Source organism: Shewanella sp. N2AIL (assembly GCF_022690845.1).
Classification (GTDB): Bacteria; Pseudomonadota; Gammaproteobacteria; order Enterobacterales; family Shewanellaceae; genus Shewanella; species Shewanella baltica.
On record NZ_JALBYT010000004.1, the window covers coordinates 1 to 115,343 of the forward strand.

A 115,343-nucleotide genomic window follows, 5' to 3' on the forward strand; every position below is an offset into this window, starting at 1 on the left:
TTTAATTCCTCTAAAGAGCCGTTCGAGACTAGGACGTTGATAGGCATGGTGTGTAAGCGTTGTGAGGCGTTGAGCTAACATGTACTAATGACTCGAGAGGCTTAACCATACAACCCAGATGGGTTTTGCTAAGCCTTAGACAGAATATCGACACTTGATGAAGTGTGAACTCAAACAAAGCAAATCAGCTTTCCGAATTATTATTAGCGTGAGCCAGAGATGGACACGGTAATAAACAGAATTTGCTTGGTGACAATAGCCTTGTGGAACCACCTGATCCCATCCCGAACTCAGAAGTGAAACGCAAACGCGCCGATGGTAGTGTGGGGTCTCCCCATGTGAGAGTAGGTCATCGCCAAGCGCCTAATTTAGGTTAACGTGCAAACGTTAGACTAAAGGAGCGGTAGTTCAGTTGGTTAGAATACCGGCCTGTCACGCCGGGGGTCGCGGGTTCGAGTCCCGTCCGCTCCGCCAACATTTCGATAAGCCCTAACAGCAATGTTAGGGCTTTTTCGTATCTGGAATTTATCTATTTCAATCGTTGCGGCCGTCCCGTCTAACAGCATCCCTGCTTAACAGCCCTGCTCGGCATCCATGCCTCTCGTTCATGAGCTCATCGCTGCGCGATATTTCACCCGCCAACATAAAGATGAAAGCCTCTACAGCAATGTAGAGGCTTTTTTCGTTTCGGCATTTTAGACAATATCACTTTTGCCAAAACGATTGCGGGTTTGCTTTATCTTTATAGACAGGTACATCCTCGATATCACTATCAATTCATTGCATCCTGTTAGGCTCATCAAATTTGAAAGCCCAAATCTGAAAATCTGAAAAAAGTGATACTTAGTCTCAATGGTCACTTGCAGCGACGTTAACCTTCCTCACTCAAGAGGTTTTCTTTCCAGTCTATACACCCCTTATTGCGTCGCGCAGACACATATTTCAGCGTTTTGAACCGACTATTGATAAATAACCGCTACACGCTCGTAATGATGGGAATTGGTATTATGCGGTTTTCACGTATACACTTTTTTACATTCCCCATCGAGCGTCTGCTTTTAGGTTGAAACTATCAATGGAATTGCGTGGCTTATTGAGGTTATTGCCGCTATTGATGTGTATGCCATTACTGGCTCATGCTGACCGTTTAGCGATGGCGAATGCTAAGCTTGCTAGCCAAGACGTTAGCGTTAGCATGACTCAGACAGTCCGTTATTGTGTTGATCCTGACTGGTTACCCTATGAAGGAATCCGAGAGGGTAAACATCTGGGTATTTCGTCAGACTATATTAATTATATCGAATCGCATTCCTCCCTTAAGTTTCAGCTGGTGCCGACTTCCTCTTGGACAGAGACCTTATACTTTTTGCAAAGCGGGCAGTGTGATTTAACCCCTATGCTGAATAAAACCCTGATACGAGAGACTTATCTGCACTTCAGTGATGTCTATTTCCGCTCGCCTAATGTATTGGTGTCACTTAAAGATCAGCCTTTCTTGCAAGGATTTGAGAATATCGGTGCGCGTACTTTAGCCGTGCCAAAAGGTTATCGTTTAGCCGAATATATTCAGCATTATTATCCTCAAATTGAGACGCTTACTGTGGCCAGTGAGCCAGCAGGATTGCAGTCGGTGCTGGATAAACGTGCCGATCTGTTTGTGGGATCGATGTTTTCGGTTAACTCCTACATTCAACAGACGGGATTTAATCATTTGAAAATAGCCGGTTGGGGCGGACCAGAAGATGAGTTGCGGATGGGGGTTGCCTATGGTCAAGAGTCCTTGTTACCTGTGATAAATAAGGCCTTAAATGCTGTGAGTGAGCAGGAGCGGATCTTGATTTATCAGAAGTGGAATAATGTGACTGTCATAGATGAGACTAACTATTCGCTTGTTTATCAAGTTATCTGCGCGACGTGTTTGTTATTGCTAATGTTGGGGGCAAGAACTTACTTTATCAGCCAGTATAACCGTAGACTCACCGATAAGAATCAGCAGCTCGAAACCTTACGACAGCAGCTCGAGGCTTCAAATGCCGAACTCGAGTTTTTATCTACCCATGATCCCCTGACCAAGTTGTATAACCGACATTACTTTAATCGCCTTTTTATTAATAACGAGCAGCATGATAAATCTGCCAGAGCAGGCATGTGCCTGGTGATGATTGATATCGATTACTTTAAAGAGATTAATGACACGCTGGGGCATAACGTCGGCGATCGGATTCTTGAACAAGTGTCACAGGTGCTACAGCATTGTGTGCGTGAATCTGATGTGGTTGCCCGTTGGGGTGGCGAAGAGTTTGTGATCCTCTGTCAGCAGTCATCTTTACCCTTAGTTGAAAGCTTGTGTGTGCGGATAGCTGAGAGGATCAAACATTATCAATTTACTGACAATGTGCAGTTAACTTGCAGTTTTGGCGTCGCTAAGCTTGCCGATAACGAACCTATGATGCTGTGCTTTGAACGTGCCGACCGCGCGCTTTATCGTGCTAAAGCGCAAGGGCGTAATCAAATGTGCACCGACAGGTAAGCATTTGCGCAAGTATGATTTACCGTTATTTAAGTAAATGGTTGCTACTGAGATGAGTTTACTAAGCCATCTTTATTTTAGAGGAAGGATTAGCATTATTGCACCAGCCGTAATGCTCATGGGTTAATGTTAGTGGTTTGTACCTAACAATATGATAGAAATTCATTAGAAATGACCTTATCCCATTAGAATGTAGTTTTTTTAACGTTTTTTATTGGTTGAGTGAAAAATAAGCTAAAGAGTTTTACTCAGTTGTTTTAGTTCGTATTTATGGTGATTTCCTTAAATTATTACGCGACTTTATCGTGAAAAAGTGCGCTATCCATTTGCGTGTAGCTGGGTTCCAATTTACAATATGCGCCTAAAATAATCTGATGTGCGGTGTGTCGGTATTTGTCGCATACTCCGTCTACTTCTTAAACTACTCATTAAAGTTGAATCATGACCGAATTATCCAAATACAGAAACATTGGTATCTTCGCTCACGTTGACGCGGGTAAAACCACGACCACCGAGCGTATCCTTAAGTTAACAGGAAGAATCCATAAAGCCGGTGAGACTCACGATGGCGAATCTACCACTGACTTCATGGTACAGGAAGCTGAGCGCGGTATTACTATTCAGTCTGCTGCTGTAAGTTGCTTCTGGAGAGATCACCGTTTCAACGTTATCGACACCCCAGGACACGTTGACTTCACAGTTGAAGTTTATCGTTCTCTGAAAGTGCTTGATGGCGGTATCGGTGTATTCTGTGGTTCAGGCGGTGTTGAGCCTCAATCAGAAACTAACTGGCGCTATGCGAACGAATCTGAAGTTGCGCGTATTATCTTCGTAAACAAGTTAGACCGTATGGGTGCTGACTTCTTACGCGTAGTTAAGCAAACTAAAGACGTATTAGCTGCTACTCCACTGGTTATGGTTCTGCCAATCGGTGTTGAAGACGAATTCACTGGTGTTGTTGATCTGTTATCTCGTAAAGCATACGTGTGGGATGAGTCTGGTTTACCAGAAAACTTTAATATCCAAGATGTACCTGCTGACATGGTTGACATGGTTGAAGAATACCGTGAAATGCTGATCGAAACTGCCGTTGAGCAAGATGATGCCCTGATGGAAGCTTACATGGAAGGCGAAGAGCCATCTATCGAAGATATCAAGCGTTGTATCCGCAAAGGTACTCGTACTATGGCTTTCTTCCCAACATACTGTGGTTCTGCGTTCAAGAACAAAGGTATGCAACTGGTTCTTGATGCTGTTGTTGATTATTTACCAGCACCAGACGAAGTTGATCCACAGCCATTAACTGACGAAGAAGGCAACGAAACTGGCGAATTCGCTATCGTTTCTGCTGATGAGCCATTAAAAGCGTTAGCGTTCAAAATCATGGATGACCGTTTCGGTGCCCTGACTTTCGTACGTATCTACTCAGGCCGTCTGAAGAAGGGTGATACCATCCTGAACAGCGCGACTGGCAAGACTGAACGTATCGGCCGTATGTGTGAAATGCTAGCTGATGACCGTATTGAAATTGAATCTGCTCAAGCTGGCGACATTATCGCTATCGTGGGTATGAAAAACGTTCAAACTGGTCACACTTTATGTGACGTGAAACACCCATGTACTCTTGAAGCCATGGTGTTCCCAGAGCCAGTAATCTCTATCGCAGTTGCGCCAAAAGATAAAGGCGGCTCTGAGAAAATGGGTATCGCTATTGGTAAGATGATCGCTGAAGATCCATCATTCCGCGTAGAAACTGACGAAGATTCAGGTGAAACCATCCTTAAAGGTATGGGCGAACTTCACTTAGATATCAAAGTAGATATTCTGAAGCGTACTTATGGCGTTGAATTGATCGTAGGTGAGCCACAAGTTGCTTACCGTGAAACCATTACTCAAATGGTTGAAGATCAATACACTCACAAGAAACAATCTGGTGGTTCTGGTCAATTCGGTAAGATCGAATATATCATCCGCCCAGGTGAAGCAAACACTGGTTTCGTGTTCAAATCTTCAGTAGTTGGTGGTAGCGTTCCGAAGGAATTCTGGCCAGCAGTTGAGAAAGGTTTCGCGAGCATGATGAACACAGGTACTATCGCTGGCTTCCCAGTGTTAGACGTTGAGTTCGAATTAACTGACGGTGCATTCCACGCAGTTGATTCATCAGCAATCGCGTTCGAAATCGCTGCTAAAGGCGCTTTCCGTCAGTCTATCGCTAAAGCTAAACCACAACTTCTTGAGCCAATCATGAAAGTTGACGTGTTCAGCCCAGATGACAACGTGGGTGACGTGATCGGTGACTTAAACCGTCGTCGCGGCATGATCAAAGACCAAGTTGCTGGTGTAACAGGTGTTCGCGTTAAAGCTGACGTACCGTTATCAGAAATGTTCGGTTATATCGGTACTTTACGTACAATGACTTCTGGTCGTGGTCAGTTCTCTATGGAGTTCTCACACTACAGCCAATGTCCAGCTAGCGTTGCTGAGAAAGTTGTTGCTCAAGTTAAAGAACGTAAAGCTGCTGAAGCTAAGAAGTAATTCTTAACTTAACTAAGCTAATATTTTATTAGCTTAGTTAGCTAATAAAAACCGCTGTCGGCCTCTAGGCTAGCAGCGGTTTTTTTATGGGTGAGATCTAACGGTCATCACCAGCTTCGGTTGACGAAGCTCCGGATCTCTTTGTTTAAAGTCCGTACCCCTTTGTTTAATAGAATGTCAGTTCTCGCTTTATCTTCTCAGCGTTCAGTCTTTTGTTTACTCAATTCGAGCAAGGCTTTGGCCGCGGGCGTTAAAGGTAAACTTTGTCGCCAAATGAGCGCTAGATCCCATGTCATTGCGGGTTGCATAGGTTTAAAGACCAGTTTGCTGGTGCTTAATCTATTGCAAATCGGCTCAGGTAAAATGGCGACGCCCATATCGGCTTCGACCATGGCGGCTAGGAAATCCCACTGACCGCTGCGAAAGGCAATATTGAGCTGAACACCTGCTTTGCGGCTGAGCCGATTGATCAACTTAGCGAGGGAGAAGTCTTCGTTATAGAGGATAAAAGGATAGGGTTGGAAGTCCTGCCAGTTTAAATGGTCTTTCTCGGCTAAGGGATGCCCCTCAGGCAGGCATGCGAGTAAAGGGTACTTAGTTAGGGGTTGGTTGACGAGTTCAGTCTCATGGGTCGTGGGTAGCGCAGTAAAGGCGATATCGAGACTGTTATTGAGCAGGGCTTGCTCGCAGCCGAATCCGCCGTATTCATACATGTGTAGTTCAACCCCCGGATAACGTTTACGGTAGCTAGTGAGCAAACCTATGATAAGGCTGCTCATCATAGGGCACACCCCCAATCGCAACCGCCCCGATTTGAGACCGCTGAGGTTACTCATGTCCTCCTGCAATCTATGCCATTGGCCGAGGATTTCCCGTGCACTGTGCTCAAATAGCTGCCCCGCCTGAGTGAGTTCAACTTTTTGGTTATTTCGGATCAGCAAGGTTTCCCCTAGGCTCTCCTCGAGTCTTTGGATGATTTTGCTCAGTGTCGGCTGAGTGATAAAACATTTCTGCGCGGCGCGGGTAAAGTTTTCAGTTTCCACTAGGGTCAGAAAACACTGTAAGGTCTTGATTGGGATGTTCATGCTCAAATGGAATCCATATTATGGAATTTATTCATTTTACTAATGATGGCCTAAGTATTACTTTGACCTTGTTAACAAAACAGGGGAATACCGATGAAATCAAGTTCAAGTCTGTGGGTAGGTGCTTTGTGGCAGGCGGCTATGCCTGTGGCAAAAGATGTGCAAAAAGCAAAAGCGGCGCAAGTAACGAAAACGGCTCCAGCGGGTGATTTGCATAAAGCAAAACAACAAGTAAACCCAGCCTAGGCTGGGTTTTTCTTTTCTGCGTTTTAGATTCTGCTCTTATCTTTATTTCCCTCGATTCTCACTTCGCCTTTTTAACTTCTGCTCAATCCCTTCCTTGGTGAAAGTACCGTTCAGCAACGAGCTATTAACTCGCGATAGACGTTTAGTCTTATATTTACTTGAATACTCATCACCGACAGTAAGCCAACTCATTACGATGGGATGCTTAAATAGCAAAAAGCCACCCTCATAAATTCGGGTGGCTTTGCTTTGCAGGGGAAGGTGATTTACTTGTCTGAGAACTGATTCTCCACGAGTGGTTGTTTGTTTTCGGCTTGAGCGACGTGGCATTGAGTACAGAAATAGTTATGCCCGTTAACTGTGCCTTTATCATCAATCACATGGGACTTAGCAACAGGCGTGGCTTTCATGCGTTTTGCTTTGTCCCAACTATGGCAGCTTAAACAACCATTTTTATCTAAGGTGATCTTGTAATCGTCCTTATGTGGGATAAGCGGTGGTTGCTCGCTAAAGCTGCGCTCAATCGCGGAGCCGCGATTAGGATAAATCGCCATAGCATCGGCTGGGCGAATGTCGGTGATCGCCATGTTTCCTGCGAGGGATTGAATATTAACTGGTGCTACGTTGGTGTCGGTTTGCTGGCCTGAACAGCCGGTAATGGCGACGAGTAACGCAGTTAAGGTGAGTATTTTTCTCATTGGTTATTCTCCGCCTTGAAGACTTTGACTGGGCACTTTTTAAAGTCAGTTTCTTTTGACAGGGGATCGGTCGCATCCAATATCAGTTTGTTGACTAACTGGCGTGCATCGAAGAAAGGCATAAATACCACGCCGCGTGGCGGTTTGTTACGGCCTTTGGTCTCGACACGGGTTTTTACTTCACCGCGTGGTGATGCGACTATGACTTCATCGCCGCGTTGTACGCCGCGGGCTTTGGCATCTTCTGGATGCATAAAAATCTGCGCGTCGGGAAAGGCGCGGTAAAGCTCGGGTACGCGTGCTGTCATCGAGCCTGTGTGCCAGTGCTCTAATACGCGGCCAGTCGACATCCACAGATCGTATTCTTCATTCGGCTCTTCGGCGGCGGGCTCGTAAGGTAGGGCGAAGATCACCGCTTTACCATCGGTTTTGCCATAGAATTTAAAGCCTTCACCGGCTTTGACATAAGGGTCGCTACCTTCAACGAAACGGCGCAGGGTTTCTTTGCCATCAACGACTGGCCAGCGCAGGCCACGGGTTTCATGGTAACGGTCAAAGTCGGCTAGATCATGGCCGTGGCCACGACCGAATGTGGCATATTCTTCAAAAATGCCTTTTTGCAGATAGAAACCAAAGTGTTCGCTTTCATCGTTGAGCTCTGCTTTGCAATCCGATGTGGGGAACTTGTCGATCACGCCGTTGGCGAATAGCACTTCATATAAGGTTTTATCCGCATATTCTGGTTGCTTAGCGATCAACTCAGCAGGCCAGACTTCAGTGACTTTGAAACGTTTTGAAAACTCGACTAATTGCCACAGATCTGAGGTCGCGCCTTCGGGGGCTTTAACCTGTTGGTGCCACATGTGGGTGCGGCGTTCAGCGTTGCCGTAAGCGCCTTCTTTTTCGACCCACATTGCTGTTGGCAAAATCAAATCCGCCGCCATGGCTGTGATGGTTGGGTAGGGATCTGAAACCACGATAAAGTTTTCTGGATTACGGAAACCCGGATAGATTTCATCGTTGATGTTAGGGCCAGCCTGCATATTATTGGTACACATGGTCCAGTAGCAGTTGAGCTTGCCATCTTTGAGCATACGGCTCTGGAGTACGGCATGGTAGCCAGGTTTTGCGGGAATCGTCCCAGCAGGCACTTGCCATAGCTTTTCGGTAATGGCGCGGTGCTTGTCGTTAGTCACTTCCATATCGGCGGGTAAACGATGGGCGAACGTCCCCACTTCACGGGCAGTCCCGCAAGCCGAAGGTTGACCCGTTAACGAGAATGGACTGTTACCCGGTGTAGCAATTTTGCCCGTGAGTAAGTGGATGTTGTAGAGCATGTTGTTGGCCCACACGCCGCGAACATGTTGGTTAATGCCCATGGTCCACAGACTCATCACTTTAACGTTAGGATCGGCATAGGCCTTGGCTAAAGTTTCTAATTTCTCGGGCTCCACACCACTCATCTTAGCCGCGTATTCCAGCGTATATGTGCTGACAAACTTGGCATACTCGTCAAAGCTAATCGGTGTCGATTTACCATTGCCTGGATTTTTGGCTTTTTTCTCTAATGGATGATCTGGACGCAGGCCATAGCCGATATCGTCAACGCCTAAGGCAAACTTAGTGTGTTTAGTGACAAAGTCAGTATTAACTGCGTTATTTTGAATAATGTAATTGGCAATAAAGTTGAGGATCACTAAGTCCGATTGCGGGCGGAACACCATAGGATTATCGGCTAAATCGAAGCTGCGATTTTCAAAGGTCGACAGCACATGCACGCGGCAACTTGGATTGCTCAAACGTCTATCGGATAAACGTGCCCACAAAATTGGGTGCATCTCGGCCATGTTCGCGCCCCAAAGCACAAACTGATCGGCGGCTTCTAAATCGTCATAACACCCCATGGGCTCATCGATACCGAAGGTGCGCATAAAGCCGCCAACGGCAGAGGCCATGCAGTGGCGCGCATTAGGGTCGATATTGTTCGTTAGAAAACCTGCTTTATGGAGTTTAGAGGCGGCGTAACCTTCCCAAATAGTCCATTGGCCAGAGCCAAACATACCTACTGACGTCGGGCCCTTGGTGGCAAGACTGTGTTTCCATTTAGCTGCCATAGTATCAAATGCCATATCCCAACTGATTGGGGTGAACTCGCCTTCTTTATGGTATTTGCCGTCTTTCATCCGCAGCAATGGCGTGGTTAATCTGTCCTTGCCGTACATGATTTTCGATAAAAAATAGCCCTTGATACAGTTAAGGCCACGGTTGACTGGGCTTTCAGGATCGCCCTTAGTGGCCACGACTTTACCCGCTTTGGTGCCGACTAATACGCTACAACCCACACCGCAAAAGCGGCAAGGGGCTTTATCCCATTTGATATTGTCTGGCTGTTCGGCGGCTTCAACCATTTTAATGGGAAGCGTGACACCAACGGCTGTTGCGGCGGCAACCGCTGCGTTGGCCTTGAGAAACTCGCGGCGGCTTATGCTCATAATCTTTCCTCACTCTCTTGTTCTAAAGGTGCGACTTGGTGGTAAATCAAACTGGCAGATAACACGCCGGACAGGGCATTGATGGCTTCAATATTGTCGAGAATCGCCCTTTGGCTACTCCCTTCGAGGGTGACAACCAATTTCCCTTCGGGCGTAACAGCATGAATATCGGCGCCCATTAATGAGCGGATATTGGCTTCAACCTGCTGTAAGACTTTAGGTGCGGCATGCACCACAAGGCTGGTGACGTGGTATTCCTGACTCATAAGGGCTGACCTGTAGTGGCGTTAACTCGCTTGCTTAATATTAAAAAGGAGAGCAACCGAGTGCTGATACTGGCGAGTCTAGACCTGATAAAAAATGTGGGTATACCTCACAAGAGGTATTGCAAGCGATAGTCGATCCGGATCAAAGTTTTGCGAGTGATCTAACTCTCAGTTTGAAATTTAAGCGGTGAGTTTATTGCTGATGAGGTGTGTTGTACTTGGCCGTATATGGGATACGGCCAATAATTCAAGATTATAAATATTGCCAACCTTTAAGCACTATCGCAGGCGGAATGGCATTGTCACTGCCCAAATCGGCTTCGCCTAGGGCATTGTCATAATGGATCTTGCCATTGCCCGTGGCGGTAATGGATTTTCCTCTTACTGAACCGAAGATTTCGGAACCTCCGGGCAGATTGACTTTGGATTTAGGCGCATAAAGCGCGGCGTAAATCGGTACACTTCCACTGACAGTCACATCTTTATTTGAACCAGAGTAAATCGCTAATGGCGGTTTATTGCTGCTGGTTAGGGTTTGGCTTTTAATGCTATTACCGTTATTGGTACCCGCCGTAAAGGAAATCTCACCATTCACAAATAGCGTTAGGCTTGAGCCTGGGGCGATATTGAGTTGGTTTGCGCCACTCATTTTAAAGTCACCATTGATGATCAGTGTGACATCCCCACCGCTGATGTTTAATACACCATCGCTACTCATGACTAAACTGTCGAGATTAAATACTGGGGTTTCAGAACCGAAGATGTTCTCTGAACTTGAGGACAGGGCAGGAAACGCATTACTGTTACCTGAACTCGCAGTCGAACCCGTTGGGGAAAGGGTAACATTCTGGGTTGATGCAATTGTTCTCGCGCCATTGTTGGGCATTTTAAACCCTCCCATTACGGCACCAATATCTAATGGATCACAGGACTTAGTGGGAACGGGAGGGACATTGGGTGCTAGATTCACCGTTTGGCCAATGCTGCTATTTTGATGAAAGGTACCATCGCCGCCATATTGAAGCGTCCCATTCACTTTGGCACCGGGAGCCGTTGATGCGTTGTTATTGGCTTGCACTGAGCCTTCAACTGTCCCACTGTTCTTTAGCTCGAAATTCTGACCCGCAGCGATATTTCCCCCGATAGTACCTGTGCCTAAGATGACATCTTTATTGCTTTGAATATTTCCCATTAAGGAAGATGAGCCTGTCAATGTAACATTTCCCGTAGCACTGACATCGCCGTAAATCGGCGAATTGCCCGACAGCGTGACATCGGCATTCGGTTCAACCGTCGTCACATTGCCTTTGCCATGCTTATTGAGTTGGCTGTTACCTTGAGCATTGTTGAAGCTATCGCCGTAGGCGCCTTTTCGTGAGTCATAACCATCGATTGTACTACTGCCGGTGAGATTGAGGCTCTCGCAGGAAACGATGGCATCGTTAAAAATGTTATTACCCTTTGCGCCCTTTAGGGCAAAGAGTGCATTGAGTTTCGCTTGACCTTCTAAGTGTTGCCCTGTGCTGTTGACGCTGAGTTCGGCGCTCGGGGTCACGGTTTTTGTCAACGTATAGGCGCTGCTGTCGATACTGCCTGAGGCACTTTTTGGCAGGCTGTCATTTAAGGAGGTCGTAGTGCTTTGGGGTACTTTAATTAAAGTCGCTTTGAGAGTGTTATAGCTTTCATACATGCCTTGTTCGGCGGTGAGTTGCGCATTGACTTGCTTCTGGAAATTCCCGCTCAGTCGCTCTTGTACTAAGTTATCTCGCAATGATGTCACGACTAATAAACTGGCTAATAGGCTGAAGACTAAGACGATAAGTAACACTGCACCCTTTTGCTTATTGATACTGCCGCGAGGTGGCGAAGCGTGAGCAAATGAACGTTCCGTGTGCATGTCTGTGCTTCCTCGTGCCTATGGCACTTGTTGTGAATTAATGGCTTTTTGCCAAAGGGGTTTACGCAGTGCGACCTGCAAGCTAATACCCTGACCATATTGCGTCGGCGAAGCTAAGGGCTTCAGATTGATACTGACGAGTTCACCAGCTTGCGAGAAGTGAACCGCTTCTAGCCCGGTGAGGAGTGTTTGCGCTCCATCACCATCGTTGCAGGATAAGTTAGGTGCCATAAAGCTAAATGTTTCAATGTAATCAGCGGTTTTACTTTGGCCTAAGCAGCTAATACTCGGTTGGCTTGCAGAGGCGAGCGTGCTTAAGACGAGTTCGTTAGCCGATACATTTGCGACGTTATCAGCCTGTTTGATGCTTTTACTGAGCGTTAGCGTGGCGTATCTTAAGGCGTCAGCGGCATTTTCTAGACGTTTACTTTCCTCAACGGTGGCCTTAAGTGGCGCAAAGAAATTGATCACAGCGATCATGATGATCAGCCCTAATACCATGGCAATCATCAGTTCGGATAAGCTAAACCCCGATTGTCTTAAGGCGGGTTTAATGTGTCTCCATTGAGTGTGATGAGCTGAAATCACAGTTAGGCCTTACACAGATGGGGAAAACTGGCGTTAAGACTGACGCTATTATCGGTATCGACTCGACCATCTTGCCAAGTCACAGTAATTGCCATGTTGTCTTGATAAGTGGCGGGTAACACTAAGTCAAAGCCTACGGGGAAATCTTGGCTTAAACTGGCTCTAAAATTGATATCTTCGAAGCGGGCGGGTTGCTTTTGCACTTCGCACAACCTTGGCCAAATCTGTTCAATGACATTTTGCGCTTGCACTGTGGCAACTGTGTATTGAAAGCTATTGGTGGCATGTTGTAGCGATGATAGCTGCGCTTTTGCCAGTGCAAGCAATGAAGTGACTGATACCACGAGTGAGACTAAAACTTCTGTCATGGTAAAGCCAAGGTGTTTTTTACCTATGTGATTAAAGGCTTTCATGCACAATCCCCGCTCTGAAGCTGACTTTGGCCGCTCGGTAAAATGCATAAATTCATGTTTTCACCTTGACTGTTCGCCAATGAAATACTGGTTTTGGCTGTATTGCCCGTGGCACTGATACTGATACTAGCCAGTCCTGTTACAGCAACCCCACGTGTCGGGGGCGTAAAAACCTTCAATTCGTTATCGTCGCTATCTTTAATGACCCAAAGTCCCGCTTCTGTTGCCGTGAGGGTAATTGAAGTGCTGCGTTTTATCGCTTCGCTGCGGGCAAATTTATAGCTAGAGACCAATTCATTCGCGGCAGCGGTTAGCTGTTCACGTGCCATAACATCGCGGTACGAAGGGAGTGCTAAGCTGCCTAAAATACCGATAATCGCGACGGTAACCATAAGCTCAACTAAGGTAAATCCTTGATTCCACGTGTTCGACATTTAATTTGTCCAACAATTGGCAGCAGGAGTTCGCACGCCTTTCTGATTAATGCTTAAGGTGCCACAGCTATCCGATTGGCGGCTGGTTGGGACTGCCGAGAGGGAGAAACTTAACTTGTCGTCCGCCGGTGTGTAGCTAAAAGTGTAGTAAGGACTGTTGGTTAAGGTTTGCGCAGCAGGATACTTACCTTGACGGGAATAATTGCGTTCTAATGCTTGCACGCTCGTCATCAAATATTGCTGGGCATCGAAACGACGACCTTGCTTTAGGTATTCGGAAAAAGAAGGGATAGCGATAGCGGCGAGAATGCCGATGATGGCTACGACGATCATGAGTTCAATTAAGGTAAAACCTTTCTCTATGCGGATGATAGAACTCATTCACAACTCCATTTGTGCTGGTTGATGCGTATTGCAGTTACTCATTAACGTGAGAGTTAAACTGTTATCTGTACGTTATGACAACGTTGTCATTTCAATTTATGATAATGTATTTGGGTTGACATTAAAATGCAACAATTGGTTGATTATTAGTCTTGAACTCGATCGCAAATAGGGTGTTATTGTGGGCTTGGTCACGTATTGCGTGTTGCGATGTCTTTATACAACAGCAGCTTAAGATCATTCTCTGAATAACGATCTTGTTATGTTACTTCGCGCTGACTTAGCATTTCTGGTTATAAGAACTATGTTTGGGCTCAATAGCCCGTCAGTTCCATATAACCTGTACCAGTATGGCTGCCAGAGAGTTGCACTGGTCCTTCCCAGTAGGGCGTCGATAATGGCATAGCGCTATTAGGATTGAGCGGGGTGATGGTGAGATCGATATTCTCGCTGGGGATTTTTACCCGCCAGCTGACGGGATAGTCGCCATTGACTGTGTGTTGCCATTTCAGTGGCGTCATCTGTATGTCATTAGGATTGTCGGTGGAATTAATACTGCGCCCAGTGCCATCGGCAAACATTCTTCTGGCGCTATAAAATGCCGAGATAGGCGCATTCTTTGTATTCTCTGCTGGAGACTGATCCCGTAACTGAAACAACATCAGCGTCGAGCCATCGTTTAATCTGAGCGCGAACCAATCCCAGCCCTGTTGCGTTTTAGTGAGAAATTGCGAGCTCCATTCCCTGTCGAGCCAACCTTGGCCTGTGACTCGCTCCACTTTGCCATTGCGGTTGATTTCACCTGAAATTTCAATAAAGGGCTGGCTGTAGTAGTAAGAGGCCACTTGGCCATCGCGGCTTTTAAGGCTATAGCCGTTAACGCCTTGGTATTGCAGTGGCGCTTGGCTATTAAGCTGAAGTCGATAGCTAAAATCAGGATTCTCCACCGTTAAGGTCGCGGGAAAGAGTGCATTGGTTTCGCTCTGCCAGCGCCAGTTATCAAGGCGGATTTGATAGGGTTCCAATTTAACCTCGGCAAACTCGCTATGACGGCGTGACCATTTTTCATGGGCGAGGTGAGCATTACTCGAGGTTAATGCGCTATGGGCTAAGTAAAGCTGCTGAGTCACCCAAGTGGATTCACTTTGAGGAACCACATCTGTTGCTTGCGGTACTGTTGCTTGCAAATCTGTGGGTTTTAGGGCGACTCTAAACTGCGTCCACTGGGCGCCGAGTTGCTCACCTGTTTCTGTAGTTAAATTGGCGGTCAGATACCACCATTCCTGGCGAAAGTTATTGTGCGCCAAGTGATCTCGCGGAAATTCAAATCTATAGCCGGGAACGACAGGGGTAAAGGCCAAATCATCTTGATTAGTAGAGGTTTTCCCCACCACATTGGCAATGGATTTGGACTGAGTGTTTTGCGTCGATGGCGTTTTATCACAGCCGCCGATAAGCATTAACCCAACCACTGCCCATACAATACTGAGTGTTTTCATCATAGGGTTTCCTGCTGCAGACTGGCGACCAGTGGCTTGCGGGTTTGCCAATACAGCGGCAAGAGCACGGCTAAGGTGCAGGTGGTTAAGGCAATCAGTATTGCTTTGCCATAGGCTTGCCAATCCCAAATCATTTTTATCGTCCAGCCAAAGGCTTGCAAGGTGATCTTGTTGATGAGCAGGTAACCTAGCAGTGCACCCGTTGGCATAGCGAGCAGACAAGTGATCAGCACTACAATCAGCATCTGCATAAACACCATAGCGCGCAGCGCATTACGACTCACACCTAGGGAATAGAGCCGTGCCAGTGGTGCCTGCCTTGCCTGAGTTAACATTAAGCAGGCACTAAAAAGGCCAATTGCGGCGACAATCAGCGTCAAACTATTCAGCACTAAGGTAATCGAAAAAGTCCGCTTAAACATGGCGATAGCTTGGGTTTTAATCTTAGTTTGGCTGTAGATTTGCGCTTGCGATAAGCCTAACTCGGCAGCCAGTTGGATTTGTAGTTCATCGAGCTGTGCTTCACTGATCTTACTGCCTTGCTCTTTACCATAAAAATTCGCCGCCAAACTGATTGGCAGTACAGGTAATTGTGCCTTTTGCCAGAGTGGCTGGCTGATAATTACCTCGTTGTGGGTATTGCCGTGGTCATAATAAATGCCGCCGATAATGGCTTGGCTGTTACCGGTTTTCTTAAGCGCATCCAATGACACGCTATCGCCAAGCTGCAATTGGTATTTGATGGCTAAGGGCTCGCTCACTAAGATTACGGGGGCACTAAAATAGGATTTCCACAGAGTCGGCAGGCTTTCTTTTAGTGCACTGGTGTGGCGAATCGAATATTCATCACGGCTAAGGAGGCTAATTGGAATCGTCAACTCGCTCGAATTATCCGTCGATGCTGGGAGTGAAAGCTGGGCTTCAATTTGCCACTGCTGATAAAGACCGCTGACTCTAGGATCGTGCATCAGTTGGGTTTGAATCGTGTCGATGCGCTGGCTCGGTGGGCGAATATAGAGATCGGCATGCAAGCGGGTTTCTAGCCAAGTCCGCAGGGTTTGCTCAAAGCTACCCACTAGGGTGTTCATTGATACATTGGCACTGAGCGCCAGCAAGATTGCCATCATAGCTAGGGAGAGTGGTGCGATAAGCTCGCGGGTTTCGGCGAGCAGATATTGCCATAATCCGGGGCGAGCCAATGGCATTAATGCACTGACGCCCCAGTGCAATAATTGCGGCAACAACAAGGGGATCGCGATAGCGACGATACCGAGCAACACTAAGCTGATGTTATAGCTTTGACTGAAGGGAAACAGCAGCGCCGCTACGGTCAGTAAACCACAGGCTAAGGCAAATTGAATGCTATGAGTTTTGCGGTGTGCCTGCATTTGCTGATAACGATTCGCCCCTTGTGCCAATGCTTGGCGCGTAAGATCTAAATACAAGGGCAAGCAAGCGGCGAACGCAGCGCCTAAGGTGAGGGCAATTGCCTCGATAAGCCAAGTCCATTGCCAAATACCGGGGAGTAAGTGGGCGCCATACATTTGCTCTAAGGTCATGGCGACCATAGGTTGCAGCCAGTGGCTGAGTTGCAAGCCACTGATAAAGCCCAAACTTGAGCCTATGACAACCAACAAAATTAATTCTAACATCAGCGCCGTCATCAAGGCGCGGCGCTCGATTCCCTGTTGCAATAACTGCACTAACAGTTTTTGCCGTTTCATTAGGCTGTAGCGCACACCGTTGTAGGCGATAAAAAGGCCGACAACGAAGGCTAACATGCTCATGGCATTGAGATTAAGATGAAAACTGCGGGTCAGCGCTATCAGTGCTTGACCTTGATCTTGCTGGTTAAAACTGGCCTTTTGCGGCGTAATCCCTAAAGCGTCGAGTTGGGATTTTAGTTGAGGTAAGTTTTCTCGCTCGCTGAACATGGCGATATAGCTTAATCGGCCTTGCATGTTCAGTAATTGCTGGGCGAGGGAAATATCGGCCAAGATGGCGCTGCCGAGGCCAAAATTATCATCAATTGCAATGACATCTAAGGTGTTATTTTCTAAAACAAGTTTACCGTCGGGCGCAACTTTGGCGGCTAGACTGCGGCTCATTATTACTGTGGGGGCGCCGTTGAGGAGATCGGCAAGCGGTAACTCATTCATCTGCGGCGAGGTCGTTGACTGCGTTTCAGTCGAGGCGTGACTTCTCGATTTTTGTAGCGTTAATGCGGCAATCAAATCGCTGCCTTCCAGTTGCCAAAACTGACCATTCTTACCGGAGATTTTGCCATTAACCACGGCGAGACTCTGACTTAATCCGGCCCGTCTTAAGTCGAAATAGACAGACTCATCTAAGGTGTTTTGTCCAAGGGGCGGAGTAAGTAGTACATCGGCACGCTGGCTCAAAAGCTCAGTCGCATCGCTATAACTGCGCACGGCATTGTCGTTGGTCGCTTTAACCCCAATCAGCAGAGTCACGGCCAAGGCGATACCGAGCAGAATCGCGCCCGCCTGCAAGGGCGCATGACGATAATGGGCGATAAACACCTTTAGGCTGAGCCACGTCAGCCTCAGCCAAGTTTGCTTAAGTTCAGTTTGCTTAAGTTCTATCTGCTTAAGTTCTGTGGGAGTCGCCTTAGTGAGCGGTTTATTGTTCATAAATAGCGACTGCACCTTGGGATAAGTGCCAACGTTTTTGCATAAAGGCGGCGCACTCTTCACTGTGGGTAACCATTAAGATACTGGTTTGGCTTTGCCGTGCCAGTTCACACAGTAATGCCATGACTTGCTTACCCGATACATCATCTAAGTTACCTGTGGGTTCGTCGGCCAGCAGTAACGTCGGTTTATGGGCTAAGGCGCGGGCGATGGCTACGCGCTGTTGCTGACCGCCGGATAGGGCTTCAACTTGGCGGTGAAGTAATGGCATCAGCCCAAGTTTTTCAACCAGATAGTCACACCAGGCTGACCACGGCTGCGCGGTTAAACTTAAGGAGAAGGCGATATTGTCTTTCACGTTGAGTGGCGTGAGTAAGTTAAATTGCTGAAACACGACACCTAAGGAATTGCGCCTGAAACGGCTCCAATCTTTGTCTTGCCAAGTTGAGGTGGACGCTTGTTCTAGTAAGATTTCGCCCGAGTCTGGCATTTCAAAACCGGCGATCAGGTTGAGTAAGGTGCTCTTGCCGCTGCCGCTGGGACCTGTAAGCGCCACGGTTTCGCCTCTATGGATCTGCAGGTCAACCGCTTGCAGCACTTGATGATATTGCTCGCCATCGCGAAAGCACTTGCTGACTTGGTTAAGCTTGGCGACTGGGTGAAGCTTGTCGACAGGATTTGGTTTAGCGACGTCGGCCATTGAGCAACTCCTTTATATCCATTGGCGGCTTATGTGGTAAGCAGTGTTTCAAGCTGTGGCTCCAACATATCCTGGCTGCAATTTAGCATTGCAATCCCGTGTTCAAGATAAAGCATTTTCTATTCAGATAGATACTGATTTTTCCTGTAATGGGATCATAAACGGGATCACAAAACATAAATCGTCACTTGCCGTAAAAATAGTCAATTGAATTAAATCCTCGACGAACTGTGAGTAAACGGCTTGAGCTGACGCCGCGTTTGTTGCATTCTGTGCGTCCTGTTAGCTTGGGAGTTAATCTCAATCTAACAATCCGTTCGGATGAAGGTAGCAGGAGAGTGGGGAATTGACCCCACACCGACGAGGCAACTTTGGTTTTATTTGAAGCGACGGTTTTATTGAATCGAATCTTCCCATAAAAACAAAGCACTCTTTCAGGTGCCGATAGGCGTGGACTGTTACTGGACGAGCCTCTGGAGAGACTGCCAATTGCACTTAATTTAACTTAACTTAAAGTGTGATCAGGTGGCGCCGAAGGCGAAAGTGTCGTGGTGTTATTGAACCGCGACGCGAAACGCTCAGGCAAAAGGACAGAGGAGAGGATGACTGCACAGTCCCTGTCGTTTGTCGTCGTGGGCTATTTTTACCCTTTGCTTGAGATAGCGCACTTTTGCATCTATTAAAAGCACTCGTTTAGAGGACTCGCTTGCTGCGCATTTCGCGTTCAGCTGGGGCGATTCTCAGTCGAGAACAGGCTAGAAGTAGTTTGCAATAGCGTCCGACTGCGGCGCGTCACAGCCATTTCTTTTCCTCCTCCGTTTATTAATTTTGTTGTTTAATATTCGAGGAATATCATGAGTTTTCAAGCTTTTCTTGCCAGCATTAATGGCATCGTCTGGGGCCCAATCACCCTTTGTCTGCTGGTGGGCACGGGGATTTATCTCACTGCACGCCTCAAGCTTATCCAAGTTATCCGTCTGCCTATGGCGCTGGGATTGTTATTTAAACCGGCAAAAGGTCATGGGGACTTATCTTCCTTTGCAGCGCTTTGCACAGCGTTGTCCGCAACCATTGGCACGGGCAATATTGTCGGCGTGGCGACAGCCATCAAAATGGGCGGACCAGGCGCATTATTTTGGATGTGGCTGGCGGCATTTTTCGGCATGGCGACTAAATATGCAGAGTGTATGTTGGCGGTAAAATATCGCACGACCGATGCGCGCGGGCAGATTGCGGGTGGCCCAATGTACTATATCGAGCGCGGCCTTGGTCTACCTTGGATGGCGAAATTGTTCGCTATCTTCGGGGTTGGTGTGGCCTTTTTCGGCATAGGTACTTTTGCACAAGTTAACGCCATCAGCGATGCGCTGACGATTGCCTTTGAAGTGCCGACTTGGTTGACGGCGACCGTGCTGACAGTGCTCGTTGCCGCCGTTACTTTAGGTGGGGTTAAGCGCATTTCGAATGTGGCGCAAAAGCTAGTGCCTGCCATGTCGATTGGTTATGTGCTGGCCTGCGTGTGGATTTTAGTGGGATTTTCTGAGCAAATTTTACCCGCCTTAGGTTTAGTGATTGAATCGGCCTTTACGCCACTCTCGGCAGCGGGAGGATTTTTAGGGGCGACAGTGGCGCAGGCAATTCAAATCGGTATTGCTCGCGGCGTGTTCTCCAATGAATCTGGCCTTGGTAGTGCGCCGATTGCAGCGGCTGCCGCTAAGACCAATGAACCCGTTGAGCAAGGTTTAGTCAGCATGACGGGCACCTTCTTCGACACCATCATTATTTGTACTATGACGGGCTTAGTGCTGATCATCACAGGTGTGTGGAGTGGTGAAACTGCGGGCGCGGCAATGACGAGCGCGGCGTTTGCCCTCGGTGGCTCTGCGGTTGTGGGTCAGTATCTGGTGACCATTGCGCTGGTGTGTTTTGCATTCACGACGATTCTAGGCTGGCATTATTACGGTGAACGCTGTTGGTATTACTTGGTCGGCGAGCGCGGTTTACGCTTGTATCAAGTGGTGTTTTTAGTACTGATCGCAGGTGGTGCTTTTATCAAGCTCGATGTGATTTGGTTGTTGGCCGATACGGTTAATGGCTTGATGGCGATTCCAAACTTGATCGCCATTGTAGGCTTGAGGCATATCATTATCGCTGAAACCCAAAGCTACTTTGCCCGTATCTTGCCAAATCAAACCTTAGAGACTGCTTCTTAGAGACGGCTTATTAGTGTTTTTAAAACAATAAATTACTTCACATTATTTTAACTTTGACATTGTCGCCACTGGATTCTTCGTTTACTTTATATGCACTATTTAAAAAATAGTGCATATAAAATCGAGGACTTTAGGGCGACGCCATGGACAAAAGTAAACTTCGTACTTTTCGCAGCAGAATCTTATCCCACATAGCCTTGCCTCTCATTTTAATCATGGCGAGTGTTTATGCTGTCAATGCTTGGTTTAGTTATCTCTCCTCGGAGAAGCGGCTCTACCATAGCCTTACGCAGGAGGCTAGTCACTCGGCTTCTCGTCTGCAATTGTTACTCGAGCACGCACAAGCCAATACCCAAGGCCTTGCTGATTTTATTGGTTTTTTGTCAAGCAAAGAAGATATGAATGACGCTGAGAGCGTTAAAAGTGTCTTGATGAATCGACTCAAACGTAATCCTGATTTCTTTGGCTCCGCAGTCGCGTTTAAACCCAACACCTTCCCCAATCGTAAACTCTTTTCTCCCTATGTTTACCGCGACACCAGTGGCAGCGACGATCTCCATTATCTCGATATTGGTGCCGAGGGTTACGATTATACCGATGGCACTTGGGACTGGTAGAACAATGCCATCAATCAAGCGGCGGGCTACTGGTCAAAGGCGTACTTTGATGAGGGGGCGGGCAATATTCTGATGGTGACTTATTCGGCTCCCTTTGGTGAGGCCGAGCATTATTTTGGTGTCGCGACGGTTGACTTAGCCTTAGATGGCTTGCCAAAGCAATTAGGAATTGCGCCTAATCGGCTGGTGGTTTTAGACGATCAAGGGCGACTGATTTATCATGTCGATAGGGAAAAAGTGTTGGCCACGACTTCAACACAGTGGCTCGATAAAAATAAATACAGGAATGCTGACTTTTGGGCCTTACAAGCGAAAGGGCTTGATGGTCAGGCAAGGTTTGTTGACGATAAGGATGTGGTTTACCTCGCGAGTATTGCAACCGTTCCGCAGCTAAAATGGCGCGTCATAGTGCTAGCGCCAGAGCAAGAATTATTCAGTTCCCTGCTCGATGATATGGCATCCATAATACTCAATTTGAGTTTGCTAACCCTCTTATTATTGTTGACTTGCTATCTGGCCGCTAAGCGACTGACTCGGCCCTTAGAGCTACTCGAGTCGGGTATCTTGTCCTTTGGGCAGGGTAAAACCCAGCAGCTCATTGTGCCTAAAGGCGCCGTGAGTGAGATTGTGACGCTGAGCAATACCTTCAATCAAATGGCGGAATTACTCGCCGACCGTGAGCAAGCCATTCTTGATTCCCGTGGCAACCGCTTTGCTCGTTTGATTGATGGTATGAGTGATAAGTCTTTCTATTGTTCCCTCGATCCTGATGGCCAACTAGCGCAAGTGAGCGAGGGTGTGACTAAGGTGCTGGGGATTTCCCCTGATCTGCTCAAGCGCAAATACCAAAGACTGTTTTCGGCCAATCCCCTCAATGAGAAAAACTGGCAATACACTGATTTAGCTTTAAAAGGCCAAAATGTTCCTTCGCATCAAGTGGAAATGCTGGATGATCAAGGGCATTTAAGAAGGCTCGATGTGTTTATGCAACCATTAATGTCTGACACCAATGAGTTAATGTCGGTGGAGATGTTATTTACCGATGTCACAGAGCAGTTCTCGGCGGCGGTCTGGTCAAATGCGGTACTGGAAGCCGCGCCCGAGGCCATGTTGATTGTCGATGAGCTAGGGCAAATCGTGTTCACTAACAGTCGCTGTCTGCAGCTATTTGGATACGAAACGGGCGCTATGTTGGGGTTGCAGGTTGAGGTGTTATTGCCGCAAGAATTGGGAGAAAGGCATGTACTTGAACGGCAAACATTCCTGCGTGAAGGCCGTGATAGAAGTATGGCAAATGCCCGTCATGTGCGGGCGTTAAAAGCCGATGGTAATGAATTTATTGCGGAAATAGCGCTGAGTATTCTTCCCACCGCCTTTGATGGACAAAGGCAAGTGGCGGCTTCAATACGCGATATGACACAAAAACTGGCCGTTGAGCAGAAGATCCGTGATAGCGAACAGCGTTTTCGTGGACTAGTGACGAATATTCCCGGCGCCGTTTATCGGACTCGCATCGGGGATGTATGGTTCATGGAATATATCAGTGACAATATTGCCGAGATTACGGGTTATGCAGCGAGTCAGTTTATTGAAAATCGCCAACGTACCTTTGCTTCGCTGATTTTAGAGGAGGATAGGCCTACATGTCATTTGCATATTGATAGAGCACTCGCGCAGCAAGAAACCTTTGAAGTGGAATATCGTATTCGCCACCGCGATGGCAGTATTCGCTGGGTACATGAGAAAGGTAAGGCGAGTTATACCGAATAGGGCATTCCACTCTGGTTTGACGGCAGTATCGACGATATTACCGAGAGTAAACTCGCGCTGGTACAGTTAGAGCAATCGCGTCAACAGATGACCAATATTACTGAGTCTATTCCTTGCACTGTGTATCAATTGCAGTGGCACTCGCCCACAGACCGTAGATTTACCTTCCTCTCTGGTGCGGCAATGAAGATGCTTGGGCTGCATCGCGATGATCTTATGAGTAATTTTGACATCATAGCCGAGCGGATTTTTGACGAAGAAAGGCCCGATGTTGTGCGGGCCTTGTCGGGTAAGAGTGAAGACAGACTGCAATGGATACGCGAGTTTCGCTATCGCCACCCTAATGGCAGCATACGTTGGATGGAAGCGGGCGCGAGCGGTCATTTGGGTGAAGAGGGTGCCATCACGTGGAATGGCTATGTGATGGATATAACCCAACGTAAAACTATAGAGCAAGAGTTAGCCCTCAGTGAGGCGCACTTTAAGGCGCTGTTCGATGGGGCGACCATTGGCATAGTCAATGTGGATATTAAAGGCGTTATTTTAGATTGTAATGACCAATTCTGTGCCGATATGGCGCTGTCACGTAACCATTTACGTAATACTGCTATTTTTGAGGTTCTCAGTGAGCAAGATCAACCCATAGCTAAGGCGCAATTTCAGGAGTTGGTTGAAGGTAAGATTGACCATTATCGCGGCGAGCGCAGTTTTATTCGTCCTTCCGGTGCGCCTTTGTGGATGACAGTCAATGTGTCGGCACTGCTTGATGCCCAAGGACAATTTGAATCGGCCGTGATCAGCATGGTCGATATGACAGAGCTTAAATTGCTCTCAGATGAGCTGTTACTCGCCAAAGAGCAAGCCGATGCGGCCAGTAAAGCCAAGGGTGACTTCTTGGCGAATATGTCCCACGAAATCCGTACTCCAATGAATGCCATTATCGGCATGTCCCAGCTGTGCTTGCAGACCGAATTAGATAAAAAACAGAAGAATTATGTAGAGAAGATTGAGCGGGCATCGCAGTCTTTGCTGTCGATTATCAATGACATTCTGGATTTCTCTAAGATTGAAGCGGGTAAGTTAGATATAGATTCAGTTCCCTTTCAGCTCGATACTATGTTGGAAGATCTCAGCGATATGTTCTCTGAGAAAGCTGCCCACAAACAAATTGAATTATTGTTCGCCGTTGCGCCCAACGTGCCTCGTTATCTGTTAGGGGATTCGCTGCGATTAGGCCAAGTGCTGATTAACTTGATGAATAACGCCATTAAGTTCACCGAACGCGGTGAGGTGCTACTGTCGCTCAGTTTAGTTGAGCAGCAAGATGATGATGTCGTGCTGCGTTTTAGCGTGCGTGACAGCGGCATCGGGTTAACTGAGCAGCAGCAAGCAAAATTGTTTAAATCTTTTACCCAAGCGGATACTTCAACCACCCGTAAATACGGTGGCACAGGTTTAGGTTTAGCTATCTGTAAGCAGCTAGTTGAACTCATGGGCGGGAAGATAGGGGTAGAAAGTCAGTTCAGTCATGGCAGCACTTTCTATTTCACGGTCAAGTTGCACATTTCCGATGGTCAGAAATTAGTACTCGAACAAGAGCTTGAAGGCATGTCTGTGCTGGTGGTCGATGATAACGCGACCGCCAGAGATATTATGCGTACTACGCTTGAAAGTATGGGCTTTAGGGTCGATACGGTTCGCTCGGGTGAAGAAGCGATAAGCCGCTGCTTATTGCAAGCCTATGAAGTGGCGTTAATTGATTGGAAAATGCCTAACATGGATGGGCTGGAAACCGCGCGTCAAATCCAATTGCAGGCTCAGTCGCAATCTCAATCTCAATCACAACCTCAGTCTCATCCTCAGCCCAAGATTTTGATGGTCTCTGCCCATGCGGATCATGATTTCCTCACTCAAATTGAGCAACTGGCTTTAGCGGGATACATCAGTAAACCCATCAGTGCCTCACGCTTACTCGATGGCATAATGAACGCGATTGGCCGCGAAGGCATATTGCCCGTGAGACGCCGCACCGAAGAGTTGGCTCCGCAGTTGTTAGTGCCACTGCAAGGAAAACGTATCCTATTAGTGGAAGATAACGAGATGAATCTCGAAGTCGCCAGCGAGTTTTTAGAGCAAGTGGGGATTATTTTATCCATAGCGACCAATGGTCAAATCGCCTTAGACAAACTGTCGCAGCAGCATTTCGATCTAGTACTAATGGACTGCCAAATGCCGGTGATGGATGGCTATCAAGCCACTCAGGCGATAAGAAAAAGGCCTGAGTTGGCCAGTTTACCCGTCGTCGCCATGACAGCCAATGCGATGGCGGGCGATAGGGACATGTGCATCAGGGCGGGCATGAACGACCATATCGCTAAACCGATAGAAGTGAATGTTCTTTATCAAACCCTGTTGAAATACCTCGCACCTGCATCAGAAACAGTTGCAGTAGTTACCTCTGCTCAAACAATGCCATCTAATACCAAGTACGGAGCGGGCAATAGTGCCGAACAAACCGTATTGCTTAAGTGGCCTGAGCACCCAGAGCTGGATATCGATAGAGGTTTGCAACTGGTGCAACACTCGACGCGGCTTTATCAACGCATATTTGATCGTTTTGTGAGCAGTCAGCGTAATTTGGTGGAACAGGTTCGCAAAGCCATAGCGGCGAATCAAATCGAAGATGCGGTGCGTATTGCCCATACCCTTAAAGGCTTAGCGGGCAATTTAAGCTCGGCTAAATTGGTGGAGTTAGCGCGTTTACTTGAGTTGCATTTAACTGAGAATGCGCCCTTTGAAGATGAGTTAGTTCAGATTCAACCGCTAGTGGCTTCTATTTGCGATGCGATTGAATACGCCAAACCCGCAGCGGTGAATCAAGCCGAACCCCAAGCCGTTGATTTGTTATCTGCTGAGGATTTAAGGGCGGCATTACAGGCCTTGCGGCAGAACTTAGATGATGCCGATGCCAGCGCAGTGGCAAAAATTGATGCCTTAAAGCCGCAGGTGAGCAGTGAAATGTGGCAAGCGTTAAGCCCTGCCTTGTCTATGATTAATCAGTACCAGTTTGATGAGGCGATCGACTTGATTGATGATGTCATTGCTCAGTTAGGATAAAAAAGTAGCACACTGAATTCAAAACGCATGAAGTGGAGTTGTTAATGGAAAAGGCAACAATATTAGTCGTCGATGACACACCGGAGAATATCGATATTTTGATCGGTATTTTGGGTGATGACTATAAAGTCAAAGTGGCGATCGACGGGCCAAGGGCGTTAGCCTTAGTGGCAAAGTCGCGGCCCGACTTAATTCTGCTTGATGTGATGATGCCGGGAATGAATGGCTATGAGGTCTGCAAGCTGCTAAAGCAAGATCCACTCACTAGCCATATTCCAATCATTTTTGTGACTGCTCTATCTGAATCCTCCGACGAAGCCCAAGGTTTTGCCTTGGGTGCAGTGGATTACATCACTAAGCCCGTGAGTGCGCCTGTGGTTAAGGCGCGAGTGAAAACCCATCTTGCACTCTATGATCAAAAACGCCTACTCGAACAACAAGTTAAAATCCGTACCCACGAGTTAGAAGAAACCCGCTTTGAAATCATCCGCCGCCTCGGCCGCGCCGCCGAATATAAGGACAACGAGACAGGTTTACATGTGGTACGCATGAGCCACTACGCCCGAATATTGGCGATAAAGCTTGGTTTACCTAGCACTTTCTGCGACTTAATTTTTACTGCGGCGCCGATGCACGATATCGGTAAAATCGGCACCCCCGATGCTGTGCTGAAAAAGCCGGGTAAGCTTGATGCCGAGGAGTGGCGCATCATGCAGCAACATGCCGCTATCGGCGCCGAAATTATCGGTGAACACAGCGATCCGTTATTGCAGATGGCCCGTCGCATCGCCTTAACTCACCATGAGAAGTGGGATGGTTCAGGCTACCCTAATGGCTTAGTGGGAGAGGATATTCCCCTTGAAGGGCGGATCACCGCGATTGCCGATGTATTCGATGCCTTGACTTCGCAAAGACCCTATAAACAGGCTTGGATTATTGAAGCGACGATGGAGTTATTCGACAATCAAGCAGGAAAACATTTTGATCCTAAGCTGGTGGAAATGTTTAAAGAAATCCTGCCTGAGGCGATCGCCATTCGAGATACTTATTTAGAAAGCTGATGCTCGAATGCTCGAATGCTCGAATGCTCGAATGCTCAAGTGCTTGAGGGCTTGAGTATAAGATAAGCTAAAGGCGCCATTGGCGCCTTTATTCTGTTTCAATCTCTATACCGTGTTATTAAATCAAAGCCTTATGCTTCGTCTAATAAGTAGGGCAGGGCTTGAATCGTTAAGCTTGATTGCTCATCGTCGGCAAAACGCAGTTTAGTATCGTTGCTGGTATCGTTGGCGAGCACTGCGGTTAACAACACTTGGTTACCGCGCTGTACAAACTCAATAATATGGCCGCCACGGCGAAAGCCATCTTCCATCGCGATTTCAAGGCCAGACTCTAGGCTGATTTGCAGATTAGTATGACCATGCAGAATATACAGGGCGCGTTTATTGCCGCCACGATATTTCATCCGCGCTATGGTTTCTTGTCCCATGTAACAGCCCTTGTTGAAGCTGATACCGTTAACCGCTTGTAGATTGCACATCTGCGGTACGTATTGGCTGGCATGGCTGGCGGCAAGGTTGGGATAACCCGCGATAATTTCTAACGCTTGCCAAGCACTGGCATCAAATACGCTCAGCTTTGATTTGGCCACTAAAGCTGCAGCAGCTTCTGGGGTTAACATTAAAATGAAACGGTCAGCGTCTTTTAAAATCGCGCCATGTTCAATTGGCGTGAATTCTTGATGAATGTCGCCAAAATGTTCGCTCACGAACTTGCTTGCTTGTTCACCGGCGACCCCGAGCAAAGTCCATTCAGCGGATGCATTGCTTAAGGTGGCATTGCTAAACACGGCATATTTTTGTAACTGGGGTAAATCGACTTCGATGGCATCCTTTGGCATCAGCATAAAGAGCGCATCTTGGATGGCAAAGGTCCTGAAACTGGCCAGCATTTTACCTTTTGGATCGCAATGTGCACCCCAGCGCCATTGGTTATCGGCTAATGAGCTGATGTCAGTGGTCACTTGGCCATGGATGAAACTGCGGCCTTGTTCTCCAACCACTTTAATAAGGCCCATATGAGATAAGTTGGCAAGCATGAGTGGAGGCAAAGAAGCGTCCAGATCCCAATGGGGCGTAGAAACTGAAATAGTCATAGCGAGATCCTGAAAATGAAGGCGATGTGAGAGGCTAGATTGTAACGGAATTCCTGTTGGCTCAAAAGCATAAGGCGCACATATCTGTGAATGATATGTGCGCCTTAGTCTTTGTACTTTAGCCGAAACGCTTAATGCGATTCGGCTTAACTCTTAAAACAGCACGCGGGTACGCAGTGTGCCTTCAATTGCCTTTAACTCAACTAAGGCTTCTTCGGCTTGGTGAGTGTCGACTTCCATGACCACATAACCAATCTCAGCGGTAGTTTGCAGATATTGCGCGGCAATGTTGATGCCTTTTTCCGAGAAGGCTTGGTTGATCTTGATCAGCACGCCTGGACGGTTTTGGTGAATATGCAGCAAGCGTGAGGTGCCTTTATGCATAGGTAGCGATACTTCAGGGAAGTTAACTGCAGATACGGTCGAGCCGTTGTCTGAGTATTTAGCGAGCTTGCCCGCGACTTCGATACCAATGTTTTCTTGGGCTTCAGCAGTACTCCCACCCACATGCGGTGTCAGTAATACGTTATCAAGACCTCGAAGTGGACTGATAAATTCATCGTCATTCGATTGTGGCTCAACCGGGAACACATCAATCGCCGCGCCAGCGAGGTGACGCTCTTTCAAGGCGACCGTTAAGGCCTCGATATCAACCACAGTACCGCGTGAGGCGTTGATAAAGATGCTGCCCTTTTTCATCGCCGCAAATTCAGCTGCGCCTATCATGTCTTTGGTTTGTGGGGTTTCTGGTACGTGTAAGCTCACTACGTCAGCTTGCGCCAGCAATTGTTCCATTGAATGAATTTGCTGTGCATTGCCTAACGGCAGTTTGTCTTCGATATCGAAGAACACCACGCGCATGCCCAGCGTCTCAGCCAGAATGCCAAGCTGAGTACCGATATGACCGTAACCGATTACGCCTAAGGTTTTTCCGCGCACTTCGTAGCTGCCAGCGGCGGTTTTCATCCAGCCACCACGGTGGGCGATGGCGTTACGCTCAGGGATACCGCGCATCAGCATAATGATTTCGCCAATCACGAGTTCGGCAACACTGCGAGTGTTGGAGAATGGCGCGTTAAATACTGGGATACCCAGGGATTCGGCGGTGGCAAGATCAACTTGGTTGGTTCCGATACAGAAGCAACCGACCGCGATCAACTTCTCGGCGCGTTTCAGCACTTCGGCAGTTAATTGGGTACGTGAACGAAGTCCCACGAAATGTGCATCTTTGATGGATTCAATTAATGCTTCATCGCCTAATGAGGCTTTGTGGTATTCGATGTTGGTGTATCCCGCACGCTCAAGTACATCGACCGCAGATTGGTGGACGCCTTCCAACAGCAGGATCTTGATCTTATCCTTGTCCAGCGAATGTTTCGCCATGATATGGGTACCCTCTAATTAATAGAAATGTTTCTTATGATATGCTGACAACCTTCACCCACCAAAATAGCACTTTTTTTACTCAGTGTGGAGGGCTAGATGGCTAAAGTTAATATTCTAAATTAAGAACAATATCGCATAAGAGGAAGAAACATTGAATAACAAAATCGCGTGGTGTGCTATTTACCTCTTAGTGCTCGTTTGGTCGGCGATAAATCCCGCAGATCCTTTCACTTGGTGGCTCGAAGCGGCTCCCGCATTAGTGGCTGTGCCACTGCTATTTTTTACCCGCAAACGCTTCCCATTAACGCCGCTGGTGTATGTTTTAGTGTTAGCCCATTGCTGTGTGCTGTTTGTCGGCGCGCATTACACCTATGCTGAAGTGCCATTATTCGACACGATTGCCCATTGGATGGGTTCAGAACGTAATAATTACGACAAGTTAGGTCACTTTGCGCAAGGTTTTATCCCTGCCATGTTAGCGCGTGAAATTATGCTGCGTAATCAAGCGGCCAAACCCGGTGCTTGGTGTGCGTTTTTGGTCACATGTTTTGTGCTCGCGTTTTCGGCGTTTTATGAACTCATTGAATGGTGGGTTGCAGTGGCAACAGGTGAAGGCGCTGAAGCCTTTTTGGGAACCCAAGGCTATGTGTGGGACACTCAATCAGATATGTTAATGGCATTAATTGGCGCAATTGTCGCACTCGTTTTATTGTCTCGTTTTCAAGATAAGCAAATAGCAGCACTTAAACTCAGACGCTAGTGGCCGTGAGTTGCTGATTGTTTCAGCTTGAGTCATAAGTTCATTCTTCCATAAAGCTTCTAACATGAGTGTGATGGTATTTAGCTGTCACACTTTCTTATTGCCTGCATGTTATTTTTGTGTTGCAACTTTCGATGGGTGTCTTCATAGTTTGAAAGTACTAGATTTCGTGAGTCGGTTAAACCTAATGGAGTTTTATGCTGTTATTCCAATTATATTCCGTCAGTTAGTCGAACTTACTAGGATTTAAAAGGGAATAGTACATTTGGGTGATGTTTTTCAGTCTTTAACTAGTCAGAATCAACTAGGTTAATGGAATGTTTAAAAATCTAACTAAAGAGGCTGGTCAAACATACCATTTTGCTAATAGAAAATACTTTTCAGGGAGGAGAGTCATTGAGCACAATTAATGAATTAGTTTTTTTACATCAAATGGCGGCACCATGTCATTTAGCGTTACTCGCTGAATCCATAGGCTTGAAAACTCGTATCGTTAAGCATGCGGCGGAATTAGATTTAGATAAGAGTCGTCGAAGTTTTTATCTGATCACCCAAAAAGGCGCTGCACTCGATAACAAGGGGATCCCTTTACTGGCTTCGCGCTTAGTATCACATTTCCCCGTGGCGCTGTACCAAGTTGAGCGAGACTCTTTAGATCAAGAGTCAGCTATGTTACTTGGCATTCGAGGCATTTTATTTGCCGATCAACGTATGGATTTGATGTTAACAGGTTTGCGTAAAATGGTGGCAGAGGAGTTGTGGTACGACAGAACATTACTGAGTAAAGTGTTCCGTCGTGTTGTACAAAAGCTCGATGGCAATAATGAGATGCTCTCCGATACAGTGGCTATGCTACAGATGCTGACTTCCCGTGAGCGCACTATTATTCAATTTGTGTCGAGTGGCGCGAGGAATAAAGAAATCGCCCACAGATTGTGCATCAGCGAACATACGGTGAAGGCTCATATTTCCTCTATCTTCCGTAAAACCCAGTCCCGTAATCGTGTTGAGTTGTTGCGTTGGGCACAAACCTATCAGACTCACTTTGAGCTGTGCAGCTAGGTAGTTAAAGATATTGATCGTTAGCTTTTCGCTTTGAGTGGTTAATGTTAATAATTGCTGGTTAGTCAGAATAGAAAAGCGGGAATGTTTATTTAAACATTCCCGCTTTTTGTTCAACACCCTTTTGATAAACCACCAAAGAGTGTAGCTGTGGTGGTTTTAACAGGATTGACTAGTATTGCACTACAGTAGCAACGTTCATATTGCCTGATTGATTAACGCTGATGCTGTTGTTATTGCCAGCTTGAGAACCTAGTACTAAGTTATCGTTACCTGTTTGAGTGATCAACAGGCTGTTATTATCACCGCTTACTTCAAATGAACTACTAGCGTCACCACCAATCCAGTTACCGTTACCTGTTTGAGCAATTTGTGCAGTGTTTTCATCACCTTCGATAATCAAATCGATAAGGTTAAGGTCGCCATTTTGCAGTGCAGTGACATCAGCATTATTGTTGCCAACAATGGAAATGACGGCTTCGTTTTGAGCACCATCTTGCTCAACATCCACTTCGTTATCGCTACCTACTGCATCTACATAGGCAAAGTTAGTATCACCTTCTTGGCTAACTTCAATACTGTTATCTTGACCATCAGCAAAGGCAACGATTTCGTTGTTATTGCCTTTAGAAGATAAATCGAAGTCGTTATCTGTGCCGTATGCACCAAAGGTTGCGAAGTTAGCATCGCCTTTTTGTTTCAAGTCAACGTCGTTGCTATCGCCCCATACTTGGAATTCTGCACCGTTTACATCGCCTTTTTGAGTGATAGTAATATCGTTATCATCACCTTGGATATCGGCCACTAAAGTATCGCCGATAGTGTTGCCGCTGCCATTTTGGGTAATATCGACAGTGTTGTCATCACCCGTAGTCATAGCAAGATAAGCTGTGTTGCCGTTACCTTTTTGATCCATTGAAATATCGTTGTCGCTGCCAGCAAGAGCGTAAACGAAGCCAACATGGTTATCACCTTTTTGGACCATGTCTACTGTGTTGTTGTCGCCTGCAATACCTTTAGCCGCGCCAAAGTTATTGTTACCCGCTTGATTAACAGAAATGTCGTTGTTGTTACCCACGTTAGCGGTTAAATCAAGGGCGATTAGACCCGCTTGGTTGTTGTCACCCACTTGGGTTATTTTCCCGTCGTTGTTGTTGCCTTCAACGCGGAATACTGCAAAGTTAGCATCGCCTTCTTGCTCAACAAATACGCTGTTTTCAACGCCAGTGATTTCAACTTGGCTTTCGTTGACTTCGCCTAATTGACTCACGATTGCAGTGTTATTGTTGCCAGTAACATCATTGCTGCTTTGGTTAAAGAAACCGTCTTGCGACACATTGACATTGTTGTTGTCACCGATAACATTTGCACTTGCCACATGCCAATCAGCTTGTTGTGTTATCTGGACTTTGTTTTCTGCACCCGTCGAATTAATTGCGGCTTCATGCCACACACCGTCTTGGATAACGGTTGCGGTTTGATCGTTACCTGTTTGCACAACTGCTGCAGCGTTAAGGCCACCCGTTTGTGAGACTAAGGTGTCTTGGGCTTGGCCTGACTGTACTACGCTAATTTCGCTCACTGTACTGGCAGCAAAGGCTTGACCGCTTAAACCTGTTGCAATGGCCAAAGCAATAAGTGATTTTTTAGCTTGTGATTTCATGTGACGCTCCCTGTTTAATATTGAGTTATTGAGATTGCAGCACCGTCTGCAATCTGTTGAATCGAAAAATTGCCGCTTCCTAGCTGGTTCAGTTGCACGAGATTGTTATTGCCAATTTGTGTCACTGAAGCCGTATTTTGACTGCCCACTTGCAGTAGTTGCACTTTATTGTTTGAACCAATCTGCGTGATTAGCGCATCGTTATCATTGCCGACTTGTGTTACATCGGCCTTGTTATCGTTGCCTGATTGGAACAGTAATCCTTGGTTAGCATTGCCTTGTTGCACCAGTTCGATAAGGTTATCGCGACCGGAACGTTCCAGTAATGCCTGCAGGGTTATAGGTAACTCATTGACATTCAGCTCTTGTGCTGAGGTCATACAACTACAGAGCAGGAGCAGCGGTACCAAAAAGCGTATAGAGGTATTTGGCACGGGTGACTCCTTGTATCAAATATCTTGGACTGCCTAAAACAACAGACACTCCAAATTCAGCCCTGAAGATACGAGTCCCGTTAACATGTCGCAATTGGCCAAAAGGGTATTTATTACGCAAAAGATTCAAAGCGGATAAATGATGAATGTATTGCTATTTAATTGATTAATATGTTTTTATCTGTTTTCTAGATGGTGTTTGTTTAGGTAGGGTAGTCTAGTTGGCCTAGTAGTTAAGTCGTATTCGTTGCTAAGCAATCTCATCATTTTTAAACAAGGGTGCAACAAAATTAAGCAATGCATCGACTGTCACGTGATATTTTTCGGGGAAAAAAATTATAGGAAATATGGTGGGAATAGTGCTGTTGGATTGACTCAATTTAAGGGCTATTTAGCGGTATTACAGCGCGTTCAAAGGCGAACTAGGAGATTTTATCTACAGCAGTCCTTAAAGAGTGATGAAGAGTCCATGAGCGGTTTAATGAGTTAAAAAATTCAACCATAGTGGTCGAATTCCTTGGTGAATGAGTGACAAGCTGAGCATTAACCTTTTATATGAGATCAGTGTTTCTCTGGCTCCTTTGATTCTTCAGGGGAGACCTCTGCACTGATCTGGCTTTTTCTATCCTTCAGTTGCTGCATTGCGCTGTTATTGTTCACAGTCAGCGCATTGAAGCGAGTATTGATATCGTCCATTTCGTTGATGTATTCAGGATCGCTTTTTTCTTTATTTTGCCAATAACGTTTACGCTCTAATTTTTGTAATTCACTGGCGCGCAGAATTTCAAAATAGCTGTTCTCCTGTTTAAGTCGATAGATTTCGCCATCGAGTAATTGCAGCAATTTTTCTTTAGAAATGGTTTGGCGATTCAGTAGCGCTTGCAGGGGATCGACTGGAATGTCCCTTTTATCTGAGTCGACTTCTGTGGTGATCCCCAACTGATATTCGATTTTATGTTGGCTAAATTCCTGCGGGCAAGCGGTTTGGCTAAAGACAATTTTGTCATCTTTACGGCATTTATAAATGGTATTTGCCTGTACTGCACTTGGCAAAATAACACAGATTAGGGTGAGTATCAGTCTTACCATTAGGCCACAAATCCTTTGTACACTTGCATAGCGATTATGATTTAGTTCTTTGATTACAATCGATAAATAGTCAGCTTAATGCTTGCGCCATTAAGTCTATTCAATCAGTGAGTTATGCCTCGTCCCATGGGACGTTGGTTTTTGGGGCCATTAAACCTAAGGTATTAAAGTATTAGCTATATATCAGTAAAGGGGCAAATTTACTGTGTTTATTGTAGTGGCCAAGATTTTACTTATCGCTAACATCTGCATCATACTATGGCGTAAGTTTAGGGATAAAACCAGTTTTTTGACGATTCAATTTTTTGGCGCTAAGGTTGATTCTAAACGATAAATTTAATGGTGCGCGGCAGATTCAAAGCATAAAAAAGGGAGCGAGAGCTCCCTTTATTGATTGACGCTAAGTATTAGCGATCGAACCTTAAGTTATCGATAAGCCGTGCTTTACCTATATAGGCGGCGGCTAAAATCACTAAGGCTTGATCCTGATGTTGGGCCTGTTCTAGCGTGTGAGCGTGGCGAATTTCGAGATAATCCGGCGTAAAACCGGCCGCGATTAACTTGGCTTTTGCTAGCTCGGTCACTTGTTCAAAACTTTCACCTTGCTTGATCCCAGTGGCCATGGCATCTATGGCTTGTTTTAGTGCAGGCGCTGCGGCTTTTTCTGCGGTAGTGAGGTAACCATTGCGCGAACTCATGGCTAAGCCTGAGTCTTCACGTATGGTATCAATACCGATAATTTCAATCGGTAATGACAAGTCTTCAACCATAGTTTTGATCACTAACAGCTGTTGATAGTCTTTATTACCGAATAGGGCCACATCGGGCTGTATTATGTTAAACAGTTTACAAACGATAGTCGCAACACCACGAAAATGTCCCGGACGGCTCGCACCACAAAGCACGTCGGAAATCCCTGGGACTTCGACATAGGTTTGCTGCTCTAGACCCTTGGGATACATCACGGCTGGCGTCGGGGTGAATAATAGCTCAGCGCCAGCAGCCGTGAGGGCTTCGCTGTCGGCAGCCAGCGTGCGTGGGTAAGCATCTAAATCTTCGTTCTGACCAAATTGCATTGGATTAACGAAAATTGAGACCACCACATGGTCACACTTGCTCGCGGCTTCTTTGACTAAAGTAATGTGTCCCTGATGGAGATTGCCCATGGTGGGCACAAAGGCGACGGTTTCGCCCTTGGCACGCCATGCACGCACTTGGGTGCGAATATCATCAATATGGGCGCTAGTGATCATTGAGCCTTACCTTGCATAAATCGGTTATTAATTAAAAGTGTGTTCGTCGCCAGGGAATGTTCCTTGGGCAACTTCGTCGATATAAGCACGCACGGCAGAACGAATTTCACCGGTTTGCTTCAGGTAGTTTTTCGAGAAACGTGGAATATAACCACTTGAAATACCTAACACATCATGCATAACCAAAATTTGGCCATCGGTCGATGCGCCCGCGCCAATCCCAATAACCGGAATCGTTAAGGCTTGAGTGATCGCCGCTGCGAGTGGCGCTGGAATGCATTCCACAACCAAGAGTTGAGCACCAGCTGCTTCTAACGCTTTTGCTTCGTCAAGGATGCGCTGGGCATTTTCGGCGTCGCGGCCTTGCACTTTAAAACCACCAAACACATGGACTGACTGAGGCGTTAGCCCTAAGTGAGCACACACGGGAATACCGCGTTCGGTTAGCTTAGTGACCGTTTCGAGTAACCAGTGGCCACCTTCGACTTTTACCATGTTCGCGCCAGCCTGCATTAACTCAGTGGCATTAACCATAGCTTGTTCTGGTGTGGCGTAACTCATAAAGGGCATATCGGCGATCAGCAGGGCACGTTCGATACCGCGACGGACACAGCGAGTATGGTAAGCGATATCCGCCGTAGAGACGGGCAGGGTATCGTCATGGCCTTGGAGAACCATTCCTAGAGAATCGCCGACGAGCAGCACATCTACACCTTCGCTATCGAACGCGCTGGCAAAACTGGCATCATAGGCTGTCAGTGCCGTGAATTTTCTACCTTCCTGTTTGTATTTCAACAGGGTTGAGCTAGTAATTTTAGACATATGGATGATCTTCAAACCAAATAGAAGTGGTGTTATAAGCTAACTGGGGACGGACTTCAATGATCAATGCCCAGTTGTTGTAACTCGGCCAACATTTTTGTATCGATAAGACTGCCGATTGCAGTGTTGCACGGCAGAATAAGATTCGGTGCGATTGCGGCTAAAGGTACGAGCACAAAGCTGCGCTCTTTCATGCCGTAGTGGGGCACTTTGAGTCTGGGAATGTCAATTTTCTCATTGCCATACAAGAGTAAATCGAGATCTAAGGTTCTGGGCCCCCAACGTTCAAGGCGCACTCGTCCTTGGGTGTTTTCGATATGCTGCAATGCATCGAGTAAGGCTAATGGCATGAGTTCAGTGTCGAAACTGGCCACCGCATTAACATAATCGGGTTGCACCACATCGCCCATGGGCGTCGAATAGTAATAGGGGGAAACCAGTAGACTATTGCCTAAGGCTAATGCGGACAATGCCGTGACGGCATTGTCCAATTGAGCCTTGGGATCTTCAAGATTTGCGCCTAATGCGACGTAGACGCGAGGCATTATTCAGCCGTTTTCGCTTTTGGCGTGCCACTTGTTTTAGGGGCGCTCGTTGTGGCTGAACCATCGGCATTCGGTGCGCGAGGACGGCGACGACGTTGAGTGGCATTACGGTTACGATTGGGCGATTTACTGCCGCTACGCGCAATGGCTAAGCGTTCCGTTTCATCGGCTTCAACAAACTGTTGCCACCAAGCGGCACTCTTAGCGACATTACCTGCTTCGACTTCGCCCCTGAGCAATAGCAAATCGTATGCGGCTCTAAACTTAGGATGTTCCATCAGTTTAAAGGCGCGAGTGCCTTGGCTACGGTCAAAGCGTAACTGCAACTGCCAAATGTCTTTTGCTGGCGTACTAAAACGGCGTGGAATGCTTATGGTTTGGCATTGCTGCTCCATCACATCGCCCATAGCGGCAAAGAAGGCATCGTATAACGTCAGGCCACTTTCAACGGCAATATCTTCGGCGCGTTGACGCAGTGGATACCAGAGAAGCGCAGCATAGAAGAATGAAGGCGTCACTGGCTTATCTTCGTTAACTCTTTGATCTGTGCTCTTCATGATGGCTTGCACCATTTTCATGGTCGTGCCTTTAGGATCATCTTTTAGCAGAGCGGCCACTTGCGGAAATAGCGGCGCGAATAGCTTGTATTCTTGCATCAGTTCGAAGTTGGCTAAGGCTTTGCCTGCAAAGAAGAGTTTCAGCACTTCTTCGTACATACGCGCTGCGGGAATATCTTTTAGCAGTGGCGCTAATTGTTTAATCGGCGCTGCTGTAACTGTTTCGATACCCATGTTGAGTTTAGTGGCGAAACGCACCGCCCTTAACATACGTACCGGATCTTCACGGTAACGGGTTTCTGGATCGCCAATTAATCTTAGTGTGCCAGCTTTAAGATCTGTCATGCCGCCGCCGTAGCTACGGATCGAGTAATCGCTGATATCGTAATAGAGGGCATTCACGGTAAAGTCGCGGCGCTCAGCATCTTCGTCGATTTCGCCATAGACGTTATCACGTAGCAAACGCCCTTCGGCATTAGCTTTAGAGACTTTCTCATTGCTTTCGCCATGGTGACCACGAAAGGTCGCCACTTCGATAACATCGCGGCCGAAAACGATATGGGCCAGACGGAAACGACGACCGACGACTCGGCAGTTGCGGAATAGTTTTTTGATTTCTTCCGGCGTCGCATTGGTCACGACGTCGAAATCTTTCGGTTCAATCCCTAAGAGTAAATCGCGTACACCGCCGCCGACTAAATAGGCTTTAAAACCTGATTTATTCAGTCTGTATAATACCTTAAGGGCATTTTCGCTGATTTGTTTGCGCGAGATGGTATGGGCATCTCTCGGCACTAACTCTAAGCTTAACGCACCGGAACTTTGTTCAGGTGTTGTTGGTTCAATCTGAGCTTGAGTCGGAGCGGTCGTTTTAGGCGCGTCTTCAAATAGCTGTTTGCAGAATTGGCTGATACGGCGAAAAATGGGACACCTCGAAATATGATCTGTTATTTGATTAAAAATCTGGCGGCTATCATATACCAAATGCAGCCTAATGAGTATATCAGGGCTCGATCAGTATCTCAGATTGTTGCGGTATAGTGGATAATTGAAACTGATTTACGGCTTGAGCGAGCATTTGTGCCACAGAACCTTGGGTCTCAACAGGTTGTTGGCCTAAAAATGCCAGCGCCGCATTGAGGCTCGACTGTGGATTAAGTGTATCAATCGCTTGCGCATGATTTTGTTTAGAGAGTTTAAATCCCTTGCTCAAACAGGCAAGCGGCAAGTGCAACCATTGCGGTGCAGCCAAGCCAAAGTTTTGATACAAACTCAGTTGGCGACAACTGGCTTCGATTAAGTCACAACCTCGAACCACTTCTGTGATGCCTTGATAGGCATCGTCGAGCACTACGGCCAGTTGATAGGCGTACAGGCCATCGCTGCGTTTGATAATAAAATCCTCGGCGGCAAAATGGCTATCGACGCAAATATGCCCCATGAGGTTATCGTCAAATTGTTGCACTTGCGCGGTATTAACTATCCGCACCGCCCCAGACTTAACCACATTTGCAGCTTGGGTTTGTGGCAAGCGGTGACAGCGGCCATCGTAGACACCGCCCATGGCTTGAATTTGCTTGCGACTACATTGGCAGAAATAGGCTTTATCTTGGGCGAGTAGTGAATCAATTTGTGCTTGATAGGCCGCAGTGCGCTGGCTCTGATACAAAGGCACATCATCCCACTCAAATCCATAGGCTTCTAAGGTGCGCAAGATATCATCGGCGGCGCCTTTGACTTCCCGTGGAGGATCGATGTCTTCAATGCGAATTAACCATTTACCCTGTTGCGAACGCGCACGCAGATAACTGCCAAGGGCGGCGATAAGCGAGCCAAAGTGCAAGGCACCCGAAGGCGAAGGCGCAAAACGTCCGACATAGGGGCGATGAGTTGAAGTTGGAGAAGATAAAGTCGCCATATTACTGAGTTAGCAGTTAGTGTCAGTCAAAGTGGGCGTATTTTAGAGGGATACAAGGATAAAAGCGAATCGGGGTAAATTGGAGTGAGCTTGGCTTCAACTCTAAGAGTCAAGGTGTTGTTAGAAACAAATAGGCGGGGAAATCCCCGCCCAGTATGCTTGATTAACCAGCCATTTGTTTCTCTTTGATCTCTGCAAGCGTTTTACAGTCGATACATTGATCGGCTGTTGGACGCGCTTCGAGACGGCGGATGCCGATTTCGATACCGCAAGAATCACAGAAGCCGAAATCGTCTTCTTCAATTTTTTGCAGTGTTTTTTCGATTTTTTTGATCAGCTTACGTTCTCTATCGCGAGCACGAAGTTCGAGGCTAAACTCTTCTTCTTGTGCTGCACGGTCAACAGGATCGGGAAAGTTTGCGGCTTCGTCCTGCATGTGGCTAAGAGTACGGTCGACCTCTTCACGCAACTGATTGCGCCAAGCTTCAAGAATTGTCTTGAAGTGACCCAGTTGCTTAGCGTTCATATACTCCTCACCCGGTTTTTCCTGGTAAGGATTTACACCTGCGATAGCGAGTACGCCAAGTTTTTTGGTGCCTTCAGGCATAACGCATCTCCTGTAATCATTTGCGTTTGTAGGGCGTCCTTAAGAACGGCCGCTATCTATAGCAGAATCTTCACATCGAGGCAAACTTTTCATTCTGCTTTGATTGAATTTTTTGACTATGTTCGCTAATTCAAATGAAATCAAATTTAACTCAGCCTTAACATCATACTCGGACAGCACAGGCTTGGGCTAGGTGAATCTCAGTCGGGGACATTTCGCAGCGATAGGCAAGGACTTCAACTCCAGCTAACACTGCTTTTTTCAGTAACTTAGCATATTCAGGGTCGATATGTGCTGCGGGGGCAACACTGAATATGTCACTGTGCTGCACCACAAACAGCAATACGGCTCTGTGGCCTTGGCTGACCATGTGCATCAACTCACGTAAATGTTTTTGACCTCGTAGGCTTACAGCATCAGGAAAATAACCTTGGCCATCCTCGAGCAAAGTACAACTTTTGACTTCTATATAACAGGCGGGTTTTTGAGCACCCTGTAGCAGGATGTCGATGCGGCTATTTTCATCACCATATTTAACTTCACGGCTTAGGCTGTCATAACCTGTGAGCTCCTTGATGATACCTTTATTGATGGCTTCTTCGGCTAAGGTGTTCGCTTGACCCGAGTGGATACCGATTAGGCCAGTATCTGGCGTGGTCATCAGTTCCCATGTATGGGCATACTTACGTTTAGGGTTATCAGAGGTAGAAAACCATACTGTTTCACCGGGATACAGGCAATTACGCATAGAACCCGTATTGGGGCAATGCAGAGTGATCTCACTGCCGTCGCTTAACTGCACATCGGCCAGAAAACGTTTATAGCGGCGCAGTAAAATGCCCTGTTGTAGTGGCGGAGTAAATTCCATCGGTAGACCTATATCGGCTGTTCTAGGCCGCAAAGCCTAGCAAATTTCGCAAATGTTTACAGATTTTACCTGAGTAACTTCAGCCAATCGCTTTGCGTCATCGCCTGCTAGCAGTAAACTGCCGCCATAAAGTTTGTTCTGATTGATTGTTCTAAAACGAATCGAAAAATAAGGATCCCTAATGAGTGAACTAAAAGTAACTGAATTAATGAAAGTGCAATTAACCAAAGAAGCGCCGGCCGCCCACTGGGGCAAAGCCGATGTGACTTATACCGCCGACGGTGCGCAAATTCATTTAGCGGGTGGTGATGAGCTGCGTCAAATTCAAATGGCGGCCCGTAAACTGCGCAGTCAAGGCATTAGCTGTGTGGTATTAGCCGGGCAGCTTTGGGATCTCAATAGCCAGTGGGTGTTTGCCCAAGGTTTCGCGACGGCAAAACCAGGTTATCAAATCCATTGGTGTGGTGATGAAGCTGTACAAGCTGAATTGCAACGTCGACTCGATGTGGCAACCTTTGCCCGTCAACTGATCAACGATACGCCTGAAAACCTATCGCCGGTGAAGCTTGCCCAACAAGCGGCGAAATGGTTGGCTGAAATCGGTGGCGACAAAGTGAGCTATCGGATTATCGAAGGCGAAGCGCTGCTCGAAGAACAGTGGATTGGTATCCATGCTGTCGGTCGCGGCAGTGAGCGTCCACCAGCAATGTTAGAGTTAGACTTCAACCCATTAGCCGCCGATGCACCCGTGTCTGTGGCGCTTGTGGGGAAAGGGATTACCTTTGATTCTGGCGGTTACAGCATCAAAGCCTCTGAAGGCATGTTAGGCATGAAATGCGACATGGGCGGCGCGGCGACTGTGACTGCAGCGCTCGGTTTAGCAATTAAATCTGGCCTAAACAAACGGGTTAAACTCTTCTTATGTTGTGCTGAAAACTTGATCAGCGGCCGTGCCTATAAGTTAGGTGATATTTTGACCTACAAAAATGGTGTAACAGTTGAAGTGGTGAACACAGATGCGGAAGGGCGCCTAGTGTTGGCCGATGGTCTGCAAGCCGCTTCTGCGACAGGCGCTCCTTTTATTATCGATGCAGCGACCCTTACAGGCGCCGCTGTGATGGCGGTGGGTTCTAACTACAACGCGATTTTCTCGCCACAGACAGATGTGTTGCAACTGGCCCAGCAAAAAGCCACGAGTGTTGCCGAGCGCGTATGGCCGCTGCCGCTGGATCCTTGGCACAAAGAAATGTGTCCATCAGCCTATGCTGACACAGCCAACAGCCGCGCAATGAAAGGTGGCGGTGCCGGTGGTGCTTCTAATGCGGCAGGTTTCCTATGGCGCTTTGTTTCACCAGAAGCTAAATGGTTGCACGTTGATTTAGCGGGCGCCTTTGAAGATTCAGCTTCTGCCATGTGGGGCGCGGGTGCAACGACCCACGGAGTATTGACCATTAGTGAATTGATCAAAGGCTAAACCTAGCTCTACACTTAACGCTAAGACTTAAGTCAGATAGGTTAGCGCAGATCCATTAAGGTTCTGCTGACTGGATTAACACCGCCTACGGGCGGTTTTTTATTGGGTGAAATACTAGGCCGATAGTTTACTTGGCGTTTCAGCGGCTTCATGGCATGTTATGGCTGAGCGTTTTTAATCGGGAAACATGATGATAACTATACGAAAAGCAACGAAAGCAGATGCTCAGGCCTGCTGGGATATCCGCAATGCTGCCATCAATAAAGGCTGCGCCGGATTTTATGATGCGGGCGATCTGATTATTTGGACCGAAGGCGAACTGACCGAGCAATTTAGTCGTATTGTCGATGCGCATTTTTATGTGGCAGAACAATCCAGTGATGCGTCGCCGCTTAAGAGAGTGGTCGGTATGGTTATGTTGGATGAACCCTATGCCCAGTTAGAAGCGCTGTTTGTCTCCCCCGATACTATGGGGCTTGGGGTCGGTAAAGTGCTACTGCAATTTATTGAAACCATGGCTTTTAATCAGGGCATTGCTCAGTTGAGGTTGGAATCGACTTTGAATGCGGTGGATTTTTATCGCCACAGTGGTTTTGGTGGTGAAGGTTTAGAAGAGGAATCCATCTACTGCTCGCCCAGAGGCATAGCCTTAGAGTGCATGGTGATGTACAAGAATCTCGTGCGTAGAAAACCAGTTTAAAATGCAGACTGACTCAAGCACTGGCATGGAGTTAACTGTTTATTAAGAGGTTGCTGGCGAACCGAAGAGAATCAACAGATCAAGCATGGATGTGGAATTAACGCTGAAGATTTAAAGGTTGCTGACATACTAAAGGAAATCAACAGATCAAGCATGAATGCGGAATTAACTTATATAAAGTGATATTAAAAAGGTTGCTGACATACCCGAGGGAATCAACAGATCAAGCATATATGTGGAATTAACGCTGAAGATTTAAAGGTTGCTGACATACTCAAGGAAATCAACAGATCAAGTATGGATGTGGAATTAACTCTGAAGACTTAGAGTTTAAGATAAGGTTGCTGACATACTCGAGGGAATCAACGGATCAAGCATGGATGCGGAAGTAACGCTGAAGACTTAAAGGTTGCTGACATACTCAAGGAAATCAACAGATCAAGATGGGGGAATTAACTCCCAAGAGTATGTCAACTATCGTTCTTTCGCCTGAAATCCCGATGCCGATAAGATTAGCGCTAATGGCTTAAATCAAACTTAATCTATTGCAAAAAAAGACTTTATTTCCTTAGCCTTTAGTCAAACCCGCCCCAATCCGCTAGGGTTTAGTTCGCTTCTGGAGTATTGAGTTGCTGGCGTTTTTCCATCAAATCTTTAATCAAAGGTGTGAGGATAAGCTCCATGGCTAGCGACATTTTACCGCCGGGAACCACTAAGGTGTTGACCCGTGACATAAATGAACCTTGGATCATATTGAGGTAATAGGGGAAATCGACATTATTGATGCCGCGAAAACGGATCACCACAAAGCTCTCGTCTAAGCTCGGAATATCTTTGGCGCTGAAGGGGTTAGAGGTATCGACCGTTGGCACCCGCTGAAAGTTAATGTGAGTGCGGGAGAACTGTGGCGTCATGTGCTTAATATAGTCATCCATACTGCGCACAATCGAGCCCATGACTTTTTCACGGCTGTGGCCGCGCTCCGAAGTGTCACGGATAATTTTTTGGATCCACTCTAAGTTGACTATGGGCACCATACCGATCAACAGATCGACATGCTGGGCGACATTGGCGTCACCGGTAACCACGCCGCCATGCAGGCCTTCGTAGTAGAGCATGTCGGTATTTTCTGGCAAGGGTCGCCATTGGGTAAAAGTGCCGGGCATCTGGTTAAAAGGCACGGCCTCATCGAAGGTGTGTAAATAGCTGCGGGTTTCACCTTGGCCTGTGGCGCTGTAATCGCGAAAGCATTGTTCCAAGCGGGCAAAGTTATTGGCCTCTGGACCAAAATAACTGAGGTTACGGTTTTCAGCTTGGGATTTACGGATCATCACTTCCATTTCAGCGCGGGTAAAATGATGAAAGCTGTCGCCTTCGACAAAGGCGGCGTTGATCCCTAGTTGGCGAAAAATATGGCTAAAGGCGGTGGTCGTGGTGGTGGTTCCCGCGCCTGATGAGCCTGTAACTGCAATAATGGGATGTTTTGCTGACATTTTTTCTACCTAGCTAGGAACCAAAAGAGCCGCTTATGGGGAAGCGATAAAAACGCGAGTACTATTTATACGGTACAGAGGTAGGACTGGTCAATCTTGCTGCTGTGCTATTTGATCCGCTGAGCGTATCGCGAAGGACTCATCGTCCTCACTGTACTCTAATTTCAGCTTACCTTGTTTAAGTGCTTGTTGACATTGGACTATCGCCTGCGCCAGTTCCTGCTCATCGAGACTGGCAAAGCTGCCATCCTCCACTTGACCGAAGAGATATTCGCGGATCAGATTGGCCAGCGTTTCCTTCGGGAGTTGTAATAGGGTTTCATAGGGAATGAGCATCGGTGCTTCCTTGGGGAATATTGTCGCCGTTGATGGGGTCTACGCTAAGTGGGTCAACATTTTGATCGCCGAGTAAAAAGTGTAAAATCCGTCGCTCAAGATAGAAGCGCGGTTTCCAAGGTGTACCGCCCTCGATAAAGCCAACATGACCGCCATAGGGATGCAGTTCGTATTCTACATAACCCGATAATTGGTTTTGCTGGGGGATCACTTCATCGGTCATAAAGGGATCGTCCTTGGCATGGATGATAAGCGTCGGTTTAGTAATGCGGCTGACAAAGGGTAAACCACTGGCACGCGTATAGTAATCGTCGACGCCGTCAAAGCCGTGCAATGGCGCTGTGACTTTATCGTCAAAATCATAGAAGGTATTTAAACGGTCGACCTGCAACTGGCTCAGCGGCATAGAGATAGCTAAGTCGGGATCGTTCAGTTTATGGCTGATTTTTTGCTGCAACTGTTTGATTAAATAGCTTTGATATACTTTCGAAAAACCATTTTCTAAACGTTTTGCGCAGGCGGACAATTGCAGCGGCGCCGAGACAATCACTGCGCGAGCTAATAAACTGTCATCCTGATATTCGCCCTGATACTTAGTCAGCACATTGCCGCCTAAACTGTAACCTACGGCTAATAAGGGCGATTGAGGATACGCGCTTTTCAGTGTCGATAGACTAAACTGTAAATCGTCCGTGTCGCCACTGTGATAACTGCGAGCGAGGCGATTAGCTTCACCCGAGCAACTTCTGTGATGATGCACGACGGCTGCAAGTTGCTGTTCTTTACAGGCTTGCAGTATCCGCCGCGCATAATGGGACTGAGCACTTCCTTCTAAGCCGTGGATGATCACCACGATCGGTTTGCCAGACTGCGGAAAATCCTGCCAATCTAAATCGACAAAATCGCCATCGGGCAACTCTAAGCGCTGCCGCTGTAATGCTGGTTTGGCCACTTTAGTGAATACGGGTAAAATCGTTTGTACATGGGGACTCTTGGCCCACCAAGGCGGCATAAAGGAATTTGGCATGGGTGTTTATCTTGGTATCGGCTATTGCTGAAAATTAAAACGTGTGTTTAATTTATATCCAAGCGACTTCAAAATGCTGAAATTCTTATTTTGAGGTCGCTTGGATATAAACTCGTGGGCAGTGTAGCACAATTGTTTTTTATGCTGATATTTAGGCCGACATTTAGATTGATATTTAGATTGATATTTAGGAGATAGAGATGAAGCGACGAACCTTTTTGATGGGCGCGTTTGCCGGTACGGCGGCGTTAGCCTTAGGGGTCAATCTTTATTCTCCTGAGTTTAGTTTGCCCGTGGACAGCGAAGGCAAAGATTATCGCTTGTTGTTTAGCGTGCTTTTACCTGTGATGCTCGACGGTGCCTTGCCGGATGTGGCAACCCATAAGCTTGCGGCGCAAAATCGCACTTTAGATGCCATCAAACAGTCAATTTCTGTGCTACCCGATGAACAGCAAACCGAGTTATTTGAACTGCTCGATATGCTCGAAAATCGCCTCGGCTTACTCGTACTGACCTCAAGCATGACACCGTTATTGATGCGCTCTCCCGCCGAGTTAACTGAAATGCTAGAAACCTGGCGCCACAGTTATTTTGCGCTATTACAAACCGCTTATCTCGGGTTGCGGGAATTAGTGATGGCCAGTTACTACGCTTGCCCTGAACACTGGAGCCGCCTGCATTATGCCAAACCTGAACTGTTCAAATAGCTCGCTCGTTTGTAACCGAATAAAACGCCCAATAATAAGCATCTTACCCGCGACAGTGGAGTACTCAAGTTGGCAGTCATAGATCCTATAGTGAATGGTTTAAACTCAGGTTGGTTACATACCGACGCGAGCCAATTGCAAGAAAACCAACAGTTTGAAGCCGATGTGATTATTGTCGGCACAGGTGCTGGCGGCGGTGTGGCGGCCGAAATCCTCACCCAAGCTGGGCTAAGCGTGATCATGATTGAGGCGGGGCCGCTAAAATCCTCCAGCGATTTTAATATGGAAGAGCGGGTCGCTTATCCCAACTTGTATCAACAAGCTGCGGCGATGAAAACCGCCGACAAGGCGATTGGGATTTTTCAAGGCCGCGCAGTCGGTGGCTCAACCACAGTTAACTGGACCACTTCTATTCGCACGCCGACCGAAGCGTTAGCTTTTTGGGCGCAACATAAATCGGTTGCTGGGCTTAATCGCGAGAGCTTAGACCCTTGGTTTGAGCAAATGGAGCAGCGGCTCAATATCCATGAATGGAATTATGAGCCTAATCGCAATAATGCCGCCCTGAAGCAAGGTTGTATCAATCTTGGTTGGGAATACACAGTCATTAAACGCAATGTGGCGGGTTGTTGGAATACCGGCTATTGCGGCATGGGCTGTCCGGTCAATGCGAAGCAATCTATGTTAGTGACCACGATTCCCTCGGCACTTGAGAAAGGCGCACAGCTGATCAGTCGCGCTAAAGTGACTAAGATTGAGCACCATAATGGCCAAGTGTTTGCGTTAAAGGCGCAGGCGCTAGATGTGAATTTACGACCCACTGACGTTGAGCTGTTATTTAAGGCTAAACATTATATTTTGAGTGCGGGCGCTATCCATACGCCGACGATTTTGATGCGCTCGCAGGTGCCCGATCCCCACAAACTTTTGGGTAAACGCACTTTTTTACATCCGACTTTGTTATCCGGCGGCGTGTTTGCCGATTCGATAAATGGCCATAGCGGCGCGCCGCAATCTATCTATTCCGATGAGTTTGTGTGGAAGAATGACGCCGATGGTGAGCTCGGCTATAAACTCGAAGTGCCGCCAGTGCACCCGATTTTAATAGCCTCTAAAACCTTAGGTTATGGCGCGAGTCATGCCGAGTTAATGGCGCAGTTCAATCAGTTGCAAGTGACGATTGCCTTAATCCGCGATGGTTATCATCCCGACAGTCAGGGCGGTGAAGTGCACTTAACCCCTAAGGGATTTACCCTAGATTATCCGCTGACCGATGCCTTTTGGCGAGCCGCGAGACGCGCTTTTGCCAGTATGGCGGAGCTACAATTCTCGGCGGGTGCCTTAAAAGTGTTGCCGATCAGCGATGGTATGCCTTACTTATCTTCGTGGAAAGACGCCAAAGAGAGCATTGCGCAGATGTCACTCGCGCCACTGCGCACTATTGTCGCATCGGCCCATGTGATGGGCGGTTGTCCCTTCGGCGAAGATGAAAAGCTTTCTATGGTCAACAGTTATGGCCAGTCGCACTATTTAGAAAATCTGTCTGTAATGGATGGGTCTATCTTCCCCACCAGCCTTGGCGCTAACCCGCAGCTGTCGATTTATGGCATCACAGCACGTAATGCCACCGCACTCGCGCAAAAGCTCACCGACGGCAAAGGGTGATGTTACCTTAGCCGATGATTCTGATGCAGAAGATTACTTGCAGAGAGCTCAGCTGCAGAAACGTATGTTGCCGCAACTTATGCAGAAGTAATTTATGCTGCAGAAATGTATGTAGCTTAAGACCATGCTCGCTGTGGGTTAGGGCTGAATCGTGCTAATGGGTAAATGTCCTGTTTTCACTAAGATAATGGTTTCCTCTTCGACAAAAGGAAAATGGCCGCTCATGTGCGGACTGCGTATCCAAGTGTGGCGCGGATATTCCCCTTGCTCATCTTGAAACTTGCCCGATAACACCAATATTTCTTCGCCGCCAAAATGACGATGGGGTTGAAAGGTTTCACCCTTAGGCCATTTCACTAACGCGGTATGTTCATGTTCGAATTCATGTAGCGGCATCACTTTTAAGCCGCCTATGCCTTGTAACCACTCAGTCTTCTGAGTGTTAATCTTGACCACATCGAGATCTCGCGGATTGAATTGATTGAGTTTAACTAATATCACGCAGCCTTCTTGGCTAAACGGTGCGTGTTGGCTCCCTGGCGGATGGCGAAGATAACTGCCCGCGGGGTAATCGCCGTTTTCATCGGAAAATACCCCCTCCAGCACAAAGATTTCCTCGCCCAGCGGATGCGGGTGGGTCGCAAACTGCGAGCCCGCGTCATATTTCACTATGCTGCTAGTGTGTCCTGATTCTTTAGCCTCCCGCTCGAGAGGTTTGCGCCAAACGCCTTGAGCAGGACTTGGCAACCAGGGTTGCTGCTGTGTATCAATAACGACACGTTCGCTAAAGTTCATATTGAGCATAGTGTTAGACCTTATTTAACCTTAACTTAGAATAGTGATTGTGTACTGTGTTCGTTGCGTCTTACTGCGCTAATAGTGTGCGAGCTGCGCTCTGCGATGTTAGCTGTGTATTAGCATACTCGCTGTGTCTGCAATATTAGTTGCGTCCAGCCATCACGCCGCCATCAACATCCCAAATCGCGCCGGTAACCCAGCTGGTGTCATCGGATAAAAGAAAACAAATGCTGTTCGCTACATCGGCTGGCGTGCCGACTCGACCAATAGGGTGAAACGCGTTGAAGCTTTCAATCACTTGGTCTAGCTCTGCCTCTGGGATAAAAGCGTTATAGATGGGCGTATTCACCACGGCGGGTGAAACCGCATTGACGCGAATATGCTTGTCCGCCAGTTCCATCGCTAAGTGCTGGGTTAATGCGTGTAATCCGGCTTTGGCCATGGAATACGCTGACGAAGGCGTGGCTTTAACCGCTTGTTTTGCCCACATAGATCCTATGTTCACTATACTACCACCGCCCGCATCGATCATCTTGTGGGTTACGGCTTGGGTGATTTTGAATAGGGCTTTATTTAACGCCATGTAGAGATCGTAATCAGCCTCTGAATGATCGATAAAGGATTTGGGATTAAAATACCCCGCCGCATTGACTAGGTAGCCGACCTTTTGCTTAAGCTGGGTGATGTGCGCAATCAGCCGATTAACATCCGCAGCTTGGTAAAGGTTGGCTTGAAAACCGTCGACGCGTAACTCGGCTGCTGGATGGGCATGTTTGATCGCAGCAACTGCTGCGGTGAGTTTATCTTGCTGATTACCGACGATGAGTACTGATACGCCTTGTTCGGCCAGTTGTTTGGCCGTTTCGAAACCTATGCCACTGCTTCCACCGACAATAATGGCGAGATTTGAGGTATTAAATTGCATTTTCTACTCCTAAGTATTATCAAGGTGGTAATCTTAAGAACTCAATAACTGTTTGAACAGTAAGTACAAATAGGTAAGGCAGGTACTTTTTGGTACATCTTTATGAATAACAATGAAAAAATTATTTCACGCAAATCGCCCCCTGAGCGTTCCGCCCGTATGGTCGAGACGATTTATGGCTGTAAATGGTCATTAACGGTTTATCAGCTGTTGGCCAGTGGGGTACAAAGACCGGGGGAAATGGTGCGCTCAGTTGAGGGACTTTCAACTAAGGTATTGAATCAATGTTTAAAAAAGAACATAGAATTTGGCATCTTAGATAAAGTCATTTATAACGAGCTGCCGCCGCGTGTCGAGTATCAAGTGACTGAGTTTGGCCAAAAATTTCTGCATATTTTGGATGAGCTGGAAAAGTTACAGCAAGAAATCGATGCTTAATTAACTTTCTTTTGTAGCGGCTTAATTTCGATAAGGTAAATCGCAGCGGTTTATTTTATCGAGATGAAGCGCTACTCAAGGGAGCATGCGGGTAGTCGGAAATAGGAGTGTGTATGCCTAAAAATACATTACGAGAAGGCGGCTGCTTGTGCGGGGCTATTCGTTATCAGATTGAAGGTGAACCCTTCGATGCGGATTATTGCCACTGCCGTTCGTGCCAAAAAAGCACGGGCTCTGCATTTGGGGCTTGGATGGATTTTAAGACAGGACAAGTTATTTGGCTTAAAGGTCTGGTGACTGAGTTCGCATCGTCCGAGCTTATTCGCCGTGGATTTTGTGATAAATGCGGTACATCGTTAACCTACCGACATATTCAATATCCCGATTACTCGACCTTGAGCATAGCGAGTCTGGACGACGCTAACCAAGTTCAGCCTATGTACCATATTTATACTGAGAGTCAGTTGAATTGGTTGGTGATCAAGGATGACTGTCAACGCTATCCACAAGGCCGCAGCTGTTAGCGGCTCAGATGATCATAGTATTAATTTGATTGAGCTCGATCTAACTTAGCTGTGCTTGATTTAACGTGATTTGTTTGGGCTAGGTCAGGGCGCGATTAAGCCGATTTCGTTGGCGTCCATGTCACTGAGCCCAAACAAGCTTAAGTAGCTCACCAGATTCGTTGCTTGGCCGCTTGGGCTGAGTTCATTGAGTTTATTTAAGATGGTTCGCTGCGCTTTACGTTCCATCATCAGCTCAACGGCGAGCATCTGCCGATACTCTTGCTCATTCAGGCTGGACTTAGCGAGTTTACGTAATTTGCGGTAGGGCATGAGAAACCTTTCATCCCATTCACCCACAGCATTCATCAGCGTTTGCCATTGGTCCGTGCTGTATTGCTGCGGCCCAGACACATCCATAGTGATATCTAAATATTGTGCCAGTAGCAGTAGATTGACGTTCACCTGACAGCTATTTTGCAATTCGAGGCAGAGCGCTTTGTTTTGCGCATAGCTCATATCACACCATTGCCAGAGTTGACTGTCGAACTGGGTTAAAACCGCCATACTATTTCCTTGTATTGCCGCTGCTACTGACTTTTATGTAAAAGAATGCTGGAGTTATTGTTGCTCCATGACCTCAAGTTCCATTGCATCTATCTCTTCTTGCAACTCGAGCCATTGCATTTCACTGTCTTCTAAGGTTTGCGTCAAGCTCGTTCGCTCGGTTAATACCGAGGTTAGCTTGGCTTTGTTATCTTGATCATACAATTCGCTATCGGCCAGCAAGTGTTCTAGCTCGGCGAGGCGTTCGCTTAGCTTCTGCTGCTCGGTTTCTAACTTAGTTTGTTTGCGCTTGAGCGGCGATACCTTTTGGCGGATTTCGGCCTCGAGGCGTTTTTGCTGCTTTTTATCGGCGGCAGGTTTGATCTCATCGCTGGTACTGTTTTGATTCGAGTTGGCTTTCGCCGCATCGAGCAACCATTGGTGATAATCGTCTAAGTCACCGTCGAAGGCGCGCACTTCACCTTGATCGACCAGATAATAATCACTACAGGTTAAACGCAGTAAATGCCTATCATGCGAGACGACAACCATAGCACCTTCAAAGGTTTGCAATGCCATCGTTAGGGCGTGGCGCATCTCTAAGTCTAAATGGTTGGTGGGCTCATCGAGCAGCAATAGGTTAGGGCGTTGCCAAACTAATAGTGCTAACACTAAACGGGCTTTCTCGCCGCCGGAAAAGGGTCGCACAGGTGAGAGCGCCATATCGCCGTTAAAACCAAAACCGCCTAAGAAGTTGCGTAGTTCTTGCTCTCTGGCATTGGGCGCCAGACGCACTAAATGCTGCATCGGCGTGTCGTCGAGGCGTAAAAATTCGATTTGATGCTGGGCAAAGTAACCGATATTGACGCCAGGATTAGGTTCATACAAACCTGTCATTGGCGATAACTGACCCGATAACAGCTTGATTAATGTTGATTTACCCGCGCCGTTACGGCCGAGTAAACCAATGCGCGCACCCGGCACTAAGTTTAAATGCACTTTGCTAAGGATTGGCTTATCGCTATAACCGATCGCGACTTGCTCCATTTTAATCAGTGGATTGGGCAGGGCTTCAGGGGCGCGAAACTCCATATAAAATGGGCTATCGGCTTGAGACGGCAACAACTCAGTCATGCGTTCTAGCGCTTTTAAGCGGCTCTGGGCTTGTTTGGCTTTACTTGCTTTGTAACGAAAACGGTCAACGAAAGACTGCATATGTGCACGTTCTTTTTGTTGACGCTCGAAGGCAACCTGTTGCTGCGACATACGTTCAGCACGAATGCGCTCAAAGGCACTGTAATTGCCTTTGTAGAAATTGAGTTTTTGATTTTCAACGTGGACGATTTCATCAACGATTTCATCGATAAAGTCCCTATCATGGCTGATTAAAATCAGCGTGCCTTGATAGGACTTAATCCAACCTTCGAGCCAGTACATGGTATCTAAGTCTAAGTGGTTGGTGGGTTCGTCGAGGAGCAATAAGTCAGAGCGGCACAGTAGCGCTTGGGCTAAGTTGAGGCGCATACGCCAACCGCCCGAAAAGCTTTTCACTGGATTGCTTTGCTCAGCTTCACTAAAGCCCAGACCCGCTAACAATGAACCCGCGCGCGAATGAATCGCATAACCACCGATAGCGTCGATTTTGCCGTGTAAGAGTGCGATGGCATTGCCATCGTTATCTTCTTGGGCCTTGTGTAATAGCGCTTCTAATTGACGATATTCGCTATCGCCATCGATCACATATTCCAGTGCCGAGACGTCGAGCGCAGGGGTTTCTTGGGCCACAGTGGCAATTTGCCAGCCAGAAGGCAGACTAAATTCACCTTTATCTAGGCTTAAGTGACCTAAAATTAATGCGAGCAGTGAAGATTTGCCTGTGCCGTTAGCACCGACTAAACCGACCTTATGGCCGGGATAAATCGTGAGAGAGGTCTCATCTAGCAGGGTTTTGCTGCCACGGATTAATTGCGCTTGGTTGATGCTGATCATTGACTACAACTTGGTTAGAACGTGAATTCGTCAGGGCACAGATAATAGCGTACAACCCAGTTTCAAACCACAGCCTGACCCGATAACTCGGACAATTATTCGACTTTTCAGGACGATCTTCAGCGAATCGCATTACATCGGCTTAAGGCCTCATACTTTCAGGTAACACTAGTATTCAATCATCAGTGTGGCAAAATAGCGGCAATTTCTTCGGCCGAGTCCCTTGGCCCTGCTATCTGGTCCTTTATCTATTATGACAAACACTAAAATCAAAAAGCGTTTCGTAGCCGGTGCTAAGTGCCCAAAATGCAGCGCCAAAGACAGCATTTTACTCTACAAGGAAAACGGCATCGAAACCGTTGAATGTACTGAGTGTGATTACCGTGAACAGCAAACCGATGAAAAGGTCACAGAAAAAGCCACCGGCGCTGTAATCGGCGTGTTTAAACCGGATTAGGTTAAAGATTCAATTCATCAAAGTTAGTTTCGTAAAAGATTCACAACATGTGCAGTGTCGATTGGCAATATTGCTCCAGCGACACGCCGCCCATTGCTTTTAAAATAAGCTTCCCTGAGGGCTCGACGGTGGCATATATGCCACCTACGGTCACTTCCGTAATAATGCCAATCCTAACCAACCCTCTCGCTGCCCATTCTGCGAAAAGCTATTGCCCCAAAGCAAGATAACTTTGTTGTCAGTTTGAAGCATGAATTGTCATTGTTTCCCCTGTGACTCGCCATAAACTCGTCCCTGAGGGCTCGACGACGGCATCCATGCCGCCAACGGTCACAGTTGCAACAATGCCAATCTTAACGACCATTGAACAGTCCATTTGGCTAAAAAGCTATTGCGCCAAAGTGATTTATCGACTTCGTGAATGTATAAACTGGTGGTATAAGATTACCTGCATCTTAGTCATTAGACTTCAATCGGCTATTGCAAAAAATCGATGTTCGGTATTTACTGCGAGCGGATATGAATCAATAGCTTATAAATAAGACTATTTTTGAGTTAGTTAAAGTAAATAAGGAAATGACTATGTTTATGTTTCTTGGATGGCTAATTTTGGCAATTTTAGTGGGTGTATATGCGAACACAAAAGGTCGATCTGGGGTGGGATTTTTCCTTCTTGCGGTCATTCTCTCTCCACTTATAGGGTTTATCATTGCATTAGTTATTTCACCAGTAAAAGGAGTGATTGAAGCCAATGCCATTCAATCCGGTGATATGAAAAAATGTCCAGATTGCGCTGAATTAGTCAAAGCAGAAGCGAAGATTTGCAAACATTGTCGTGCAGAGCTTGCGTGATTTTTAAGGTTATCTAAGAAAGTTGACGCATAAAAAAGCTAGCACTTGCTTAATGCCGATCAGTTAAGACAGATCACTTGACGATCTCGCTGAAAGATCAAAATCCGATTGCCTCATGTCATCGGATTTTTTATGCAACTCTCAGAAGCACTCGCTCGCACTCATATTACCCGCCGGAAATACTTAGACACCCAACTTTAATAGCACAGTAGTTAACCTCCGACTATGCTTGGTTAAGCATTAAACAAGGAGGTTTCTATGCCGCGCCCTCGCAGAACTCAGATAAGTATTGAAGACACTCCCTATTACCATTGCTGTAGCCGCGTTGTTCGGCGTGCGTTTTTGTGTGGCGATGATGCCTATTCTGGAAAAAACTATGACCATCGCCGTGGTTGGGTTGAGTCACTACTGTTTGAACTTGAAGCCGTTTTTTCCATCAGAAATACTGAGACACCCAACTTTAATAGCACAGTTGTTAACCTCCGACTATGCTTGGTTAAGCATTAAACAAGGAGGTTTCTATGCCGCGCCCTCGCAGAACTCAGATAAGTGTTGAAGACACTCCCTATTACCATTGCTGTAGCCGTGTCGTGCGGCGTGCGTTTTTGTGTGGCGATGATGCCTATACGGGAAAAAATTATGACCATCGCCGCGCTTGGGTAGAATCGCTACTGTTTGAACTCGAAGCGGTTTTTGCTATTGATGTGGCGGCTTTTGCTGTGATGTCCAATCACCTGCATGTGGTGCTGCGGGTCGATATCGACTGCACGAATCGTTGGACTGACCGCGAAGTACTTGAGCAGTGGCATAAGCTGTTTAAAGGCGATGAATTAACGAAAAAATTCGCCAAAGGTGAGTTAGTTGAAGCGCATGAGGTCAACAGATTAAGGCATTCAATCGCCATTTATCGCAGTCGATTATGCGATATTAGCTGGTTCATGCGCTGCCTTAATGAACCGATAGCAAGACAAGCAAATCAAGAAGATAACTGCACAGGTCGTTTCTGGGAAGGTCGGTTTAAATCCCAAGCTCTACTCGATGAAGCCGCCGTTTTAGCCTGTATGGCCTATGTTGATTTGAATCCTATCAGAGCGCAATTGGTTGATACGCCAGAACAATCCGACCATACCAGTATTCAGCTGCGTATTCGGGCTGCATTAAAAGGTGAGCAGCCAAAAAATCTATTGCCTTTTACCGGCAATGAACACGAGAACCAGCCCAATGGCATTGCGTTTTCCTTAACGGACTACCTCGAATTGGTGGATAATACAGGTCGAATCATCCGCAACGACAAACGTGGTTCCATCAGTGAAAATAGCGCCAAGTTGCTGACAAGATTAAATATCCCCTATGACAATTGGCTCAAGCTCACTACTGAGTTTGGCAAGCTATTTCATGGCCCAGTGGGTACGCTGCAAGAACTGACCGATTACTGCGAACATTTAGAAAAACGACGACGGCACTTTGCGGCAAGCTGTCAGCACTTTCACAGCAACTAACTATAATCCTGCTTAACCAAACTAATCACTGCCTATTTGTTTTATTGGGTGGGTTAGCATGTCTTAAATACACCAATTTTTAATGAGTTAGCTCATTTTTATGCCTCAGGTTTAGCCCTTCAACTTTTGATGACTCTACTTTAAGCAATTTTAGCTCGTACAAGTTGTAGACAAACCAAAAGTACATTATGTTGTTGAACTAAAATGGATGGCCAGATTTTTGCAGACCCGCTAACAATGAACCCGCGCGCGAATGAATCGCATAACCACCGATAGCGTCGATTTTACCGTGTAAGAGTGCGATGGCATTGCCGTCGTTATCTTCTTGGGCCTTGTGTAATAGGGCTTCTAATTGACGATATTCGCTATCGCCATCGATCACATATTCCAGTGCCGAGACGTCGAGCGCAGGGGTTTCTTGGGCCACAGTGGCAATTTGCCAGCCAGAAGGCAGACTAAATTCACCTTTATCTAGGCTTAAGTGACCTAAAATTAATGCGAGCAATGAAGATTTGCCTGTGCCGTTGGCACCGACTAAACCGACCTTATGGCCGGGATAAATCGTGAGAGAGGTCTCATCTAGCAGGGTTTTGCTGCCACGGATTAATTGCGCTTGGTTGATGCTGATCATTGACTACAACTTGGTTAGAACGTGAATTCGTCAGGGCACAGATAATAGCGTACAACCCAGTTTCAAACCACAGCCTGACCCGATAACTCGGACAATTATTCGACTTTTCAGGACGATCTTCAGCGAATCGCATTACATCGGCTTAAGGCCTCATACTTTTAGGTAACACTGGTATTCAATCATCAGTGTGGCAAAATAGCGCCAATTTCTTCGGCCGAGTCCCTTGGCCCTGCTATCTGGTCCTTTATCAATTATGACAAACACTAAAATCAAAAAGCGTTTCGTAGCCGGTGCTAAGTGCCCAAAATGCAGCGCCAAAGACAGCATTTTACTCTACAAGGAAAACGGCATCGAAACCGTTGAATGTACTGAGTGTGATTACCGTGAACAGCAAACCGATGAAAAGGTCACAGAAAAAGCCACCGGCGCTGTGATCGGCGTGTTTAAACCGGATTAGGTTGAAGTTTCAATTCAAGTGAGAATCTGAATGTGACCACTTTAAAGGTCACATTCTAAAGCTCGGCTAACCATTCAAGATCACGATCGCGTCAGTTGTGTCGCATGAATTGTCATTGTTTCCCCAGTGACTCGACGCCTATTTCTTTTAAAAGAAGCATCCCTGAGGACTCAACTAGAGCATTCCTGTTTTAGAAGGTCACTGGTGCAACAATACCAATCTACACTAACCCTTTGGCTGTTCGTTCAGCTAAAAAGTTATTGCCCCAAAACGAGTTAACAAGTTGTCAGTAGAGCTGTAACGAACGTACTTTCTGTCTTAGACATTTTCATCGTTACACCCGTGTGATGTAATTCACTACTGCCCATCAAAAAACTGGATAATTATACAGTCGTATTCAAATCATAAGGATTTTGAACGATTTTTATCCTGCATTTGTGCGCGCCCTCTCATTATCTCAAGTTAATTCTATCAAAATCAATGTCTTACATATTTAATTGAGTGGGTGTTAGGTTTGAAAAACGCGCATGAGCGTTTTTCTAGGTGCGTATTTAAAGTAAAGCTGATAACTTCTTTGCAATACAATCAGTTAACAGTGCGCGTTTTCACCGGCCTAATGAGGTAAACAGCGCAGCGCATAAATACTAAGACGTTATATACCAATGAGATTCAGGAGTACTTTTTAAATGGAAGTTAGTTTTGCAGAAAATGCCTACGCAACGGTTAGCTTGGTTCAATTCCTATTTGGTATTTTTTGCGCTCATTGGGCACAAAATACTAAACGAAGTGCTTGGTTATGGTTTTTTATGGGATGGTTTTTTGCGCCAATAACTGGCTTATTTTTATTGGCAAAAAATGGCAAATCAAAAGCCTAATAAGTTTTTACGCAAGGTATATAACAAACAAAGGCAACTGACGCGTACCGCGCAGCGGCTTTGGGCGTTATAGCGCAATTGAAATACAGCAAGATTCGGGTCGGCAGTAGTCGTTCGGCCTCCTAATATAGCATCTGTTCGGGCATATGCCCTTTTATAGTAAGCAGATCCTAGAGGAATAACGATGACTATACTTGCCAACAAAGTCGCTATTGTTACCGGTGCCAGTACCGGCATTGGCTACGCAGCCGCGAAGCTTTTTGCGAGAGAAGGTGCTGCCGTAGTGGTGGCTGCAAGGCGACAAAAGGAGCTTGATGACTTGGTGGACTTAATCAATAAGGAAGGCGGGCAGGCACTGGCACTAGCCGGTGATGTTGGTGAAGAAGCGTTTGCCAAAGCTTTGGTTGATAAGGCAGTAAGCCACTTTGGTGGCCTGGATATCGCTTTTAACAATGCTGCCATTCTGGGGGCTATGGGCCCTGTCTCGGAGATGTCGCTCACGGACTGGAATCAAGTTATTGCGACCAACTTAACCAGCGCATTTTTGGGCGCAAAGTACCAGCTGCCCGCCATGGCTGCCCGAAAAGGAGGTTCGTTAATTTTCACCTCTACCTTCGTTGGTTACACCGCAGGTATGCCAGGCATGGCAGCCTACGCAGCCAGTAAGGCGGGACTTCTTGGACTGACTCAAGTGCTGGCATCCGAGCACGGGCCTCAGAATATCCGGGTCAATGCCCTTTTGCCCGGTGGTACTGATACGCCGGCAGGACGTGAGTTTGCCAATACGCCAGAAGCATTGGCATTTGTGCATAATCTGCATGCTCTTAAGCGTATGGCGACACCAGATGAAATTGCCCAATCAGCATTGTACCTTGCCTCCGACGCCTCCAGCTTCACCACGGGATCTGCAATGCTGGTCGATGGCGGTGTATCTATAAATCGTGTTTGAGAGGCCGGCCCATGTCAGACTATGACCGAATCGCTAGCGCTATGGCCTATTTGGTTGATCGGGCAATTGATCAGCCCAGCCTTGAAGAGATAGCCGCCCATGTGCATCTGAGTCCGTATCACTTTCAAAGGCTGTTTTGTCGTTGGGCAGGCACTACGCCGAAGCGGTTTTTACAGGTCCTGACATTGGAGCGGGGCAAAGGATTGCTTAATAATTCTCGCTCCTTGCTTGATGTCTCACATGAGCTTGGATTAAGCGGCAGTTCAAGGTTGCATGATCACTTTGTGCAGCTGGAAGCAGTCACACCCGGCGAGTATAAAAATCGAGGTAAGGACGTACAGATCGAGTATGGAGTCCATCCTACCCCACTGGGGCCGATGTTTGTGGCCGTAACCCTGCGTGGTGTTTGCCGGGCAGCGTTTATGGACTTCAATAGCATGGAAGAGTTACTGGATGACTTGCATAACGATTGGCCTCTCAGTTCGATCAGAGAAAGTTTGGTATCTACGCGACACGCTATTGATGCCTTTTTTAGCAGTGACACAGCTTCCGGGCAAGGTCCGCTGTCGCTCCATGTGACAGGGACAAATTTCCAGATCGCCGTGTGGCGTGCTTTGTTGAAAATACCACCGGGCGCTGTGGCCAGCTATGCCGAAGTCGCCAGATCACTCGGCGCACCCAGGTCTGCAAGGGCTGTTGGTAACGCTATTGGAGCCAATCCAGTTGCTTTGCTGATCCCCTGTCACCGAGTTATACAGCAAAGTGGCGCGCTGGGGGGGTATCGCTGGGGACCAACCAAGAAGCTTATGATACAAACATGGGAAAAAATGCGTGATGAACCGGTTGCGCTATAACAATGCCATGCAACCGACGCTCGTACATCGCTCGGCTGATGGCGAGCGTTACCCATAGAAATCTTAGTCCGAAAGTTACAAATCAGAGTATTCGCACTAAGAAGCTTTCGTCCAAAAAGTGTGTTGCGTATGTCTTTTAAATCTAGAGGTTACGCTAAAGCCAAAACGGTGAGCCATGGTGATTAGCGAGGCGACCGCCCCATGAACGGACTGTCTGTGAGTCGGCGAGTAAATGCTATGGCCAACCTGTGTGAGTGGATATCAACTGCCTACCGTTCTATTTTATCGAATGTTTAGGCCGTGATTTCGCGTTATTCTTTTGTAAACTTCCTTGTTATTCTGCCTCCATCAGCAAAGCGTTTGCGTCTTGTGTTAGCCGTATGATCTTGGCGTTTCACGCATCGCTTTGCTCAACCGATAGGAGAGCAGCAATGAAAGTATTAAGTCAGTTTTCCGCCAAAGCCGCGATGGATGGCGATGGGGTCAATATTCGCCGTGTCGCCGATTTTGTGACGACTAAATTTGATCCTTTCTTGATGATCGACGAAATAAAATCCGATGATGAGCAAGATTTTATTGGTGGCTTCCCCGCACATCCCCATCGCGGAATGGAGACCTTTACTTATATTCGTAAGGGCGGTTTTGAGCACCGTGACCAAATGGGCAATGTGAAGGCGATTCGTGCCGGCGATGTGCAGTGGATGAGCACCGGGTTCGGGGTAGTGCACTCTGAAATGCCACTTGCCGATGCTGTCGATGGTCTGCATGGATTCCAAATTTGGGTCAACATGCCCGCCAAAGACAAGCTGCGTCCAGCAAAGTATCAAGATACTGCGGGTAGCGCGAGCGTTGAAGCGACCAATAACACTGGCGCGAGCTTAAAAGCTTTAGCGGGTGATTGGGGCTTTAAAGATCAACCGCTTATTAGTGCGGACATCCAAGGATTAGCGGGCGAAGCTGCCATTGCTGATTTGAGCCTAGCGCCAAACGCTGAGGCCACGCTTGATTTGTCTCAACATGAGTTTGTCGCCTTGTACTTGTACCAAGGTGACTTAAGCAAGGGTGAAGATTCACAGTGGTCATATCATCAGGGCGAGTTTTTAGTGCTTGATAGCCAAAGTGTGCTTAAGCTTAAAGCCGATGAGCGCGGCGCTGGGATGCTACTGTTTGCCGGTAAACCTATCCGTGAAAAAATCGTCCAGATGGGTCCATTTGTAATGAACACCCAAGCGGAAATTCAGCAGGCGATTCGCGATTATCAAGAAGGGCGTTTCGGCCAAATCGCGTAATTTGTTAAATCTGCCGCGCTGAGCTAATTCTAAACCCAAGCCTAAGCCTAAGCCCTGTATTCCTACAGGGCTTTTTTGTTGCTGTTCACGCCAGCTATGTCTATTGCTTAAGGACTTGAGGCAAAAGCCGCGCTTTGTTGCTACAATAGCCGTGCTTTTGGGTTGAGCGAGCCTAGCGCTTTATTCTTAACTCAAGCTAACCTGAATCTTGATAGACCAGTTTAATCGATAAGTAACGCAATTTCAGTAACCTAGCAGCCGCTTCGTTACCCACCACAGGATATTCACCTTGAGCAACTCTGATACTAAGCCTAATCCATCAATGGCTTTTTCGACTCTTAAGCTAAAACCCGAACTGCTTGAGAACCTTTCTTCTATGGGCTACAACGAGATGACGCCAATTCAGGCGCAAAGTTTGCCACCCATTTTAGCGGGGCAGGATGTGATAGGTCAGGGTAAAACTGGCTCGGGTAAAACGGCCGCCTTCGGCTTAGGATTACTGAACAAGTTAGACGTTAAACGCTTTCGTATTCAAACCTTAGTGTTATGCCCAACCCGCGAGTTGGCCGACCAAGTGGCGCAGGAAATTCGTACCCTTGCCCGTGGTATTCATAACGTTAAAGTACTGACACTTTGCGGCGGTGTGCCTATGGGGCCACAGGTTGGCTCGCTGGAACACGGCGCACACATTATTGTGGGTACGCCGGGTCGTATCGTCGATCACTTAGATCGCAATCGCTTAGATTTAAGCAATCTCAACATGTTAGTGCTCGATGAAGCCGATCGCATGTTAGAAATGGGCTTCCAACCCGCCCTCGATGCGATTATCGAACAAGCCCCACGTGAGCGTCAGACGCTGCTATTTAGCGCGACGTTCCCGGAGCAAATTCAATCGATTGCTAAGCAAATCATGTATGACCCAAGCATGGTTAAAGTTGAAGGTAATCACGACAGCTTGAGCATCGCCCAACATTTTTATCATTTAGACGATGACAAGGCGCGTATGCAAGCGCTGCAATTATTGTTGTTAGAACATAAGCCTGAAAGCGCAGTGGTGTTTTGTAACACGAAACGCGAAACTCAAAAAGTGGCCGATGAGCTTGAAGGTTTAGGCTTTAGCGTATTGGCTTTGCACGGTGATTTAGAGCAAAGAGACAGGGACGAAACCCTGCTGCAATTTGCTAATAAGAGTGCCTGTGTATTAGTGGCGACTGACGTTGCCGCCCGTGGTTTAGATATCGATGCGCTGGATGCCGTGTTTAACTATCACGTCGCCTACGACACCGAAGTCCACATTCACCGTATCGGTCGTACTGGCCGTGCGGGCAGTAAAGGCGCCGCTTATACCTTCTATAACGACCAAGACGGTTACAAGATTGCCTTGTTAGAAGAGTATTTAGAGCGCGAAATTACCAGCGAATCACTGCCATCTGAAAGCCTGCTCGGTAACACGCCTGCAGCGCCAACCATGATCACTTTGCAGATCGATGGCGGTAAGAAAGAAAAACTGCGTCCAGGGGATATCTTGGGCGCGCTGACGGGCGAAAACGGTATCGAAGGCTCGCAGGTGGGTAAAATACAAGTGACCGATTACCGCGCCTATGTGGCCGTTAATCGTAAGGTTGCCAAGAAAGCGCTGAACAAAATTACTGGCGGCCGCATTAAAGGTAAATCTTACCGCGCTTGGCCAATGAAGTAAGCTTAGCTTGAGTTGAATCGTACCTCGATTTAATTCACTTCACCTTTAAAGGGAATAAACTCAGGTTTATTCCCTTTTTTGTTGGGTGTGATTAATGCAATGACTGAGTTTTTTGTTTGGTAAATGCTAATTAAGGTGGGCAGTTAAGTAACACTTTGTATTCACCTGCTTAATTAATATGCCCCTCAGCTTGCCTGTGGTAGAAGTGATTCTGAGTAAAAAATAAATGAGCAGATTAACGGCTTTGTCAGGTGATAAGGCGTGCATCGGTTTGGAGTATTTATGTTTCGAAGGACGATTTTACTAAGCATCTTTTTGAGCGCAGCGAGCGCTGCATCAATTCAACCTGAGTTGCAACCAGAGTCACAACCAGAGCGGCAATTAGAGTCTCAGCCAGCATCGCAACCTTTACAGCACTACATTTACATTAATCATCGTGAGGCAAACGGAGAAAACATTCGTGCCGACAAGGCTCTGCGCGATCCCCGTTTTGGCGGTGCGCAGATTGTTTATACTTGGCGCAGTTTAGAGCCTAAGCAGGGCGAATATGATTTCAGCGCGATTAAGGCCGATATTGCGTATCTCGATTCGATAGGCAAAAAATTGTGGATCCAGCTGCAAGATAAATCTTTTACGCCGAGGTTTAACGTGCCTCAGTATTTACTCGATGATCCGATTTATCAAGGCGGTGTGTTGAAGCAAAGCATGCTGAGCGCGCCAGAGCGTGATCCCAATAAACCTGTGACGGATGACGAATATGGTTGGTCTGCCAAAATGTGGGAGCCTGCAGTACGTGCGCGTTATCAGCAATTGGTGCGCCAGCTAGGCCAAGAGTTTGATGGGAAAATCACTGGTATTAACTTTAGTGAAAGTTCAATTGAAGTGGGGACTGAAAACGCCGACGGAACAACGACGTTCCCCAGTGATTTTAATCCTAAAGACTATATCGATGCGATTGGCGAAAACATGCAGGTATTAGCAGAGTCATTTCAGCATTCAACCGCTATGGTGTATTTGAACTTTTTACCAGACGAATGGCTGCCATGGAATGACAAAGGCTATATGCGAGGCTTATTTGCGCAAGCCAAAGCGCTCAATATGGGCGTAGGTGGCCCAGATTTAATGCCATATCGTAAAGGCCATATGGGACAGAGTTACGCCTTTATTAAAGAATATCCAGCGGCATTGGTGAAAGGTATGGCGGTGCAAGACGGTAATTTGCGGCAGATTAATCCCAAGACAGGTAAAAAGAATACTGTGCCTGATCTGCTGGATTTTGCACAAAACTACCTAGGGCTCGACTACATTTTTTGGGTTGAAGATGAACCCTATTTTACGGATGAAGTCCTGCAGCAACTACCAGATATTAAGGCGAATTAACTTAGGTTATTGTTTAGGCTGTTGTTTAAAGTGGTGATTGTTCAAGCGAGTTATTGGTCAATGTGTGGATAACGCGCTAAACGTATTGTGCAGCTTGTTGACTATATAAACAAAGACAAACAAAAACGCCCAATTCCATGCGGAGTTGGGCGTTTCTTTTTAGGGCTTAATGCGGCTAAATCGCCAAGCGAGTTCGCTCAGCGTGTGCATTAATCCTGTGAATTTCTTGGACGACTCGCACCGTTATTTGGGCGACGGGTATTTTTCTTTGGGCCATTGGCGTAAGGGTTCTCACCCGCTTGGCCACGATTTTCGCCAGAACCTGAACGGCTTTCACTTGGACGACTAGCGCCTGCGCTATTGGCACGGCCATCGTTTGAACGTGGCGGACGTGGTTTAGCATCGGCACGGGGTGCGCTACTGGCTTCACCGCTGTGTCTTGGGTTCTTGTCGTTTGGCTTGTGGCCGCGCGCGACGTCACCGCTGCGTTGACCGTCTTTATGCTCGGCGCTTCTTGGGGCACCATCGCGTGAGCTAGGTTGGTTTGAGCTGCGGGTATTTCTACGGCTTGGTACTGATTTACCGCTGCTTTTTCCGCCGCCACCTAAACGTGACTCAGGCAATACATGGTTAAAGCCTTCAACCATTTCTCGGTCTAATACGCGATTGATCAAACGCTCGATATCGTTCAGCAGTTTGATTTCTTCGTTGCTCACCAGTGACACGGCTTGACCCGATGCGCCAGCGCGGCCAGTACGGCCGATACGATGCACATAATCTTCAGGCACGTTTGGTAAGTCGAAGTTAACCACTTGTGGCAATTGGTCAATGTCCAAACCACGGGCGGCGATATCGGTCGCAACCAGTACGCGAGCTTGACCATTTTTAAAGTCGGCCAAAGCTTTAGTACGGGCGGTTTGGCTCTTGTTACCGTGGATAGCGGCGGCTTTAATGCCTGCATCTTCAAGGCTTTTCGCCAGACGGTTAGCGCCATGTTTAGTGCGCGAGAATACCAGCACTTGTTGCCAATCGTTTTGCTTGATGAGTTGGATCAACAGTGCCGATTTTTGGCTCTTATCGACTGGGCAAACCCATTGTTTTACTGTGGTCGCCGCCGCGTTACGTGGCGTAACCGAAATTTCGACCGGATTATTCACTAAGCCTTTTGCCAGTTCACGAATTTCATCGGAGAAGGTGGCTGAGAACATCAGGTTTTGGCGTTGCTTAGGTAAAATGGCTAGGATCTTACGGATGTCGCGGATAAAGCCCATGTCGAGCATGCGATCGGCTTCATCTAATACTAAGATTTCAAGCTGGCTGAATTTCACCGCTTTTTGATTGTACAGATCCATCAATCGACCTGGTGTGGCGACTAATACGTCGACACCGTGGCGCAATTTCGCGATTTGTGGATTGATAGGCACGCCACCAAATATCACCGCTGAGCGCAGTGGTAAATTCTTACCATAGGTTTCAACACTTTCTGCAACCTGAGCCGCCAATTCGCGTGTAGGAGTTAACACTAATGCGCGCACTTGGCCTGCTTGGGCACGGTTACCTTTACTCAGGAGTTCGAGCATAGGTAGGGTGAAACCTGCTGTTTTACCTGTTCCTGTTTGGGCGGCCGCCATCACATCTTTGCCTTGAAGCACAGCTGGAATTGCTTGAGCTTGGATTGGCGAAGGTGTGTCGTAGCCTTGTTCGGCAACGGCTTTAAGTATCGGGGCCGATAAGCCCAGGGAGGTAAAACTCATAGATTGGTCTCTTGTGGCAACGCTTTGCTGCATTTATGGTCAATAGCCAGGTCTGCTGGCGGGCGTGCAGCTTACAGGATCGGGGCCCTAAGTGCCATCGAATAAAGACTTTTACAGCGGGTTTCATTCATATTGGCACATAAATCGCTTGTCAGCGGCTTTCTCTCGGTCTCGCTTATCTTTTAGGCGCAAGTTTCCTCAGTCGAGTTTGAGCTTATTGAGGGCGAATCTGCATTCGGTTAAGTGCTGTATTGTACTGGTAGAGGCTTTGGGCCGCACTTTTACTGTTATTTTTGGGTGCGGTTGAGCCTAATGGACTCACCAAATGTACAGTATGGCTATCAGGCTGATTCAATCTACTAAACAGATCGGTTTAAAGTTAACTCGTCGACTCTTTTTATCTAAAAGTTAGAGTGAGTTAGCGGTAGATCACGCTAGATTAATTTGAGTGGTATAAACTCAAGACGATAGGAGTAGAATTCATCAATATCTATTCTCTGCATGCTTGCGATGACTCTCGTGTTTATTTTAGGATGAGCTAACGCGGGAAACGGTTAAACGCCTCTCATTTATAGGTGGACTATGACAGCGATACAGCATATTGAACGCCTTGCTCGAGGTCGCAGTGAACAGGCCGTCGCTGTGATTAAAAATGTGCAGCAGATGTCGAACATCCCCATGCATGAGATGCAACTCGCCCTCAAACAATTACTTAACTGCGGCCGAATTGCGCTGCATTTTCACCCCGATAGAATCGACAGCCGTGGTATGACAGTGGCCGAAGGTTTGCTGCGCGATGGTCAATACCGCAGTCAGTTTGAGACCCATATTTCCAACGGCCAGTTATCCCCTGAATTAGGTGGCCCAAGGGATCACTGGGAAAATCAGCTGTTTGGTGATGTGTATAAGGGCACTAAATCTCGGCCTAAATATGGCGCACTCGATCTGGGCATGTGGCAGGACGGCCCCGCGCCGCGTTTTGGTAGCTGCTATTTGCTGACCCACGCCAGTGTGATGGCACGTTCGACCTTTTGTTATCTCGATTCGTACCGCAATCCGAAAGAGAAGGGCACGCTATCATGCTTTGATGATGTGTTAGCGGCGCTGCTGACCGAGAGTTTTGAGCGTCACTATGCCTTAGGCAAATCCGACTTTAAGCCCCTGAATGTGATTCATTATTTGGGGCATCAGCTCAATGCTTCCTTGCTGTCACGTTTCGAGCGGCCGTTATCGAATAATCTCGATCATTATATCGAGGCGCAGATCCACGGTGATGTTTCCCTCGATGAAGATATCGCCATGCTGGTGGCCGATCCAAGCTTTAAAGGCACTGATATTGGCGCCAGCTTAAGCAAGATTTGCGACAGATATGATATCGAGCTGCAATATCATGATGGCTTTAGCCTACATACGGCGCAGATCCCCAGCGATTTTCGCGGGCCGACTATGCCATCGCTCGCTAATCGTATCGCCATAGAAGACAGAGTCGATGCCTATGCCATAGGTGTGGCCGCGCGGGATTTATATCATTCACCCCAGCATTGGCGCGAACGCGGTAACCGTGCCCAAGTCGCCCACGAACTTAAGTTGCTCTGGCATGTGCTAGTAAAATACGGCGCAGTGCAGTGAGGGTAACGCTTTTAAAAAACGTTTGATTGTAAAATGTGGCGCTAACAAAAACAGCGAGATAACCTTAGGTTAGCTCGCTGTTTTTCTATTATATTTCAGCTTTAAGGTCGTTCTAGCAACCTGTGTCGACCTTGTTATAGGTGGGGATTCCCGTCGTCTCCCACTTGTAGTCGATATAGCAATTTGTCGCTTCGACTTGCGCCTGAGTCGGCGTGTCAAGGTTCAGTTTTTGCCTCGGTGTGGCAATGACTTGGTAGGTACCGCCAGTAGTATGGATTCGATAGGACCATTCATCGACATTGAGCCCAGCAGCCTTAAAGATCTCTGGCGGCGTAGTATAAGCGGCGCTTGGGGCTGTACCGCTGGCGCTGGCAGCCCAAGGTTGGTAGTTTTCGCCACGGATCCCGTCGTAAACGACTCGATTGGTGGGGCCGCTGTTAGCAATTTCCGACTTAGCTTTGAATAGGGTGACGGCGGATTTCATCGAAGCCAGTGCACCAGATAGCTGACTCTTATAGGCATCTGATTGTATATTAATGAATTTAGGCGCCGCAACTACAGCTAATACTCCTAGAATAATAATGACCACAACGAGTTCAATCAGGGTAAAACCGGCATTTTTATTTGGCATAGGTAGGGGATAATTAATACAAAGAGGTTCATGCTACCTAAGTTTCCCCAAACAGGCTAGTGCTAGGGAAAGTTCCGTTAACTCAGGGATTTGTTTATCTTTAGCTCGTTTTTGTGAGTCTGCTAGCAAAAGTCTGGAATAGGGTTTCATCTGCTTTAGATGCCTGCGATACTGCGTCCCTATCGGAACTTTTTAGCCGTTGCAAGCCCCGTAAACTGAATGGTTATTAATAGCCGATTCCCGCTACGAGTCGCTTAATTGGTTTCTTGTTGGAGCACCATGGATAAGTCGTTAGAAAAATCCCTGCTTGTTTGGCTTAAAGCCCAGAAAAAAGCTTGTGGCTTGTTCCTTAAATTGTCGTTATGGCTTGGGATGATAAGTGCCGTCGCTATGGTGGCACAGGCTTATATTATCGCGACGATTCTGGATGGCGTGATCATGGGGCAGCAAGTCGTACCGCTAACTGACAATGCCCAAATGGTCAGTTCCAGCATGAGTATTGATACCTATACTCCTCATTTGATTGCGTTAATCGCCTTGATGTTACTGCGCGCCTTGCTGGCTTATGGACGTGAACGCGCCAGTTTTGAGGCGGGTAAGCGTCTACGTGGTCATATTCGCGCGGCAGTGATGGATAAGTTGACTAAGCTAGGTCCGGCGTTTATTAAAGGTAAACCCGCAGGCAGTTGGGCCAGCATAGTGTTAGAGCAAGTCGAAGATTTACAAGACTTTTATGCCAGATACCTCCCACAAATCAGCCTTGCTGGTTTTATTCCCATCCTCATCTTAGCGGCGGTTTTCCCGATTAGCTGGGCGGCAGGATTAATTCTGTTACTCACAGCGCCGTTAATCCCTATGTTTATGATCTTAGTTGGCATGGGCGCTGCTGATGCCAATCGCAAGAATTTCAGTGCGCTTGCAAGATTGAGCGGCCACTTTATGGATAGATTAAAAGGCTTAAGCACGTTGAAACTCTTCCACCGTGGTGATGCTGAGCTAAAGGTAATCGCCACTGCTTCGGAAGAGTTCCGTAGTCGCACTATGTCGGTACTGCGCATGGCTTTTTTAAGCTCGGCGGTATTAGAGTTTTTTGCGGCGGTTTCGATTGCTGTGCTGGCGGTTTATTTTGGTTTCAGTTACTTAGGTCACTTAGATTTTGGCTACTATGGCGCGCATGCCAATATCAGCTCAAGTACAGATCCTCAAATAGTCGGTATTCCATTTAGCCTGTTTACTGGGCTGTTTATTCTGATTTTAGCCCCTGAGTTTTATCAACCGCTGCGGGATATGGGCACTCATTACCACGCTAAGGCGCAGGCCGTCGGCGCCGCGGAAGCCTTGATTACCTTGCTCGAACATCCCGAGCCTGAGTTTGTCGGCCACGTTCGTATCAGTAGCATAGAAACCCTGAGTGCTGATCATCTTGAAGTGTTTAGTGTTGATGGCACGCGTTTACTCGGCCCGCTGAGTTTTGAATTAAAAGACAATCAACGTTTAGCCTTAGTTGGCCCAAGCGGCGCGGGGAAAACCAGTTTACTCAATGCCTTATTGGGATTTTTACCCTATAAGGGCCATTTGCTGATCAATGGCCATGAGTTATCCGCATTAGATTTAGCCCATTGGCGACAGCATTTAGCTTGGCTGGGCCAAGAACCGCAGTTATTCCACGGTACTGTGCGGGATAACGTAGCTTTAGCCGCCCCCACTCTGCCCGACGATACGCTGTGGCACTTGCTGGCAGAGGCCAATATTAGCGACTTCGTTAAGGCGCAGCCAATGGGATTAGATGCGCCGGTCGGTGAGCAATCTTCCGGTTTATCCGTCGGCCAAGCCCAGCGTATTGCCTTGGCCAGGGCGCTTGGGCAAAAGGCGAGTTTGTTTGTCCTTGATGAGCCCACTGCCAGTTTAGATAGCCAGAGTGAGCAGGCGGTGAGTTCTGCGTTAAATCGGGCCATGACGGGTAAGATGTGCATTATGGTGACCCATAGATTAGATCAGTTAGATCAAATGGATACTATTCTTGTGCTCGATAAAGGCTTGATAGTACAGCGGGGCGACTTTACCACTTTGTCTAACACGCACGGCTTATTCCAAACCTTGCTGCGTGAGAATATTGAGTCCGTGGCGGATATTGAACTTGTACCGTTATCGGTCAGCGCCAGTGATACGCCGCTTAACAGTGATGCACCACTCGACATTGCCGCCGAGCCCACTAAAGGAGAGGCCCAATGAAAGTGCTAATCCCCTTTATTCGATTGTTCTCGCGCCAATGGCTGATGATGTCCGTGGGCTTGCTGCTGACCATTATTACCTTGATGGCTGGCATAGGTTTACTGTCACTGTCGGGCTGGTTTCTTTCCGCTACCGCGGTCGCGGGTTTGACGATAGTCACGGCGCAGTCCTTTAACTTTTTCACTCCTGCTGGCGGTGTGCGTTTCTTATCAATTGCCCGTACTGCCAGTCGTTATGGCGAGCGTTTAGCGACCCATGAGGCGACCTTTAAGTTGCTGACTGAGCTTCGCGTTTGGGCGTGGCGTAAACTCTTGCCGCTCAGTGCTAAAAATCTGCAGGGGCTACGCCGTGGCGACATGCTCAATCGCTTAGTTGCCGATATCGATACCCTAGATCATCTATATCTGCGACTGCTCACGCCTATGGCGGCATCACTGCTGATGACTGGGCTCTTGTATCTATTTCTCGCATGGTTCGATGCCAAACTTGCCCTCAGTCTTTGCCTGTTTTTAGTCGCCATTTGGCTGGTGATGCCACTGTTATTTTATCGCCTTGGACACGCGCCGAGCCGAACTATGCTCGAAACCAAGCGCCATTATCGGGTGCAATTATTGGATATGTTGCAAGGCCAAGCCGAACTCAGCCTATTTGGCGCCAACGACAGATTCAGGCAAAAACTGAATGATGCGCAAACAGAGCTGTTTCGCAGCCAAAGTGCGATGGCCAATATCACAGCGCTCAGCCAAGCCATATTGATCCTCTCCACTGGTTCAGCCTTGATCATGATGCTGTATTTAGCCGCTCAAGGCGTGGGTGATGCTGTGCCGCCGGGCCCTATGTTTGCGCTTATGGTGTTTGCCACTATGGCCTGCGTTGAGATGATGATGCCGATCGCGGGCGCGTTTCAGCATTTGTCTGGCTGTGTATTGGCGGCGACACGGATTAACGAAATCACCGAACAAGAGGCCGATATTCAATTTGTTACCGATACTGGCCTGAGGGCAAAATCTGGCGCATTGCAGATTGAAGATATCCACTTTGGTTATCGAGACGATCAACACGTGCTGCAAGGTTTGTCCCTTGAGATAAAAGCGGGGCAAAAAGTCGCGCTACTTGGGCCAACGGGTTGCGGTAAGTCGAGTTTACTGGCGCTGATTACCCGCGAGTGGCAAGCGCAGCAAGGGCACATCAAGCTCGACGGTCTCCCACTTGCAGAGTACAGCGAGCGCGGGCTTAGGGATGCGATGACTGTGATTAGCCAACGCATCTATTTGTTTGCGGGCACTTTACGGGAAAATTTAGTAATAGCCTTACCAGTTATCGAAGGCGAGAAACGCACTGCCCACGATAAGCGCTTGATTGATGTGTTACAGCGGGTCGGACTTGGCGCTTTACTCACGGGTGATAAACCGCTGGATAGGTGGATAGGTGAAGGTGGACGTCAGCTTTCGGGTGGCGAGCAGCGCCGAATCGGGGTTGCAAGAGCGCTGCTGCGTGATGCACCGCTGCTATTGCTCGATGAGCCGACAGAAGGGCTAGATAAACGTACCGAGCGAGAGATTTTAAGTTTACTGTTTGAATTTGCTCAGGATAAAACCTTGCTGATGATTAGCCATCGTTTAACTGCTATGGCGAAGATGGATCAGATTCATCTACTCGGTCAGGGTAAGATTATTGCCTCTGGCACTCACCAGAGCTTAATTGAAGACAGTGCAGAGTATCAGGCCTTATACCAAAGACTCGCTTAAGCCTGCTGTATTCAAGGCGTTAATGCTCAAACCTTTGACGCTCAATATGATAAATAGCGATATATTTTACCCATTAAAAGCGGATATAAATCGATGAACCCTGCGATGCCAGAAGCGTTAGCCCCACAAATTAATGCTCATTTTAATGGTCAATTTGAGGTCGAGCTTAAATACCGCTTATTGGATCGCCACGCTTTTTTCGCTGCCTTACAAATGAGAAATCCCGAGATCATGCTCGAAGATAACCTTGAGCATGACTGTTACTTTGATCTGCCATCAGAGTCACTTAAAAGCGAGCACAAGAGCTTGTGTATCCGTGAGATGCAGCCATCGGGGATTATGCTGTGGATAGTGAAAGGGCCTGAGAAAGACCGCTGTGAAGCCGTGAATATCACCGAAGCAACAAAAGCAAAAAGTATGCTGCATACCTTAGGTTATGAGTGCGTACTGGAAATTAAAAAGCGCCGCAGTATCTATTTTCTGGGTGAATTTCATCTAACAATCGATCATATCGAAGGTTTAGGGGATTTTGCTGAGCTTGCGATTATGACCAATGATGAGACCTTGTTGCCTAAGTATGACGTTCAATTGCAGCAACTCGCTGCCGATTTGGGCTTAAGTGAAACGCAGCGGGAGAGGTTATCCTATCGACAGTTGCAACAGGCTTTAAATGCCCAGTGATGGTTCAATTTTGTTGGATTAAAGCTTAAAGTTTAGTGGCTTAAGTTTAATGGCGTCAGTTTAATGGTTTGCACCGCTAAATCCGGCTAACCACTCCCTCACAACAAACCGGAATGGCTTAGTTCAAATCCCTTTGAGTTTTACTGTCCATGTTGTGTTCATAGGTTGTTTTCATTCGTTATAGACGGCTTAAACTTAAGCCTTGTATTTAAACTCAAGCATCGCATTTACATTCAAGCCACTTTCACAAACTCAAAATCAAAATCAAACGATTTAAGCAGCGGTTACCCCGCTTTATTTGCCGTGAGTTGCCTAATGCGTTTTAGCCTAAGCGTTGTGAAAAGGCGAGGTAGCGTTTTACTTCCGCTTCAGGAAATTTCAATTCGTCACCATCTTGAACACTCGAGAGTAAATTCTCCCGAGCGAAACGTTTGATGGTCGCAGGTGTTTTATCTAACATTTTGCACACTTCATCTAAGGTTAATAAGTTATCGCTCATAGCACTCTCCCAGTATTTCAATAGAAACATAACCCAAAGAGTATAGAACAATAATTTCAACCAAGATGATACCTGCGACCTAAACCGCTAAGGTTATGACACTATTTTGTGGTTACGTGCCGTTTCCCGCACTTGACTCTCTATTTGCAGATGGCCTTTTGCCGCTGTGATCGCCAGAACTGCGCGGGACTTAAACTCGCGGCGATATAAGGTCGCGATCACAAATAAGCTCGCCGAGATAAAGAGTATTGGGTGTACAAACCAGCACAATACTGCCATCGAAAAGTAATAGGCGCGTAAGCCATAGTTATAGGAGTGCGCCGCTTGATCTTGTACCGTCGCCATCTGCCTTGCGTAGGCTTTGAGATTGTCGTTCGAGCCATCGCTATCTAAAGGACCCGCGCCTATCATCACGTTCACAAAACCGTATTGGCGCATCGACCAAGTAAACTGGAAGAAGGCCATCACAAAAATACTGACTAGCAAGGCGAGTTTGACTTGCACCAGCGCATGATTCGGTGGCGTGGCGAAGGGAATCGTCGCAATAACACTTTCTAGCCGCTCAACTTGTGCAAATAAGGTCAGCACACCCGCGAGCACAAACAGGGTGGTCGAGGCGAAGAAGGCAATATTGCGCTCAAGGTTGGCCAGCAGCGCCGCATCACCCACACGCACGCCGCGGGTCATCACCTCAAGCATCCAGTAAATTCTATGCTTATGCAGACCTCGGGCAATACAGTCGGTATCTTTCGCCTTACGACGGGCAAAGGCGGTATAGCCAGCCCAAGAAACGATAAACCACACCAATGCAGAAATATCTAACAGCGAAAATGTCATAGCCACCTTATTTTAAAGTCAAAAGTAGAAGTCAAAACTATCAAGCCCAATTACTGTGTGATTATGAGGGCTTTTATCAGCCGTACGCAATCCCCCGCAAGTGCTTTGAAATCACGAGGATTAAAAATTTGAGCTAGCTCGCACTCGTTCGATATTAAAGGCTAGATATTTCATCCTGAGGTTTAGGACTACTTATCTTTGTCAGAGATAAACCGCAGCCAATAAAAAAGCCAGACTGAGTCTGGCTTTTTTATGTTTACTGGCGAGCGATATTATTCTTCGCCATCACCCAGTGATAACAACGTCGCGTTACCACCGATGGCGGTGATATTGTTAGTGCGAGTCTTTTCAGTCACAAAACGGGTTAAGTAGTGTGGGCCACCGGCTTTAGGGCCAGTGCCTGACAGGCCTTGACCGCCGAAAGGCTGTACACCCACCACAGCGCCGATTTGGTTACGGTTAATGTACACATTACCCACGTTGACTTTATCTGCAACTTCAAGGGCATGGCCTTCGTTACGGCTGTGGATGCCTAAGGTTAAGCCAAAGCCTGTGCTATTGATCTCGTTGATCACTTGGCTTAGCTCTGCAGCCTTGTAGCGAATAATGTGCAGGATTGGGCCAAAGTGTTCTTTCTCAAGCACTTTAATCGAATCGATTTCAACCGCCGTTGGCGAAACAAAGTGACCGTTTTCAGTGCCAGCAGGAAGCGGCATTTGCTTGATAAGCTTGCCGACTTGCTTGATGTGGTCGATGTGCGCATCTAAGTTGGCTTTGGCGGTTGCGTCAATCACTGGGCCTACGTCAGTTTTCACTGAGCTTGGGTTGCCAATCACTAACTCATCCATCGCGCCTTGCAGCACTTCGATCACGCGATCGGCGATGTCTTCTTGGAGGAAGAGTACGCGCAATGCTGAACAGCGTTGACCTGCGCTAGTGAATGACGATGAAACCACATCGTTAACCACTTGCTCAGGTTGTGAGGTTGAGTCCACTACCATGGCATTTTGACCGCCAGTTTCGGCGATTAAAGGAATAATCGCGCCATCACGGTTGGCTAGTGTACGGTTAATCAGTTTTGCTGTGCCAGTTGAACCGGTAAAGCATACGCCGCCGATACGTTCATCGGCCGTAATTGCGCTACCCACAGTCGCACCCGTACCCGGTAGGAATTGCAGAACCTCGACAGGAATACCCGCTTGGTGAGCGAGTTGTACTGCACGGTAACCAATAATTGAGGTTTGCTCCGCAGGTTTCGCAATCACTGTGTTACCCGCCGCTAATGCCGCAGACACTTGGCCGAGGAAGATAGCCAATGGGAAGTTCCACGGGCTGATACACACGAATACGCCGCGGCCTTGGAGGAACAGTTCGTTCAGCTCTCCCGTTGGGCTAGGAAGCAGTTCAGGCTTCGCCATCATTTTCTTGGCTTGTACTGCGTAGTAACGACAGAAATCAACGGCTTCACGTACTTCGTCGATACCGTCTTGAATGCTCTTGCCCGCTTCACGGGTACACAAGGCGATCAATTCTTCGCGGTTTTCTTCTAATAAATCCGCGAGTTTTTGCAGCGCAGAGGCACGGGTTTCAACCGGCGTACGTGCCCATGAGGCAAACGCCGCTTCAGCAGACGCGAGTGCTTGTTCTATGGCCGCATCATCGGCAAATGCGACTTGACCCACTGTTTGGGTGGTGTCGTATGGGCTGACTATGGTTTTGTGCTCACCGGTTAAGGTTTTGCCGTTAACCAGAGGGCCTGCTTGCCATTGGGTATTTTTAAACTGTTCTATTGCCGCGAAAAATGGCTCAGATTCGGAAATGATGTTCATATTGAGTCCCTTGGAATTTTTGCGATCGCTACCGAAAATATCGGCAGGTAAAACGATTCTATTGTTAGCCAGGGTTTTATAGCCCGTCAGCGTTTTTAGCGGATGCACCACTAATGAGTCGATTGGGGTTTTAGGATCAACGAGCTTGTGGACGAACGAAGTGTTGGCCCCGTTTTCCAGCAGACGACGCACTAAGTAGGGCAGTAGATCCTTATGGGCACCGATGGGCGCATAAATACGTACCGATTTGGCGCCAGCTTCCGACAAAATCGTGTCGTACAGCTCTTGTCCCATGCCGTGTAAGCGTTGGAACTCATGGTGACGATCGCCCGCCATATCTGAAATCGCCGCAACGGTTTGCGCATTGTGGCTAGCAAATTGTGGGTAGATAGCGCCGCGAGTCGCATCCGATAACAAGTAGCGGGCGCAGGCGAGGTAAGAAACGTCAGTACCGGCTTTGCGAGTGTAAAGTGGGTAAGCGGCTTCGCCAGCTTGTTGGGCCCATTTCAGTTCGCTATCCCAATAGGCGCCTTTTACCAGACGTAAGGGGATTTCATCCCCTTGCTCTTTCGCAAGGCAAGTTAACCAAACCAGTACGGGCAGGGCACGCTTAGAGTAAGCTTGAACCACAATACCGAGTAATCCCCAGCCTTTTGCCGCTTCTGAATTAAATAGTTTTTGGAACAGTTTCAGTGACAACTCGAGGCGATCGACTTCTTCAGCATCGATAGAAATACCGATATTTAAGCCGCGAGCCAGTGTAATCAGGCGGATAACTGTGTCGTACAGTTCAGTTAAAACGCGGTCTTCATTGGCCACTTCGTAACGTGGGTGCAATGCCGATAGCTTGATTGAAATCGTTGGGCGCGGTGATTCATTTTCGTTATAGCTTTGAGCACCGAGCTCAGTGATCGCATTGGCGTAATCGGTATAGTATTTCTCTGCATCTTTGCGAGTTAACGCCGCTTCGCCCAGCATATCGTATGAATGGGTATAGCCTAACTTACGCTTGTCTTCGCTGTTTTTCAGGGCTTCTTTCATGTTGCGGCCCAGCACGAACTGCTTACCCATGATCTTCATCGCGGCCATCATGGCTTGGCGGATCACTGGCTCGCCGAGACGATTAACTAAGCGGCTCAGTAAGTTGCTTGGGGTGCCATCGATTTTTTTATCGAGTTTAACAATCTTACCTGTGAGCATAAGGCCCCAGGTCGATGCGTTAACGAGTACAGAGTCACTCTTACTCATGTGCTCATCCCACTTAGCGCCTGAAAGCTTGTCTTCAATCAGTGCATCGGCAGTGGCCGCATCAGGAATACGCAGCAGCGCTTCGGCTAAACACATCAGGATAATGCCTTCCTGTGTTTCTAAGCTGTACTGTTGCAGGAAGGCATCTATGCCCACCATCAAACCTTTTTTATCGAATTGACGAACCTTGTTAACCAGTTCGTGGGCACGACGAGTGACGCGCTCTATGGCTTCATCACTGGAGGGAACTAGTTGGATCAACTCTGACAAGTATTGTTCTTCATCGACAATGTAGTTGTCGCTGATCGCTTTGAACAGTTCGTCGAGATTGGCAGAATCGTAGCGGCCTGCCAGCACTTCACTCGCTTTGAACATAGTTATCGCTTCCATCTTGGCCGTTATTGGGGCGCTATTGTTGAAACAAATTGGGAGGCGCCAAACGCATTTGATATTTTGTATACAATATGAAGGTTTGCGCGCGCCGATTATACAACCAAAATGTGACGGACAACACTATAGCGTGAAAGATTGTGAAGCTTGTTTGATTGGCTTGTTAATAATACCAATCGTATTAAATATCTGTTCATTCAGCGGGAGTTCAACGCGCTTTAGACAAGGCGAAGGCTTGAAGGCATAGTGGTGCTCTGTCGAAAGCCTTAAACGCAGTATAAAGCGCGTTGAAACCCGCCCTTCGGGAGCCTCACAGGCATCCCACTCCGGTGTTGCATTGACTTAAAAGGGAATGACCATTTCTGCGTCAATGCGCCTTGGATTGAGATGCCTGTGAGGCTCTGAACTGATTAGATATTTAAGGTGATTGGTATAAGTCGATGTAACGCTTGATTGACAAAAAAGCCAGTGTTTGAAAACACTGGCTTTTGGAAGGTAAATTAAGATTTTTTGTGTGTCAGACTCACATCCAACGTTTTTTACTGCGACGTTGTGGTCTGGGTAAATACACTAAAATAATGCCTAGGATTAAACCTAAACCTGCGATTAATCCACCTTGACGCCAAAGCTCAAAACGCTCGTCTTGGGCGGTGCGATCTACAGCATTCTTCAGTTGATCACGCTCTTGAGTGGTTTTGGCTAGGTTTGTTTCTAACTCGCTTAGCTTAGCCTTCAGTTCGGCAACTTCGTCGGCGTGGTTATCCGTTGAACTTGATACTTCCGCTAGCTTAGCTTTAGCTTGTGCAAGCTCAGTGGTTAACGCTGGCACTTGTTCACGGAAACTTTGAGTTGAGCTGATTAAGTTAGTTTGTACCCAACCTTCACGGCCTTTATGGTCGATGATTTTAGAGTAATCACCTTGGGTTTCGTTGAGCAGTGTCACAGGTTGACCCGCTTCAATTGAGCCAACAATTCGGAACTCAGTACCAGGACCACCTAAAAGATAAAGGAACACGTTATCCGAAATGTAACGGGATTGGCCTTCGGCCAGCAGGTTGGAAGACAGCAACATCATTCCCACCAGAGTCAGGAGTCTTAACACTTTTGTATTCTCATCAACGAAATAGTCTGCACATGCTAGGGATTTGAGGCCTGTAATGCAAGAGGGAAGTCATAGACTTCCCTCAACTTTACTGCATCCATGCTATGACCATTCCCTTTTCACTCAATCTTTCCTATGACCTTCTAGTCCTAGGCGCTAATGCTGCTTAACTTCAGCAACTTATTTAGCGAAACTTCTTAATTAAAGATACCTTTAATCATGTAGAAGAAGATGATTGATAGGCCTGCGCCTGCAGGTAGGGTCACAACCCAAGACACAACGATATTACGCACTACACCAATATTAATCGCTGCGATACCACGGGCCATACCCACACCTAATACTGCACCGACTAAGGTTTGTGTGGTAGAGATAGGTAAGCCTGTGCCCGATGCGATAACCACTGTCGAAGCCGCTGCTAATTCAGCCGCAAAACCACGACTTGGCGTCAGGTGAGTGATGTTTTTACCTATAGTTTGCATAACGCGCTGACCAAAAATCGCCAGACCCATCACAATACCTACGGCACCTAAAGGTAAAATCCACCAGACTAATGGCGATTTTGATGCAATTTCACCGCCGCTGTTAACGACAGAAACAACCGCTGCTAAAGGACCAATCGCGTTGGCAACGTCGTTTGAACCATGGGCGAAAGCCATACAACAGGCTGTCAGTACCATCAGGATCGCAAACACTTTTTCAACGTTTTTGAACTGAGTTTGACGGTCAGTTTTGTCGCTCATTTTTAAACGTGAAATCGCCACTTTACCCACTAGACCAACCACAACCGCGATTGCGCCCGCTAACATATAAGCTTCAGCGCCGCTTAAGTGAATACCCACGTGGGATAAGCCCTTAAGGATGGTCACTAAAGACATCATAAAGCCAGCAAATGCCATGTAGAAAGGCACATAACGCTTAGCATTGCTTAATGGATCGTCAGTGTTGAAGATAAGCTTCTGTACGCTTTGGAATATGATAAATGCCATAAAGCCCGAGATTGCAGGGGTAATCACCCAAGAACCTACGATACCGCCCACTTTACCCCATTCAACCGAATCAGTGCCTACACCGACTGCCGCGAAACCAATAATGGCGCCGACAATAGAGTGTGTAGTCGATACTGGCCAACCTAAAGCAGACGCGACGACTAACCAAATACCTGCCGCTAATAGCGAACCTATCATGCCGTAAACCAGCAATTCAGGTGTATTAGTGAAGTAACTGGGGTCAATAATCCCATTACGGATTGTACTGGTGACTTCGCCACCCGCTAAAAACGCGCCCGCAAACTCAAAGATCATCGCGATAATAATCGCTTGTTTGATCGTAATTGCGTTTGAACCTACAGAGGTTCCCATCGCATTGGCAACGTCATTCGCGCCAATACCCCATGCCATGAGAAAACCAAATGCAGCCGCAACGGCAATAAGCCACGGGCCATTGGTGACTAAGACGTTAGCCACCTCAATACCTGCATCAACCATATTGATACCTTGATAACCTTATTTGTTAAACGCGAGCCAGCATAAGCTCAAGACGTGAACCGACGCGTTCGGCGAGATCTGCAAGACCACCGACCCACTCAATCGTTTTGTATAGGAACATCACATCGACAGGATTCAATTCAGATTCCATGGCGAATAACTGACGGCGTAACTGAATTTGTAGATCGTCAGTATCTTCTTCGATGATATCGAGTTCGTTGATCATTTTTGCCACTAAGTCGACTTCACGACCACGGAAACCTGTTTCTAACAGATCTTCGAGTTCATTAATGACTTGTTTTGCTAGTGCTACCGCATCAATACAGCGTTGTAGATAAGCAATAAAAGGGACTTGCATGACCTGAGGGATTAACAGCTGACGGCCGATAACACGACCAGAAATATCTTTTGCTTTGTTGGCAATCTTGTCTTGTTGAGTTAAAAGTTCCAATAAATCTGTACGTTCTACTGGCATAAACAAACCGCTTGGCAGAGTAAGGCGAATTTCACGCTTTAGTGAATCTGCTTGCTTCTCGGCTAAACTAATTTGCTTACGTAATTGAACCGCACTGTCCCAGTTACCTGTGATAGTGGCTTCGAAAAAGGCGACGAGTAACGATGCACAATCGTGTACTTTGTCCATGTGCTCTTGAAGAGGCTTAATTGGCGATTTTGCAAACACGCCCAAAATAGAGTTTACTGGCATTGCCGTTTACCTATTTAGATTGTTCCATTATTGGAAAAAGCGGGCGCATGTTAACCTATGCGTCCGCGTATTGAAACTGTGTTTTTTCAGAAAAAACGACAGGTTTATTCTAACGGGTTATATACCAACTGCAAAACCAAATCCTACGGGATTTTTATGACACATTTGTGACATTATGAACTAAAGATGACGCATCAATGAATGTTTGATGACAAAATGAGCGGTAACGCAATGAATGCTGAGATTGAATTAAAACTGTTTTTCCTGCCGATATATCAAGAATCCCTGATAAATAAGTTAGATAGTCTCGATAATGCCGTACCTCAAGGTAAACGTCGTTTGGCGAATGGTTACTTCGACACCCCTGACTTACAACTGCGTCAGTGGGACATGGGTTTGCGGGTGCGTGGTTACGATGCGCACAGAGAGCAGACCATAAAAACCGCTGGGCAAGTCGTGGGCGGGATTCATTCGCGGCCCGAATATAATGTGACTATCCAAGCTGATAGCCCAGATTTAAGTCTATTCCCAGCCAGTATCTGGCCAGCCGATGCCGATTTAGCGGCCACTCAAGCCCAGTTGACTTGTATATTTCACACCGATTTTTATCGCCGCGCTTGGCATGTTCAGATTGATAATAGCGTGGTTGAAGTGGCGTTAGACATAGGTGAAATCACCGCTAATGGCCAGCAAGAAGCCCTGTGCGAGTTAGAGTTTGAACTCCTCAGTGGCGATACCGAAGCGCTACTTAAACTGGCAACGCAAGTGGCGAGTGTGGTGCCCGTGCGTTTAGGCAAAGCCAGTAAGGCGCAGCGCGGCTATCGATTGGCGGGTAAAGCTAAGCCGCTCGATTTAACCGCGTTAGAATTTCTGCCTCTCGCTGAACCCCGCGATTCTTCTACACAGGATTTAACCGCAAACTGCCAAATCTTGCTTGAAACCGCGCTTGAGCGTTGGCAATTATTAGAAAGCATGATTGCAGAGGAAAGCAAACCCGAAGCCTGTGTGGCACTGTGGTGGCGGATGCGCGCCTGTATTCGTCTACTGCGGATGACCTTAAGTCAGTTCGAATTATTGAATGTGACACTGTCGAGTCAATTCATGTCGATTGAAAAACAGCTCGATTTTATCGAGCAAGCACAGGCGCTAACCGCCTTGCTTGGGAGCCAAAGGGGCTTATTCGCAAAACTTGGCCAACATGCCCAAGTTAAAGCGCGGCTCATGGCGCAGCTGAGTGAAATACATCTAACTGAACGTTTACTCTCCTTGTGGCAGCAAACTGAATATGGTCAATTACAGCTGGCGATTGTCGAGATTTTGCTTAAGGTCAGTGCCGGTGAAGTGGATATCAGCAATCAGCCTAGCTTACGCCAGCATGCCGACAGCGCCCAGCAAGCCTCTTGGATGGCGATCGTTGAGGTAATGCCACTCAATACTGTCATGACTACCGCAAATTACCTGCAAGTGGCTGCAGTGCTTGATGAGAGCATCTTAGTCGGTCACGCCTATGGCAGTTTATATGAAGCGAAATCACGGGATGCATTTCGCGCACCTTGGCAAGATTTAGTGCTTGGGATTAAAACCTTAGCTTGTTACCGCGCGGTGCAGGATGCGAGCCGAGAGTTGGATATCGATTTAAATGAATGGCTGGAAGACAAACAGCAGAGTTTGTTATTTGCCATGGAATCGACACGTCGTAATGCGATGCAGCAACAGGCCTATTGGTAGGGTTATGTTTATAACTTTGACCTAATTCTAAGTCTATTGACTGGCGCAGCACTGATTCTAGCTCGGCACTGAAAAATACTAAGGGCTCAATCCACATTGGATTGAGCCCTTTCTTTTGCAGATTGTTAGCCCATTCTTCGCTAAATCAGTTATTTCTGGTTTCGATAACCTGTTTAAGCTCTGCAATTTTGGCGAGCATTTGCGCTTGGTTCTGTTCCATTTTCTGCTGGTTTTCTTCCATTCTCGCTAAGGCTAATTCAAGCTCTGATTTGATTTCGGCTTTATGGGCTTCTTGGCGTTCCTGACGCTCTGTTTCATCGGGCGCGACAAATACCGACGCCATATAACCTGAGATCACCCCGAAAAAGCTCACGCCGCTGACAATCACAATACCGCCTATGATATGGCCAGCTGTCGTTACCGGATAATAATCGCCGTAGCCGACAGTCGAGATAGTGACTAACGCCCACCAAATCGCTTGTTCTGCGGTTTGGATATTAGCGCCTTCTGTGCCGCTTTCGACGATCAAAATGATCACTGAGGCTAAGGTCAGAATCGTCACCATGGCGACGAGCAAACTGGCTAAGGTGGCTTGTTTACGTTGTTTGATCAGCGGCAGCAGCAGTGAACGACTCATGCGGATCAGGCGTATTACCCGCAGGATTTGGAACAGCCGCGCCATGCGCAGGGCTTCAATTGCCGGAATACTGGCAATAAAATCAATCCAATGGTGCCGAATGAAAAAGCGCTTATCACGAGCACGGACCAACCCAATAAAGAAGTTGATCATGAAGATCATACAAATGCTGGTATCGACGAAAAAGAGTAAGCGGTAGGTTTCGCTATCGAGGCGGCCGAAGGTCATGACGAGCACTATGATCACCGACAGCAGGGATAACAGCATCATCGCCATTTCGAATGGAGAAGGGGTGCCAAGGGTGCGAAGTGACCATGGGGTTTTATCTGTCATGCCAAACATGATCCCTGTTAAGTGCAGCGAATATCTCAACTAAAGTAAAAGACTTTAGGCTATGAGTAAATTGTCTTAGTCAATAAAAGGGCTATTTGTCGATTAATCACGCCAGCCATTCACATAAAGGGCTGGCGCGTGAAGTGATTGCGGCGTTAGGTTTCATCCACAAAGTGAACTAAATCGTCGAGTACACGGCGTTTAATTTCTAGCTGCGAATCGGCGCTTAACCCATATTTTTCTGCCAGTTGCACATAATCATCGGCATTGAGTGACACAGTAAGGCGCGGACGCGATGGCCGCTTCGATACGCTCAAGCCCAAAATAGTGCGAATTTGATCCGAAGGGCTCACGCCTGCATCTAACGCGGCTTTACGAATTGAGTATTGAAATTTTTCATCGAGATCGAAAGCCACTTGCGTTGCTTTTGCGGCTTGTTGGTTCTTCAACCATTGCTCGGGGAGAGGGTGTTTGGTTTTACTCATGGCGTATTACCTATTGCTATCAACCGTTTCTAGCGCTTATCTGTGAGATTGTATTGGGATTATCGATAAAGTGCGAGCACGCACTTTATCTTATTTTTGGGTTATTTCGCTGGCCAGTAATCTCGAATATCCGTCAGTGGACGATATAGGGTCAAGACAACATCTGTGTCGCCACCTTCGTAGACTTCCACTTCGACGGCGCAGCTTTCGTCGTCATCGAGCAGTAAATAGTACTCGAAGGGCTCACCCGTGGCGCCATTGACGTCTTGTGGTGGTTTTTGACCGCGGTAATCCTGACGATGGAAATAGCCAAAAGCGGCAAACGTCACTTGGTGATATTGCTTTCCAAGCCATTGTTCCAGTTGTTCCGCTAAGTCTGCCGGTAATATTTGAGTGGTTAACTCGGCATGACCCGGTTCATCGAACAGGGCGCTGAACTGCTCAAGATCGAATAACTGTTCCACTTGGGCGCGGGAAATCTTAATCGAAAAGGCGAGATAGGTTTCGTCGTCTTCTTCGATACTTAAAAAGAGTGTGTCGCTGCCATGACCTTTGAGTAACCATTCGGTTTGCTGTTTACGTTCAGACTCGTAGGTATGTACGGCTTCGACCCTCAATTGTTGACCACGAAGTTGTGGCGGCAGGGCAAAGCTGTCATCAATTGAGATCATGTCGCCCACATTGAGCTGGGATGGGTGATTGAGCTCGCGCTGTGGCGGTGCTGTCTTACCAAAAATACTATTGAAAAATCCCATAGTGACTCCTGCTGACTATGCTCGCGTGCGGCTTCAAATCGATTGGCTGCGGATCGTAACGGGCAATAGTGGTCAATTATTTTATGCGGATGAAACAAAAAAATGCCGAGGTCAGTAGGGGGTGATGATCCCACTGAGACTCGGCATTCAGTCAATCATTGCTTAGCTTTTACGTGCTTTAATTCGGTCTAGCACAGCATTTGCATTCGACTTTTGCTCACCAATACCGGCTTCGGCTAGCTTAGATTGCAGTGATTTGTCACTGTTTTCATCGGCTAAGGTTTCTGCCGCTTTCAGACGATCGTCAAACTGCTGCTGACGTGCCTTGATGCGCTCGAGTGAATCTTTAGCGTTCAGCAGCTTAGAGTTGCTAGACGCGAACGAGTCAGTAATGGTTGCCGTGGCTTTTTGCACGCTTTCAGTGGTTTTAACCATGCTCAGCTGACGTTGATAATCAGACAGTTGACGCTCGGTTTTCTTCACTAAGTCTTTCAAACGTGCCGCATGGGCGCTAAAGCTATCGTTGGCAGTTTGCTGCTCAGCAAGCTCTTGATCGAGCTGGGCAATTTTTTCTGCCACTTCAATTGCTAGGGCTTCATTACCTTTGTCCAATGCTTGAGTCGCATACCCTTCGTGCTCGGCAATCGAGCGCTTCAGGCGGTCGATTTCACGGCTGGCTTGCATTTCTTTCGCCATGACATCGGTCAGTTCACGCTTAGCGTTGGTTAAATGTTTTTCGGCGTCGCGAATTTCCTGTTCGAAAATACGCGTTGAGTTTGCGTCAACGATGCTTTGGCCAACTTCGGTGGCACCACCGCGAAACGCTGTTAAAATTTTATTCAGAATGCCCATTTTGTGGCTCCTTATTTTAGATAGTCGACCATTTCATCGATAACTTCTAAACAGTTATCGGATAAAACTGCTAATTCTTGCTCGATTTCGAGCATGCTAGATTGCAGTGAAAGCGCGCCGTAAACTACGTATTTGTCATCAATTTTCGCAAAGGCTGACAAGGGCATCGGAATGTTGAGTTCTAGCATGGTTTCAAACATTTCGCTGCGACGTTCTTGGTTTACTTCGTTCTCGCCCCACAGGTAACTGATGCAAAGAATCTGGTTATCCGTCACCGATACGAATACCGGTATTTCTTCACGGCCAACCACATTCACTTGCAGTACTTCGACTTCGCCATCAATAGGATAACAATCGAATTGAAAGCCGGTTTGGCTATTATTGCCAAGACTGTTGAGGTGATTGGCAAGGGTATGGATATTCATATTTGTCCTTATTGACATATTATGTCTGCGTTCAAAGATAGCACTGAGACATAATATGTCAAGCACTATCTTGTCCTATTAAAAAAGATTCAGTCCCTGATTCTCGGACCAATCTTGCAAATGGTAGTGATACAGCTGCAACGAACCCAATTCATTGGGTTTTATTTTGGCGGCATCTTGATAAAAATTGGCTGGAAACTCAAAGGCGCCATCCACTAAACCTAAGGTGAGCCAGTCATCTTTGATGGGTAGCTCAGTTAACTTCGCTAATCTGTGTTGTGCATCGAGCCCACCTGCGGTGGCGATACTCCAGCCCCATTCGCCAAAACTGGGCACATTATGATGGTACTGTTTGACGTCAAATCCCGCCAATGCCAAGGTTTTTGCTACCGAAATAAAGGCCTTAGGGGCATGATAAGGCGATGTTGACTGTACTGTCAGAGCGCCATCACTGCTCATAAGTTCCTTTAATTTACGGTAGAAATAATCCGAATATAGCTTATTAAGATCGGGATGGCTCGGATCGGGCAAGTCCACAATAATCGCATCGTATTTCACGCCTGTGGCAATCAGCTTATCGACGCCATTAAAGGCATCGTCGTTGATCACAGTAACACGGGGATCGTTTAGCGCATTGCCGTTGAGCGTCAACATAGCGCGGCTCAAACGCTCGGGCATATCCGTATCGGGCGACTTAAACAATTGCACTAGGCCGACATCGAGATCGAGCAGCGTCACTTGCTCAGGCTCCCAGCGCAACACTTGCTTAAGACCGAGTCCATCGCCGCCGCCAATGATCAATACCTTGTTATGACGGGCACTGGCTGCAAGTGTGGGATGCACGAGAAACGCATGGTAGATGTGTTCGTCTATGCTCGAAAACTGTAAGCGGCCATTGATGTATAACGCATAAACAGGCGGCAGACCGTTACCGCGCAGGCGCTCGGTGAAGGTCAGCTGTTGGAAACGTGTCGCTTTGGCGTAAACCACTTTGTCTTTATAGAGCAAATTATTAAATTCTTGCTCCCAGCGTGGGCCGTGGATGGCTAACACGAGTAAAATGCCAGTCACGATAAAGTGCCCAGTCAAAAGCAGTTTAGGGCGGCGGATTTTAGGCCAGAAGCGCCAGATAAACACAAAACCCGCCAACAGGTTGAAACTGGCGGTTAAAGCGGCAGCGAGTTGGATATCAATGGCAAGCATAAAGCCCACCCAAATGGCGGCACCTATGCCTGCGCCTATGTAATCGGCACCGTAAATTGTTCCCGCATTGTGCAGCAAATGCTCGTCAGAGAGTGATTGGCGCACCCTAGCAATCAGCGGGATTTCCATACCTATCATCAGGCCCAGCAACACGCCCCACACATAGGGTAAGTATTCGCTGAGTTTTTGCAGCGAGCCTATCATACCGCCTTCGGGCAGTTGATCTGGTGGTAAACCTAAGGTGTTGGCAATCATCAAGGGCAGTTGTTGGCCGAAACCAATCACTGCCGCTGTGATTAAAATGGCGAGTGAGCCACAGAGTGCGACTGTGAGTTCTAAGATCACAAAACCGGTAAAGGCATCACGGATCTTACGTGCGGCGAAGGCACCTAGCCCCATGGAGACTATCATCAAGCCAATCATGGTGTAGATGGCGGCTTCTAATGCGCCTAAAATGCGCCCGGCATAGTGGGATAAAAGATATTCGTAAATCAGGCCGCAGCCTGCTAATACGGCCATGATGCCCAATAAGAGGACATCGTCGAACCAACCTAGGCGGCTAGGTTTAGCCGCCGAGGGGGTTAAGCTGGTTTCTTGCATTCGATTAGGCCATCAGTGCCGTGAGGATAAGTGCGATAGCGATACTGATCGCCATTTCAACGGCGGCGATGCCGATATTGTGTTGTCTTTCCACTTCATCGGCTAAATCGATACGGGCTAATACCAGTTTCTTCACCACGAACAGCAGTAAGGAAAGCGCGATCAGCATGATGACTGAGAACACTAACCAACCGATCACGTTAGTAACATAAGCCGTTGGATTGAATATAATAAAGTGGCTGGCAGCGTTAAAGCTCAGCGCCATGGCTATCATATAACCCGCATGACGCAGTGCTAATGCTGTATGACCTTGTACTAAGGCTTGCTGCATTGACGAGTCTTGATTGCGGCTCGCAAAACGGTTTTCGCGCCAGCGTGTCAGTAGCACTAACATCAACTGCGAAATTGCAAAGGCACTGAAGATAGCGATAAAAGTATCTAGGGTTAAGTCTTCTGCCCATAACAACACGGCGCGGATGATAATCGCAGTGGAGATGGCAGCACTGGCATCGACAATCGCGACAGACACATTACCTTTGATGATTTGCTCGTTCTTATCAAACTCATTTAAGGCAATCTTATCGTGGAGGAAACGACCCAGTTTTATTAGCACTAAGCCGAATAAACCATAGCAGCTCATACCAATCGCTTCGGTAAGATAAGAGTGCGCAGCAGCACCAGTGATAGCGCCCGTGAGCACTATACCCAGTGCAGCAACTGCGCCCGCGGTACTGATGCCGAAGGCAAAGTTATCACGCTCCGCCAGTTCCTTACTGCTGTTAACTTTAACGCTCCAACCTTGCAAATAACGCATCAGCGTTAGCAAAATTACGGCTATGGTGAGATCGATAGCCAGAATGATGGCTAGCTCTGGTGTGATACCGAAATCCTGAAATAGTGTCATTGGAAATCCTTAGTTACTTGCCCCGGCGCACACTGCGGGTCGTGCGATTACTGGAATTACGGAAACTGCTGTCTTTAGCATAGTTAGAGCGGAACTTACTACTCGAACTCTTGCTTGCGCTCGTGGTGTTGCTGGCCTTGGGCGTGCTGGTACTTTCACGGGATAACGCCGTGCCACCGGTACGCGGTTTGGCATAAGGGCTGTCGAAGCGCTTACCTTGGGAATCGAAACGTTTTTTCGTTTGTTCGAAGGTCTTATTTTGCGCATCCGCTTGTTTGGGTGAGGTATAGCGATAACGACCTACGTCATTGTAATAGCTATAACCCCGGTTACCCGACCAACGATCGTAGGAAACTGGGCGATTGAAGACATTCGAAAACATTGAATACATGCCATACCAAGCCCAAAACGAAGTGCCGCTCGAGTCGGTTTGCCAGTTACCGTAAGACGGATTACCAACTAGCTGACTACCTGGACCAAAATCTTCGCCGCCATTGGCTAATGTTGCGGCCTCACGGCTAATCGCATTTACGCGGGCTAGCTTGCCGTCGGACATATCGGCGACCACGTTGACAGGGTCTGACAACATATCGTTAAACAGACTGGGATCAGCGGCTTGATAAAGATTTTCCGCTTCGGCCAGTTGTTGATCGAGATCGGCAAAGTTACTCGCCACTTTCGACTCATCTAATCGACGTTTCAGCGAGGTATACATGGGACCTTGGGTGCCAGAATCCTTTGCTAATTCATCAAGTAATGGGGCTAAATCAGGTTTTTGCAGCTTTAACAGTGTGGTGTATTGTTTTAAGAGGTTAGCGTTACGCAACTGCCCGTCATCGATCATCGTCGTGAGCGTTGCGAGACGTTGCTGCGTGAGTTGTTGATACTTCGCGATTTTATCCGGTCTCTCATCGCCACAACCCGTCAGCGACAGCATAACGGCTAAAAAGAGGATCGATGTGAGAACACGGGTTAGCATTCCTGCCATGTTTTCTCCAAATGGTAATGAAATAAAACTCAAATACTTGCAGGCAATAATAATCTGCTTGCCCAATATGCCTGCTGCGCAGGTTATAGTACCCTTAAATGCCACAGATAAAAGGGGATACCTTTATTTGTGTGCTACATCAGGTAGCTGCAAGTCTCGTCGAACATAACATGATGTGGCGTCAATCTATATCATTTACGACATAATATGTCGATAGCTAAATTTGTTAGGGATTATTATGACCATGCAAAAAGACAGTAATAAGTCATTGTCTATTCTCGTTAATCAAACCGCTGAGCACAACTGGCTGCGGTTAGAGGAAGTATGGTCCGAAGGACTCGCGCAATTAACACCTGCCCAGCAGCAAGAACTCAAAACGGTTCTAGGGCTCAGTGATTACGTAGCGGCCCAGCTATGCCGACATCCTGAGTGGATTAACAGGCTGTTTGCCGGCGAGTTAAGCTTGATTGAGCGTAAAAACTTTGATCTTGAGTTACACGAAGTGCTGAGCAGCGCCACAACTGAAGAGATGGCAAAAGCCAGCCTGCGACGGTTTCGTAACTACCAAATGGTGCGCTTAGCTTGGCGTGACTTTTTAGACTACGCCAGTTTAGAAGCATCTCTGCTGGATCTGTCGGCGCTGGCCGAAGCGTTAGTGATTTGCGCCCGCGACTGGCTCTATAAAGATATGTGCGCCCAATATGGCACGCCGATGGATAAAGAAGGCAATGCACAGCCATTGCTGATTTTAGGCATGGGCAAATTAGGCGGCCGCGAGCTCAATTTTTCCTCCGATATCGACTTGATTTTCACTTTCCCTGAGCATGGTGAAACCGTCGGTGGTCGTCGCAGTTTAGACAATCAACAATTTTTTATCCGCATGGGACAAAGGCTAGTGAACTTGCTCGACCAAGTTACCGTCGATGGTTTCGTATTCCGCGTGGATATGCGTTTGCGCCCCTACGGTGAAAGTGGCCCGCTGGTGGTGAGTTTTAGTGGCCTTGAGGATTATTACCAAGAACAGGGCCGTGATTGGGAACGCTATGCCATGGTCAAGGCGCGTGCACTCGGACCTTGGAGCCATTTCTCCGATGAATTACACAGCCTGCTCAGACCCTTTGTGTATCGCCGCTATATCGACTTTTCAGCGATTGAATCCCTGCGAAAAATGAAGCAACTCATCGCCCAAGAAGTGCGACGTCGTCATTTGACCGACAATATTAAACTCGGTGCGGGCGGTATTCGTGAGGTCGAGTTCGTGGTGCAGAGTTTCCAATTAATTCGTGGCGGCCGCGAGCCTGCACTGCGCCAGCAGAGTTTATTCGGTGCTATCGATACGCTCTACAGCTTAGGGCAATTTGAGTATTTGGCGGTCGATGAGCTTAAACACAGCTATTTATTGCTGCGCCGAGTCGAGAATTTACTGCAAGCTATAGATGATAAACAAACCCAAACCTTGCCGAATAATCCACTGGATTGGGCGCGATTGTGCCATGTGCTCGATATGGCCAACGAGGTTGATTTACGCACCCATATTGAAGCTGCAATGAGCAAAATCCATCGTCACTTTAAAGCCACCGTGGGCGGTGAAGAAGGCGAAGAAAAGGCCGAACACTGGACGGCGCAGCTGTGGCATGTGCAAGATGCTGATGATGCCGTCGCGCTATTGGCCGAACAGCAAATCGACGATGACAAGCTGTGCCCTATGCTCAGCAGTTGGCGTGAGACTGTCACTAAGCGTTCCATTGGTCCACGCGGGCGGGAAACCTTAGATAAATTAATGCCAAGATTATTGGAAGAGTTGATTAATCAACAGAGTCCATCGGCTGCCTTTGAGCCCGTGTCTAAGGTGCTGGAGCAGATTTTAACTCGTACCACTTACCTTGAGCTTTTATGTGAAAATCCAGGCGCACGGCAACAGTTAGTGAGCCTTTGCTGCGCCAGCCCTTGGATTGCCGCGCAGTTAGCTAAATTTCCCATGCTGCTCGATGAGCTTATCGATCCATCGCAGCTTTATGACACAACCTCCATCGATGATTATCCGAGCGAGCTGCGCCAGTACATGTTGCGCGTTCCCGAGGATGATATGGAGCAGCAGATGGAAGCGCTGCGACAATTTAAGCTGTCACAACAACTTAAAATCGCCGCCGCCGATGTCACAGGGGTTTTACCTGTGATGCAAGTGAGCGATCACTTAACCTTTTTAGCCGAAGCCATCATAGAACAAGTGGTGATGCAGGCGTGGCAACAGGTTTCAGTGCGTCACGGCGTGCCCGCTCACCTTGAGGGCAGTGACACTGGTTTTGCTGTTGTTGGTTATGGCAAGCTCGGCGGGATTGAGTTGGGTTACGGCTCCGATCTCGATTTAGTCTTCCTGTGTGAAAACAAAGCAGATAACAGCCAGACCAATGGTGAACGCCCGATTGAAGTTGGCCATTTCTACCTCAAACTGGCCCAGCGTATTCTGCATTTATTCTCGACTCGCACCACATCGGGCGAGTTATATGAAGTGGATATGCGTTTGCGTCCTTCTGGCGCCTCGGGTTTGATGGTCAGTGAGATTGAACGCTTTGGCGAATACCAAGCTAACGAGGCGTGGACGTGGGAACATCAAGCCTTAGTGCGCTCGCGTTTTGTTTTCGGCGACAATAGTTTAGCGGTCAAATTTAGCCGAATTCGTGCCTCGATATTGGAAAAGCCACGGGATAAAACTGAGCTGCAAAAAGCAGTACGTGAGATGCGTCAGAAGATGCGTGATCACTTGCTCAAAGCTAGCGATGGCATGTTTGATCTAAAACAGAGTCCCGGCGGTATTGCAGATATCGAGTTTATCGCCCAGTACTTAGTGCTGGCTAATGCCCATGAGTATCCTGAGCTGACGATTTGGTCTGACAATGTGCGGATTTTTGGGGTGTTGGCTGAGCTTGAACTCTTACCTATGATGAGTGCCCAGCATTTAACCCAAACCTATTGCTTACTCAGGGATGAAAATCATCGCCTGACTCTGCAACAAAAGGCGGGGCAGTTACCTGTGTTAGAGGTTGAGGAACATGCCGAGCGAGTGCTCAATATCTACCGCGCTGTGCTTGAATAGTACAGTCATCTATACAGTCATCTATACAGTCATTTAAAGGGAGTAAGGCTGAAACGAATATCAGCCTTAACACCGCAAGAATGTACAATTTAGGCTAGAGTTTAATGAGAGCAGTTAGCAGAGAGCACCATGCAATTACCTACTATCCCTGAAAACGAGCTGCAACGTTTGGCCACGTTACGCGCACTCAATGTGCTCGACACCGATGCCGAGGAACGTTTTGATCGTATTACTCGGCTCACGCGCAGAATTTTCTCTTTGCCGATTTGTGTTGTGACCTTAGTGGATGCCGAGCGGCAGTGGTTTAAATCTCGCCAAGGATTAGAGGTGACTGAAACACCACGGGAAATTTCATTTTGTGGCCATGCGATCAATCAAGACGATATTTTTATCGTAAACGACGCCCTCAAAGATCCGCGCTTTAGTGACAATCCACTGGTGACCGAGCAGCCGCATATTCGCTTTTACGCTGGCTATCCCTTAACCATTCATAGGCAATATCGGGTAGGAACCTTGTGTTTAATCGGCACTGAACCGCGAGATTTTACAGCTGAAGATATTGAAACCTTGACGGATTTAGGTGAAATGGTGGAGGCGGAATTACTCTCTATCGCGCAAAACACCTTAGATCCTTTGACTACGATTTCGAATCGGCGAGGATTTGAGTTACTGGCCCATCAAGCGCTGGCGAGTTGTCGACGTACCGAATCTGAGGCGGCCTTACTCTTCTTCGATCTCGATTTCTTTAAGGAAGTGAATGACAACTTTGGTCACCTCAAGGGCGACCAAGTGTTATACGATTTTGCCCATATCTTGATGACCGCTTTTAGGGAGTCGGATGTGATTGCAAGGCTTGGCGGTGATGAGTTTGTGGTGCTATTAAGTTTTGTGCATAGAGATACAGTCGATCGCGTGATTGAGCGTTTTAAGCAGTTACTTGAGCAATATAATCAACAGCATCCTAAGCAACATAGCTTAGCGACCAGTATTGGTATCGCCCATTGGACGCCAGATTCTGATGTGAGCTTAGAGGATCTGTTAGATTCCGCCGATAAAGCCATGTATCAGGATAAAGCCGCGCACCACAGTGATGCGCCTTAAATGATGTGTGCTTAAGCAAGATGAAAAGGGAGACAATAATGTCTCCCTTTTCATTGATTTTTATTCGGCGAAGAAGTACTAAACTACACCATTAAGCTGTAATGACCATGACCCAGTGTTGATATAAAGGCAGGCCAATTAACACGTTAACCGGGAACGTAATGCCGAGTGAGGCCAGCATAGCCAGTCCTATATTGGCTTCGGGTATTGCGGCTCGAATGGCCGCAGGCGCTGCGATATAAGATGCACTGGCACTTAATGCTGCTAGCACTAAAATGCTGCCAGAAGGTAAGTCCAACCATAATCCTACGGCGATACCGCACCAAGCCAATACAAAGGGCGTTACGGCGGCGAACACCAATAAGCGCCATTGTTTTAGTGGTAGCGGCAAACACACTTTGGCCGTTACTAAGCCCATTTCCAGTAAAAATAATGCCAGTAAAGTTTTGAATCCGCCTAGTAGCACAGGTGTGAGCGGCGCAAGCCCCGTTGGGCCGTAAAGCCAACCTATCACTACGCCGCCCACGAGTAAGACAACGCCGCGGCTGGTTAACGCTTCGTGCAATACGCTCGATTGAGTTTCATTCTTGGGTGATGTTTCAATTGCTTTTTTGGCGCTTAAGTACCTGTGTAGCCAGAGCATCACGACGATCGCCGGCAGCTCCAGCAGCACGAGATACAGGGTGGTTTCGGGTCTTAATATCAACCCTGATTTTTCCACCATAGCCATCACCACCGCAAAGGTTCCCGCGCTAACGGAGCCGTAATGGGCGGCAATGCTAATGGCATCTGTGTGACCAATGCGAACCAGCCGAGTTAACACTGGGTATAGGGCCAAGGGGATAATGAAGCCTAAAGCAACAACCGCTAACAGCTCAGTGAGCACTAAGTTTTGGGTGTGACCGTGGAGCGCCATTCCGCCCTTTAAGCCCAAAGTGAGCATTAACAGTATGGATAGGGTTTCGTAGATCGCGGGAGGGACTTTAAGATCTGACTTCACTAGGCCAGCTAACAAGCCTAAGGCAAAAAAGGCAATGACAATATCGGGCATAAGTATCTCATTAAGTTTGATTTTTAAGCCGTGCAGAACAGGCTTAAATGTCGGGTGGTCCTGATGGCTGGTGATTTTGGACCTAATTGGTTATATTGAAAAATAAATTGTTTACCACTTAGGTATAGGTAATTGTCTATGGATAAGCGTTCGTCATCGACTCAGCTTAAATTGCGGCACTTGAGTTTCCGTTTGCTGCAGGTGTATGTACAAGTGGTGCGGTTAGGCAATATTTCCGCAGCGGCGAGGGCCTTGCATTTAACCCAACCCACAGTGTCATTACAGCTTAAAAAGCTGGCCGATGTATTGGGTGAGTCGTTACTAGAGAGTCGTGATGGCCGCATGTTACCGACCTTGATTGGCAATGAACTCTACCGCGCAGCCTGCGATACCTTGAGTCGTTTTGAGGATTTCGATGCCTTTATGCTGCAGGCCAAAGGTGGCAGCGTCGGGCATATTAATATCGGTATCGTCACTACCGCCAAATACGTGTTACCACGGATTTTAGGGGCTTTTTATCGGCAGTTTCCACAGGTTAAAGTGACCTTAAACATAGGTAACCGTGCCCATGTGTTGGGCCGATTTGAGCGCCAAGAAGATGATTTATATCTGTTTAGTCATCCTCCTAGTGGCGATAACGTGCTATCTGCGCGGATCATTAAAAACCCGCTGCAACTGATTGCGCCAAAAGATCATTGGGCGGTGGGCCGTGAGCAAGTGAATTTTAACGATCTTAAAAATGAGCGTTTTATCGTGCGCGAGCCCGGTTCTGCCACCCGCTTGATGTTTGAGTCTTGGTGCAGCGGTCAAGGCATCACGCTTAGTGACACTATGCAAATCGAGAGTAATGAGGCGATACGCCTAAGCGTCGCGTCTGGCTTAGGTTTGTCGGTGATTTCGGCGCACACGCTGCAAGAAGGGCGCGAAAAACCGGCTATTTTGCCAGTGATGGGTTTTCCGCTCGAAAGTAACTGGTATCTGGTTGGCCGCAAAGATCGCCGCTTGCCCTATGCCGCCATGCAGCTGGTGGACTTTATGGCGGCGCATTTGGCCGAGTGTATCGAGCCTGAATGGGTTGCCGCCGATATCAGTGAACTGGCTATGCACTTTAATCATGCGCCGCAAACTCGGTCTTAGCTGAGTTCATGTTTTGATACTGAATGATTTTATTAAGTTAGATATGTGTTGATACATTGAGGGTAACGTCTTTTAGCACACCTTGTGCAGTTACCCTCAGGTCTCATTGTAAAACGAGATTTGGCCTTAAATCTGACGACTGTACGAGGCGACTTTACACCTTAAAGCGCGTCAGTAGGTTGTTCAGTTCTACCGCTAACCTTGATAATTCATGCGCCGAGGCACTGGTTTGCTGCGCTCCCGCGGCGCTTTGGCTGGCGAGATCGCTAATGTTCACAATGTTTTTATCGACTTCACGGGCGACTTTCGCTTGTTCTTCTGCGGCGCTTGCGATGACCATATTGCTGTTATTCATCGTACTGATTTGAGCGTTAATCGTGTTTAATGCATCCCCAGCGAGCCTTGCGACAGCGAGTGCTTGCTCTGCCTTTTGGCCGCTGTGCTGCATCGATAGCACAGCGGTTTCGGTGCCGTGCTGGATCTTGTTGATCATGTCTTCAATTTCACGGGTCGAAGACTGAGTACGGTGGGCTAGCGCGCGCACTTCATCGGCAACCACCGCAAAACCACGGCCTGTATCGCCCGCTCGCGCCGCTTCAATGGCTGCGTTGAGGGCCAGTAAATTCGTTTGCTCGGCAATCGCGCGGATCACATCTAAAACTTTACCAATATCGACAGCTTGCATGGCTAAGGTTTGGACAATTTGTGAACTTTGCGTCACATCCTGATTCATGTCGATAATGGCGGCGACGGTTTGATCTACCTGTTTTTTACCTAATTCAGTATTGCGGGCGGTTTCTTCTGAGGCCTCTGAAGCGAGGACTGCGGTATTAGCGACTTCATCCACCGCCGAACTCATCTCGGTAATTGCGGTTGCAGCCTGTTGTATTTCATCATTTTGTTGCTGTATACCGCGGGATGCATCTTCAGTCACAGAATTGAGCTCTTCGGCGGCGGAGGCGAGCTGGTTAGAGGAGTTTGCTATATGGGATAAGGTATCGCGCAGGTTCTGCTGCATCCCTGCTAATGACTGCATCAGCTGACTGGTTTCATCATTGCCATCTGTACGGATTTTCTGCGTTAAATCACCGCTTGCGACCGTCACTGAAATATCTACCGCTTCTTTCATCGGCTGCACAATACTGCGGGTTAAGAGTGTGGCTACGACAAATGCGGCAATCAAGGAGGCTATTATTACCACGCTGTTGAGTAGCTTACTTTCCTCGTAGGCTTGTGCGGTGATCTCGCCCTGTTTGCCTGCATATTCGGTATTTAAGTCGCCAATGCTGATAAGCGTTTTAGTTATTTTATCAGCTTGTAACGTCATCACTTCATCCATTATCCGTTTAGCTTCAGTCGTGTCATTGGCCTGCAGCTTACTGATCATTTGATCTTGATTCTGTAAATACAGCTCTAAATTATGACTAAAATCCTGATAGAGGGCTTGCTCACCAGGCAAACTAATTAAAGGCTCGTAGGCCTTTTGATCCGTTTTAATGTTCTCGCGAATTTGCCTTAAGGTTTCGAGCCCTTTGTCACGCTCAGCCGCCGAATCGGCGAGTAATAGACGAAATGTAAATACCCTAGCGCGCATCACGTTAAGATTGATGCTCGACAGCGTGACGAGTGTCGGCAGGGTATTTTTTTCAATTTCTTCTGAGGAGACTCGCATGGATGACATAGTTTGCAGTGACATCAGTCCCTGAAGTAACAAGACTAGACCGAGTAAGCCAAAGGCAGTAATGAGCCGTGAGCCAATCTTAATTTGTCGTAACCACATAAGCGAATCGTCCCTGTATTTAAATGAGTTCCGTCTAAGGTCGTTCTTACTGCTTTTTAGTTAATGCTTTCGAATTACTAATGTCGATCCATGAAGTTCGAGTAAATAGTAAAGTTGAACTTATGCTTCCTAACTTTAAAACTAAGCGTTATTGCGCAGAGTCGGAACTATGAGTCTTTGGTTTAATACACTATAGATTATATTTTTAAAATTTCTTGTCGTAGAGTGTAAATTTAATTGATTAAAACCTATAGGGCGTAAATTAGCATAATTGAAACTAAGTTATACCGTACCTTAAATATCTAGGTTAGCAAACCGTATTGCTGAATTGAGTGGAGTAATGCCTCTGGTTTTATTAAGGTTAGTAGTCTAAATAAAGGAGTGGGCTGTGATTAGTGTTTTGATTTTAAATGGTTAAAGTGAAGTTTTGTGCTAATTTGATAAGGTTTTATATTGGCAATCTAGGTCATTAGACTCATGTTTCATGTCGGTCGTTTTAAAGGTGTTATTCAAGCTTTTACTATACTGATTGTATAAGTGACTTCGTAATCTACTGTTCCTTTTGACGTTTTTATTTTTTTGCTAATGATTGTCCAATAATAGTTTGTGCAAAATTTTGGTACTTATTTTTTGTCTCTTTCCTTGTCTATTTTCTTGTTTGTGCGAAGTGATAAATAATCAATTGTTTTGCGGTAATTCATGCCGGCTCATTTCTATTAATCGGCTGTAGGTGCGGCGGAATTCAAAACTGAGTGCGCCACCTTGGTAGAGTTCGCTCAGTGGCACGTCGCAGCTGAGATAAAGGCTGACATTTTGATCGTACAACTCATCAATTAAGCTGATAAAACGTCGCGCAGGGTCGTCGTTGGCGGCGTAGGAGAGTTTGCGCTCGCCCGTAGCTGCGGCTTGGTTTGCTCCTGTGCCGTCCTCCGTGCCGCGGGCACGGATCCAGCCTTTCACTTCGCCGCCTAATTTAGGAACGCCGCTCACCATTAAGATCTTAAATCGACTGGCGATTTCGATGTAATCGAGTTGGGACCTCGGGCCATCACACAAGGCATAAAAGTCGAACCAAGCAACGGCGTTGTCTGTGGGCTCTAAAGCGGCGCGGATCACTGGGATTTCACGGTTGCATATGATGAGGCTAGCATTGCTCATTCTGCTACCGCAGATACTAGTCTCACGAATACCAGAATCGCTAATGCCAACAGCGCTCATACTGAGTGTATTAGGCGTTAACCCATTCACTAGCTTGTCAAAAATCTGCTCAAAATCGAGTGTTCCGGTAATGCCGATATTGCGGGAAATCGAGGCGTTAACTTCAGCGCTATCAATGCCAATCTCGTTGGTTAATACAGCATTGATGGCGTGCATCCTGTGGTCTTGGTTGCCATCGAGATGCAGCATTTGCGTGTGCGCTTGCAGCAGTTGGATACAAGGTAAAAATCTGTGTCTGGCTAAGCCGTTCTCATATAAGCGCTCAATAGGAATATTAGAGGTTGCGACCAGCACCACACCTTGTTCGAATAGGCACTCAAATAGCCCTGCAAGTATCATGGCATCGCCAATGTCTGAGACAAAAAACTCATCGAAACACAGCACCTTGCACTCTTTCGCGAGATTTTTAGCAATCAGGGTTAACGGATCGCGTTTACCCGAATGCTCACGCAGTGCATTGTGTATCCGTGCCATAAAGCGGTGGAAATGCAGTCTTAACTTGCCTTCACTTGGCAAACAATCGAAAAACAAATCCATCAGAAAGGTTTTACCCCGACCGACATCGCCCCACAGATACAAGCCTTTGATGGATTGTGAATGGGAGAGGCGTGCTGAATAGGGCTGTGGCATCAACTGCTTAAATAACATATCGAGTGCCAACACCGCCTGTTGCTGCGCCGGATCGTCAACTAGATTTTCGCTCACTTTGGCGCGATACACTTCCAGTGGCGTCATCATTGGCGTTATCGATTGCGAGCTAGCGGAGTTTGAATGAGCCATGTCGGGGTCTCGTTGGCGGTTGTTTTAGGTGTTTACTGCAGTCAGTGTGTGCTTTAGCTTTGACTAAGTGCGATATCAGCGCTCGCCTTTTGAGGCATCATGCTACTCATACTTAGGTACTCGGGAGCCATATTGCAAGATGCTCAGGGTAACATAGTCGCTGGCGTGACTTAAATCCCGCTCTGAGGCTTAGGTCAAATACTAAACGAAACCAGTGCTTTATTCTCGGGGACTTTTACCTTAACATCTTTGTCACAAAAATAATGATATGGAATGAATCCTATGGCTAGCAAAGGCAATGGCATTACTTTTATCAGTGCACAAACCTCGATTGAGGGTGACATCCAGTTAGAGAGCACGGCATTAATTGCGGGTAAATTGCAGGGCAAGATTGGTTCAGCGGGACAAATTAAGATCGAACTTGGCGGCGAGATCTCCGGTGAAGTCAGCTGTGATGAGTTGCGGGTGTGCGGCGTATTTAGTGGTCGAGTCTGTTGTAATAAGTTGATTATTACCAGTTCTGGTGTGGTTGACGGTGAAGTTGCAAGCCATCAGATGGAGATTTACGAAGGCGGCCAGTTTATTGGTCAGCGGATTAAAGGCCCTGAGCTTGATGCCTTGCCTGACATGCTAAAAGCGATCGCCCCTGCGGCTCAACGCTCGGATGCGCACCTATATGCCAGTGAGAGCGGTTCATTAAGAGGCGATAATCGGGCGATTCGCCCTTGGTTGTATGTTGCTGCGGCAACTGTCGTCATCGCCTTGGGCTTTAGTTTTGGACCCGAGCCATTGCGTGAGTGGTTACCTAATGTCAGTGATAGCCCACTCAACACTGAAGTGTCTCCCGTGGCTCAGGAGCTAGATGCTGCAAAGGCCGCCAATCCATTACTGACTGAACAAATGACTGCGCCAGATACCGCGAATGCCGACAATACGGCGGCGTTATCCGCAGATCCCGATCCGCTGGCTTTGTCGCAGGATTCGGCGATGGAAGATTTACAGCAAATGGAACAAGGCCATGCACAGATGGCGCAGGGTGATAATGGCACCGCGCCCGCCAGCGAGAATGCAGGCAATAAGCTCTGATTGCTAAGCGATAAGCTCGAATCAATAAGCTTGAATTTATTAGCTTGAATCAATTAGCTCGAATAAATAAGTGCTCGCATCGTTGGGTCGAGCATTTGGTGTTTTTTGTTCGACCACAGTTATTTGCTCATCGTTGCTAATGCTTATCGCCCAATATCCTACTCAATCTCTCTTCAAGTATTGTTGCTAGTTCCCTCAGAAGCGCTTAACGGCGCTTTGCTTTTATGGATGGCTTCTAGCTTAATTTAACGTTTTAAGGGTAAATCCGTCGTATTTTTATGCTATTTCACTCATCTGTTCACATTCAGCGTCCGCTAGTATTCCTGTCATATTTTCATTGAGTTATCTCTCATTCTTACCCGTTTTGTGCACTTCAAGCCGTTTCCCTTGAGTTAAGTTCATTTTGTTCATGAACTTTATGATTTTTAGTCACCTTAAGTCCCTTAATGAAGATTAAGTGCGTTAAATATCTTTAACGAAATGTTAACGATACATTTCATCCTCTGGGCGAGGAAGTAGTCCGTCACAGACCTGACACAATTCTAATAACACAGGCATTCCCACAGGGAATGGCAGACTGCAATACAGGAGGCATTGATGCCTAGATTGACCTTACTTGCCGCGGCAACCGCTGTGGCTTTTACTGGTTTTGCGAATGCGCAAGACTTAACGCCACAAGAGCTTCAAGCACAACTCACCCAATTGACTCAAGAAGTTAACCAGCTAAAACAACAGCAGGCAGCGAATGCCACTGCGACTCCATCTAAGCCTAGCGCGCCAGCTTTTGAGATAGGTGGTCGCATTCAACTCGATTACAACCTCTTCAATGGTGCCTATAACGCCGAACATCACGGCAGTAGCGCGCAGGATATTTTCCCCCGCCGAGTCCGTACCTTTGTTGAAGGCGAATTACAGGATTGGGATTACAAGCTACTGCTTGAATTTGCTGAGAATACCGCTGAAATCGTCATGGCTCGGATGCGTTATTCGGGTTTTGAGAATGGCCCTAAACTGCAATTTGGTAAGTTGCGTGAGGATATCAGCCTCGATGCGCTCACCAGCAGTAATCACATTGCGCTGATCGAACGTTCTAGCCTCGCCGATACTATGTCGCCGTACTTCCGCTGGGGTGTTTCTGCCTATCAATATTTCCCCAGCACAGGTTTACGTTACGCCTTGGGTGTTTATAAAAACGATGCCTTTGGTAGCGATGGCAAAGATGAAACCGATGATTTGAACTATGCCCTGAGCTCGCGAGTGACTTGGTCACAGGCCAAAGAACCGGGCCAAGTGCTGCATGCTGGCTTGTGGTACTCAGCGCGTCAAATGGGCGGCGATGACTTGTCTGCCAGCTTTGCTCGCGGCGAACTGCGCGAGACTAATACTCGCCTGATTAACTATGTCGCCGGTGGTGAAACCGCAGCGATTGATAATCTAAATCAAGCGGGTTTAGAGCTGGCATTTCAACATAATGGCTTGTTGTTGCAGGGCGAATATGCCCAGCGCAGTTTAAACACCCAAGATCCTCAGTCAGTGCTCGATGGTGAGCGTTATCAGGCGTATTACCTGCAGGCGAGTTACTTCTTGACGGGCGAACAGCGCAGCTATTCCAAGGGCAGCGCGGTGTTTTCCCAGCCTAAGGGCGTAACCGATGCATGGGAATTGGCGGCACGTTTTTCTAGCGTGGATGCGAGCTCCGACTTCCAAGGCACTCAAGCTCAAGGCACTCGGGCTCAGACCTACACCTTAGGCGTGTCTTACTACTTTAATCCAAAAATCAAAGTGATGGCTAACTACATCCATTCTTCTGTCGATGGCGCAGGCACGATTGCCTTAGTCGGCAATGAAGATGTGGGCGATGCCTTTGCTGCCCGTTTGCAATACGTGTTTTAGGAGTAATGAATCATGTTGAAAATGAAATCTTTAGTCATGAGTGCGCTGTTACTTGGTGCCTCTGGCATGGCGAGTGCTGATATCCACTTTATCATTCCTGGCGGTCCAGGCGGTGGTTGGGATACCACGGCGCGCGGCGTCGGTGAAGCCTTAGTGAAGTCGAAAATCGATGGTAATGCCTCTTTTGAGAACCTCTCGGGTGGCGGTGGCGGTCGTGCGATTGCCTCTATGATCAAATCGAAAAACAAACAGGGCGATATTTTACTGGTTAACTCGACTCCGATTGTGCTCCGTGCACTTTCTGGGCAAATCCCGTTTAGTTATCGTGATTTAACGCCGGTTGCAGGCATAGTCGCCGATTACGGTGCCTTTGTGGTGCGTAACGATTCACCGTTGAAAACCTGGGACGATGTGTTGGCGGCCTTTAAGGCGGACCCACAAAGATTCAACATCGCTGGCGGCTCAGCGCGCGGCAGTATGGATCACTTAGTTGCGGCGCAAGCGATTGCGGCGGCGGGCTTAGATGGCGGTCGTTTACGTTATGTTCCATACGATGCGGGTGGTCAAGCTAAGGCTGGCTTACTCTCGGGCGAAGTCGATTTATTGTCGACGGGATTCAGTGAAGCGTTAGAAATTGCAGGCAGTGGTCAAGGTCGGATCCTTGCGATGACGGCGCCTGAAATCGTTGCCGAGCATCCAGAGGTTCCGACGATTAAATCACTCGGTTATGACATGACGTTTACTAACTGGCGCGGCTTTTTCGCGGCACCTGATACGCCTAAAGCCAAAGTTGATGAGTATGTGGCCAAGTTTGCGGCGCTGATTAAGACGCCAGAATGGGAACAAGTGCGTGCCCGTAATGGTTGGATCAATTTGTTTGAACCCCAAGCCGAATTCATTAAGTCATTGGAAGCACAGGAGCAACAGCTTAAAGCCACTATGTTGCAACTGGGCTTTATTAAGTAAGGAGTGACAGATGTTGAATCGTGATCTGATTGGTTCCTTGCTATTTGTCGCCGTGTTTACCGGATATGGCGTGCTGGCATGGCAAATTCCCTTATTGCCGTTTGAAGAATTTGAAGTCGTGACGTCTTCCACTATGCCGAAGATTTATGCTGCCATGGGGCTGATGTTTAGTCTGTTTTCTCTAGTTGCTGTCTTGCTGAAAGGAAACACGGTTCAACAGCGGGGGGCGCTGCTGACTAAGGCCGCCTTACAACAAACCGCGGCGCTGATTGTGCTGATGGTCTTGTATGCCGCCGGACTCGAACCGTTGGGGTTTGTTGTCGCTACCTTATTGTTTTTGGTCGCTGGATTTTGGTTGATGGGAGAGCGCCGCTTTAAGATTTTGCTGCTCGCCTCTGTGCCCGTGGTGTTGGTGTTCTGGGTGTTGATGACGCAAGTCTTAGGTATCTACTTGGCCTCAGGTTCTCTTTGGAGTTAACTATGTTCGATGCAATGTTTATTGGTCTATCGACCGCGTTTGAATTGCAAAACCTCATGTATGTGGTCTTAGGCTGCTTGGTCGGCACAGTGATCGGTATGCTGCCGGGATTAGGGCCGATCACAGCGATCGCCTTGATGATCCCTGTGACTTACAGCATTGGCCCCAGCTCAGGGATGATCCTAATGGCGGGCGTGTACTACGGCGCTATTTTTGGTGGGTCGACTTCATCAATTCTGATCAACGCCCCGGGCGTGGCAGGAACGGTTGCGACGTCATTCGATGGTTATCCGATGGCGCAAAAAGGTATGGCGGGCAAAGCATTAGCGATTGCGGCCTATGCTTCGTTTACCGGCGGCACTATCGGCGCCATTATGCTGATGGTCGCGGCGCCATTATTAGCGCAAGTATCACTGAGCTTTCAATCGGGCGATTATGTGGTCTTGATGTTCCTCGGTTTGACGGCCATTGCAGCGTTTTCGAATCGTGGCGATTTCCTCAAGGCCATGATGATGACTCACTTAGGTTTGTTGCTCTCGTCAGTGGGGATCGATCCTTTCTCGGGGATGGAACGCTTCACCTTCGGTCAGCCAGATTTACTCGATGGCATCAGTTTTCTGTTAATCGCCATGGCAACTTTTGCCCTGTCGGAAGCGTTAATGAATGTGATTAAGCCGCCGAAGTCGACCGAGAACATCAACTTTTCAGCGCAGCCGATTGGTAGCACTCGCTTAACCAAAGAGGAAGTGAAAGAGATAGCGCCTGTGATTGGTCGCTCGTCGATTTTCGGTTTTTTGATTGGGGTATTACCGGGCGCAGGCGCAACGATTGCCAGCTTTATGGCCTACGGCACTGAGCGTAATTTATCCCGCGGCGCGAAACGCGATGAGTTTGGTAAGGGCTCGATTCGCGGTGTTGCGGCGCCTGAGTCGGCTAATAATGCGGCCTGTACTGGCTCATTTGTCCCGTTATTGACCTTAGGTATTCCGGGGTCGGGTACCACGGCCATCATGCTCGGTGCATTGATCGCTTATGGTATTCAACCTGGCCCTATGTTGATGCAAGAGCGTCCAGACGTGTTTTGGTCTGTGATTATCTCTATGTATTTTGGCAATATTATTCTGCTGGTACTGAATTTACCGCTGATCCCTTATTTTGCCAAAGTGCTGGCTTTGCCTAAGTCGATTTTGACTGTGATGATTTTGTTCTTCAGTTTGATTGGGGTGTATTTGGTCTCGTTTAACACCTTCGATCTGTTCCTGATGATAGGTTTTGCGATTGTCGCTGTGGTGCTACGTTTGCTGGCATTCCCAATGGCGCCGCTGCTACTGGGCTTCATCCTCGGTGATATGATTGAGCGTAACTTCCGCCGTGCTATGATCGCTTCCGATGGTTCTTTGAGCTTCCTGTGGGAACGCCCGCTAACACTGACTATCTTGATTGTGGCAATCGCTATGCTGGCTGTGCCATTGATCGGTTTTATTCGTAGTCATCGTAGTGATAAATTGGCGAAAGCCTCTTAATGTAAAGGTACGCTAATGAGACGCCCTAAGCGCTTAGAAACGTGGTTAATCAGTGGGGTGACTTGCCTGAGTTTGTTGCTGTGCGCCTTATTTGGCGGCATCAGCTATCAAATTTTGAGTCGCAGTATTACTGAGCAATCGGGCGCTAAGGCATTAGGGCTGGCCCATGCGGTCGCGACACGGACCGATGTGATTACGGCTTTGCAGACTGGGCATTCGAGTCCCCAATTACTGGCCGCGATAGAAGGAATACGTCTAGCGTCTAAGGCCGATTTTATCGTGGTGGGCGATACCCATAAATACCGTATCGTGCACCCAGATTCAGATAAAATTGGCAAGAAGATGGAGGGCGGTGATAGCCAAGCGGCATTAGAAGGGGAGTCTTATATCTCCGAGGCGCAGGGCAGTTTAGGTCGTTCTATTCGCGGTAAAGTGCCAGTGCTTGACGAGCAAGGCGAAATTATCGGCTTGGTTTCTGTGGGCTTTTTGAGCCAGTCCGTGGGCGCGTTAATCGATAAGCGTATTCCTGAAATCATCATGACAGTCCTAGGGGTGTTATTGATGGGCGTGCTGGTGGCTTTTTGGATGGGGCGGCAAGTACGGGAAATGTTGTTCGGCTTGCAACCTGCTGAAATTGGGCGTTTATTCGTCGAGCAGGACGCGATTCTTAACACAGTGCGAATGGGCGTGGTGGCATTGGATGCCGATGGCCGTATCCGCAAGTTGAATCAAAGGGCGCGGGAGATTTTAGCTTTATCTCCGACCTGCCAACCTAATACTTTGATGCTGAGTGATTTATTGCCGCAGCACGCCGATTTTCTACTGACGAATCAAAATAAAACCATCAGGGGATTCGAGTTATTTGCCAATGAGCAATGGCTGGTGATGTCGCGGGTGCCGTTTCAGGTGCGGGATCAAAATGATGGCTTGCTGCTGACGATGCGCCCCGCCGATGAAATTGAGCGCTTGAGCCAGCAACTCGCCAAAGTGCAAGAGTTTGCCGAAATGCTCAGAGTTCAAACCCATGATTACTCGAATAAACTCCATACTCTAGGCGCCTTGTTGCAACTTAAAGCCTACGACAAAGCGGTCGAATTTATCGGCCAAGAAAGCCAAGGTTGGCAGGCTCAAATCCATTTATTACTGTCGCAAATCCATGAGCCGACGATCGCCGGATTACTCTTGGGTAAGTATCACAAGGCGAAAGAGCTCAATATTGAGTTTCAAATCAGCCCAGATAGTCAACTCAGTGATGTGCAAGACGCCATTATGCTAGAGCGGATGGTGTCGATTATGGGCAACCTTATCGATAATGCCATTGAGGCCGTGCACAGGGCGAACAATCATAAGCCCCGCCGCGTGGTCGTGACCTTAGATGAAACCGCCTCTAACCTGATTTTTGATGTGGAAGACAGTGGCGATGGGATTTCTAAAACCGAGTACAGTACGATATTCGATCCAGATTACAGCTCTAAGCAGGGGGCGCAGCACGGAGTGGGCATGTATATCGTCAATACTTACCTGTGTGCCTGCCATGGCAGTTTAGAGTTTGCCGACTCAGATTTAGGTGGCGCGCGTTTTTCTGTGTATATTCCTACTAAACCTTTACCTGAAGTAGGTACCGTTTAATGCATACCGTCATGATTGTTGCAGACCAAGTTGCGCGTGTTGCTGAGTTAACCGCACCGTATTTGTTTCCTGAACTTCTGCCTGAAATAGGTATTGTTTAATGCATACAGTGATCATCGTCGAGGATGAAGTCGAAGTCGCCCATTTGGTTGCGCAATATTTGTTCTCAACCAATCGTTATAAAGTGATTGGCATGGCCAGCGATATCAGTACAGCGCGGTCTTTATTGGGCGCCATCACGCCAGATCTTTTACTGTTAGACGTGTATTTACCCGACGGCAATGGTTTGAATTTGCTCGCAGAATTACGCAGCCAAGGGATCCGCAGTGAAGTGGTATTGCTCACTGCGGCCAAGGAAGTGCAGATTTTAGAAAAAGCCATGCAGCTCGGCGTGTTCGATTTTTTGGTGAAACCTGTACTGTTGAGCCGGTTAGATCAAGCCCTGAGTCGATTTGAGAGTCGCCAGCTCAAACTTTCTGCCACAGAAGAGCTGACTCAATCCGTGGTCGATGCCTTTATGGAAGTGCCGACAGGGACGACCAAGGCTGCCGCTCGTTTGCCAAAGGGGGTCGATCAATTGACCCTACAGAAAATCCGTGAAGTGTTTGATGCTAAGCCGCAAGATAAACTCACGGCGCAAATGGTGGGTGAAAAGCTAGGCGTTAGCCGTTCTACTGCGCGGCGTTATTTAGAATTTTTGTTGGAATGCAATGAGCTGGCGGCGGATCAGAGTTATGGTTCCATCGGCCGCCCCGAACGTTGCTACCACAGAGTGCGCTAGTCTTCTGTTCAGCTTTTGCTTTTCTACTTTAAGAAGTTAGTCCACCTTGATCCTTTCAAGCTGCCACTCTGGCAGCTTAGAGGTTAAGTCTGGGATTATTTTATCGATATCGCCCCGCAAGATAATCAATGGCTCACCGCTAAACGCCCCGTTGGCTAACTGTTGCAGCCTTGCGGGCGTTAGCGCCTGCAACTCGGCATTTAGCTTTTGCACATCAACTTGAGTTAATCCTGTCGCAACTTGTTGGAGATATTGGTTTTCACGCTGAATGCTGTTGTCTTGGCTGAGTAAATCCTCAGCTATCAAATAGGTTTTAAGTGCATTGATTTCGCCTTGGCTGGCACTTTGGGTTTTAACGAGCACGAGGTGATCAAGTATGCCCACCACAAACGCGCCCGTATGTTCTATGGCTGTACTGCCGTAAAACTTGATGCTACTGGACAGCGGCGCATTGGCGCACTGGCCGTAAATGCCATAGGTGAGACCGCGTTTTTCCCGCAAATCATAATAGAGTCTGCCCGAAAAACTTCGTCCCATCAGCGCGGATAAACTGTGACAGCTTAAGGTGACTTCCTGTGAACTGAGTTGACTCTTTTCTGACATATCGCCTAACTCACTATCAACGGTATGACCTATGGCATGATTTATGGAATGATCTATGCGATAGTCTATGCGATAGCCTAGGCGGACTTGGGTCTGCACACTGCCCGGCGCATCGATAAGATAAATCTTTTGGGTTTGCTTAGGTGTGGTTGTTTCTAGCTTATCGGCTTGCTGTGACGACTTAGACAAGGATTTAGGTAGCGATTTCGTCAACATAGGCCACTGTTTGATGCTGGCTTGAAGATCAAATTCGGCGTTTTTAGCCTGCATATTGGGTAGAAACAGATGCCATTGTGCTTGCGATGCCGCCTGCTGCTGGATCTGTTGCAGCTGCTTTAGGTTAAGTGAATCGAACAGCTCATCATTATTGAGTACTTTATTGTAGGGATGTTCAGGTCCGAGTAGCTTTTCGCGCCACAGTTTATCTATCTCGGCGCCACTAAAGGCATTCAAGTGTTTATTGAGCTTGAGTTGGCGGCGAATATTATCAATATCGACGGGAGCGGTTGTCGCATTAATAAAGGTATTTGGCTGCCAAAATTGCACTAGCAAACCGTAGATATGATTAACATCGTCAGGGCAGGTGAGGCTTAGATTTATGCTATGTAAGCTAACGCGAATACTGAAGGTCTCAAGGCAGGGATCTGCGAGGCTAATCGCCAGTGCGCGGGCTTTCTCTTGCAAGGCAATCTGTAAAATATCGGGATTATTGAAGGGGGCCTGCGGACTTATCGCCGCTAAACTGACCCTGTTGCTTAGACTGTTACTGCTTAGACTGTTACTGCTTAGAGCATGAGTGCTTAGGTTATTACTGTTTAGATCATGAGTGCTTTGCACTGAAGCAAGTCTATGTAACTGATAGGGTAAATCCAACTCGGTATGAACTTCATCGCTAAACATTGGATCCGTTGCGGGGATGATGACACCGCTTTCGGGTAAATGATTGTCTAGTGGATAGGGTATTTCAAAGCTGGCTAAGCTTGGCGGTTCAGTCGGCGTAAAGACGATTTGTGTTTGCTGGCAGGCGCTCAGTAATAACGCCACAACGCAGCACATTAAGCTTTGTAGTTGTTTAGGTCGTCCGTGAGTCGCAGTTAGATTCATCATAATACCGCATCCTCTAAACTGTCGCTCATATCACTAGGCAGCCATTCCAGCAGTGTTTTTCCCCAGCGAATATACCAAGGTGGTAGTAGGTCGACCCGCACATAGTCTTGAGTAAAATACTGTTTTGCGACTCTTTGGATATCGCCTGCCGTGACAGCATTGATCCGCTGCCACTGCGCGCTAAAGGGATGGTCTTTATCTTGAACTGAGGTCGCCGAAAGCTGCGTGGCTAATGTTTGAGTATCACTGAGTTGTTGTAATCGATTGTTTAACCACACTTGTTTAAGTGCGCACAGGCTGGTTTCATCCAGAGTCTCTTGCTGTGTTTGTGCGGCAAGTCCCAGCACTTTTTCCACTAAAGCATCGAGTGAAGTGCGAGCGCGTGGAACCAAGACAATATTGGCAATTCCATGATTTTCTAATTCGAAGGGCAGGGAATAACTGAGCATTTGCGCGGGATTATGCTGGCTAAGTTTAGCGATTGCACTGGCGGTATTTTGAAATAAATAGCCTTCGAGCAGTTGAATCGCTGCCGCATCGGGATGATTTTTACCTACGGTATGCCAAGCGAGCAGTAATCCAGGCCAAGGTCCGCGCTCATCGACTAACTCAGCATGCACTTGTTTAGGCTGGATGTTCAGCTCAGTGAATCTAGGCTCAGTCGTCGCTGGTTTGGGCCAAGTCGCAAAATCTTGCTCAATCCATTGCAGGGTTTGTGGGCTCAACTTGCCGACAAGGGAAAGCTGCATCGCATCGGGGCGATAATAAGCACGGTGAAAGGCGGTTAGGCTTTCAGGTGTGGCTTGCAAAATATCTTCGCGACTACCAATAATACCGTGGCCGTAGGGCGTGCCTTGCACTTGGTCGAGTAAGAACGCCATCGCGCTGCGGACATAGGGCTGATTATCTATGGTTTGCGCCATTTCCTGCAGTACGGTTTCCTGCTGATTTTTAACGGTTGTGGCATTAAGGCTTGGACGGATAAAGCGGTCGGCTTCGAGATACAGCCCCAGTTCTAATGCTGGGCTTGGCAGCGTCACATAGTAATTGGTGTAGTCAAAATGTGTGCTGGCATTAAAACGTGCACCTAAGGCACTGAGCTGCTGGGCATAGGTATCATCGGGGGCATTTTCGCTGCCCTTAAATAACATGTGCTCAAACAGATGGGCATAACCGCTCTGACCTTGGGCTTCGTTGCGGGCACCTAAATTAAATTGGCTGGCGATTGTGACTGTCTGTTTATCAGCCATGGGCAGTAACCGCACCGTCAAGCCATTTTCGAGGGTGTAGGTTTTTAGGTTCGCTTCGAGCGCGTATAAGGCTTGTGCATTATACTCGGCGTGACATTGTGCCAGCAGCGAATTGCAAAAAGCACTGGTCGCAAGGGCGATACAAAAGGTGATTTGAGTTCTCATAAGTGCATCCTGCCGAGCATATTTTTTGAATTCGCTAAATAACTCATCGAAGCTGAATGCCGTTACCAAGTGGCGATTAACCCATCAACAGGTATCGATACCGATTGCGATGTGGTTAGCGACTGCTCGGATTTCATCGAAATCAGTTGAATAGCATTCAGTTTTTAAAAAGAACTGCTATGATGGCACAGTTCTTTTTCTGGCATAAGTACAAGATATGGTAAGCAGATCCCCGTTCGAATCCTTTCAGTGGAAAAGCGATATTTTTAACTGTGAAAGCACTGATATTGATAATTTTTATCTGCTGCTTGAGCAGGAAATGACCCGTTTGGGCATGGTTGAGAAGAATTTGGGTGAAGTCGGTAAATACAAGGTTAGCTTGTATCAGTCTCCCGCCGCTAAGTCAGGCTTACCTTCTTTATTGATCAGCGCAGGATTTCATGGCGAAGAATCTGCAGGCCCTTGGGGTTTGCTGCATTTTTTGAGTGAAGCGTCAGCAGACCTATTTGAACGGGTGAACTTGAGTTTATTGCCCCTCGTTAATCCAACCGGATTCAGCCGCGGCCATAGATTTAACAAATACGGGGAAAATCCAAATCGCGGTTTTGTATTTGAGAATGGTAAACCTAAAGCCAACGAACATACGTCGGTGGAAGGTAAGTTGTTGTTAGATCATGCGCAGTTACTGATTGCCGCTTGCCGTGACGGTATTTTAACTTGCCACGAAGATGTCTTGAGCCGTGAAGCCTATGTGTATTCTTTTGAGCCAAGCCAAGTGCCAGGACGCTTTAGCCTCGATTTGCGCGATACCTTAGGCGGTTATTTCCCGATTGCTGTGGATGGCGAGATTGATGCGTGTCCTGTGAAGGATGGCTTGATCTTCAATCACTTCGATACGTCGTTTGAAGCGTGTTTAGTGCGAAGTGGTGCCCGTGTCGGTGCTTGTACCGAAACACCAGCGCTGCAAAACTTCGACCAACGCGTATTGGCAAACAGTGCTGCTATGACTCACTTTTTAGCCCTATGTGCACCTTTATGTGATTGATCTTGTTTTTCTATTAGGTGTTTAATCATCTTATAAATGACAAAAAAATACCCGCTGATAGCGGGTATTTTTTTAGGTGATATTTGCCAGTGAATTATTGATTAATTCGCATCGGTACACCAGTACGTTCATCGAGCAGCTTTTTGATCACAGAAGAATTAGTGTCAGCTTTAGCGATAAACTTGGCGATATCTCTTGGTAATGAAATCGCGACTGGCTCATTGGATTCAAACTCAGCCACAGTGCGAGACAGAGGTTGATGCACGGCTAAGTAGCGCTTACCGTCTGGCTCTTCGGTTGCTTTAATCGGCTGGTTCACGAATTGTACGCGGGTGCCCACTGGGACATTCTTGAACAAGTGCTCGATATCTTCATGGCGTAAACGCACACAACCTTGGCTGACACGTAAACCGATACCGAAACTCGCGTTAGTACCGTGAATCGCATACAAGTTGCCTATATACAGTGCATACAGTCCCATAGGGTTGTCTGGACCCGCTGGCCATACTGCTGGCAGGATTTCACCCTTAGCAGCATATTCTTTACGAATGCGTGGCGTCGGTGTCCAAGTTGGATTGGCACGCTTACGTTGTACAGAGGTCACCCAGTTTTCTGGCGTGTCTTTACCAATTTGGCCAATACCAATAGGCAGGACTTCAACTGTCTTTTTGCCTTTTGGATAGTAGTACAAACGCATTTCGGCCACGTTGATCACTATGCCTTCACGGGGAGCGTTAGGCAGGATCAGTTGTAATGGAATTAACAGTTGGCTACCTGGCTTTGGCAGAAATGGATCTACACCTGGGTTAGCTTCGAGTAAGTTACTGAGACCGAGCTGGTATTTGGCAGCAATATCTTCGAGAGTGTGTTTACCCTCTGGAACCGTATAATACTGGTTCTCGCCAATTAGCCTGCTTTGGGCGGCTGGTAAAGGATATTCCGTTGCTAAAGCGGACAGACTAGGGAAAACCAAAGTCAATAATAAAGCTGTGGTGCGAAGCATACTCATAAGCGGATACTACGATTCCTGTTAATAAAAAAGCGTGTTTAACGCAGCTTTCTCTCTTAAAACGAGAGCGGCAATTTGACGAGCAAAATGCACTGGCGCGCGAAGCTCGCATCCTTCCTTATTTTGGACATTATTTCAACTGAAATATGATCCGTACAGCGTATTTATCGCTTAATTTTTGTTTTAACGGTTTTCCTCGGCGACTAAGATTGTCAGTATTTCGGCTTATCGTTAAACCCTGTGCCTGCTTTATTGCTCTATGTGCTGCAAATCCCTGATCTAAGCTGCTGTGTTGCAACGCTTCTATGGTGATTACTCAGTCTAAAATATTGGCGTGATGCATAGTGTCTTCTTTGATGGCGAATTAAGGGTGGCTGAATTGATTGGTTTTGCGAAAACAGCGTTTGCGAGACTTTTTTTAAAGTACTTTTCTAACGGGGGTGATGCTCAACCTGACAAAGTCCGCCTAGCTGAGCCGATTGTCGGATAAATGGAGTGAAAACAATTGGCTTGAGGGTGATGTTCGAATATTCGCCGTTTCACTCGACATTGTTTTGTCTGGTGCTGAATTCACTATGATAACCCTAGTTTATACAGGTTTATGAGCTTAATTTTGCTTGAATGATTTAAGTTTACGTTTAGTTTGTTATTTTTAACTGTCTGATATTTATTTATTTTAATCTTTATAAGTCGTGTGAAAATGTTCTGCGGTTCTTTAGGTTTTACGTTAGCCTTTATCTCAAGGTTAATTCAAAGTTACATTTATGGCATTTTCTATGTAGATGATTGAAATTTAATATTTAACGCTCCAATAATTCGCTATTTTTGTGCTAATATAAAATCATAAAATTGTAAGTTGAGTCATTTTTAACCTCGGTGATTTGTCTATCGTTTAACTAAACAACCTGTATAAGGAGGCGTTTGTGGATGCAAATTCCATCAATAGTTTTTTTCTGATTGGCGCCTTGCTAACTGCAGTGAGTGTTTTACTCAGTCCCATGTCTTCCCGTTTGGGTATCCCGATTCTTTTGATCTTCCTCGCCGTGGGTATTTTGGCCGGTGAAGATGGCCCTGGCGGAATATTGTTTGATGATTATTCCACCGCTTATTTAGTCAGTAACTTAGCGCTTGCTATCATCTTACTCGATGGTGGTATGCGTACCC

94 protein-coding genes, 1 tRNA gene, 2 rRNA genes, 3 pseudogenes and 1 riboswitch (1 of these 101 running past the window's edge) are annotated in these 115,343 nt (G+C 47.3%); of the genes and pseudogenes, 45 read left to right on the forward strand and 55 right to left on the reverse strand.

Going from position 1 to position 115,343, the window contains the following annotated elements:
- The 5 genes from MO387_RS03965 to fusA all read left to right on the forward strand — a co-directional run.
- Positions 1–109 (forward strand): 23S ribosomal RNA (locus tag MO387_RS03965); the annotation flags it as partial.
- Between the two features lie 136 nt (positions 110–245).
- Positions 246–361 (forward strand): 5S ribosomal RNA (gene rrf, locus MO387_RS03970).
- A 36-nt stretch (positions 362–397) separates the two neighbouring features.
- Positions 398–474 (forward strand) — tRNA-Asp (locus MO387_RS03975).
- A gap of 601 nt (positions 475–1,075) precedes the next feature.
- Positions 1,076–2,530, forward strand: coding sequence for a diguanylate cyclase (locus MO387_RS03980; protein ID WP_242326064.1), 1,455 nt, complete (start codon positions 1,076–1,078; stop codon positions 2,528–2,530).
- A 441-nt stretch (positions 2,531–2,971) separates the two neighbouring features.
- On the forward strand, positions 2,972–5,065 hold the full coding sequence (gene fusA / locus MO387_RS03985) for an elongation factor G (RefSeq protein WP_107946578.1): 2,094 nt from the start codon (positions 2,972–2,974) through the stop codon (positions 5,063–5,065).
- Positions 5,066–5,262: 197 nt separating this feature from the next.
- Here the strand turns inward: fusA and MO387_RS03990 are convergent, their stop codons facing one another.
- A complete protein-coding gene (locus MO387_RS03990) occupies positions 5,263–6,150 on the reverse strand; it encodes a LysR family transcriptional regulator (RefSeq protein WP_006086011.1) in 888 nt (295 codons plus the stop codon).
- 93 nt (positions 6,151–6,243) lie between these two features.
- Here MO387_RS03990 and MO387_RS03995 point away from each other — a divergent pair, with 93 nt between their 5' ends.
- Positions 6,244–6,396 carry a hypothetical protein gene (locus MO387_RS03995; protein ID WP_006086010.1) on the forward strand — a complete coding sequence of 51 codons (153 nt, stop codon included), beginning with the start codon at positions 6,244–6,246 and terminating at the stop codon, positions 6,394–6,396.
- A gap of 266 nt (positions 6,397–6,662) precedes the next feature.
- Here MO387_RS03995 and napB read toward each other — a convergent pair whose 3' ends face one another.
- The 11 genes from napB to MO387_RS04050 form a co-directional block, all read right to left on the reverse strand.
- Positions 6,663–7,094, reverse strand: coding sequence for a nitrate reductase cytochrome c-type subunit NapB (napB, locus tag MO387_RS04000; protein WP_107946579.1), 432 nt, complete (start codon positions 7,092–7,094; stop codon positions 6,663–6,665).
- Entirely contained in the window at positions 7,091–9,586 is a 2,496-nt protein-coding gene (napA, locus tag MO387_RS04005; RefSeq protein ID WP_107946580.1) for a nitrate reductase catalytic subunit NapA, read from the reverse strand. The genes napB and napA overlap by 4 nt, the downstream gene beginning before the upstream one ends.
- Positions 9,583–9,852 carry a chaperone NapD gene (locus MO387_RS04010; RefSeq protein WP_011847712.1) on the reverse strand — a complete coding sequence of 90 codons (270 nt, stop codon included), beginning with the start codon at positions 9,850–9,852 and terminating at the stop codon, positions 9,583–9,585. Before MO387_RS04010 ends, napA begins: the two co-directional genes overlap by 4 nt.
- Positions 9,853–10,105: 253 nt before the next feature.
- On the reverse strand, positions 10,106–11,749 hold the full coding sequence (locus MO387_RS04015; protein WP_107946581.1) for a polymer-forming cytoskeletal protein: 1,644 nt from the start codon (positions 11,747–11,749) through the stop codon (positions 10,106–10,108).
- 18 nt (positions 11,750–11,767) lie between these two features.
- On the reverse strand, positions 11,768–12,337 hold the full coding sequence (locus MO387_RS04020; protein ID WP_107946582.1) for a prepilin-type N-terminal cleavage/methylation domain-containing protein: 570 nt from the start codon (positions 12,335–12,337) through the stop codon (positions 11,768–11,770).
- 2 nt (positions 12,338–12,339) lie between these two features.
- Positions 12,340–12,750, reverse strand: coding sequence for a hypothetical protein (locus MO387_RS04025; RefSeq protein ID WP_006086004.1), 411 nt, complete (start codon positions 12,748–12,750; stop codon positions 12,340–12,342).
- Positions 12,747–13,184 (reverse strand): GspH/FimT family pseudopilin, encoded by a 438-nt coding sequence (locus tag MO387_RS04030; RefSeq protein WP_107946583.1) that lies wholly within the window; start codon positions 13,182–13,184, stop codon positions 12,747–12,749. The genes MO387_RS04025 and MO387_RS04030 overlap by 4 nt, the downstream gene beginning before the upstream one ends.
- Complete coding sequence (locus MO387_RS04035) at positions 13,185–13,565, reverse strand: type IV pilin protein (protein ID WP_006086002.1); 381 nt, start codon at positions 13,563–13,565, stop codon at positions 13,185–13,187.
- Positions 13,566–13,882: 317 nt separating this feature from the next.
- The gene (locus MO387_RS04040) at positions 13,883–15,070 is read right to left on the reverse strand and encodes a lipocalin-like domain-containing protein (RefSeq protein WP_107946584.1); all 1,188 of its coding nucleotides are present in this window, start codon (positions 15,068–15,070) and stop codon (positions 13,883–13,885) included.
- Positions 15,067–17,721 carry an ABC transporter permease gene (locus MO387_RS04045; protein WP_242326066.1) on the reverse strand — a complete coding sequence of 885 codons (2,655 nt, stop codon included), beginning with the start codon at positions 17,719–17,721 and terminating at the stop codon, positions 15,067–15,069. Before MO387_RS04045 ends, MO387_RS04040 begins: the two co-directional genes overlap by 4 nt.
- Positions 17,711–18,421, reverse strand: a complete 711-nt coding sequence (locus MO387_RS04050; RefSeq protein WP_107946586.1) for an ABC transporter ATP-binding protein — start codon at positions 18,419–18,421, stop codon at positions 17,711–17,713. The genes MO387_RS04045 and MO387_RS04050 overlap by 11 nt, the downstream gene beginning before the upstream one ends.
- 463 nt (positions 18,422–18,884) lie before the next feature.
- A riboswitch (glycine riboswitch) is annotated at positions 18,885–19,025 on the forward strand.
- Positions 19,026–19,275: 250 nt separating this feature from the next.
- Between MO387_RS04050 and MO387_RS04055 the strand changes: the two genes are divergently transcribed.
- From MO387_RS04055 to MO387_RS04065, 3 genes and pseudogenes are all read left to right on the forward strand, one after another.
- Positions 19,276–20,634, forward strand: a complete 1,359-nt coding sequence (locus tag MO387_RS04055; RefSeq protein ID WP_006085998.1) for a sodium:alanine symporter family protein — start codon at positions 19,276–19,278, stop codon at positions 20,632–20,634.
- Between the two features lie 143 nt (positions 20,635–20,777).
- Positions 20,778–26,138, forward strand: a pseudogene (locus MO387_RS04060) (PAS domain S-box protein).
- 44 nt (positions 26,139–26,182) lie between these two features.
- Entirely contained in the window at positions 26,183–27,199 is a 1,017-nt protein-coding gene (locus MO387_RS04065) for a two-component system response regulator (RefSeq protein ID WP_107946587.1), read from the forward strand.
- A gap of 131 nt (positions 27,200–27,330) precedes the next feature.
- Here the strand turns inward: MO387_RS04065 and ygfZ are convergent, their stop codons facing one another.
- Together ygfZ and serA are read right to left on the reverse strand one after the other, a co-directional pair.
- Positions 27,331–28,293, reverse strand: coding sequence for a tRNA-modifying protein YgfZ (gene ygfZ / locus MO387_RS04070; RefSeq protein WP_107946588.1), 963 nt, complete (start codon positions 28,291–28,293; stop codon positions 27,331–27,333).
- Positions 28,294–28,446: 153 nt separating this feature from the next.
- Positions 28,447–29,676, reverse strand: coding sequence for a phosphoglycerate dehydrogenase (serA, locus tag MO387_RS04075; RefSeq protein WP_006082978.1), 1,230 nt, complete (start codon positions 29,674–29,676; stop codon positions 28,447–28,449).
- A 154-nt stretch (positions 29,677–29,830) separates the two neighbouring features.
- Between serA and MO387_RS04080 the strand changes: the two genes are divergently transcribed.
- Both MO387_RS04080 and MO387_RS04085 read left to right on the forward strand, forming a co-directional pair.
- Complete coding sequence (locus MO387_RS04080; RefSeq protein ID WP_107946589.1) at positions 29,831–30,439, forward strand: DUF2238 domain-containing protein; 609 nt, start codon at positions 29,831–29,833, stop codon at positions 30,437–30,439.
- Between the two features lie 396 nt (positions 30,440–30,835).
- The gene (locus MO387_RS04085) at positions 30,836–31,501 is read left to right on the forward strand and encodes a LuxR C-terminal-related transcriptional regulator (RefSeq protein ID WP_107946590.1); all 666 of its coding nucleotides are present in this window, start codon (positions 30,836–30,838) and stop codon (positions 31,499–31,501) included.
- Between the two features lie 172 nt (positions 31,502–31,673).
- On the opposite strand, the gene MO387_RS04090 is transcribed toward MO387_RS04085, so the two are convergent.
- From MO387_RS04090 to sfsA, 10 genes are all read right to left on the reverse strand, one after another.
- Complete coding sequence (locus MO387_RS04090) at positions 31,674–33,164, reverse strand: curlin (RefSeq protein WP_107946591.1); 1,491 nt, start codon at positions 33,162–33,164, stop codon at positions 31,674–31,676.
- A 14-nt stretch (positions 33,165–33,178) separates the two neighbouring features.
- Positions 33,179–33,598: a curlin gene (locus MO387_RS04095; protein ID WP_107946592.1), complete on the reverse strand. Its 420-nt coding sequence runs from the start codon at positions 33,596–33,598 to the stop codon at positions 33,179–33,181.
- 561 nt (positions 33,599–34,159) lie between these two features.
- Positions 34,160–34,687: a hypothetical protein gene (locus MO387_RS04100; protein WP_107946593.1), complete on the reverse strand. Its 528-nt coding sequence runs from the start codon at positions 34,685–34,687 to the stop codon at positions 34,160–34,162.
- A gap of 407 nt (positions 34,688–35,094) precedes the next feature.
- Positions 35,095–35,940 carry a pantoate--beta-alanine ligase gene (gene panC, locus MO387_RS04105; RefSeq protein ID WP_107946594.1) on the reverse strand — a complete coding sequence of 282 codons (846 nt, stop codon included), beginning with the start codon at positions 35,938–35,940 and terminating at the stop codon, positions 35,095–35,097.
- Between the two features lie 27 nt (positions 35,941–35,967).
- Entirely contained in the window at positions 35,968–36,762 is a 795-nt protein-coding gene (gene panB / locus MO387_RS04110) for a 3-methyl-2-oxobutanoate hydroxymethyltransferase (RefSeq protein WP_107946595.1), read from the reverse strand.
- Between the two features lie 56 nt (positions 36,763–36,818).
- The gene (gene folK / locus MO387_RS04115; RefSeq protein ID WP_107946596.1) at positions 36,819–37,307 is read right to left on the reverse strand and encodes a 2-amino-4-hydroxy-6-hydroxymethyldihydropteridine diphosphokinase; all 489 of its coding nucleotides are present in this window, start codon (positions 37,305–37,307) and stop codon (positions 36,819–36,821) included.
- Positions 37,307–38,848 (reverse strand): polynucleotide adenylyltransferase PcnB, encoded by a 1,542-nt coding sequence (locus MO387_RS04120; protein ID WP_199908782.1) that lies wholly within the window; start codon positions 38,846–38,848, stop codon positions 37,307–37,309. Before MO387_RS04120 ends, folK begins: the two co-directional genes overlap by 1 nt.
- A gap of 19 nt (positions 38,849–38,867) precedes the next feature.
- Positions 38,868–39,782, reverse strand: coding sequence for a tRNA glutamyl-Q(34) synthetase GluQRS (gene gluQRS / locus MO387_RS04125; RefSeq protein ID WP_107946597.1), 915 nt, complete (start codon positions 39,780–39,782; stop codon positions 38,868–38,870).
- A gap of 163 nt (positions 39,783–39,945) precedes the next feature.
- Positions 39,946–40,389 carry an RNA polymerase-binding protein DksA gene (gene dksA, locus MO387_RS04130; protein WP_006082967.1) on the reverse strand — a complete coding sequence of 148 codons (444 nt, stop codon included), beginning with the start codon at positions 40,387–40,389 and terminating at the stop codon, positions 39,946–39,948.
- 163 nt (positions 40,390–40,552) lie between these two features.
- A complete protein-coding gene (gene sfsA, locus MO387_RS04135) occupies positions 40,553–41,257 on the reverse strand; it encodes a DNA/RNA nuclease SfsA (protein WP_107946598.1) in 705 nt (234 codons plus the stop codon).
- 181 nt (positions 41,258–41,438) lie between these two features.
- Between sfsA and pepB the strand changes: the two genes are divergently transcribed.
- Positions 41,439–42,731, forward strand: a complete 1,293-nt coding sequence (pepB, locus tag MO387_RS04140) for an aminopeptidase PepB (RefSeq protein ID WP_107946599.1) — start codon at positions 41,439–41,441, stop codon at positions 42,729–42,731.
- Between the two features lie 190 nt (positions 42,732–42,921).
- Entirely contained in the window at positions 42,922–43,431 is a 510-nt protein-coding gene (locus tag MO387_RS04145; protein ID WP_199908810.1) for a GNAT family N-acetyltransferase, read from the forward strand.
- Positions 43,432–44,036: 605 nt separating this feature from the next.
- Here MO387_RS04145 and MO387_RS04150 read toward each other — a convergent pair.
- From MO387_RS04150 to MO387_RS04160, 3 genes are all read right to left on the reverse strand, one after another.
- The gene (locus MO387_RS04150; RefSeq protein WP_006082963.1) at positions 44,037–44,924 is read right to left on the reverse strand and encodes a phosphoribulokinase; all 888 of its coding nucleotides are present in this window, start codon (positions 44,922–44,924) and stop codon (positions 44,037–44,039) included.
- 90 nt (positions 44,925–45,014) lie between these two features.
- Positions 45,015–45,260 (reverse strand): YheU family protein, encoded by a 246-nt coding sequence (locus MO387_RS04155; RefSeq protein WP_006085983.1) that lies wholly within the window; start codon positions 45,258–45,260, stop codon positions 45,015–45,017.
- Entirely contained in the window at positions 45,244–46,287 is a 1,044-nt protein-coding gene (locus MO387_RS04160; protein ID WP_107946601.1) for a hydrolase, read from the reverse strand. The genes MO387_RS04155 and MO387_RS04160 overlap by 17 nt, the downstream gene beginning before the upstream one ends.
- A gap of 200 nt (positions 46,288–46,487) precedes the next feature.
- On the opposite strand from MO387_RS04160, the gene MO387_RS04165 reads away from it, so the two are divergent.
- A complete protein-coding gene (locus tag MO387_RS04165; protein WP_107946602.1) occupies positions 46,488–46,994 on the forward strand; it encodes a TAT leader-containing periplasmic protein in 507 nt (168 codons plus the stop codon).
- Between the two features lie 69 nt (positions 46,995–47,063).
- A complete protein-coding gene (locus tag MO387_RS04170; protein ID WP_107946603.1) occupies positions 47,064–48,659 on the forward strand; it encodes a GMC family oxidoreductase in 1,596 nt (531 codons plus the stop codon).
- Between the two features lie 138 nt (positions 48,660–48,797).
- Here MO387_RS04170 and MO387_RS04175 read toward each other — a convergent pair whose 3' ends face one another.
- Both MO387_RS04175 and MO387_RS04180 read right to left on the reverse strand, forming a co-directional pair.
- Complete coding sequence (locus MO387_RS04175) at positions 48,798–49,463, reverse strand: cupin domain-containing protein (protein WP_107946604.1); 666 nt, start codon at positions 49,461–49,463, stop codon at positions 48,798–48,800.
- A gap of 136 nt (positions 49,464–49,599) precedes the next feature.
- Positions 49,600–50,382 carry an SDR family oxidoreductase gene (locus tag MO387_RS04180; protein WP_107946605.1) on the reverse strand — a complete coding sequence of 261 codons (783 nt, stop codon included), beginning with the start codon at positions 50,380–50,382 and terminating at the stop codon, positions 49,600–49,602.
- Positions 50,383–50,484: 102 nt separating this feature from the next.
- On the opposite strand from MO387_RS04180, the gene MO387_RS04185 reads away from it, so the two are divergent.
- Together MO387_RS04185 and MO387_RS04190 are read left to right on the forward strand one after the other, a co-directional pair.
- Entirely contained in the window at positions 50,485–50,820 is a 336-nt protein-coding gene (locus MO387_RS04185) for a helix-turn-helix domain-containing protein (RefSeq protein WP_006082956.1), read from the forward strand.
- A gap of 113 nt (positions 50,821–50,933) precedes the next feature.
- Positions 50,934–51,344, forward strand: a complete 411-nt coding sequence (locus MO387_RS04190) for a GFA family protein (protein WP_107946606.1) — start codon at positions 50,934–50,936, stop codon at positions 51,342–51,344.
- A gap of 84 nt (positions 51,345–51,428) precedes the next feature.
- Here MO387_RS04190 and MO387_RS04195 read toward each other — a convergent pair whose 3' ends face one another.
- Together MO387_RS04195 and MO387_RS04200 are read right to left on the reverse strand one after the other, a co-directional pair.
- Positions 51,429–51,890, reverse strand: a complete 462-nt coding sequence (locus MO387_RS04195) for a TIGR02444 family protein (protein WP_107946607.1) — start codon at positions 51,888–51,890, stop codon at positions 51,429–51,431.
- Positions 51,891–51,944: 54 nt separating this feature from the next.
- Complete coding sequence (locus MO387_RS04200; RefSeq protein WP_242326069.1) at positions 51,945–53,858, reverse strand: ABC transporter ATP-binding protein; 1,914 nt, start codon at positions 53,856–53,858, stop codon at positions 51,945–51,947.
- 253 nt (positions 53,859–54,111) lie between these two features.
- On the opposite strand from MO387_RS04200, the gene MO387_RS04205 reads away from it, so the two are divergent.
- The gene (locus MO387_RS04205; RefSeq protein WP_012088350.1) at positions 54,112–54,315 is read left to right on the forward strand and encodes a YheV family putative zinc ribbon protein; all 204 of its coding nucleotides are present in this window, start codon (positions 54,112–54,114) and stop codon (positions 54,313–54,315) included.
- Positions 54,316–54,553: 238 nt separating this feature from the next.
- Here MO387_RS04205 and MO387_RS21175 read toward each other — a convergent pair whose 3' ends face one another.
- Positions 54,554–54,679, reverse strand: a complete 126-nt coding sequence (locus MO387_RS21175; RefSeq protein ID WP_277956582.1) for a hypothetical protein — start codon at positions 54,677–54,679, stop codon at positions 54,554–54,556.
- A gap of 218 nt (positions 54,680–54,897) precedes the next feature.
- On the opposite strand from MO387_RS21175, the gene MO387_RS04210 reads away from it, so the two are divergent.
- The 3 genes and pseudogenes from MO387_RS04210 to MO387_RS04220 all read left to right on the forward strand — a co-directional run bounded on the left by MO387_RS04210 (position 54,898) and on the right by MO387_RS04220 (position 56,666).
- Positions 54,898–55,167 carry a hypothetical protein gene (locus tag MO387_RS04210; RefSeq protein WP_242326070.1) on the forward strand — a complete coding sequence of 90 codons (270 nt, stop codon included), beginning with the start codon at positions 54,898–54,900 and terminating at the stop codon, positions 55,165–55,167.
- A 258-nt stretch (positions 55,168–55,425) separates the two neighbouring features.
- A pseudogene (locus MO387_RS04215) lies at positions 55,426–55,605 on the forward strand (transposase); the annotation flags it as partial.
- 83 nt (positions 55,606–55,688) lie between these two features.
- On the forward strand, positions 55,689–56,666 hold the full coding sequence (locus tag MO387_RS04220) for a transposase (protein ID WP_071940084.1): 978 nt from the start codon (positions 55,689–55,691) through the stop codon (positions 56,664–56,666).
- A 223-nt stretch (positions 56,667–56,889) separates the two neighbouring features.
- Here the strand turns inward: MO387_RS04220 and MO387_RS04225 are convergent.
- Positions 56,890–57,297 (reverse strand): annotated as a pseudogene (locus MO387_RS04225) (ATP-binding cassette domain-containing protein); the annotation flags it as partial.
- Between the two features lie 253 nt (positions 57,298–57,550).
- Between MO387_RS04225 and MO387_RS04230 the strand changes: the two are divergent.
- From MO387_RS04230 to MO387_RS04260, 7 genes are all read left to right on the forward strand, one after another.
- Entirely contained in the window at positions 57,551–57,754 is a 204-nt protein-coding gene (locus MO387_RS04230; protein WP_012088350.1) for a YheV family putative zinc ribbon protein, read from the forward strand.
- Positions 57,755–58,440: 686 nt separating this feature from the next.
- A complete protein-coding gene (locus tag MO387_RS04235; protein WP_006085974.1) occupies positions 58,441–58,629 on the forward strand; it encodes a hypothetical protein in 189 nt (62 codons plus the stop codon).
- 184 nt (positions 58,630–58,813) lie between these two features.
- On the forward strand, positions 58,814–59,578 hold the full coding sequence (locus tag MO387_RS04240; RefSeq protein WP_242326072.1) for an SDR family oxidoreductase: 765 nt from the start codon (positions 58,814–58,816) through the stop codon (positions 59,576–59,578).
- Between the two features lie 11 nt (positions 59,579–59,589).
- Positions 59,590–60,432, forward strand: a complete 843-nt coding sequence (locus MO387_RS04245; protein WP_242326074.1) for a methylated-DNA--[protein]-cysteine S-methyltransferase — start codon at positions 59,590–59,592, stop codon at positions 60,430–60,432.
- A gap of 431 nt (positions 60,433–60,863) precedes the next feature.
- Positions 60,864–61,721, forward strand: coding sequence for a pirin family protein (locus MO387_RS04250; protein ID WP_242326076.1), 858 nt, complete (start codon positions 60,864–60,866; stop codon positions 61,719–61,721).
- 322 nt (positions 61,722–62,043) lie between these two features.
- Positions 62,044–63,420, forward strand: a complete 1,377-nt coding sequence (gene dbpA / locus MO387_RS04255) for an ATP-dependent RNA helicase DbpA (protein WP_011847678.1) — start codon at positions 62,044–62,046, stop codon at positions 63,418–63,420.
- A gap of 282 nt (positions 63,421–63,702) precedes the next feature.
- The gene (locus MO387_RS04260) at positions 63,703–64,800 is read left to right on the forward strand and encodes a hypothetical protein (RefSeq protein WP_006082944.1); all 1,098 of its coding nucleotides are present in this window, start codon (positions 63,703–63,705) and stop codon (positions 64,798–64,800) included.
- A gap of 209 nt (positions 64,801–65,009) precedes the next feature.
- Here MO387_RS04260 and MO387_RS04265 read toward each other — a convergent pair whose 3' ends face one another.
- Positions 65,010–66,554, reverse strand: coding sequence for a DEAD/DEAH box helicase (locus MO387_RS04265; protein ID WP_006085968.1), 1,545 nt, complete (start codon positions 66,552–66,554; stop codon positions 65,010–65,012).
- A 582-nt stretch (positions 66,555–67,136) separates the two neighbouring features.
- Here MO387_RS04265 and MO387_RS04270 point away from each other — a divergent pair.
- A complete protein-coding gene (locus MO387_RS04270) occupies positions 67,137–68,183 on the forward strand; it encodes a DUF3626 domain-containing protein (protein WP_006085967.1) in 1,047 nt (348 codons plus the stop codon).
- 112 nt (positions 68,184–68,295) lie between these two features.
- Here the strand turns inward: MO387_RS04270 and MO387_RS04275 are convergent, their stop codons facing one another.
- Entirely contained in the window at positions 68,296–68,814 is a 519-nt protein-coding gene (locus MO387_RS04275) for a prepilin-type N-terminal cleavage/methylation domain-containing protein (RefSeq protein ID WP_242326077.1), read from the reverse strand.
- 279 nt (positions 68,815–69,093) lie between these two features.
- Here MO387_RS04275 and cydD point away from each other — a divergent pair, with 279 nt between their 5' ends.
- The 3 genes from cydD (at position 69,094) to cyaB (ending at position 73,475) form a co-directional block, all read left to right on the forward strand.
- Entirely contained in the window at positions 69,094–71,046 is a 1,953-nt protein-coding gene (cydD, locus tag MO387_RS04280) for a cysteine/glutathione ABC transporter permease/ATP-binding protein CydD (protein ID WP_242326078.1), read from the forward strand.
- Positions 71,043–72,794, forward strand: coding sequence for a cysteine/glutathione ABC transporter ATP-binding protein/permease CydC (gene cydC / locus MO387_RS04285; protein ID WP_242326079.1), 1,752 nt, complete (start codon positions 71,043–71,045; stop codon positions 72,792–72,794). The genes cydD and cydC overlap by 4 nt, the downstream gene beginning before the upstream one ends.
- Positions 72,795–72,887: 93 nt before the next feature.
- The gene (gene cyaB / locus MO387_RS04290) at positions 72,888–73,475 is read left to right on the forward strand and encodes a class IV adenylate cyclase (protein ID WP_107946614.1); all 588 of its coding nucleotides are present in this window, start codon (positions 72,888–72,890) and stop codon (positions 73,473–73,475) included.
- A 322-nt stretch (positions 73,476–73,797) separates the two neighbouring features.
- Here cyaB and MO387_RS04295 read toward each other — a convergent pair whose 3' ends face one another.
- From MO387_RS04295 to MO387_RS04320, 6 genes are all read right to left on the reverse strand, one after another.
- A complete protein-coding gene (locus MO387_RS04295; RefSeq protein ID WP_006082937.1) occupies positions 73,798–73,974 on the reverse strand; it encodes a helix-turn-helix domain-containing protein in 177 nt (58 codons plus the stop codon).
- A 93-nt stretch (positions 73,975–74,067) separates the two neighbouring features.
- Entirely contained in the window at positions 74,068–74,811 is a 744-nt protein-coding gene (locus MO387_RS04300; protein ID WP_107946615.1) for a DUF599 domain-containing protein, read from the reverse strand.
- A gap of 272 nt (positions 74,812–75,083) precedes the next feature.
- Complete coding sequence (putA, locus tag MO387_RS04305) at positions 75,084–78,278, reverse strand: bifunctional proline dehydrogenase/L-glutamate gamma-semialdehyde dehydrogenase PutA (protein ID WP_199908783.1); 3,195 nt, start codon at positions 78,276–78,278, stop codon at positions 75,084–75,086.
- Between the two features lie 523 nt (positions 78,279–78,801).
- Positions 78,802–79,350, reverse strand: coding sequence for a TIGR04211 family SH3 domain-containing protein (locus MO387_RS04310; protein ID WP_199908812.1), 549 nt, complete (start codon positions 79,348–79,350; stop codon positions 78,802–78,804).
- Between the two features lie 227 nt (positions 79,351–79,577).
- A complete protein-coding gene (locus tag MO387_RS04315) occupies positions 79,578–80,867 on the reverse strand; it encodes an inorganic phosphate transporter (RefSeq protein ID WP_006082932.1) in 1,290 nt (429 codons plus the stop codon).
- Between the two features lie 25 nt (positions 80,868–80,892).
- Complete coding sequence (locus tag MO387_RS04320) at positions 80,893–81,573, reverse strand: TIGR00153 family protein (protein WP_006082931.1); 681 nt, start codon at positions 81,571–81,573, stop codon at positions 80,893–80,895.
- 231 nt (positions 81,574–81,804) lie between these two features.
- On the opposite strand from MO387_RS04320, the gene MO387_RS04325 reads away from it, so the two are divergent.
- The gene (locus tag MO387_RS04325; protein ID WP_107950128.1) at positions 81,805–83,301 is read left to right on the forward strand and encodes a CYTH and CHAD domain-containing protein; all 1,497 of its coding nucleotides are present in this window, start codon (positions 81,805–81,807) and stop codon (positions 83,299–83,301) included.
- Positions 83,302–83,446: 145 nt separating this feature from the next.
- Here the strand turns inward: MO387_RS04325 and MO387_RS04330 are convergent, their stop codons facing one another.
- From MO387_RS04330 to MO387_RS04365, 8 genes are all read right to left on the reverse strand, one after another.
- Complete coding sequence (locus MO387_RS04330; protein ID WP_006082929.1) at positions 83,447–84,271, reverse strand: ion transporter; 825 nt, start codon at positions 84,269–84,271, stop codon at positions 83,447–83,449.
- Between the two features lie 155 nt (positions 84,272–84,426).
- The gene (locus tag MO387_RS04335; protein WP_006082928.1) at positions 84,427–84,756 is read right to left on the reverse strand and encodes a hypothetical protein; all 330 of its coding nucleotides are present in this window, start codon (positions 84,754–84,756) and stop codon (positions 84,427–84,429) included.
- 101 nt (positions 84,757–84,857) lie between these two features.
- Positions 84,858–85,511, reverse strand: coding sequence for a hypothetical protein (locus tag MO387_RS04340; RefSeq protein ID WP_107946618.1), 654 nt, complete (start codon positions 85,509–85,511; stop codon positions 84,858–84,860).
- A 162-nt stretch (positions 85,512–85,673) separates the two neighbouring features.
- A complete protein-coding gene (locus MO387_RS04345; RefSeq protein WP_106649569.1) occupies positions 85,674–86,363 on the reverse strand; it encodes a PspA/IM30 family protein in 690 nt (229 codons plus the stop codon).
- An 11-nt stretch (positions 86,364–86,374) separates the two neighbouring features.
- Positions 86,375–86,788: a DUF2170 family protein gene (locus MO387_RS04350; protein ID WP_007645549.1), complete on the reverse strand. Its 414-nt coding sequence runs from the start codon at positions 86,786–86,788 to the stop codon at positions 86,375–86,377.
- 78 nt (positions 86,789–86,866) lie between these two features.
- Positions 86,867–88,591, reverse strand: coding sequence for a polyamine aminopropyltransferase (locus MO387_RS04355; RefSeq protein WP_107946619.1), 1,725 nt, complete (start codon positions 88,589–88,591; stop codon positions 86,867–86,869).
- Between the two features lie 4 nt (positions 88,592–88,595).
- Complete coding sequence (locus MO387_RS04360; protein ID WP_107946620.1) at positions 88,596–89,495, reverse strand: DUF350 domain-containing protein; 900 nt, start codon at positions 89,493–89,495, stop codon at positions 88,596–88,598.
- 13 nt (positions 89,496–89,508) lie between these two features.
- Complete coding sequence (locus MO387_RS04365; RefSeq protein WP_242326080.1) at positions 89,509–90,483, reverse strand: hypothetical protein; 975 nt, start codon at positions 90,481–90,483, stop codon at positions 89,509–89,511.
- Between the two features lie 238 nt (positions 90,484–90,721).
- Here MO387_RS04365 and glnE point away from each other — a divergent pair, with 238 nt between their 5' ends.
- Positions 90,722–93,577 carry a bifunctional [glutamate--ammonia ligase]-adenylyl-L-tyrosine phosphorylase/[glutamate--ammonia-ligase] adenylyltransferase gene (gene glnE / locus MO387_RS04370; RefSeq protein WP_242326081.1) on the forward strand — a complete coding sequence of 952 codons (2,856 nt, stop codon included), beginning with the start codon at positions 90,722–90,724 and terminating at the stop codon, positions 93,575–93,577.
- 129 nt (positions 93,578–93,706) lie between these two features.
- The gene (locus MO387_RS04375) at positions 93,707–94,678 is read left to right on the forward strand and encodes a sensor domain-containing diguanylate cyclase (protein WP_242326082.1); all 972 of its coding nucleotides are present in this window, start codon (positions 93,707–93,709) and stop codon (positions 94,676–94,678) included.
- A 91-nt stretch (positions 94,679–94,769) separates the two neighbouring features.
- Here the strand turns inward: MO387_RS04375 and MO387_RS04380 are convergent, their stop codons facing one another.
- Entirely contained in the window at positions 94,770–95,729 is a 960-nt protein-coding gene (locus MO387_RS04380; RefSeq protein WP_242326083.1) for a sodium-dependent bicarbonate transport family permease, read from the reverse strand.
- Between the two features lie 138 nt (positions 95,730–95,867).
- On the opposite strand from MO387_RS04380, the gene MO387_RS04385 reads away from it, so the two are divergent.
- On the forward strand, positions 95,868–96,866 hold the full coding sequence (locus MO387_RS04385; protein WP_242326085.1) for a LysR family transcriptional regulator: 999 nt from the start codon (positions 95,868–95,870) through the stop codon (positions 96,864–96,866).
- 154 nt (positions 96,867–97,020) lie between these two features.
- Here the strand turns inward: MO387_RS04385 and MO387_RS04390 are convergent, their stop codons facing one another.
- Together MO387_RS04390 and zapE are read right to left on the reverse strand one after the other, a co-directional pair.
- Entirely contained in the window at positions 97,021–98,646 is a 1,626-nt protein-coding gene (locus tag MO387_RS04390) for a methyl-accepting chemotaxis protein (RefSeq protein WP_012088371.1), read from the reverse strand.
- Positions 98,647–99,324: 678 nt separating this feature from the next.
- Entirely contained in the window at positions 99,325–100,644 is a 1,320-nt protein-coding gene (gene zapE / locus MO387_RS04395) for a cell division protein ZapE (RefSeq protein ID WP_242326086.1), read from the reverse strand.
- A 282-nt stretch (positions 100,645–100,926) separates the two neighbouring features.
- On the opposite strand from zapE, the gene MO387_RS04400 reads away from it, so the two are divergent.
- From MO387_RS04400 to MO387_RS04430, 7 genes are all read left to right on the forward strand, one after another.
- Entirely contained in the window at positions 100,927–101,730 is an 804-nt protein-coding gene (locus tag MO387_RS04400) for a polymer-forming cytoskeletal protein (RefSeq protein WP_242326087.1), read from the forward strand.
- A gap of 597 nt (positions 101,731–102,327) precedes the next feature.
- A complete protein-coding gene (locus tag MO387_RS04405) occupies positions 102,328–103,623 on the forward strand; it encodes a porin (RefSeq protein ID WP_242326088.1) in 1,296 nt (431 codons plus the stop codon).
- Positions 103,624–103,635: 12 nt separating this feature from the next.
- A complete protein-coding gene (locus MO387_RS04410; RefSeq protein WP_006082913.1) occupies positions 103,636–104,589 on the forward strand; it encodes a tripartite tricarboxylate transporter substrate-binding protein in 954 nt (317 codons plus the stop codon).
- A 10-nt stretch (positions 104,590–104,599) separates the two neighbouring features.
- Positions 104,600–105,067, forward strand: coding sequence for a tripartite tricarboxylate transporter TctB family protein (locus MO387_RS04415; protein ID WP_006082912.1), 468 nt, complete (start codon positions 104,600–104,602; stop codon positions 105,065–105,067).
- A 2-nt stretch (positions 105,068–105,069) separates the two neighbouring features.
- Positions 105,070–106,590: a tripartite tricarboxylate transporter permease gene (locus MO387_RS04420; protein ID WP_011623841.1), complete on the forward strand. Its 1,521-nt coding sequence runs from the start codon at positions 105,070–105,072 to the stop codon at positions 106,588–106,590.
- Between the two features lie 15 nt (positions 106,591–106,605).
- A complete protein-coding gene (locus MO387_RS04425; RefSeq protein ID WP_107402563.1) occupies positions 106,606–108,219 on the forward strand; it encodes a sensor histidine kinase in 1,614 nt (537 codons plus the stop codon).
- Positions 108,220–108,319: 100 nt separating this feature from the next.
- Complete coding sequence (locus MO387_RS04430) at positions 108,320–109,000, forward strand: response regulator (protein WP_012088376.1); 681 nt, start codon at positions 108,320–108,322, stop codon at positions 108,998–109,000.
- A gap of 36 nt (positions 109,001–109,036) precedes the next feature.
- Here MO387_RS04430 and MO387_RS04435 read toward each other — a convergent pair whose 3' ends face one another.
- Positions 109,037–110,710: an insulinase family protein gene (locus tag MO387_RS04435; protein WP_242326089.1), complete on the reverse strand. Its 1,674-nt coding sequence runs from the start codon at positions 110,708–110,710 to the stop codon at positions 109,037–109,039.
- On the reverse strand, positions 110,707–112,125 hold the full coding sequence (locus MO387_RS04440) for a pitrilysin family protein (RefSeq protein WP_242326090.1): 1,419 nt from the start codon (positions 112,123–112,125) through the stop codon (positions 110,707–110,709). The genes MO387_RS04435 and MO387_RS04440 overlap by 4 nt, the downstream gene beginning before the upstream one ends.
- A 217-nt stretch (positions 112,126–112,342) precedes the next feature.
- Here MO387_RS04440 and MO387_RS04445 point away from each other — a divergent pair, with 217 nt between their 5' ends.
- Positions 112,343–113,170: a M14 family metallocarboxypeptidase gene (locus MO387_RS04445; RefSeq protein WP_006082905.1), complete on the forward strand. Its 828-nt coding sequence runs from the start codon at positions 112,343–112,345 to the stop codon at positions 113,168–113,170.
- Positions 113,171–113,264: 94 nt separating this feature from the next.
- Here MO387_RS04445 and MO387_RS04450 read toward each other — a convergent pair whose 3' ends face one another.
- Positions 113,265–114,179 (reverse strand): L,D-transpeptidase family protein, encoded by a 915-nt coding sequence (locus MO387_RS04450; RefSeq protein ID WP_006082904.1) that lies wholly within the window; start codon positions 114,177–114,179, stop codon positions 113,265–113,267.
- 923 nt (positions 114,180–115,102) lie between these two features.
- Between MO387_RS04450 and MO387_RS04455 the strand changes: the two genes are divergently transcribed.
- On the forward strand, positions 115,103–115,343 hold the start of the coding sequence (locus MO387_RS04455) for a potassium/proton antiporter (protein WP_006082903.1). The gene runs 1,490 nt beyond the window's last position; the window shows 241 of its 1,731 coding nt (coding positions 1–241); the start codon lies at positions 115,103–115,105; the stop codon falls past the right edge of the window.

What these genes read in the sequence shown, in the direction of transcription:
- MO387_RS03980 (WP_242326064.1), top strand. Translation starts at nt 1,076, where the DNA reads ATGGAATTGCGTGGCTTATTGAGGTTATTGCCGCTATTGATGTGTATG.
- fusA (WP_107946578.1), top strand. Translation starts at nt 2,972, where the DNA reads ATGACCGAATTATCCAAATACAGAAACATTGGTATCTTCGCTCACGTT.
- MO387_RS03990 (WP_006086011.1), bottom strand. Translation starts at nt 6,150, where the DNA reads ATGAACATCCCAATCAAGACCTTACAGTGTTTTCTGACCCTAGTGGAA.
- MO387_RS03995 (WP_006086010.1), top strand. Translation starts at nt 6,244, where the DNA reads ATGAAATCAAGTTCAAGTCTGTGGGTAGGTGCTTTGTGGCAGGCGGCT.
- napB (WP_107946579.1), bottom strand. Translation starts at nt 7,094, where the DNA reads ATGAGAAAAATACTCACCTTAACTGCGTTACTCGTCGCCATTACCGGC.
- napA (WP_107946580.1), bottom strand. Translation starts at nt 9,586, where the DNA reads ATGAGCATAAGCCGCCGCGAGTTTCTCAAGGCCAACGCAGCGGTTGCC.
- MO387_RS04010 (WP_011847712.1), bottom strand. Translation starts at nt 9,852, where the DNA reads ATGAGTCAGGAATACCACGTCACCAGCCTTGTGGTGCATGCCGCACCT.
- MO387_RS04015 (WP_107946581.1), bottom strand. Translation starts at nt 11,749, where the DNA reads ATGCACACGGAACGTTCATTTGCTCACGCTTCGCCACCTCGCGGCAGT.
- MO387_RS04025 (WP_006086004.1), bottom strand. Translation starts at nt 12,750, where the DNA reads ATGAAAGCCTTTAATCACATAGGTAAAAAACACCTTGGCTTTACCATG.
- MO387_RS04030 (WP_107946583.1), bottom strand. Translation starts at nt 13,184, where the DNA reads ATGTCGAACACGTGGAATCAAGGATTTACCTTAGTTGAGCTTATGGTT.
- MO387_RS04035 (WP_006086002.1), bottom strand. Translation starts at nt 13,565, where the DNA reads ATGAGTTCTATCATCCGCATAGAGAAAGGTTTTACCTTAATTGAACTC.
- MO387_RS04040 (WP_107946584.1), bottom strand. Translation starts at nt 15,070, where the DNA reads ATGATGAAAACACTCAGTATTGTATGGGCAGTGGTTGGGTTAATGCTT.
- MO387_RS04045 (WP_242326066.1), bottom strand. Translation starts at nt 17,721, where the DNA reads ATGAACAATAAACCGCTCACTAAGGCGACTCCCACAGAACTTAAGCAG.
- MO387_RS04050 (WP_107946586.1), bottom strand. Translation starts at nt 18,421, where the DNA reads ATGGCCGACGTCGCTAAACCAAATCCTGTCGACAAGCTTCACCCAGTC.
- MO387_RS04055 (WP_006085998.1), top strand. Translation starts at nt 19,276, where the DNA reads ATGAGTTTTCAAGCTTTTCTTGCCAGCATTAATGGCATCGTCTGGGGC.
- MO387_RS04065 (WP_107946587.1), top strand. Translation starts at nt 26,183, where the DNA reads ATGGAAAAGGCAACAATATTAGTCGTCGATGACACACCGGAGAATATC.
- ygfZ (WP_107946588.1), bottom strand. Translation starts at nt 28,293, where the DNA reads ATGACTATTTCAGTTTCTACGCCCCATTGGGATCTGGACGCTTCTTTG.
- serA (WP_006082978.1), bottom strand. Translation starts at nt 29,676, where the DNA reads ATGGCGAAACATTCGCTGGACAAGGATAAGATCAAGATCCTGCTGTTG.
- MO387_RS04090 (WP_107946591.1), bottom strand. Translation starts at nt 33,164, where the DNA reads ATGAAATCACAAGCTAAAAAATCACTTATTGCTTTGGCCATTGCAACA.
- MO387_RS04100 (WP_107946593.1), bottom strand. Translation starts at nt 34,687, where the DNA reads ATGGTAAGACTGATACTCACCCTAATCTGTGTTATTTTGCCAAGTGCA.
- panC (WP_107946594.1), bottom strand. Translation starts at nt 35,940, where the DNA reads ATGATCACTAGCGCCCATATTGATGATATTCGCACCCAAGTGCGTGCA.
- panB (WP_107946595.1), bottom strand. Translation starts at nt 36,762, where the DNA reads ATGTCTAAAATTACTAGCTCAACCCTGTTGAAATACAAACAGGAAGGT.
- folK (WP_107946596.1), bottom strand. Translation starts at nt 37,307, where the DNA reads ATGCCTCGCGTCTACGTCGCATTAGGCGCAAATCTTGAAGATCCCAAG.
- gluQRS (WP_107946597.1), bottom strand. Translation starts at nt 39,782, where the DNA reads ATGGCGACTTTATCTTCTCCAACTTCAACTCATCGCCCCTATGTCGGA.
- dksA (WP_006082967.1), bottom strand. Translation starts at nt 40,389, where the DNA reads ATGCCTGAAGGCACCAAAAAACTTGGCGTACTCGCTATCGCAGGTGTA.
- sfsA (WP_107946598.1), bottom strand. Translation starts at nt 41,257, where the DNA reads ATGGAATTTACTCCGCCACTACAACAGGGCATTTTACTGCGCCGCTAT.
- pepB (WP_107946599.1), top strand. Translation starts at nt 41,439, where the DNA reads ATGAGTGAACTAAAAGTAACTGAATTAATGAAAGTGCAATTAACCAAA.
- MO387_RS04145 (WP_199908810.1), top strand. Translation starts at nt 42,922, where the DNA reads ATGATAACTATACGAAAAGCAACGAAAGCAGATGCTCAGGCCTGCTGG.
- MO387_RS04150 (WP_006082963.1), bottom strand. Translation starts at nt 44,924, where the DNA reads ATGTCAGCAAAACATCCCATTATTGCAGTTACAGGCTCATCAGGCGCG.
- MO387_RS04155 (WP_006085983.1), bottom strand. Translation starts at nt 45,260, where the DNA reads ATGCTCATTCCCTATGAAACCCTATTACAACTCCCGAAGGAAACGCTG.
- MO387_RS04160 (WP_107946601.1), bottom strand. Translation starts at nt 46,287, where the DNA reads ATGCCAAATTCCTTTATGCCGCCTTGGTGGGCCAAGAGTCCCCATGTA.
- MO387_RS04165 (WP_107946602.1), top strand. Translation starts at nt 46,488, where the DNA reads ATGAAGCGACGAACCTTTTTGATGGGCGCGTTTGCCGGTACGGCGGCG.
- MO387_RS04175 (WP_107946604.1), bottom strand. Translation starts at nt 49,463, where the DNA reads ATGCTCAATATGAACTTTAGCGAACGTGTCGTTATTGATACACAGCAG.
- MO387_RS04180 (WP_107946605.1), bottom strand. Translation starts at nt 50,382, where the DNA reads ATGCAATTTAATACCTCAAATCTCGCCATTATTGTCGGTGGAAGCAGT.
- MO387_RS04185 (WP_006082956.1), top strand. Translation starts at nt 50,485, where the DNA reads ATGAATAACAATGAAAAAATTATTTCACGCAAATCGCCCCCTGAGCGT.
- MO387_RS04190 (WP_107946606.1), top strand. Translation starts at nt 50,934, where the DNA reads ATGCCTAAAAATACATTACGAGAAGGCGGCTGCTTGTGCGGGGCTATT.
- MO387_RS04195 (WP_107946607.1), bottom strand. Translation starts at nt 51,890, where the DNA reads ATGGCGGTTTTAACCCAGTTCGACAGTCAACTCTGGCAATGGTGTGAT.
- MO387_RS04200 (WP_242326069.1), bottom strand. Translation starts at nt 53,858, where the DNA reads ATGATCAGCATCAACCAAGCGCAATTAATCCGTGGCAGCAAAACCCTG.
- MO387_RS04205 (WP_012088350.1), top strand. Translation starts at nt 54,112, where the DNA reads ATGACAAACACTAAAATCAAAAAGCGTTTCGTAGCCGGTGCTAAGTGC.
- MO387_RS21175 (WP_277956582.1), bottom strand. Translation starts at nt 54,679, where the DNA reads ATGGTCGTTAAGATTGGCATTGTTGCAACTGTGACCGTTGGCGGCATG.
- MO387_RS04210 (WP_242326070.1), top strand. Translation starts at nt 54,898, where the DNA reads ATGTTTATGTTTCTTGGATGGCTAATTTTGGCAATTTTAGTGGGTGTA.
- MO387_RS04220 (WP_071940084.1), top strand. Translation starts at nt 55,689, where the DNA reads ATGCCGCGCCCTCGCAGAACTCAGATAAGTGTTGAAGACACTCCCTAT.
- MO387_RS04230 (WP_012088350.1), top strand. Translation starts at nt 57,551, where the DNA reads ATGACAAACACTAAAATCAAAAAGCGTTTCGTAGCCGGTGCTAAGTGC.
- MO387_RS04235 (WP_006085974.1), top strand. Translation starts at nt 58,441, where the DNA reads ATGGAAGTTAGTTTTGCAGAAAATGCCTACGCAACGGTTAGCTTGGTT.
- MO387_RS04240 (WP_242326072.1), top strand. Translation starts at nt 58,814, where the DNA reads ATGACTATACTTGCCAACAAAGTCGCTATTGTTACCGGTGCCAGTACC.
- MO387_RS04245 (WP_242326074.1), top strand. Translation starts at nt 59,590, where the DNA reads ATGTCAGACTATGACCGAATCGCTAGCGCTATGGCCTATTTGGTTGAT.
- MO387_RS04250 (WP_242326076.1), top strand. Translation starts at nt 60,864, where the DNA reads ATGAAAGTATTAAGTCAGTTTTCCGCCAAAGCCGCGATGGATGGCGAT.
- dbpA (WP_011847678.1), top strand. Translation starts at nt 62,044, where the DNA reads ATGGCTTTTTCGACTCTTAAGCTAAAACCCGAACTGCTTGAGAACCTT.
- MO387_RS04260 (WP_006082944.1), top strand. Translation starts at nt 63,703, where the DNA reads ATGTTTCGAAGGACGATTTTACTAAGCATCTTTTTGAGCGCAGCGAGC.
- MO387_RS04265 (WP_006085968.1), bottom strand. Translation starts at nt 66,554, where the DNA reads ATGAGTTTTACCTCCCTGGGCTTATCGGCCCCGATACTTAAAGCCGTT.
- MO387_RS04270 (WP_006085967.1), top strand. Translation starts at nt 67,137, where the DNA reads ATGACAGCGATACAGCATATTGAACGCCTTGCTCGAGGTCGCAGTGAA.
- MO387_RS04275 (WP_242326077.1), bottom strand. Translation starts at nt 68,814, where the DNA reads ATGCCAAATAAAAATGCCGGTTTTACCCTGATTGAACTCGTTGTGGTC.
- cydD (WP_242326078.1), top strand. Translation starts at nt 69,094, where the DNA reads ATGGATAAGTCGTTAGAAAAATCCCTGCTTGTTTGGCTTAAAGCCCAG.
- cydC (WP_242326079.1), top strand. Translation starts at nt 71,043, where the DNA reads ATGAAAGTGCTAATCCCCTTTATTCGATTGTTCTCGCGCCAATGGCTG.
- cyaB (WP_107946614.1), top strand. Translation starts at nt 72,888, where the DNA reads ATGAACCCTGCGATGCCAGAAGCGTTAGCCCCACAAATTAATGCTCAT.
- MO387_RS04295 (WP_006082937.1), bottom strand. Translation starts at nt 73,974, where the DNA reads ATGAGCGATAACTTATTAACCTTAGATGAAGTGTGCAAAATGTTAGAT.
- MO387_RS04300 (WP_107946615.1), bottom strand. Translation starts at nt 74,811, where the DNA reads ATGACATTTTCGCTGTTAGATATTTCTGCATTGGTGTGGTTTATCGTT.
- putA (WP_199908783.1), bottom strand. Translation starts at nt 78,278, where the DNA reads ATGGAAGCGATAACTATGTTCAAAGCGAGTGAAGTGCTGGCAGGCCGC.
- MO387_RS04310 (WP_199908812.1), bottom strand. Translation starts at nt 79,350, where the DNA reads ATGTTGCTGTCTTCCAACCTGCTGGCCGAAGGCCAATCCCGTTACATT.
- MO387_RS04315 (WP_006082932.1), bottom strand. Translation starts at nt 80,867, where the DNA reads ATGGTTGATGCAGGTATTGAGGTGGCTAACGTCTTAGTCACCAATGGC.
- MO387_RS04320 (WP_006082931.1), bottom strand. Translation starts at nt 81,573, where the DNA reads ATGCCAGTAAACTCTATTTTGGGCGTGTTTGCAAAATCGCCAATTAAG.
- MO387_RS04325 (WP_107950128.1), top strand. Translation starts at nt 81,805, where the DNA reads ATGAATGCTGAGATTGAATTAAAACTGTTTTTCCTGCCGATATATCAA.
- MO387_RS04330 (WP_006082929.1), bottom strand. Translation starts at nt 84,271, where the DNA reads ATGACAGATAAAACCCCATGGTCACTTCGCACCCTTGGCACCCCTTCT.
- MO387_RS04335 (WP_006082928.1), bottom strand. Translation starts at nt 84,756, where the DNA reads ATGAGTAAAACCAAACACCCTCTCCCCGAGCAATGGTTGAAGAACCAA.
- MO387_RS04340 (WP_107946618.1), bottom strand. Translation starts at nt 85,511, where the DNA reads ATGGGATTTTTCAATAGTATTTTTGGTAAGACAGCACCGCCACAGCGC.
- MO387_RS04345 (WP_106649569.1), bottom strand. Translation starts at nt 86,363, where the DNA reads ATGGGCATTCTGAATAAAATTTTAACAGCGTTTCGCGGTGGTGCCACC.
- MO387_RS04350 (WP_007645549.1), bottom strand. Translation starts at nt 86,788, where the DNA reads ATGAATATCCATACCCTTGCCAATCACCTCAACAGTCTTGGCAATAAT.
- MO387_RS04355 (WP_107946619.1), bottom strand. Translation starts at nt 88,591, where the DNA reads ATGCAAGAAACCAGCTTAACCCCCTCGGCGGCTAAACCTAGCCGCCTA.
- MO387_RS04360 (WP_107946620.1), bottom strand. Translation starts at nt 89,495, where the DNA reads ATGACACTATTTCAGGATTTCGGTATCACACCAGAGCTAGCCATCATT.
- MO387_RS04365 (WP_242326080.1), bottom strand. Translation starts at nt 90,483, where the DNA reads ATGGCAGGAATGCTAACCCGTGTTCTCACATCGATCCTCTTTTTAGCC.
- glnE (WP_242326081.1), top strand. Translation starts at nt 90,722, where the DNA reads ATGACCATGCAAAAAGACAGTAATAAGTCATTGTCTATTCTCGTTAAT.
- MO387_RS04375 (WP_242326082.1), top strand. Translation starts at nt 93,707, where the DNA reads ATGCAATTACCTACTATCCCTGAAAACGAGCTGCAACGTTTGGCCACG.
- MO387_RS04380 (WP_242326083.1), bottom strand. Translation starts at nt 95,729, where the DNA reads ATGCCCGATATTGTCATTGCCTTTTTTGCCTTAGGCTTGTTAGCTGGC.
- MO387_RS04385 (WP_242326085.1), top strand. Translation starts at nt 95,868, where the DNA reads ATGGATAAGCGTTCGTCATCGACTCAGCTTAAATTGCGGCACTTGAGT.
- MO387_RS04390 (WP_012088371.1), bottom strand. Translation starts at nt 98,646, where the DNA reads ATGTGGTTACGACAAATTAAGATTGGCTCACGGCTCATTACTGCCTTT.
- zapE (WP_242326086.1), bottom strand. Translation starts at nt 100,644, where the DNA reads ATGGCTCATTCAAACTCCGCTAGCTCGCAATCGATAACGCCAATGATG.
- MO387_RS04400 (WP_242326087.1), top strand. Translation starts at nt 100,927, where the DNA reads ATGGCTAGCAAAGGCAATGGCATTACTTTTATCAGTGCACAAACCTCG.
- MO387_RS04405 (WP_242326088.1), top strand. Translation starts at nt 102,328, where the DNA reads ATGCCTAGATTGACCTTACTTGCCGCGGCAACCGCTGTGGCTTTTACT.
- MO387_RS04410 (WP_006082913.1), top strand. Translation starts at nt 103,636, where the DNA reads ATGTTGAAAATGAAATCTTTAGTCATGAGTGCGCTGTTACTTGGTGCC.
- MO387_RS04415 (WP_006082912.1), top strand. Translation starts at nt 104,600, where the DNA reads ATGTTGAATCGTGATCTGATTGGTTCCTTGCTATTTGTCGCCGTGTTT.
- MO387_RS04420 (WP_011623841.1), top strand. Translation starts at nt 105,070, where the DNA reads ATGTTCGATGCAATGTTTATTGGTCTATCGACCGCGTTTGAATTGCAA.
- MO387_RS04425 (WP_107402563.1), top strand. Translation starts at nt 106,606, where the DNA reads ATGAGACGCCCTAAGCGCTTAGAAACGTGGTTAATCAGTGGGGTGACT.
- MO387_RS04430 (WP_012088376.1), top strand. Translation starts at nt 108,320, where the DNA reads ATGCATACAGTGATCATCGTCGAGGATGAAGTCGAAGTCGCCCATTTG.
- MO387_RS04435 (WP_242326089.1), bottom strand. Translation starts at nt 110,710, where the DNA reads ATGATGAATCTAACTGCGACTCACGGACGACCTAAACAACTACAAAGC.
- MO387_RS04440 (WP_242326090.1), bottom strand. Translation starts at nt 112,125, where the DNA reads ATGAGAACTCAAATCACCTTTTGTATCGCCCTTGCGACCAGTGCTTTT.
- MO387_RS04445 (WP_006082905.1), top strand. Translation starts at nt 112,343, where the DNA reads ATGGTAAGCAGATCCCCGTTCGAATCCTTTCAGTGGAAAAGCGATATT.
- MO387_RS04450 (WP_006082904.1), bottom strand. Translation starts at nt 114,179, where the DNA reads ATGAGTATGCTTCGCACCACAGCTTTATTATTGACTTTGGTTTTCCCT.